Below are 113,737 nucleotides of genomic sequence, written 5' to 3' on the forward strand. Positions count from 1 at the left end.
GCGCGGCGTACCGGGTAGGCCCCAAGGTCTTTCAGGCGGCGGGAGCGGACGTGTTCGCGGTGTTCACCACCCCCGACGGACGCAACATCAACCGGGGCTGCGGCAGCACGCACCTCGAGCAGTTGCAGCGCGTGGTGCGGGGCGGCGAATATGACCTGGGGGTGGCCTTCGACGGCGACGCCGACCGGGCGCTGTTCGTCGATTCTCGCGGCAACGTGATTCACGGAGACCACATGCTGCTGCTGGGTGCGCGGGCGCGGGGCGACGCAGCGGTGGTGACGACCATCATGAGCAACATGGCGCTGGAGGTGAAGCTCACCGAGGCGGGCGTCGGCCTGGAGCGCACCGCCGTGGGAGACCGTTACGTTCATGAACGCCTCCACGCCAAGGCACTGACCCTGGGGGGCGAGCAGAGCGGCCACGTGCTGTTTCTGGACGTTTCCCCCACCGGCGACGGCGTGCTGACCGCCCTGCTGACCCTGGCCGCCATGAAAAAGCTGGGGACCACCCTGGACGAACTGCACGACGAACTGGTGATGTTTCCGCAGACGCTCGTGAACGTGCGCGTGGGCGACAAGAAAGCCATCTCACGCGACGGGCGGGTGCAGGCGGCAGTGGAGCAGGCCGAGGCCCGCCTCGCGGGACGAGGCCGCGTCAATCTACGGCCGAGCGGTACCGAGAACCTGATTCGGGTCATGGTAGAGGGCCCCGACGAGGCCGAAATCCATGAGATCGCCCGAACCATCGCCGCCGTGGTGGAGGAACAGGGAAGCGTCAGCGCCTGAGAACGTCGTCACTGAGGCAACGGCCTACAACAACGCGGCAGGCAGGAACAGAAGGGCCCGGCGAGGAGCTTCACCGGGCCCTTTCCCCGTGTCCTGACGTTTTGGACATAAGGACGCCAAACTGACGCGAAACTGTCGGACTTGTCGAAAGAGACTCATTTTTCTTAAAGAGAGGTCCTTTTTTGAGGAAAAGGTGTGTACTTTTCGACATTCCAATAGATTTAAATCCCAATTCGCTAAACAAAACCTTATAAAATAGATCAAAGTTAAGGTCGCTCTCACCCCTTTCACTTAAGCCCCCTCCTTTTGTTCTGCCTCGGAGTGCATCCTGTCTATGAAGAGTCTTCTGCGCCTGACCCTCATTCTCACGCTCGCACTCACCGCCTGCGGGAGCGGCAGCGGTCCCTCGGCCAGCACGCCAGCTCCGGCGCCCACCGATGGGGGAACCGCCAACGACGCGGGCAGCATTACGCTTTCCCAGACTTCCTCGTACCGCTATGACGGCTACAACCTCGGGCTGGCCCTGGGCGAGAGCGTCAGCGGAACGTACCTCAGCGGGGCCACCTGGACGAGCAGCAATCCGGCAGCGGTGCGGGTTACAGCAGGCACGGGCGGCAGCTTCACGGTCACGGGCTTGGCGGCGGGCACTTCCACCGTGCGCGGAACGCTGGGCACCCGAGCGGCCGAGATGAAGGTGACGGTGACAGCTCCGGCCACCACCCCGGCCCCAACGCCCGCCCCCACGGTCAGCAGCGTAAACGTCAGCACCACCACGCTGGCGCTGAACCCGGGCGCGAGCCAGACGGTCACGGCGGCGGTTCAGGGCACGGGCAGCTTCAATCCCGGCGTGACCTGGACCACCAGCAACGCGGGTGTAGCGAATGTGGACGGCGCGGGGCGCGTCACCGCCGTCGCGGTCGGCACAGCCACCGTCACCGCCACCAGCGTTCAGGACGCGAGCAAGCGGGCCAGCCTCTCCGTCACCGTCACGGCTCCCGCGCCCACCATCATGGGCGTGACGGTCAACCCCGGCAGCCTCAGCCTGACGGCGGGCGGCAGCCAGAGCGTGACCGCCAGCGTGCAGGGCACGGGCAGCTTCAACCCCGGCGTGACCTGGACCACCAGCAACGCGGGTGTAGCGAATGTGGACGGCGCGGGGCGCGTCACCGCCGTCGCGGCGGGCACAGCCACCATCACCGCCACCAGCGTTCAGGACGCGGACCAGCGGGCCAGCCTCACGGCCACCGTGACGGCCCCGGCCCCCACGCCCACCCCGGCCCCGGCCCCCTCGCAAGACGCCTTCGACATCACGGTGGTCTTCCCATCGGGGACCACCCTGACAGCTGGGCAGAAGGCGGCCTTCACGAACGCGGCCACACGCTGGTCCCAGGTGATTGCGGCAGGCCTGCCGGACGTGGCGGGGGTCACCCTTTCGACGGGCCAGAAGGTCACCGTGGACGACGTGACCATCGTGGCGAGCGGCACCCCCATCGACGGCCCCGGGCAGATTCTGGGGCAGGCCGGACCCCGGCAGGTGCGTCCCGGCACCACCCTGCCGCTGTGGGGGGAGATGGAGTTCGATTCGGCGGACCTCGACAGCATGGAGGCGAACGGCACCCTCGCGGGCGTGATCATGCACGAGATGGGACACGTGCTGGGCATTGGCACGCTGTGGGACAGATACCTCACGGTCAACGCCACCACCTGCACAAGCGCAACGAAGGTGCAGTACAGCGGCGCGAACGGCTTGGGGCAGTACAAGGCGCTGAATGGGCAGGCTGCGGGCGTCCCCGTCGAAGATCAGTACGGCGAGGGCACCAAGTGCGGGCACTGGAAGGAGTCGGTCTTCCAGAACGAACTGATGACCGGCTTCGCCAACAAAGGCTCCATGCCCCTGAGCCGCATCACGCTGGGAGCCCTGGCAGACCTGGGCTACTCGGTCAACTACGCTGCTGCCGACGCCTACACCATTCCCAGTGTGTCGGCCCAGTCGGTAGACCCAGGCACCCAGATTCATGAGCGCCTGATTACCCCAGACGGCATCGTTGATCCCGGCCACTGATCTGGCTGCGCGGCGGACGGACCTCCTTTGACGGGGAGGTCCGTTTCGCCGTCTCCAGAACCGCCCCCCACTCTTTATCTCTCCTCATGCGGCTTCCCGTAATGCCCCGCGTACAATCCTGGCTATGACCGCTCCCGCTCCCGACACACTCGTGCTGATCGACGGGCACGCGCTGGCGTTCCGCTCCTACTTCGCCATCCCGCCGCTGAACAACGCTCGGGGTGAGTCCACGCACGCCATCCTGGGCTTCTTGCGCCTTACCCTGCGCCTGATGCGCCAGGTTTCCAACCAGGTCATCGTGGTGTTCGATCCCCCTGGCGGCAGCTTCCGGCACAAGCAGTACGAGGGCTACAAGTCGGGCCGCGCCCAGACGCCCAGCGATCTGCCGGGCCAGATTAACCGCATCCGCGCGATCGTGGACGCGCTCGGCTTGCCCCGCCTGGAAGAACCCGGCTTCGAAGCCGACGACGTGATTGCCACGGTGACCAAGATGGCCGAGGGCAAGGGCTTTCAGGTCCGCATCGTGACCAGCGACCGCGACGCGTACCAGCTCCTTGACGACCACGTGCGGGTGATTGCCAATGACTTCTCGCTCATCGGTCCCGACGAGGTGCTGGCCAAGTACGGCGTTACCGTGGGGCAGTGGGTGGACTACCGCGCACTGACGGGCGATGCCAGCGACAACATCCCCGGTGCGAAAGGGATTGGGCCGAAGACGGCGGCCAAGCTGCTGCAAACCTATCGCACGCTGGACGCGGTCCTCGCCGCAGCGAAAGACGGTACCCTGGAGCCCAAGGGCACCCGCGAGAAGCTGCTCACGTCGGAAGCGGACGTGCGCTTCAGCCACGAGTTGTCGTGCATGGTGACCAACCTGCCCCTGCAGATCGAACTCGGCGTGGGGCGGAGCGAGGGAGACCCGCAACGGCTCGGAGCCCTGCTGGACGAGCTGGAGCTGACAACGCTCAAACGTGACATCTTCGCGCTGACCCAACCGGAGGCGGCAGAAGGCGCAGCGGAGGCGGAGCAGGCCCCGCCCGCGGTGGAAGCCCCGCCCGAGGCCAAGTGGCGCACCCCTGGCGAGGGCGTGACCTGGGGCTATGTCCTCTCACGTGAGGATGACCTCACGGCGGAACTGACCGCCGCCGCGACGTTCGACGGCAAGGTGATTCGCGTGGCCCCCACCGGTGACCGCCCGCGCAGGGCGGAGGAGGCGCAGGTGGTACTGGAAACGGCCTCGCCGCAGTCTTCCCTGTTCACAGGTGTGCACACCGAGGGAGAGGACCCTCCCAAGAAACAGACGAAGGCCGAGCAAAAGGCCGCTGAGAAAGTGGCGAAGGCAGCCCAGAAAGAGGCGCAGCGCCTCGCCGCCCTCTATCCCGCTACCGTGGATGAGGCCGAGTTCGTGGGCCAGCGCTTTGTCACGGCGGCGGGAGCCAAGGCCCTCGCCGCGCACCTCAGCGTGCGGGGCACCAACGTGGAGCCGGGCGACGATCCCCTCCTTGTGGCCTACCTGCTGGACCCCGCGAACACAGCCATGCCCGCCGTCACCGAGCGCTACCTGCGGGCAGGTTGGCCCGAGGACGCGGGCGGACGCGCCTTCCTGACGCGCCGACTGCTGGATGAGCTGCCCGCCCAACTTGGCGAACCCCGCCGCAAGCTGTACGAAGATGTGGAAAAGCCGCTCGCCGGCGTGCTGAAAAACATGGAGGTGCGCGGCGTACGGCTCGACAGCGACTATATTCGCGGTCTTTCGGGAGCCACCACTGCCCGCATCGCCACCCTGGAGGCTGAGATTCACCGCCACGCCGGGCGCGAGTTTCCCATCCGCAGCCGCGACCAGCTCGAAGCCGTCTTGTACGACGAACTGGGCCTCGCCAGCGGCAAGAAGACGAAGCTGACCGGCAAGCGCTCCACGGCGGTCTCGGCCCTGGAACCCCTGCGCGACGAGCATCCCATTGTTCCCGCGCTGCTGGAATACCGCGAGCTCGAAAAGCTGCGCGGCACCTACCTCGATCCGCTGCCCAGCCTGGTCAACCCGCGCACCGGGCGGCTCCACACCACCTTTGCACAGACGGCGGTGGCGACAGGGCGGCTGAGCAGCCTCAATCCCAACCTACAGAACATCCCTATCCGCTCGCAGACAGGCCGCGAGATTCGCAAAGGCTTTACCGCGGACGCCGGGTTTTGCCTGATCTCCGCCGACTACTCGCAAATTGAGTTGCGGCTGCTGGCGCACATCGCGGGCGATCCCCTGATGCAGCAGGCGTTTCAGGAAGGCGCGGACATCCACCGCCGCACCGCCGCGCAGGTGCTGGGCCTGAACGAGGGCACCATCACGCCAGACCAGCGCCGGGCAGCCAAGACCGTGAACTTCGGCGTGCTGTACGGCATGAGTGCCCACCGCCTCAGCAACGACCTGAGCATCAGCTACTCGGAAGCAGCGTCCTTTATCGACACCTACTTCAGTACCTACCCCGGTATCCGCGAGTACATCGACAAGACGCTGGAGTTCGGGCGAGAGCACGGCTACGTGGAGACGCTGTACGGCCGCCGCCGCTACGTGCCCGAGCTGAAGGCGCAAAACCGCAACGTACGCGAGGCGGGCGAGCGCCTGGCCTACAACATGCCCATCCAGGGCACCGCCGCCGACATCATCAAGGTGGCGATGGTGCACCTCGACCGTGAGCTGGAGCAGCGCGGCGCGCGGCTGCTCCTGCAGGTCCACGACGAACTGCTGATTGAGGTGCCCGAAGACCGCGCGGAGGAAATCGCCGCCTACACCCGCGAGGTGATGGAGGGGGCCGCGCACCTCAGCGTGCCGCTGGCGGTGGAAGTCGGCACCGGACCGAACTGGTATGACACCAAATGAGGGGGAGAATCCAATGACCATCCGCGCCCTCTTCTGGGATATCGGCGGTGTGCTGCTTACCAACGGCTGGGACCGCGAGCAACGGGCGGAGGTGGTGACCCGCTTCGGATTGGACGCTTCTGCGTTTGGTGAGCGCCACAAGCTGGCCGTTCCCGAGCTGGAGCGGGGCCGCATGGTTCTCGGCGAGTACATGGCCCAGACCGTCTTTTACACTCCCCGCGACTTTACCCCGGACGACTTCCGCGCGGCGATGGAAGCGGTCAGCCAGCCGCATCTGGAGACGCTGGCCCTGGCCCGCGAGCTGGGCACCCGCCACCGCATGTACGCCCTGAACAACGAGGGCCGCGATCTCAACGAATACCGCGTGCGGACCTACGGCCTGAACCAGTTCCTCCTGGGCTTTTTCACGTCCTGCTACCTGGGGGTGATGAAGCCGGGCCCCGCCATCTACCGCCTCGCCCTGGACCTCGCGCACGTTCGGCCGGGGGAAGCCGTGATGATTGACGACCGCGCCCAGAACGTGGAGGCTGCCCGCTCGGTCGGGATGCAGGGCGTGCTGTACGAGAATGCGGCGCAGTTGCGGAAAGCGCTGGCGGAGCTGGGGGCGGAGTGATTGAGGCGGGGTGGGGGCTTGTCCCTCTGGGCGCCACGTCACCCCGCCGCCCAAAACGGGGCGCCCCTCCCACTCCCCTATTCCTGTCCCTCAAACCTTCACGAACTCCTGCACCCCCATCACGAACATCACTGCGCCGCCCACCGCCACCTCCACCGGATCGGCGGCGAGGCCCTCGCCCTGCTCGCCCATGGGGACGCTGGGGGTAACCAGACGGGTGCGGGTGCGGCAGGTCTGCTGCACGTGCCGCTTGAGATCCGCCATGCGTTCGTCGGGCACGCCGATCATCAGGGTGGTGTTGCCCTCACGCAAAAAGCCGCCGGTGCTGGCGAGCTTGGTGACTTCAAAGGCGTTCTCGGACAGCACGCGCACGAGGGCAGCGGCGTCGGCGTCCTGAATCACAGCAAGAACCAGCTTCATGCGCCTTAGGATAGCAAAAGCGTGTCTGGGTGCCGTCAGCGCCAGGCCAAGGATATAAGCAGGTGAAGCGCAAAAAAAGCCTCCCGCGAGGGGAGGCCTGAGGGCACAGCCGGTTAGGCAACTTGCTTCTTCTTGCCCGCCGCAGTGACTGGGGCCTGTTCCTGGCCCAGCGCCTGCGTTTCCTTGAGCCGGAAGATCACCAAGCTGCCCACAAAGGTGCAGGTGATCATGCCGTGGGCGTTGAGCAGCGACAGCGCCTTCATGACGTCCTCGCGGGTCATGCGCAGCTGCTCGCTCATGTAGAGCGCGCTGTCCGCGCGGCCCTGCAGGTACTCGCGCACGCGCTTGGCGTCCTCAGTCAGAGGCGTGGCGGGCACATCGGCGAGGCCGGGGTCGGCGAGGCCATACACGGCGCGCGTGCCGGTACCGGGCAGACGGCGCACGCGCCCCTGGTCGAGCAGGCTGGCGAGGGCGGCGCGCAGGTGAGACAGCGCCAGGCTGGTGGTCTTGGCCAGTTCGGTCTCGACCCATTCGGGCTTGCTTTCCAGCGCCTTGAGGACGAGCTTCTCGTTGGCGCGGCGGGTTTCTTGCAGGTCTTCGAGGGTGGGGGGGTTAAACATGCGCTATCCTCCGGGAAAACCAGAATGGGACTCAGGGCGAGGTGCCCTTCAGCGAGCCACTCGGGTCAGAGCGTTGACCGTGGACCGGGTACAAGTGCGCCTGGGAGCGCAACTTTCCTATTGTGACAGGTCCTCCTGCGATTTGCATGAGGCAAGCTGACACGGCCTACATACTTTGAGAAGCGTAGACTTTCGAGAGACAGGGCGAATACAGGGCGGCCAACCAGACCGAAAAGTCCGAATATGGTAAGTGGTCCAGTGTACAGCGATGGTGAGTCAGGTTGCCTTGGACACCCAGTCAAGTCTGCTTGACGAAAAGTCAAGTCTGCTTGACGAAAAGTCAAGTCTGCTTGACGAAAGGTCAAGTCTCCCTTACACTCCACGTTGAGGAGCGTTGACATGCACCAAAGGGCAAAAAGCCGGGACGAACGTGTGGGCCGCGTCGCCCTGACGCTGGGTCTGGGGGGAGGGCTGCTGGGTCTGCTCGGGGCGCTGGCGCTGCATTACGGGCAGCAGGCGCACGTAGATTTTGTGCGTGGGTTCGGGACGGGCGTGCTGGCGGCCCTCCCCTTCTTCTTCGCGGCGATGGCCCTGAGGGCCGTCCGGACCATGGACGAGTACGGCCGGCAGCTGCACGCGCGCGCGGCCGCCCTGGCCTTCTTGCTGGTGATGGTGGTCGCCGGAACCCTCATCGCGCTGGAAGGCACCCTGGGCTTTCACACGCCCGCCTGGGTCTACTACACCGTGGGCATGACGACCTGGGGCGCAACAGCTGGGGTGCTGAGCGCACGGGACGCGAGGGGAACATGACCACGGGCCGGGACAGAAAGCTGACTCGGGCGCGCTGGGCTGAAGCGGTCTTCACGGTCATCGCTGGTCTGGGCGTGATGGGCCTGGCGCTGCGCCCCTCCCTGCTCCCCCTCTTCCTGACAACATTTACGCTGGTCACCCTGGCCCTGATGGGCTGGCAGTATCGCCTGATGGATGAGTTTCGGCGGGCGCGGTATCTCAAGGCCTGGGCCGCCACTGGCGTTACCGGGTTTCTCACCCTGACGGGGTTGATTCTCTGGACGGCCTTGGAGTGGAGGCGGGGCGCTCAAGCTACGTCTCCCAGCTTCCAGGTTGCCCCAAGCGTATGGGCCCTGTACGTCTCCTGGACCACCATGCTCGTCACGTTTTTTGGGGCGACGGCCTACCTCTATCGCCGTGACGTCACCCCGGCTGTCCGGGCAGATCAAAGAGGTTATGAATAACCGCGTCCGCGTCCTGCGTACCGAGCGGGGTTGGACGCAAGCCGAACTCGCCGAGCAGCTGGACGTGTCGCGGCAGACGGTCAATGCGCTGGAAACCGGCAAATACGATCCGAGCCTGCCCCTGGCCTTCCGCATCGCGCGGTTGTTTGGGCAGCATATCGAGGCCATCTTCGACGATGGCGAAGGGCGGTAACGGGCATGCTGGACATCGAGAACCTGGGCAAGACCTACGGCAGACACGTGGCGCTCGGGGGGGTGAGCTTGCGGGCAGAAGGCGGTGAGGTCTTCGGACTGCTGGGCCCCAACGGTGCGGGCAAGACCACCCTGCTGCGGATCATCGCCACGCTGCTGCAACCCACCTCCGGCAGCGCGAGGCTTGCCGGGCACGACGTGGTGCGGGAGAGCGAAGCGGTACGCCGGGCCGTGGGGGTGGTCAACGGTGGGATGGGCCTGCCGGCCCGCCTGACAGGCCGTGAGGTCCTGCGCTCGTTCGCCAGCCTGTATGGCCTGATGCCGGCCCAGGCCAACGCACGCATCGCTGAACTCGACGCCGCCCTGGACCTGGGCCGGACCCTGGACACCCGGGCGGGCGAGTACAGCACCGGCATGAAGCAGAAGGTGGTGATCGCGCGGGCGGTGATCCATGACCCTCAGGTGCTCATTCTGGATGAGGCGGCCAGCGGCCTGGACATCTTTGCGCGGCGTACCCTGATGGACTTTGTGGCGGCGACGCGGCGTCCCGGACGGCTCACCCTGTATTCCACCCACGTCATGAGTGAGGCTGAGGAGGTCTGCGACCGGGTGGCGATCATCCACAAAGGGGCGCTGGTGACCGTGGGACGGATTCCCGACATCCTCGCGCAGACGAACGAACGCAACCTGGAACGCGCCTTTTTCGCCCTGGTTCGCGGAGAGGAAGCTCCGCATGCGGTCTGAGGCCCGACGGCGCGAAACCCTGCGCCCGCGCTTCGTGTGGCGGGTGGCCTCGCACGATCTGCTGTCCACCCTGCGGGACCGCCGTACGCTGACGAGCACCATTCTCATTCCGCTGCTGATCATTCCGCTGCTGACGCTGGGGATGCCGCTGCTGCTGGGCAAGCTGATCGGCGGGCAGGTGCAGTCCCGGCAGAAGGTGGGCGTGGTGGGCCCACTGCCCGAGTCGCTGAAAGCGGCCCTGACGCGCGACGAGAAGGCGGGCGGAGCGGTGACCCGGGCCGGAATGGAGCTGGTGCCCGTGACCGACGCGAGGGCGGCCGTCCAGTCTGGCCAGGTGGAAGCCGCGCTGCGCGCGCCGGCTCCCCTGCCTGTCCGTGCGGGCGACGGCACCGAGCGGCTGGAGGTCTACGCCAAGTTGGGCAACCTGCGCGCGCAGACCGGGGCATATGCCAAGGTGCAGGACGTGGTGGAGGGCTACAACCGTGGGCTGGCGTTGCAGCGCCTCTCCGCGCTGGGCTTGGGGGCCCAGACCCTGACGCCCGTGATCCTTGCGCCCATCGATACCAGCGGCGAGCAGGAGCGGCGCAGCGGGCAGCTCGCCTTCGTGATTCCCATGCTGATGCTGAGCTTTATCCTGTCGGGCGCGACGGCCACCGCCCTGGACGCCACTGCCGGAGAAAAGGAGCGCGGCACCCTGGAAAGCCTGCTCGTCTCCCCGGTGCGGCGGGGCGAGGTGGTGGCCGGAAAACTGCTCGCCACCACCCTCACCGCGCTAACCACCGCCTGCTTCAGCGTGTTGGGCTTTTTGCTCAGCGGCCTCGTCGCGGCTTCACTGATGAAGGGCGGCTCCAGCAACGAGATGACGCAGGCGTTCGGCGGCCAGCTCACGCTGACTCCGGGGGGCGCCCTGGCCCTGCTCGCCACGGTGATCAGCGCGGCCTTGCTGATCAGCGGCGTGTTGATCGCGCTGGGTATCTACGCCCGCTCCTTCAAGGAAGCGCAGACGTATGCGGCCCCGCTGACCCTGCTGATCGTGCTGCCCGCCACGCTGCTGCAGTTCAGCGACTTTCTGAATCTGGGCGGGGCCATCTACGCCGTTCCACTGTTCGGCGGCATGGTCGCCATCCTTGACATCGTACGCGGCTCGCTTACCGCCGGACACGCCCTGACCGCCATCCTCGCCAACCTCGCCGGAGCGCTGGTGCTCGGGCTGCTGGCACGGCGCTCATTTGGGCGCGAAGAGGTGATCTTCAGGAATTAAGTACACCGTAGTTGATCTTTAGATCAACCGAGCGGAGTGAGAAGCGGAAAATGTGCAGCTCACCGGGAGTGGAGACTTTTCGGTGCCCTCCTGAAAAGTCGCAACGTGAGGTGCGGTGTACTTGGTTGGTGTTCAGACATCAGAAGGGCGGGCCTGCTACGCGTGGCAGGCCCGCCCTCTGTTTTCGTCTGTCCCCCACCCTCAGCGGGCCGGGTTGGTTCCGTCGGGGACAATAAGGTTCGAAGAAGGCTTGTCCTCCCGGACCTCGGCCCCTGGGCCGAGGTCCGGCTGGCCTTCGAGTGCGGCGATCCCCGTTTCGTGGGGACGGACGGCCAGGGGATCGATATCAACGGTCTCCTTGCTCACGCTGTCGAGCAGGATGTCCAGCACATCGCCCGAGCGGGCCAAGTTCACGGCCTTGTGGGTGATGATCTCGCCTACGTTCAGGATGATGGAGTCGTCGGGGGCGAGGATCACGCGGTTGACCGGGCGGCCCAGCGCGTCGCGGATGCGCTTTTCCTCCAGCTGCTCCTGGCGCTGATCGATGGCGTCGCCCGCTTCTTCACGCTTGTCGTGAAACCAGGCCTTGGCCTTGTCGAGCAGGTTGCTCGCGCCCTCGCTGACGCTGGAAACACCTCCGGCGAGTCCGGCGCCTGTGCCGGCCGCTGGGCTGCCCTGCGGGGTCCCCACCGTGGCGGCGATCAGCTGCTCCTCGGCGTGGGCCTGCCGCGCGCGCTCAACGAGGGCAGAGGTGACAATCTGGCCCTGGGCGGCGACCAGGCCTCCGGCGGGACTGCGCACGTCCGTCTTCACGCGGCGGCCCAGCGTATCCTCGATGCTGGGACCCCTGACGGCCTCTACCCGCTCGCTGACGTTCTCACGCAGGTTCTGGAGGCCCTCGCTGATGGCCCCACCACCCGCCGACGCAAGCAGTTCGCCGAGCTTACCGGTCTCCTCGGCGCGCGCGGCGTGGAACTCAGTGATGGCGTCGCCCTGGTGGACGATGACTTCCTGCACGCCGGGCGCCACCTCCGCCGTCACGTCGCGGGCGGCGGTCTTGCCGACCACGAACTCGCGCTGGCGCTCTGCGGTGGCGCCGCGCAGGTCCTCGTAGCTGCCCTGCACGCGCTCCTTCACGCTGCCGTAGGTCTCGCTCAGCACCGCGCCCGTGGCCGCCGTTGCCAGGACCGTCAGCTTGCCCGCCTCGTCGGCCTTCTGCGCGTGTTCCTCGGTGATGGTCTCGCCCTTGTGAATCAGGACCGTGCCGTCCTCGAGGGTGATGTCGCCGCCCGCCGTCTTGCCCACCACGTACTCGCGCTGGCGCTCCTTGGTGGACTCGGCGATGTTCTGGTACGCCCCACTGATGCTCTCGCCCGCCGACTGCACGGCCCCCCTGATGCCGCCAGGCTCCTGCTCCTCCATGGCCGAGGCCACCGAGATGGGCACGATGGCCGCGTCGTGGCCAATTTGCACGTGCTCGGGTGCGGGCACGAAGGTGCGTCCGCTGGACAGGTCGCTGAAGATGCCGCCCGTGGCCTCGTAGCCCTCCACCTGCCCCGAGTACTCGTCGAAAAACACGTCGGCCAGTTTGCCGAGGTTCTGCCCATCGGTGGTCAGCAGGGTCATGCCCAGCAGGCTGACCTTGGAATTGAGCAGGTCGGCCAGGCGTCCGTCGTCGCGGGTGCTCGTCACCGAGGCGGCGCTGTCCACCATGACGGCGTCCTCACCGATGGAGCGCACCGCCTCAAAGGGCAGCACCCGCGCCGAGTGAAACCAGCCGCCCTCGTCCACAAGCAGGCCCAGCACCTGGTTGGCCTGGTGGTCGAAAATCAGGTCGTGTACGGTATCGATCCGTTCGCCGTTGTCTATCGCCACGATGGGGCGGCCCAGCAGTTCCTTGCCTTTGATCATAGGAATGTCTCCGTTTCGGTGTGTTGAGGTATCGGGCGTCGGGCATTGGGGATGGGGCGTCGGTACCAGAGACGCTTTTGACGGGCTCTCCAGCCCGCTTTTCGAACTTCTCGCCGCGTCCACGTGCGTTCCGTCAGGCCCAGGACCCCAACGACTGCCCTCAGAAGCCGAGGTTCAAGATGCCCTGGGGCTTGAGGTACAGGAAGTAAGCCAGCAGGAACAGAATCAGCAGAATCACGATGACGATCAGCACCGTTCGGCCACCGCCACCGCCATTGCCTTTAAGTCGCGTCATGGGTCCACCCTCCTCCACCGAGTGTAGGAAGCCCTTCCAGGAGCTGTGAACTTTTCCCCCTCACTCCGGGTTGACTGAACCTTACGGGGGCCTTTAGGCACTGCGACCTACACTGGGAGGATGCCTTCTCCCCCGACGCCCCTTGCCGCTGCCCACCTGCACTCTGGCCCGCCACGCCGCCCGGCAGAGGTGCCCCTGGCCGAGCTGCCCCTGACCGTGCTGGTGGGCGTGACGGGCGTGGGCAAGAGCACGGCCCTGGAGGCCCTGCGCGTGTCCCAGCCGGGAGCGCGGGTATTGCCAGACCGGCGCGAGATCACAGATGAGGTCGTGATCCTGCCTCTGGCGGGACACGCCGTCACCGACCGCGAGGAGCGTTTTCGCCTCACCGCCCGTTACCGCGAGTTGCATCCGGGTGGAATGGCCCACGCCCTGGCAACACTCTGCGCCGACACCAAGCACTGGGGACGCTCTCCCCTGTTCGATGGCCTGCGGGGACTGGAGGAGGTGCGGTACGCCGCCGAAACTTTCCCCAGATGGCGCTTCGTGGCCCTGCACGCCCCCGACGCGGTGCGGGTGCGCCGACTGCTGGGCCGCGCGGACGCTTTTGACCGGGTCAAGGTGGGGCAGGTGGGCGGGAGTGTACAGGCCGATCTCTCCAGGCTGCCCGGCATTCACAACGTCTTCACCGACGCCGAACTCGGCAACCTCGCCGCACTGGAAGGCGAGGGCCACGTGCCCGCCGACATCCTTGCCAGGACGCGCATCGTGGTGTCCGAACGCCAGCATTACGATCCGGACGCCGCGTGCGCCTACCTCCAGACGCTGCCGCCCGGACGTGCCCTGGTACTGGACACGGTAGCGCTGAGCCCGCAGCAGGTGGCAGCGACGATCACCGCTTGGGCACAGGGAGAAGAAGCGTGACCAGCCCGAGGGTGATCGGGGTGGAGGCCGTTCCCTACCGCCTGCCGCTGAAAGGCAAGCTCGCCTGGGGCGCGTACAGTGCCCTGAGCGCGGCTGAACACGTCCTCGTGCAGGTCACGCTGGACGACGGCAGCGTTGGCCTGGCCGAGGCCACCCCCCGCCCCACCATCTACGGCGAGACCCAGCGGAGCGTGGTGGCGATGGTGCGCCACCTCGAACCCGCGCTCGTGGGCCTGCCCATCACCGATGAGGCGGCGCTGAACCGCGTCCGCAACAGCGTGGCGAACAACCACACCGCGCGGGGTGCACTCGATATGGCCCTGTGGGACGCCCGCGCGCAGGCCCTGGGAAAGACGCTGTGGGACACGCTGCTCGGCCCCAACCTGCGCGTCCGGGCGAGCTTCATCCTGGGAATCGATACCCCCACCAACATGCTCGCCGAGGCCGAGCGGGTGGTGGAGGCGGGCGTGCACTGCCTGAAGGTGAAGGTGGGCCGGGACCACGCCCAGGACCTGGCCGTGATTGCAGACCTGCGCCGCGCCTTTGGGGACGCCGTGCAGCTCTACGCCGACAGCAACGAAACCCTTTCGCCCGGCTCGGCCCCTGCTGCCCTGGCCGCCATGCGCGATGCGGGCCTGATGTACGTCGAAGAACCTCTGCCCGTGCGAGAGTTGCGGGCGAGGACAGCCCTCCATGCGCGGGGGGTCTTGCCCATTGTGGCCGACGACTCGTGCTTCACCCCCTCGGACCTGACGCGAGAACTGGACTTTGGCACCTTCGACGTGCTGAACGTCAAAACGGCCCGGAACGGCTTTACCGATGGCCTCGCCATGCTGCGGCAGGCCGCTGCCCACGGCAAGCGCGGTATGGTGGGTTCGCAGGCCAGCACGGGCCTGGGCACGCTCCACGCCGCCCTTTTGTCCACCCAGGCTGAAGTGACCGAACCGTGCGAACTGAGCTTCGTGCTGAAACTGGAAGACGACCTGTTGGACCGGCCCATCACCTTTCAGGGCGGTTGGCTGGATGTGGCCGGGCTGCGGGAGCACCGGCTCGACCGGGAAAAAGTTAAAGCATACCAAATGTAAGAGGCCCGTTAGAAGAAGCTGTACCTGGCCAGGGAACAGCTTGTCGTTTTCCGGGGCAGCCTGCGAAAATGAGATATGGGTCAAGAAATGCTCAATGCACTCGCTCTGCCGCTGGTGTTCAGCATGTTGGCGGGCGTCTACGCTTACCTGCGTTTTCCCGAGCGCCGCTCCAAGGTGTTGCTGGTGGTGATTTTGTTTCAACTGGTGGGTGCAGGCGGTTACGTGAGCGAGCCGGGCTACGCCCTGTTCGGCCTGCTGTCCATGCACGCCCTGGTGGTCTTTACCCTGCTGCTGCATGGACTGGGACTGCCTATCGGCCTGGCCGCCGAGCGCGTGCGCGGCAAGTAATACGGTTTCCGGACCGTCCGCTCCGGTGACTCCACGCCTCTGCGTCACCGCTTTTCCTGCCCGCTCTGCTGCGCCGCGCTGCACATCCGCTTGGGGTGGCCCTTTATTTCACCGTGGATTCACCGCAATCCTTATAAAATCCTTTTCCAACACGAGAGAGCAGTGGCTTGCGCCACTGCTTTTTTCGTTGCAACGTGGGAAATCCCCACCAGAAAGGCTGGGGATTTCCACTTGACAGGGGCTTGGGGAAGCGGACTTACGCTTGAGCGCCCGCTTCCGTCCTGCTCCGCTCCAGAATGCCACGCAGCACGGTCTGGAGGATGCCACCGTTCTTGTAGTAGTCGATCTCGACAGGGGTGTCGATGCGGCATTGCAGCGTCACTTCACGCCCCTGCCCGTCTTTGCCTATTACGCGCAGGGTTACGTCCTGGCGGGGCTTGAGGTCGTTGGGGAGGATCAGGTCAAAGGATTCGTCGCCCTGAATCCCGAGGCTGTCCGCCGTCTCGCCGTTCTTGTATTGCAGGGGCAGCACACCCATGCCCACGAGGTTGGAGCGGTGGATGCGCTCAAAACTTTCGGCAATGACGGCCTTCACGCCCAGCAGGAAGGTGCCTTTGGCAGCCCAGTCGCGGCTCGAGCCCATGCCGTAGTCTTTGCCCGCAAACACGAGGAGCGGGATATTCTGCGCCTTGTAATTCTGGGCCGCGTCAAAGATGGTGGTCACGTCGCCCGTGGTGAAGTCGGTGGTAAAGCCGCCCTCGGTGCCGGGCGCCAGTTGGTTCTTGAGGCGGATGTTGGCAAAGGTGCCGCGCGTCATGATGCGGTCGTTGCCCCGGCGCGAGCCGTAGGAGTTGAAGTCCTTCGGCGCGATACCCCGCTCCAGCAGGTACTTGCCCGCAGGGGTGTCCGACTTGAACGATCCGGCGGGGCTGATGTGGTCGGTGGTCACCGAATCGCCCACCTTCACCAGCACGCGCGCGCCCTGAATGCTCGTGATCTCGCTGGGGCCGCCTGCCAGGTTCTCGAAGAAGGGCGGGTTCTGAATGTAGGTGGACTGGTCGTTCCAGTTGTAGAGGGCACCCTCGGCGACGGGAATCGCGTTCCACTGCCCGTTGCTCTTCTCGATGCCGTCGTACACGCGCTTGAACATCTCGGCGGTGATCGCCCGGTCCATGATGTCCTGAATTTCAGCGTTGCTGGGCCACAGGTCGCGCAGGTACACAGGTTGGCCGTCCGCGCCGGTAGCAATGGGGTCGTTGACGATGTCGTTCACGACAGTGCCCGCCAGCGCGTAGGCCACCACCAGGGGCGGCGAGGCGAGGTAGTTCGCCTTGATGTGCGGGTTGACGCGGCCCTCGAAGTTGCGGTTGCCCGACAGGACGGACGCCACCACGAGGCTGCCTTCCTCGATGGCCTGCACGGTGGGCTCGGGCAGGGGACCCGAGTTGCCGATGCAGGTCATGCAGCCGTAGCCCACGGTGTTGAAGCCGACCTGATCGAGGTAGGTCTGCAGCCCAGCGTTTTCCAGGTACTCGGTTACCACGCGCGAGCCGGGCGCGAGGCTGGTCTTGACCCAGGGCTTGGGCTTCAGGCCACGCTCCACAGCCTTCTTGGCAACGAGGCCTGCCGCGATCAGCACGCTGGGGTTACTCGTGTTGGTGCAGGAGGTGATGGACGCCAGCGTCACCGCGCCGTGCCCGATTTGAATCTCGGTGCCGCCGATGGTGCCCTTGGCGTCCAGTTTTTCGGCCGGCAGCTCGAAGCCGCGCTGCTTGACGGGAGCCGTCAGGGCCTCGTTGAACACAGTGTGCATGGCGCTGAGGTCCACACGGTCCTGGGGGCGCTTGGGGCCGGCGAGGCTGGGGACGATGGTGCCGAGGTCCAGCTCGATATGGTCCGTGAAGACCGGATCGGGCGTCTCATCGGTGCGGAACATCCCCTGCGCCTTGTAGTACGAGGCCACCAGCTCGATTTCGTCTTCCAGGCGGCCCGTGCGGCGCAGATAGCGCAACGCCTCGTCGTCCACCGGGAAAAAGCCCATCGTCGCGCCGTATTCGGGAGCCATGTTGGCGATGGTGGCGCGGTCGGGCAGGGTCATGTTGGACAGACCGGCGCCGTAGAACTCCACGAACTTGCCCACCACGCCCTTCTCGCGCAGCATCTGGGTGATGCGGAGCGCGAGGTCGGTGGCCGTCGCGCCCTCGGGCATCGCGCCCGTGATCTTGAAGCCGATGACCTCGGGCATCAGCATGTAGATGGGCTGGCCGAGCATGACGGCCTCGGCCTCAATGCCGCCGACGCCCCAGCCCACGATGCCAAGTCCGTTGATCATGGTGGTGTGCGAGTCTGTGCCCACGAGCGAGTCGGGGTACACGACGACGCCATCATCTTCTGGACGGCTCTGCACCCCCTTGGCGAGGTACTCGAGGTTCACCTGGTGGATGATGCCGGAAGCGGGCGGCACCACGCCAAAATTATCGAAGGCCTGCTGGCCCCAGCGCAGGAACTCGTAACGCTCCATATTGCGCTCGAATTCCAGCTCCATGTTGTGCTGGAGGGCCAACTCAGTGCCGAACTCGTCCACCTGCACCGAGTGGTCGATCACGAGGTCCACGGGAATCAGCGGGTTGATCTTGGCGGGGTCTCCGCCGAGCGACACCATCGCCGAGCGCATGGCCGCGAGGTCCACGACGGCGGGCACACCCGTGAAGTCCTGCAAGATCACGCGGGCGGGCTTGAAGGGAATCTCGATTTCCCCGTTGACGGGTTTCCAGTTCGCCACGGCGCGCACGTCTTCCTGACGCACGTCGTAGTCGTTGGCCTCACGCAGCACGCTTTCGAGCAGCACCTTCACCGAGAAGGGCAAGCGTGCCACATCCGCGCCGTCCACCTGAAGCTTGTTCAGGTTGTAGTAGTAAAGCTTCTGGTCGCCCTGGGTGGTCAGCACGTCGCGTGCGCCGAACAGATTCATCGCCATGTTCCTTATCCTCCTGGCCTGCGGCCAAAGTTGGCGTCCGCAAGCGCAATGCCATCCATCATAGCCGCGCCGTGCTGCACGCACCCGTTCCCGCCCGAGGAACGCTGTTACAACTTTAGGGACAACACATACCTCTCTTCCTGGGCACCCGCCCAGTCCGGCGTTGAGTTGTCGAGCGGAGAGGGATAGACTGGCTTATTGAGAACCATTCCTATCAAGGGGTGGTAAAGCCTGTCCTCTTCCCCGGTCCGTTCCCCTGGAGAATTCATGACTGTTCCCCTCACCTCCCCCGGCCGCGAAGCGCCCGCGTCGCCCCGCTTTCAGGCGGACCCACAGCTGCGTCAGGCGATACTGCTGACCGCCCTCACGCTGGCCGGGCTGCTGCTGGGATTGGCGGGACAACGTCTCCTCGGCCTCCAGGCACTGGGATGGGTGGGGTACGGACTCGCGTACCTGGCGGGCGGCATCCCGGCTGCCAGAGAAGCGGTAGAGACGCTGCTGCACGAGCGCAAGCTGGATGTGGACCTGCTGATGGTCCTCGCGGCGCTGGCGGCGGCGAGCATTGGTCAGGCAGCGGACGGGGGGGCGCTGCTCTTTTTGTTCAGCCTCTCGAACACGCTGCAGGGCTGGGCGCTGGGGCGAACCAAGAGCGCGGTGCAGGCGCTGATGAACCTCAATCCCGAGGGGGTGACGGTACGCCGGGGCGGCGTGGCGCGCTGGTGCGGGCTGAACGACATTCGGATCGGCGATGTGCTGGTCTTGAAGCCCGGCGAGCGTATCCCCGCCGACGCCCGCATCGTATCCGGGCAGACGAGCGTGGACGAGTCGCCCATCACGGGCGAGAGCGTGCCGGTGGACAAGGCCCCAGGCGCGGAACTGGCGAGCGGCACGGTGAACCTCAACGGCAGCGTGGAGGCCGAGGTGTTGCGGCCCGCCGGGGAAAGTACGCTGGCGCGCCTCGTCACCCTGATGGAACAGGCCCAGACGCAGAAGAGCCGTGCAGAAGCGCTGGGGGAGCGCTGGGAAAGCCCCTACGCCACGCTGGTGCTGTTCCTGGTTCCCGCCGTCTACCTGCTGCTGCACTCGGCCTTCGGGCTGGGCGCACAAGACGCCTGGTACCGCGCCATCTCCTTTATGGTGGTGGCGAGCCCCTGCGCCGTGGTGATCTCCACCCCCGCCGTGATGCTGAGCGCGATGGCCGCCGCCGCCCGCTCGGGCGTGCTGTTCAAGAGCAGCGCGGCGCTGGACGCCCTGGCGGGGGTACGGACCGTGGCCTTCGACAAGACGGGCACGTTGACCCAGGCGAAGATGACCTTGACGGGCATCGTGGCGGCGGATGAGCGGACGGCGCTGGCCCTTGCTGCTGGGCTGGAGGCGCACAGTGAGCACCCCATCGCACGGGCGGTGGTGGCGGCGGCGCGGGAACGGGGGGTCTTTCCCCTGGCCCTGAGGGCAGCGCAGGCCCTCCCTGGACTGGGCATCACGGCGTGGACGGTGGCGGGAGAGTCCGTGTGGGCGGGCAATGAGCGGCTGGCGGAACAGCAGGGTGCGGCGCTGGGTCAGACCCAGTCCACCGCCCTTGCAGAGCTCGCCAAACGGGGCAGCAGCAGCGTGGTCGTGGGCGTGGGGCGGCGCGTCTTGGGTGTGCTTGGGGTGGCCGATGCCCTGCGTCCCGGCATCCGGGAAGCCGTGGCCGAGCTGCGGACAAGCGGTGTGGAGCACCTCGTCATGCTGACGGGAGACCGCCGGGAAGTGGCGGTGGCGGTGGCCCGCGAAGTCGGTGTGACCGAGACGCACGCCGAGTTGCTGCCGGAGGACAAACTGCGGCTGATCGGCGAACTGCCTGGACCCGTGGCGATGGTGGGCGACGGAGTAAACGACGCGCCCGCCCTCGCCCGGGCAGACCTGGGGGTGGCGGTGGCGAGTGGAACGGACGTGGCCGTCGAGAGCGCGGACGTGGTGCTGATGCAAAACGATCTGGGCAAGCTTGCGGGAGCGGTGCGGCTGGCCCGGGAAGCGCGGCGGACGGTGGCGCTCAACCTCTGCTTCGCGTTTGGGATCGTCCTGATCGTGGCGCCGCTCGCCGTGGCGGGGCGGGTGCCCTTGCCGCTGGGCGTGCTGGCGCACGAGGGGGGCACAGTGCTGGTGGTGTTTATGGGGCTGAGGCTGCTGAGGCGGCGGCTGTAGTTTGATCAAATCGCCGTTGCCAGATTTTACCGGGCCCCAACCCTTCACCGGGACGCGGCATGGTGCCGGGTCAGCGCGGCTCCAAGTGGCTGAGCGGGCACAGTGGCTGAGCTGACAAAGCCGCAAACGGAGCCGTGAGGGGTGTCCTTACCACCTACGGCGCAGCCCGAACGGGCGCTTTGGGCCTTTGGGAACCGCTCTTTTGAGATCCTTCCGCGGAACCATACGTGGGACTCCCACGAGGAACGCCAGGAGGCCGCGCGGCGCGCCTGCCGATCACCCGAACGTGCTTGGGCTTCAAGGTCCGACGCGTGCGCGTCTCCGAATTCACGGCAAATGGGGACGGGCTTGCCACTGCCGGGAGTGTCAGGCCCGCCGTGGTCTTGGACGTGTCGGCCCAGCAACCGTGCGCCACGGTAGGGGGTGTTACGCGCGGGCATTCTCATCCGGGTGGGCCCCGTACCCGCAGGCGCGGCACTTCAAGCCGTCCTGCCGGAGTCGGTTGCCCTTCTCCGTATGCCTGCACTTGCGCCACCCCTGACGCGTGTGCCGCGGGTCCACTGGTACGCCTCGCCCCGGTTGACCGTCCACAGCTTGAGTTTTAGAGCATGTGCCGACGTGCGGACTGCTTTTTGACCGAACTTGAATGCGTAGGGGGAGAATGGCACCCCTCACGGCGCCATTCTCCTCCATACGCCAAAACCCGCACGCCCAAAACTTCAGCGTGCCAGAAGGCTGGAGCGGGCGACAGGCCACCGCCGTCTGCGGCGCCGAGACTCCATTTATCCCACAGCCCAAGCAGTGGGTTTCCTCGAGGCTCCTCCATGAAGGCCACACGGTAGGCACAGATCCATCACACCTGGGTGGGTAGGTTATGCGCACGCAGCCACAGCTCTCCTCCAGATTCCGAGCTGCGCCGAGGAGTTTTGCCCGATGAGTAGATTCACCGTTCAGATGTTCGCATTGCCGATTACAGCCATCCTGATCCTCTCCGGGTGCGGCGCCACGTCGCCAGCCCCCACGTTTCAGGGGCCGCAGGGAGGGACTGTCCTCGACGCGCAGACTCCGGAAGAAGTGCCGCTCCAGGCCCTCAGTGGCGTCAAGCTCTCGGATGCGGATGCGCGGGCGCGGGTGAAGGCTGCTGGCATCACCATTTCCTCGAGTGGGAACTGCAGCGACCGGTACAACAGCAGCTGCACTTCCCTCGAACAGGTCAACTCAGGCACCACCGACGGCATTCTCACGTTGAAGCGGGCCTCGGGTTGCGCGATCAACATCACGGGCGGGACCGAAACTGGACATTCGAGCGGAACGTACAGCCACTGGAACGGCTATAAGCTGGATATCAGCAAGTACACCTGCATCGGAGACTACATTCGGAACAGCTTTACCCGGATCAGCGACCGGGGCGACGGGGCCCCGCGCTATCAGAGCGCTGCGGGCAACATTTATGCCGACGAATACTGGGCCAACCACTGGGACATCCTGTACTACTGAGCGCGCGGCGCAGCCCAGCGGAAGTCTACCGGGGGCGGGTACGCCCGCCCCCTTCGTTCGTCTTGCCGCCCCTACGCCGTACGGCGCCAGACGGCGCTATGGATATTGGATCTACAGAGCAAGGACCCCTTGAACTTCCGCTGCGCCAGGGCCAACCTCAGAATTCCAGCAGCACGTGTTCTGCGCTGAAGCCCGGACCCATCGCGCTCAGAAGACCCTTGCCCTTCGGCCCCTTCCTCAACACTTCCTCCAGCACGAACAGCACGGTCACGCTGCTCATGTTGCCGTGATTGCGCAGCACCTCACGGCTGGGATTGAGGGCACACGGGCACAGGCCCAGGGCTTCTTCGTAAGCGGTGAGGACCTTCACGCCGCCAGGATGGACCACAAACGTTCCTACGTCCTCACGCTGCCAGCCGTGGGTGCTGAAGGCTTCGGCGACGTTTTCCGCCATCATGGAGCGCACCAGCGTGGGAATGTCGCGGGAAAAGCGCACCTTAAGGCCGTCGTCCACCACGTCCCAACCCATGATGTCCCCACTGTCCTCGATGAGGGTGGAGTAGCCGCCGTGCAGGGTGAGCAGGGGTGGTGGGCCGGGTACGTCGGGGGCCGTCACGACGAGGGCCGCGCCGCCGTCGGAGAAGAGGGCGGTGCCCACAAAGTTGCTCTTGGACTCGTCGCCCTGGATCAGGGTCAGGCTACACATCTCGACGGCCACGTACAGTACCCGGCGGTGGCCTGCCCGCACGAGGTCCGCCGCCCGCGCGAGGCCGGCCGCGCCGCCCGCGCAACCCAAACCCCAGAGCGGCAGACGCAGGGCGTGGCGGTTGAGGCCAAGCTCCTCGATCAGGTAAGCGTCGAGGCTGGGGGCACTGATCCCGCTGGTGTTCACGGCGATCACGGCGTCCACGTCCCCTGGGGCGAGTTCGGCCCGCTGAAGCGCCTCACGGGCCAGGCGCAGGGTGAGGGCGCGGGCCTCCTGCACGAAGACTTCGTTTTTCTCGCCGAAGCCGTGCGGCTCGGCGTACCACTCCAGGGGGCGGGCCACCGAACGGGTCTCGATCTGGGCGTTACCGAACACGTCGAGCATGTGCGCGCGGGCAGCCATGCGGGGAAACAAGGCGCGGGCCGCCTCCCGCACCTCCGTTTGGGGAATGCGGTGGGGCGGGTTCCCCGTAACGAGGGCGCGCAGGACGGGCAGGGTCATGGAGGCATTCTGCCGTCCCTGGTCCGGCGCGCCGTGCTCCAGGGTACGGTCTGGACGGAGAGAGTCTTTATTCAGCTCCGAGGAAGAGGTCAGTCCCGCGCCGCTTGGCTCTGCCGCCACTCCTCACGGCCCACCTCGTCCAGACGGGCGAAGTCCTCATCGGTCAGCGTCAGGGCCGCTGCCGCAACGTTTTCCTCCAGGTGCTTGACCTTGCCCGTGCCCGGAATGGGCAGCATGACGGGGCTGCGCTTGAGGACCCAGGCGAGCGCCACCTGCGACGGCGTGGCCCCCAGGCGCGCGGCCACCTCGGTCAGTACGCTGCCCTCGCGCGCCAGCCGTCCCGCCGCCAGCGGATACCAGGGCAGAAAGCCGATCCCCTCGCGCCCGCAGTACTCCAGCACGTCTTCGGACTTGCGGTTCGTCAGGTTGTAGAGGTTCTGTACGGTGGCAACGGGAAAGACGCGGCGGGCGGCCTCGATCTCCTCCACACTCACCTCGCTGAGACCCGCGTGGCGGATCACGCCCTCGTCCATCAGCTCGCGGACCGCGCCAAACTGTTCGTCGCGGGGCACCTGGGGGTCAATGCGGTGCAGCTGCCACAGGTCGATTCGCTCCACACCGAGGCGGCGACGCGAGAGGTGCGCCTGCTGCTTGAGGTACTCGGGCCGTCCGCAGGGAATCCAGACGTTCGGCCCCGTGCGCGTCAGTCCTGCCTTGGTGGCGATTACCACGCTGTCAAAGGGGTGCAGGGCTTCGCGGATGAGCTCCTCGCTGACCGCGGGACCGTAGGAGTCGGCGGTGTCGATGAGCCGGACGCCGAGGTCCGGCAAACGGCGCAGGGTGGCCAGGGCCTCCTGCCGGTCGGCGGGATCGCCCCACACGCCCTCGCCCGTCACGCGCATGGCGCCGAAACCGAGGCGATTCACGGTAAGGTCCCCGCCGATGTTGAAGATGCCGCTCTGGGCCGCGTTGCCTGAGTTCTGGGTCATGAAAATCCTCCTGAACTGAGAAGACGAAAAAGCTCAGCCGACGCATGATGGCAGGCGCGGTGGGGCCGGGTGTAGGCCCAGCCTAAAGCCCGCGTTCACCACTTCAGCGGTGCCCGCCGGGACACAATGCTCCCCATGACCTCCGCGCGCCCTGGCCTTCCTCTCCCCGTGATTCTGGATGGCGACCCCGGCCTTGACGACGCCGTGGCGTGGCTGCTGGCGCTCGCCAGTCCGGAAGACCTCGCCGTGCTCGCGCTGACCACCGTTCACGGCAACGTGGGCCTGGACCTCACCACCCGCAACGCGGGCGTGGTGCTGGCGCTGGCGGGAAAGGACGTGCCCATGTACGCGGGCGCGGACCGGCCCCTGCTGACCGAGGCGATTACGGCCACGAGGGTTCACGGCGAGACCGGCTTGCCTGCCCGTGACCTCCCTGAGCCGCGCGGAACGGTGGAAGCCGAACACGCCGCCCACTTCATCGTCCGTACCCTACGTGAGCGGCCCGGCGAGGTGACGTTGGTGGCGACGGGACCCCTCACGAACGTGGCGCTGGCCTTTCGCCTCGCGCCGGAGTTGCCCGCCCTCACGCGCGAGGTGGTGTGGATGGGCGGAAGTACCGGGCAGGGCAACCGCACCCCCGCCGCCGAGTTCAACGCGCTGGCCGATCCACACGCCGCCCGGATCGTGCTGGAGTCGGGCGCGGCCGTGCGGATGTTCGGCCTGAACGTGACGATGCAGGCCCTCGCCACACCGGACCGGGTGGAGCGCCTGCACGGCCTGGGGAACCGTGTGGGCGCAGTCTGCGCCGAGCTGCTGAGCTTCTACGCTGGGATGTACCGTGAGAGATACGGCCTGACCGGCGGCGCGCTGCACGATCCCCTCGCGATGGCCGCCGTCCTGCGCCCGGAGCTGTGCGAAATGAAGCCCATGCGCGTGGCTGTCGAGACGCAAGAGGGTCTGAACTTCGGACGCACCGTGTGCGATCTGTACGGGGTGACCGGCGAGGCGGCAAACGTCTCGGTGGCCGTGGGCGTGGACGACGTGGCCTTTTTCGAGCTGCTGACGGAACGCCTGGGACGGCTGCCCTAGCGGCCGCCCTTTCATTCCTGGGCGTGGTCTACCGCGCGCAGGCGGGCGCTGGCGAGGGCCTTTTGGGGCAAAGGCCAGACGCCCAAAAGGCCAGACGCCCAGCCCTGTGGCGGCCAGGAACCCAGGTGTGGAAAATCGGGGCGCTGCCAAGCCGGAACAGCCACGCGCCGGCCAGAAGCACGCCCGAGGACACGGCGAGCCGGCCCTGCCCCGTGGTGTATCAGGGCCGCCGAAGCTGGGCCGGGGTAGCAACGCGAATGTGCGCCGCTCCGGCATTGTGCACGTGGAGCGCCGTGACCTGACCTTCGCCGGCTCCCACTCGCGGCGAGGGACCATTGCCCAGTGGCTTGGGGTTGCCCTCCAGTACCGCGCGGCGCCGCGGCCTCGTCCAGACTCAGGTCCAGGATCTGCCGAACACAGCTGGTCTGCGCCTCCATCGCCCCGGGCATCAACGCCATCATGCGCTCCACCTTCCGCCCGCAGTTTGCGCTGTCCATGCCCTCCACGAAGTAGATCAGGTGGGCCGGCGGCGCCTTGGAGGCACGGCGGGCGCACGGTGAGGTCAGTTTGGAAGCTGTTTGAATGCCCACCTAGCGCGCTTTCAGTTTGGTGGGCTTGAGCCTGAAGGGACGAACCCCAAGCCGACGGACCAGTAGGCCGACGGATCAATAGAAAAACCGCGCTTGACGCGCGGTCTTTTCTGGTGGAGGCTAAGAGATTCGAACTCTTGACCCTCCGCTTGCAAATTAAAAAGAGCGTCCCAGCGCGAAAATATTCCCCGTTCTGGATAGGATCTTTTCTCTGGCCTCAACCCTCCTCCCCCCCTTACACCTAACTTTTTGAGGGGCTTTGGTGACGGATTGGTGACGGGCTGGTGACAGGCTGCGCTCGAATAGTTCCGGTGTGGGACCGGAACTATTCGAGCGTGAGCAACAGTCTCTCAAGGACTGAAGAGCTGCGCCCCAAGCGCTGGTGACAGAGTTGGTGACGAAGACCAAATAGGCCTCCTGTACGTTGACCCAACGAGTTGCGGCAGCTCCTCACGCTGACTTGGAGTGAACCAGATGATATCGGTGGAACAGCAAAGTGAACCTACTCACATTTTGGGATCTTAGCCTTGACTTTCCCCTGTTCAGCGCGGCGGCCAAGGAGGCGGGTACATCGGCGAAAGTACTGCACTCTCTGCTGCTTGCTGAAGGCGTACTAATCAAGCTTGATGCATGAGTGCCATTTAGATGCTTCTTACTTAATCGTAACTAATTCTCAGATCTAAAAGAGTCATGTCAACACAATTTATTGTGCAGAGTTAAATCATTTTACGCCAGCTACTCGTGAGACAGTATATCTCCCGCTTCGCTCTGTATCCCTACCATCTTGAAATCATCTGCAACTGATTGACGAATCGGGATTGCTTTTCTGGCTCATTACGACTTCTATGCACAAAAGCTTCCCAAAGATTCACCAGTTGATCGCGGTACGGACGGAGCAGATCAATGAGCTCTGGATCTCGGTATTCGTGATACAACCGAATCACTAATGGAATGCAATAGCTTGCCATTTCCCTGGGAGGTTCATTGGTGCATTCAGTGAGGAGGCGCACCCACATTGACTTGGAATCCTCACTTCTCTCCTGATAGTCATAGAAATTAGCCAATGAGCTTAGGGCCTCTGGAACGCCACGATTCGCTGCGTCTAGGAGGAGTTGTTCCCCCTTTCTACGATTAGCTATGGGGCTATCCTCGTCACAGTACAGTGCTCCCAATTTGGCTGTAGCTAAAGCGCTGCCCAAGTTCATAGCTTTCTCAAAGCAGGCCGCAGCTTTATATGGGTCGGCAATTTTACCTCCCGCACCATATAGGTGGTCCTCACCTTCGTCGATTAGTAACGCCGCCATTTCACGTACGTCTGCTGACACATTGCCTGCCTGCTCTACCGATGGAGTGACATCCAGCGTCGAAATGGTGAGCAACTGATTGATAGCATCGGTGGGTGAGATCAGAAAGAACTCACGGTTTGGAGATGCTCGAACCCCCCTCGCCTGCAGTGCGGCATGAATGGCCGCCTCCGCCTGATCAACGTCATCAAAGCGTCGATGGTAGACCAAGATGAATTTTTGTGGCACCCCCGTGGCTGCCGACAGTTCCCGAACTCGGTCATTCACATTGCGTGTGGTCTTTCCAATTTTGACCATATCCGGCATGGCTGGATTGATTAAGATGTATACCTCGCCAGGATTCATTGCCTTATCGTAGCTGAAGGCACAGGCTCAAGGCCGCTATGGATAATCCCCCCTCTTCCGGCACCAAGGATATGTGCGGTGTATGGAACGGCCCGCTATAGCCCCTGCTTACGCAGGACGCACTATCTATCTCTGCGAATGACGTTGGGCCACGGCGCTTCAAGAGCTCTGGCCTAGAGTGGGTCGGCTTGCAGCCAACCTTTGCGGCACACTGAGACGGACCATGGACCGCGAAAAGTTCTACGCCACTGCCGACTACCTCAAGACGCGATTGGACGACATCCGAAAGCATGAACGTGCTTACAAGTCACGCGGCGTGCCCAAGGTGCGCACGCACCTGCAGGCTTTTCTCGACGGAACGCTTCAGGAACGTGTGGACGTGCTTGGCGGCGGTGCCCTCGATCTGCTCGGCTGGCAACTCCAGGACCCGCTCAACGAACTTGCGGCGGTCGCTCCGACGGAGTTCCGCGCGGCGCTTGAGGCGCTCTGGACATCACCGCTGCGTGCCGAGCAGGTCGACACGTTCTGGGTCATCCTCGACCCAGCGCTTGACCGCTTGAAGCCCAGGAACAGCAAGGCCTTCAACGGGCTCGGAGCGCGAACCACAGTCGCCTCCTACCTGTTGTACGTGGCTGATCCGACCCGCTTCCCTTTTTACATGCCCACCTACGGCGGGAAAGCCATCGAGCATCTGTACGGCAAGAGCAAGCGCGAGAAGCTCGACGATGGGTCGCCCGGAGTGCTGATGCGCGCCTATACGCAGCGTTGCACGTATCTCCTGAAAGAATTTCGTGACGCCGGTGTCGGGCTCGAAGACATGATGGATCTACACAGCGGCCTGCACCTTCTGGCACGAGACCTTCTGAAGGCGGGCAATGCTTGAGCACACGTAGTGATCACGCAGGAGCATCTCTTTACCTCCGGTCTCCCCAGAATGGCTGACGAGTTCCCAACGTGCCCTGCTGCGACAATCCAGACCCTCTTGGATTCTCACCTGAGTACTTTGAATCCTTGTTTTCTCCGTCTGCGACGCATTTTCACACCATTCTCATGACATGAAATGTTATGTTATACACATATCCGAGGGTAGATATTTCACTCTTTGGACGCTGAAAAGGAGATGACATGAATAAATTTATGCAAAGTTCTCATGGTGTGAGTGTGAGGGTGCTAAGTGCACAGCACGACAGGCACGAGTTCAACCCTTTCAATCGTTGGGAGGAGAAGTTACTGGACTTAGTATCGCATCCATCTAAGCGCAGTGCAGAATGGACCCTGTCTGAAGACATCACAGCAGTTAAGGAGCAGGTAAGGCGCACTGTGTCGAACATTCAGATCAAATACCCTTTCTCATCTGATGTGCTCGAGTTAGACATCCTGCTGTACCAGGTGACATCCCTGGACGACCCGACATTAGAAATACGGGGCGACTTGCGTGGCAACCGACAGTACCCAGCAATCCTAGTTGGGATTGAGACCTTCAATGCCCGCCGCCTAGAAGCGGTCTTGACGCACGAGTTGCTGCACGTTCTGTACAGCCCCCCTGCGGAGACAGCGGCGCATGACGCCTTGGACCTGTACCTATTACGCCTAGCCATTGAGGAGGGGGTAGCGGAGGCCTTCGTGCGGGAGAACATGTCGCCCGCCGACGTAAAGAGTGGTGCAAGCGACTTAGCAGTCCCGGAAGACCTCGTACAGTTGCACGACTTCAGGCACGAACGGCACGACGATCCTAAGAAGCTTAATGACCCCAAAGACGCAGCCCTAAAATCTTTCCTAGAGATGCACAAGCATTACGCTGCGGGATATCACATCGTCACATCGCTAATCGACGGTAAGGTATTTGACTTGACGACGTTGATAGATATGGATCCCGTGGAAGTGTGGAAGGCCTACCTCCCCCTGAACTCAGCCATACCGTCAACCCTCTAAGTTTAAGGGAACGCCGCCCACAATGTTGTCAAGCAGAAGGATGCCTCAATCCCGATGCGAAAAGTATTTATTAAGCCCTTCAAAATATAATTCTGGCTCCTTAACAAACATATGAGCAGAAGAGTTAGATATATGATCGAACAGGCTTTCAAAGAGAGGAGGAATAAGAGCCTTATGGTCTACGAATATGGCATGCTGAGATTGAACAAATTCAATCATTACGTATATAAATTTTTTATCATTGCCTTGATCTTTAAGTTCAGAAAATTTTCGTAGATCAAATCGGATAGTTATTTCAGCTACATGTCCCTTTTCCAAAAGGACCTCAACACGATCGCCATCATAAGAACCCCACATAATGGCATTCTCGTCCCAGTGCTTTTCCTGTGGGAGGATTCCTTCAAGAGTATTAGATAATTGCTGCAAAAATCTCTTACTATTTAGAATCTCTCTATCATTTTTATTACGGTCTTCTTTATATAGACCGCTGGTATACCTAAAAGGCTTCCGATGAAAGCCTTTATCAACATATTGATCCCATGATATTAAGCTCTCAAAGGCTTCATCAGCATCACGATAGCGAGACACACTTTCAAGAAAGCGCCCTACTTTGTGTGCGGGTGCAATCTTCAGGTCGACCTGCCAAGTTGCCATTTTACACCTCCTCTAAGCAAGGGTTATTCACCATAGTACTCAAGGTCTTTCTCATCTTTGTAACCGCCAATAGGAAGTTGGACCTCTTGCGCTGGTATCTCAGGCAGACCCAACTTCCGCGCGACTATCCACCGGTGATGTCCATCGACTATGCACTTATGCCCCTGGGAGTCAACTACGTACTTGACCGGCTCACGAACCCCATGTTGCTCAATGTCTTTAAGCAGGCGATCCAACTGCCTTTTACTCATGGTCTGGCCATGGGTAGGGCGAAGATCTCGGCAGGGAACGTTATGCGTCATGGGGTCGGTGGGCCTTTCTGAAGCGATCAGTCCCTGCCACCATATCCGATCGGCGGAAGACCTCACTACTGTTATTGATCCCGGCTGAAGTTGCGGACGTTAGAATGGGTGAATGACGGACCGTTGGCTGCCCTCGCGCCTGACGCGAGCTCAACTTGAAGAACGTCGACTGCACTTCCTCAAGCTGCTCGAAACTGGGCAATACAGCAGCAAGGAACTCGCGGAGCTTCTGGGTGTCTCCATGAGTACTCTGCGCACCTGGAGGCACCTCCTGCGGCACCAGGGTCCAGGTGCACTGCAGGCCACCATCACCACGGGGAGAGTGCCAGCACTCTCCGGAGAGCAGCGAGAGACCCTGAAGCGACTGCTCAACGAAGGCGCACAGGTGCATGGCTTCCCCGACGCGAGCTGGACGACCCCGCGCGTCCGGGAGGTCATCGGTCGTCACTTCGACATCTGGCATCATCGCGACCACGTTCGGAGAATCCTGCACCAGTTGGGCTTCTCCCGCCAGAAGCCCGATCAACGCGCGCTGGAACAGAATCCGGAAGCGGTGGCCACCTGGATTCAGACCGTCCTGCCCGAGATCAAAAAAAAGTAACGGCGGGAGCGACCCTGGTCTTCCTGGATGAGGTGGGGTTCAGCCTGAAAGGCACGGTGAAGCATACCTGGGCGCTGCGGGGCCGCACGCCCGTCGTATTCGGCAAAGCCAGCTGGGACAAGGTGTCGACTATCGGTGCACTCACCACTGCCGGCCAGTTCCTGCAACACACGCAACACGGCGCGTTCAAGAGTCCGGACGTGATTCGCTTCCTGCAGCACGTGTTGACGCATGTCCCAGGAGAGGTCGTGGTCGTCCTCGACAACGCCGGCATCCACAAATCGAAGGCCGTCACGGCCTTCGCAACAGGTGAAGCACGGCTGTCTCTGCAATATCTCCCGCCGTACGCTCCGGAACTCAATCCCATTGAACTGGTGTGGGCCTATGTCAAGCGCAACGTCCTGGGGAACTTCTGTGCACAGACACTGAAGGAATTGAAGGCGCGCCTCAAGGTCGGATGGGCGCGCGTCCGGTATGTCCGACTCCCCGCTCGCCTCCTCCACAGCTACCTTCCGTCCTAAACTTCAGCCGAGATCAATAGAGAGGCGTTCGTGAAGGGTGTAAGGCATAGGCCGAGTGCACTCCAGATAAGCCGTTCAGCTGTGGTCGTCTCCTATCGCCCCGCAGGGAAGCGACGTACCTCTTGCCGCACGGCATCCTCTGGCGGTCACCTCGCTCGTACGAGAGGTCGATGAAGCCTCTTGGCGCTGTGGATGTCGTCTGCGCTGCCTTCCCTCCGCATACCTTCCCGAGTCAAGGCGCACGGCTCGCCGGGCACTGCGATACATGATGATCTACAAGTAGCTGGAGCATTGTCGTGCTCCAGCCACTTATCCCGTAGATCCCAACTATCCAGGCTGTTGGTAGAGAACATGAGCTCGATCCAAGACCTCTCGAGCATTCTCCGTAAGGCGCTGCGCACCGAAGGTGGCTAACACGCCGCGGTAGAGTTCTTCGGGCTCTTTCTTGCCAAGTCCAGGTTCCAAGCGAACCAATTGCGCCATGAGCGCCGCAAGCTCAGACGGTGGAACGTCGCTGAGCTTGCGGGGGCCTGCTTCCCGCAACCTCACGGCGGGGCTGTCGGGGACCCGGATGACCTTGTCCAGGACACCAGGTGTCCCCCATTCGTCAGCGGCGAGCAGGTGCCCTGCCTTCAGGGCGCGGGTCGTGGCTTTATTCAGCAAGCTCTTGGTGGTCTGCCCGAAGCGCACGCCCGCAGCCTGGCAGTACAGCTGATACGCCTGCCGCGCCGTCATTGGCCCCTCGACTTCTACGATGGCCTGCAAGCCTTCGGCGACTGGATCCAAGTTGCTCAGGGTGCGCGGATCTGGGAGAGGGCGTTGTGTCCAACGCACGTACGGCTGCAGGAATACATTCGTGGCAGGCTGCGCTGACGTATCTGATACAGAAGTGGTCGACGACGATACCGGAGGAAGAACCTGAGTGGTGTCTTGCTGCCCTGCATCCTGAACCGCTGGGATGGCTGAGGAGACGCCTTGCTGAGCCGTGCTTTGGCTGTTGGATGGGGACTTCCCCGGTGGCGTTGCAGAAGCGTCTTGGCTGACCTGAAAGTTGCGTGGGTCGCCGTCGGGAAAGACGCCTCGACGCGAAAGGGTTTGCCACAGGTCCTGCAGAGCCGCTTCAGGGTCGCGCGCATACGTGCTCCCTCGAACCCGCCAGAACTCCATTCCGACTCGCTCCAGCGTCTGCTGCCGCGCCAGGTCCTTTCGGTATTGATCGGGCCCATGCCAGTAGTCGCCGTCGCACTCCACAGCCAGTCGGCCGCGCAAACCTTCCACGACCAGATCAATGCTGTATCCAGCGAGCTTGTACTGCGGCACCACACGGTAACCGCGGTTCACCAAATCCAAGTACACGTCGACCTCGAACCAGCTGTCGAATGGAGCAGGACGAGGACTGTTAGCCCTACCCGGTCGCCTGGCCAATTCACGCAGCGTGTCGACCTCAGCGTTCTTGAGAGGCTGCAGACTCGGCACTTCCGGGTTGTGCATATGCTGAATCAGCGAGGCCCGCAGGTCCTCTGGGTGCAGGCCCTTCACGTCCACGCTGTGGTAGAGCCACAGCTGATCACGGGCACGGCTGACCGCCACGTTGTACCGCGACTGAAAGGTGGGGCTGTCCCGCCCGACTTTCATCTCTCGCCCACCCTCGCTTGGACTGGCGACCATGCTCAGGAAGATGACGTCGCGCTCCGTTCCCTGAAAGGTGTAGGCGTCGCCGCAGGTCAACTTGCGGTCCACGATTTCGGCTTCGCCGATCTCAGCGCGCAGCAGGCGCGAGATCTCCACAGCCTGGGTGCTACCGAGGAGGCTGATCACCCCGAAGGACTTCCCCGCGTACTTCGGATCAGCCAGGCACTCTTTGATTTGATCAACGATGGCACGCGCCTCGACTGGATTGACTTTGTCTCCCTTGGGTAGGGTGTACCCACCCTCCACCTTGCAGGGCATCAGGGGCGGAAGGCGGTCCGAGCCAAATTGACGCAAGGCGATCAGCGGCGTGTCCGCGTAACTGAGATCGCTAGAGAACTTGATGATCTCCGGCATGCAGCGGAAGTGCTCGCGCAGGCTAAGACGCCCTGGATAAGCGTAACCCCCGAATCCGAACAGGCTTGCCTTAGGGTCCGCAATGACCGCAGCCCCTGCAACCCCCTTCAGGTACTGCTGCTCCAAGGCGTTTACCTGAGCGATGGAGATACCGACTCCGTCGGGTTCAATCTGCTTGTCGTCACCGACAATGACGATCTTCTTGGCGATGAACGTCAGGAACAGCGCCTCTGGACCCGCCTGCGACGCTTCATCTACGATCACAACGTCGAACATGCCGGGGCTGATCGCGAAATTTTCAGCGACGAGGTGAATCGGCATGATCCACGCGGGAATGGCGCTCCGGGCCTTGCTCAGCGCGTCTTGCGCCACCTGCCGCCACTTGCCAGCCTGCTTCCCGGTTCCCTTACCTATTCTGCGGACGGCCTGCTGCCACAACACCAGCGCGGCCTGCTCGTTCGCCGTCATGCGGTTCAGCGTGTTCCGCCACGCTTTGATCGCCGCGAGCTCCCCGAGCATCTGGTTCTGCTCCTGCCGAGCAGTTGCCAGCTGCTCGCGCACCTCCACTTCGGTATCCGGGTTGGCCAGCTCGGTGAGGCGAAGGTCCGCCCGGACCCAGTTCCACGCAGCTTCAAAGGACGCCAGGCGGGCATCCCAGAAAGATTCCGCGAAGGTGATCTTCAATTCATGGGCCAGGGCGGGCGCAGCCCGGTGGAGACGCGACATCAGCTCGCTTTGCAAGGATGCCAACTTCATCCGGTTCACCAAGTGCTGCACCTGCAGGTAAGCGCGCCCATATGCATCCGCGTCCCGCCCCTCAATGGCCCGGATCAACTCGACCGTCACGTCATGTGGCCGGCCTCCCGCCTTCAGCGCGTGCAAGCGGGGCAGCAGCGCGTCTAAGGCGTCACGGCTGATCCGAACGTCCTCAGCCGCTTCTGCCGCATTCGCAGCTGCGATCAGGTCTCGCAACGCCTGCGGTTCCCACCATTGCGGTTGCGGCAGGCCAGAGATTGCCCGCACAGCCCGTTGCGCCTCTTCCAGCAGGGCGCGTAGCTTCAGCACCCGGGCAAGGGTCTGGCGGTGCTCTTCGAGCTCAGTGACCTGCAGTCGCAGCGGGCCGCTGACCGTCACGCCCTGACTGGCCCAGAGCGCCCGAATCTGGTCCAGGCGCGCCGAGAGACTGAAGTGCTCCAGCAAGGCGCGCAGCGCATCGGGCGCATCCGCCGCGCGGCCGTTCACCTTCACGTCTGTGCGCAGGTACTGCCGCGTCTTCACCGCAGCCGGCTTGAACAGCAAGTTCCCCCAGTTGCCACCGCCCGTCAGGTGCTCGAGCAGCACCTTTGCGTCTCCCTCCACGGCAAGGCGGTCCCGTCCGTCCAATCCGCTTACAGGCTGCTCAAGCTGTTCAACGCGTTCCAGCAGCGTGGGCAACGCGTCCCCACTCTGCCGGGCGATTTCCTGCCAGCGTCCCCCCTGCTCCTTGAGCAGGGCTTCCACCGCCCCAGGCACCCAGGACGCAGGGCGGCCGCGTTCCGTCTCAGCGGCCGCCAACAAAGCTTCAACGCGCTGCGTTACAAGTCGGCGGGCCTCTGAGGTGGCACGTTCCAGCGCTGGATAGGCGCTGCTCGCCCGGGCCTCCCCTTGAGACGCGGCGTGTCGCGCGGCCCGTTCCTCGGCCTGCACGAAGCGCAGAAAGTCTTCCGGCCGGGCCAGGTCTTCTGGATCAGGGCGCGCGAGATTCAAAGAGAAGATTTCTTCGGGACTTACGTCACGCAGCAGGCTGAGAAGCTTTACGGCTTCCGCATTCGTGAGCGGCACGTCACGCTGCGCGTCGGTCAGGTCATTCAGCCATTCGAATTCACCCTCCTCGGCGCGCAGGCGCGCTCCAATCTGCTGGGCTGTCCCCTGGTAGCCGAAGAGGGTGAGGTGGCCGGTTTCCGCCTCACGGATCTGCTGCAGGGTGTTCAGCAGCTGGTCTTCCTGCTGGCGAGCCCGTTCGAGACGGCTGAACAGCAGCTGTTCCTGCGCATCTTCCTGCTCCGGGTGACGATTGGTGAACCGGTACAGAAGCTCGCCCACGCTGCCCTGCAGGGCGGCCTGCGCGCCTTCCTCTCCGAGCAGGTGGGTGATGCACAGCCCCTGAAGTTCGGCGGGGAACTGGTCGCGCAGCACTTTCAGCGCCCGCGCGGTATGGCTGGTCACCAACACTTTCTGATCCGTGGCGAGCAGGTGACTGACGAGATTGACGATGGTGTGCGACTTGCCGGTGCCGGGGGGACCTTGAACCAGGACACCCTGTTCACGCTGGAGCCGACGAATGATGTCCCGCTGCGCCTCGTTGGCCGCTTTGGGAAAGTAGAGGGTCTTGTCCGCACTCGGCGGTCCTGCTGGCTGGCCCTGAGGAGAACGGTCGCCCAGGAAGCGGCGCATGCTGTCTGGAAGTGCGGGGGCAGTGTCCAACTGAGTGAGGATGCTGTCGTACGCGGCGAGAAGAGACCTCTCGCCCCTTCGCCGCAGCAGCAGGGCGGGGGCCCAGTGCACCGTCGGGTGGTCCGGCGAGCCAACTACGGGCCGCAGGTCGTTCTCGTACCGGCCCCGGTCGCCCACGGCATTCACCCACGTCTCCAGCAGCGCCGGCAGGGTCTGACCGCTCCACAGGTCGTCACCGCCTTCCTTCAACGCCGCCTGGATGGCTTGCTGGACTGCAGGACCAACGCGGTCCTCAGCGTCCAGCATGTCCTGTTCAAGCGTGGTCCCTGCCCCATCCCCCGCCGCGCGGACGCTCAGCACGCCCTGGAGTGGATCGAACTCCAGCGAGGCGCGCGCCGTCAGCAGGTGACGCCTCACTTCGCCGCTTGCCGCTGCCCGCCACGTCAGATGCCCCAGCCCCAGGCGCAGCTCATACCGTTCGCTTTCGGCACTGAGCTTCTGGTGGAAGTCGAACAGCTGCGAATAGTGTCGCTGGACTTCGTGCGAGCGCCGCTCTCCCTCCGCCCAGGCCGACCATAGGCCTTCATAGGCGGCCCAAGCTCGAAGCACCTCAGGTTGCTCCCTGAGAAGCACCGTCCCCTGCACCGCTTCCTCCTCGTCGTTGTCCTCCAGATCGGGCTTTTCCATAAGCCTCTCTGAGCGAATGACGGGTGGGTGGTCAGGCTGGTCCAGCGGCCCGTCCACCCATCCCGTTAGCAGATCAGGCCGTTTCGGTGCAGGCGCAAAGCGCGGCTTGTGAATAACCAGCCAGTCTTCATCCAATTCCTCCGGCTGTTGACGGCCCGCGTTCACGATCCGCTTGTCGTCGGGCAGCGTATGCAGCCAGATCAGGGCGTCTCCACGGTCGGTGCGTTGGGGCTTGTACTTCAGACCCGTGAACTCCTTGAGGTACTGAAAGACGTTCCGGATCTGCTCGTGCTGGAGGGAGGTATGCATGACGATGCCTTTTGAATGAACGGGGAGGACTCTTCGGAGTAATCTGCCACAGCACGACTGACAGAACTCAGGCAGGTGCCGTCTTCACCGGCCTTATCACGTCGTCCACGGCTCCGTTCACGTCGATTCCTGGTAGAACGGGCGCACCAGTTCGAGAAAGTGCTCCTTCACCTCCGGGTTCCTCAGGTGGTCAAGCCCAAAGCCGAAGCGCCCTGATTCTTCGAAAAAGGCCTTGAACCAGGGCCGTCCATTCAAGACCAGGGACTCCCCCAGATCCTTGCCAGCTCCCTTGCCATCCAGGCTGTAGACGAACTTCTTTTTCGCGCCCGGCGTGTGCTCCGGCTGGGCGAGCGTGACCTCCCGGGGATGGAAGACTTCCCGAAGACGGTATACGGTAGCGTTGCCCTCCGCACGGCCTTCTATCACCCAGATGGCCGCATCACGGGCCTTGGGCTTGCCGCTTTCCTTCAGGAGCCCCTCAATTTCTCTGACTTCAGCTTCGTTGCTGGTCACCAACGTGAAGAGTCGAGCCCGGTCAAAGGTGTAGCTCATGGTGTCTGCCGTGTGATAGCCGAGGTAGTGGACGCACCGGAGCAGGTGATACCAAGCGTCGGACATACGAGGTGTCATGGTGCCAGAAGTGTAAGCGGCGTGGCCTTAGAAGCCCGGCCACTTTGCCGGGCCAGGACAGCCTGCGCCCCTCGAACCGGCGAGGAGTCCTACGCCTGCACCGAAGGTCACTGCCCTAGGCCGCCCCTTCAGGATCAGGATCTCCGCCCATCTACACCATCCAGACCGCTTTGTAAATCCCGGTGGGCAGGGAGGGAAGATTTCCGGAACGCCTGGAATCCTCTAGGGGCTCTGGGCCACTCAGGCTCGGGCCCACGGAGGCTCCCTATGCAGACCACTGTCAATTTCCTGCCGACCCCCGAATCGCCAAGCTTCCATGACATCATTGCGGACGTGCTGTTCAACCCGGACGGCACGCTGATACTGACCTTCAAGGCCATGCTGCAGGGCATGGGCTACCTCCTCGAAGAGACCGACCCGGCAGCTGCCGACTCTTCAGGCATGCTCTTGAACATCGCCCACGAGCCTGACCCTGTTGAGCGGGCCCGCCTCGAGATCGCCGCGCTGTACGCGGGTTCGGGCCAACCCCTGCAGGTGCTGCAGCTCTTCACCATGAGCCTATGGCAGCCCTGTGGTGTCCACTTTCAGCTCATACGAGACTACCTGCTCGCAGGCTGCTACGGCCGTGCCCAGGCGGCACCCGCCCGCCAGCGTCTGTACGACGGCCTGCTCGCCATCAATGTGGGGGCGCACCTGGGCCTGCTGCCTGTTGGGGACGTCTGCCCAGCCCCAGTGGAACTTGACGTCTTGCGGCGGGCCATATTGTGGGCGGCTGTTCGCAACGTGCTTGGCCCAGTACGCTCCCAGGCTGCGCCGCTCAACCCCTTGTATGACAGCCCGGCGCTTCACACCGCCATGTGGCCCTGGCTTCAGAGCTCCCGCACGCCGCATGCAGAAGCAGACTTCCTGACTGCGGCTCGCACGGTCGACCCGAACGTCCAACGTCTTGACGACGTCATCAACGCGCTTTAACGGCCTGAAGAGACCGCTTGCGCACACAGCAGCAAAAGCGAGGGGCGGCGCATGCCGCCCTTCTTGTGCAGTGGCTTAGACCTACTCTCCATCTTGCGCAAAATCGACGCCCAGCTCTCGAGCGTGCCGCTCGAGAGCTGATTTCTCCGCCGGCAATGTCGGCCAGGAGCGACATGTACTGCACGCTCAATCTGCCTATCCCTCCCATTGCAGCGCCACAAAGTTGCATCCGCTCTACGATGGGACTTGTCACAATCCGCACATCATGGTGCATCAGTGTCAGACGATCAGGCCGGCAGCACCCGAACAACTCCCCCGTCGTCATTGGCGGCTGCCGGCACAACACCAGACCCAAGTGCAGGTTTGAAAGGGAATGGAACGATATACACCCCTTAAGCAGTCCAGGCAGCTAGAGCCGTCCGGAGCAAAGCACTTTGCTCTCCTTCAGACCAGGCGGCCATCACTCCGCTGCTCCTCACAGCTGCTCCACTCACAACCGTTCTACCCGTCAGGCCGCTCGCTCAATCTCCATCGCCAGGTCGAACAACGCGTGACACTCGCCGCTCAATTCCATTGAGAGATGAACGGCCCCACAAAGGGCGAGGGTCTCCTTCAGCAAATACTTCACGCGCCAGCAGCAGGTCAGGCGGCCTTCACCCAGCGCGCGCAAGACACGCACCTGCTGCGCGGCCAACACCAACACCTCGGGCTGACGCTCGGCGACCCACTCCCACAGCTCTCCCGCCGTTATACGGTGATGTGACCCCAGCAGAACCAGACCCAGACGAAGATTGAGGCTGAGGTGATGCGCCTCCGCGAGTTCCCTGTCACGGGCGCTGACGCTGGCGTCTCGCAGAATTAAGTGATGAGGGTGACACGCCCAGGTCAAATTCCGAAAGACCTGCCCCGCCTGGTCCAGTTGGTCCCGAGTGCGTTGCGTCGCGTACTTGTACATAACGCCCGAGTCACGCAGCAGCGTTGCTCTGAACGCCTCCCGTTCCACACGCTTCACTCCAGCACCCTGGGTGATGGCCTGCAACTCGCGTGAACTCACAAGGTGTTCAGTCACACGCTCAACCGTCCAAGGAGCCGTACTGAGGGTGACACGATCCAGGACATCAGGCTCGAGGCCATAGGCGACCCCAACCACGCGCTCAACCTCCCTGGCTGCACGCTCGGAACGCGCGGCCAGCCCAAACTCGCCACCTGTGGCCCGCTCGAAGATATGCAGGATGTCGAGCACTTCCTCGGGGGAGGAAGTGTGACCGGTCTGGAGCAGCTCCCGGAGAGCTGTGGCCTTAGTGCCCCCACTGACGATGCAGCCAGCCGCTCCACCCGCAAGGCGGGCCAGAAATTGCGCTTCTTTCTCTTTACTGGTCTTCATGGCCCGACCAGTCTGATCTGCGCCCCCTCCGCGCGACCACCCTCCCAGAACGCATCGCCATTTGCCCCTGACCGCACGATTGGATAGAGAACAACGCTTGACCTCAAAAAAGGCTCCCAGACGCGGAAAGAAGATGTCCCAACTACAGAAGAGAAAGCCTCTGCTGAAAGCAGAGCGTGTACATAGGAGTCCGGACATACGTTGCCTTGCCTCTGGGCCGAGCTTGAGCCGTATTCCAAGCGTCCGAGTGACTGTTGATGAGAGACCAGCGGGCCGGAGGCGTTCCCACCAGGGTGAATGGCCAGAGCCTGACAGGGATACTCGAGCCCTGGCCCCGAGGGCTCAGGCTCCACTTCCCATTCCACCTCAGGCAGGTTGAACCATGACGTCTTCTACTCGCTCCCACCCGCCAATTCCACCCCAGTTCCTTCCCCCCGGTGCCCGCGCTGTGTCCCGCGACGCCGTCCGGCGCGGCGTTGACCGCAATCGTCCTTTCCAGACCCGCGACAAGCGGCAAATGCTGGCCGCCGCGTCCCTCCTGGCAACGCTCTCCTCCACGCAGCAAGCCGCCCACGATGCTGAACTGCGTCGCCTGGGGCACGTTGAGTTGACCTACGACGACCTGGAGGGCGAGTGGTATGAGGTTCCACCTGAACCTCGGCCGCCGCTCACGATTCAGGCGCTGGAAGACCTGGTAGAGCAGGCGCGCGCCTGGGGCGCGACGCGCGGTGAAATGCCCGCGTCCTCGCGTGCGCTCCTGGTCGGCGTGGCCCTGGTAGGCGCGCTGCTGACCGGACAGGCACCCGGCACGACGAGCTGCGCGTTCATGACCACGCGCCAGGTGCTCGCTCACCTGGCCGGGTGCTCCGAAAAGACGGTCTACCGCAGTTCGCGCGACCCCCGCCTCCAGGCCACCGGACTGCAAATCAAGGGCCACGCACAGATCACCCGTTGCGGTAGATCTGCCGGTCAAGCGCGCTTTGACGGCAGCCTCGCGCAGTTCTATGTCAGCGACCACGCACACCAGGTGAACACCGCACTCGCCTGGCAGCAGGCCGCCCGGTGGCGACTGGACTTCGGTGAGCACATCGACAGCCATCTGGGGGCGGCCGGTGCCCTCTCTGGAGCCATGGGTGCGCTGACACTCCGCGCGCTGCTCTTCGACCGCGCTCCCCTGTGGTTGGGCGTGCAGGCCGCACTGGCAGCCCTCTTCGCCCTTGACCCCGAAGCCTACTTCGACTGGACGGCCGAGCTCGAATGCCTTTTCGATCTGGCCGACTTGAAAGAGGCCGAACAGAACGAGAAGAGAGGCGTGGTGGGCACCGACGTACTGATGTTCGCTTCTTTGACAGGGCAGGTGAACGGGTCGGCATCGCCTCCGCCCTGGATCGAGCATCCAGCAAGTTGGATGGGTGCTCACGACCCTGGGGGAAGAGACCCGGTACCCGACTCGGCGCATCGGGTCACGCTCTAACGGCGCAGCACGGGGCGAGCAGCAGGAAGCACAACCCCTCAAGACCTTCAGGTCGTCGAACCGCTGGTTCTCCAAGCCACAGGGTACCGACCGCACACCACGCTATTGGGATAGCCTGACCTAGAACAGGCATGCCCAAGATCCTCGATAATATTGACCTCAAGCTGCTCGACGATCTGAGGGTCTCGATGCAGTCCGCCGTCCGCGCCGATTTCTGCGTCGGGTATTTCAACCTGCGCGGCTGGAAACTGATTGACGACCTCACCGAACTCTGGAGCGGCCAGGGCGATGCCAAGACACGCCTGCTGGTGGGCATGCAGGAAATGCCCAAAGACGAGCTGCGCGCTGCGTTGACCCTGCTCGACAAGCCCGGGGGCATGGACAACCAGGCGGCCGTGCGCTTCAAGCGCCGTGTGGCGGAAGCGTTCCGGGAGCAGCTGATGTTCGGTGCTCCATCGAACAGCGACGAGGCAGGACTGCGTCGCTTGAGCCGGCAGCTGAAGTCGGGCAAGGTCCAGGTCAAGCTGTTCCTGGGCTTCCTGCTGCACGCCAAGCTGTACCTGCTGCACCGCCAGGACCACGCTGCGCCCCGGGTCGCGTATGTGGGCAGCAGCAACCTGACCTTTGCCGGGCTGAAGCGCCAGGGCGAACTGAACGTTGACGTGCTCGACGGCGACTCGACCAAGAAGCTGGCCGAGTGGTTCGAGGACCGCTGGGACGACCGCTGGGCTCTTGACATCACCCTGGAGCTGGCCCAGATCATCGACGAGAGCTGGGCGGGCGAGCGTGGGCACACGCCCCACGAGATCTACCTGAAAATGGCCTACCACCTGTCGCGCGAAGCGCGGGCCGGCGTCGGTGGCTTCCGTATTCCCCGGGACCTGGGCCGGATTCTCTTCCCCTATCAGACCGCAGCCGTTCAGATCGCCGCGCACCACCTGAACAAGCGCGGCGGCGTGATGCTGGGCGACGTCGTTGGCCTTGGAAAGACCCTGATGGCCACTGCCCTGGTGCGGGTGATGCAAGAAGCCCAGGATGTGCGCACCCTGATCATCTGCCCGGTGAACCTGGTCCGCATGTGGGAGGACTACGTTCACCGCTACGGCCTGCTCGCCAAGGTGCTGCCCATCAGCCGCGTCACCTCGGTCCTCCCCGACGAGAAGCGGTACCAGCTGGTGCTGATCGACGAGAGCCATAACCTGCGCAACCGGGAGGGCCGGCGCTACCGTGCCATTCAGGAATACGTCGCCTTCAACGAGAGCAAGGTCATCCTGCTCTCGGCCACGCCCTACAACAAAAGCTACGCCGACCTCGGCGCGCAGCTGCGCCTGTTCGTGCCCGAAGACGCCGACCTGGGCATCCGCCCCGAGATGCTGATGCGCGAGGTGGGCGAAGCGGACTTCCGGGCGAAGCACCAGGCTCCGGTGCGCAGCATCGCCGCCTTCGAGAAGAGCGTCTATCCGGACGACTGGCGCGACCTCATGCGGCTGTACCTGGTGCGCCGCACCCGTTCCTTCGTTCAGGCGAATTACGCGGAGGTTGACGATGCGGACGGCCGCCGCTACCTGACCTTCGGCGACGGGCGACGGGCCTACTTTCCGGCACGGCGGCCCCGCACAGTCACCTTCACCGTCGACGAGAGCAACCCCGAAGACGCCTACGCCCGCCTGTATGCGCCGAACGTGGTCGAGACCATCGGGCAGCTGGCCCTCCCCCGATATGGCCTGGGCAACTACATCAACGACAAGACGCGAGGCAGTGCCACGCCCAGCGAAAAGGAACTGCTTCAGAACCTCGGCCGCGCGGGAAAGCGCCTGATCGGCTTCTCCCGTACCGGCCTCTTCAAGCGCCTGGAAAGCGGCGGCTTCACCTTCGTCCAGTCCCTCGAGCGCCATGTGCTGCGCAACTACATTTTCCTGCACGCCCTGGAGGCCGGGAAGCCCCTGCCGATTGGGCCCCAGAACGCCGAGCTGCTTGATGAGCGCGACGACGACGAGGAGACGTTGTTCACCGCCGAGGGCAACGAGACTACACCTGCCGAGACGGCCGACGAAGTGGTCGGCGAGGAAGAGATGGACGCCTTGGCGCCCACCGAGGCCGCTTACCGCGCGCGCGCCGCGCAGGTCTACGCGCAGTACGAGACGAAGTACAAGCGACGCTTCCGCTGGGCGCGGGCGGACCTCTTCACCAAGAAGCTCGCCACCACCCTGCACAAGGACGCCCGTGCCCTGATGGGCGTGCTGGCGGCCGCTGGCGAATGGCGCACCGACAGCGACCCCAAGTTGGGCGCGCTGTTCGACCTCCTGGCCCACCGCCATCCCGACGAAAAAGTCCTGGTGTTCACCCAGTTCGCCGACACTGTGCAGTACCTCGTGGGAGAGCTGCGTGCCCGCGGCCTGACCTATGTCGAGGGTGCCGTCGGTGCCAGCGAGGACCCCACCGCCCTCGCTTGGCGCTTCTCGCCCCGCAGCAACGGTAAGACCTACGCCCCTGAGGACGAGATCCGCGTCCTGATCGCCACCGACGTTCTCTCCGAAGGGCAGAACCTCCAGGACGCGCACATCATCGTGAACTTCGACCTGCCCTGGGCGATCATCCGGCTGATCCAGCGCGCTGGGCGCGTCGACCGCATCGGCCAGGAGGCCCGGGAGATCGAGGTCTATTCGTTCCTGCCAGCGGACGGCGTGGAGCGTTTGATCCAGCTGCGCTCCCGGGTCCGTAAGCGCCTGCAGGAGAACGCCGAGGTGGTGGGCACGGACGAACGCTTCTTCGAGGACGACGAAGCGGAGAAGCTGGTGGACCTGTACAACGAAAAATCCGGCCTGCTCGACGGAGAGACTGACAACGAGGTCGACCTCGCCAGCTACGCCTATCAAATCTGGCAGAACGCCCTGAAGGCCGACCCCACACTGAACGCACGCATTCCAGCGCTGCCTGACGTGGTCTACAGCACCAAAGCTCTTGCTCCTGCTGAGGAAGGTCCGCCTGGCGTGCTCGTCTACACCCGCACCGCCAGCGGCTACGACGCGCTGTCGTGGATGAACGAAGTCGGCGAGAGCGTGACCCAGAGCCAGCTGAAGGTGCTGCAAGCCGCTGAGTGCGTGGCAGCTACGCCCATGGTCTCCCGGCTCCCCACCCATCACGACCTGGTCAAAGCGGGTGTTGAGCACATCACCGCACAGGAGGCGGGACTGGCCGGCGGCGAACTGGGCCGGCCCAACGGGCCGCGGGCCCGGACCTACGAGCGCCTCAAGCGTTACTGGGGCAGCCTTGAAGGGTCGTTGTTCGCGTCGCCGGAACTACAGCGTGCCATTGACGACATCTACCGTTACCCCCTGCGAGCGGCGGCCGCCGACACCCTCGCCCGGCAGCTGCGCACGGGGATCGACGACGCAACTTTGGCAGCGCTGGTGCTGAGCCTGCGAGATGATGACCGCCTGAGCCTGAAGAACGAGGACGAGGAAGGGCCACGGGAACCGCAAATCATTTGCTCGCTGGGCCTACGCCTGGCCTGACGACCCCATTCACACCAAAGGACCTGCCATGAGCAAAGCGACCCTGAGCAACACCGAACTCAAGACCCTGCGTCAACACCTGCGCGACTTCGAGTTCATTGAAGTCATGAATATCCTTGGCTGGAACCGCGCCAGCGGCACCCGTTCTCTGAATGTCGAAGGTCAGGCTTTCCGGCTCACGCCCATCGCACAGCTGGGTGGCGTGCAGGTCATTGAAGTGACGGGCGGTGAGGACCCGAGCACCCTGCCGCTGGAGCAGCTGCGGCGCAAGGTCAGCGACGAGGTGGTCAAGACCACCCGGGAGCACGTCCTGATCTTCGTGAACGCGGCACGTAGCCATAGCCACTGGTACTGGGTGAAGCGCGGCCTGGAAGGTGAAAAGCGTAGGATTCAGCCCCGCACGCACAGCTACATCAAGGGCCAGCCCGACGACCTGTTCGTGCAAAAGCTCTCCGGTCTGTTCGTGGACCTAGGTGAGCTGAACGAGGATGGCGACCTCAGCGTCACCGAGGCGGCGCGGCGGCTAAGCAGCGCCCTGGACACTGAGGGCGTGGTCAAGCGCTTCTACGGCGAGTTCAGGAGCATCCGCGAGGACTTTGCCAGCCAGATCGGCGGCATCACGGACAACCGAGACCGAGCCTGGTACGCGAGCGTCATTCTGAATCGTCTGATGTTCGTGTATTTCCTGCAGGGCAAGGGCTTTCTGGGGCGTCCCACCCCTCGAATGGACGGGGACCGACACTACCTGCAGAACCACCTGACCGCCAGTCGCAAGCGAGGGACAGACCGGTACTACAGCGAATTCCTGAGCAGTCTGTTCTTCGACGCCTTCGCGGCTCCGGAAGACCAGCGTAATGCCCAGACCGAAGCCCTGGTCGGTCAGATTCCCTACCTTAACGGTGGGCTGTTCTTGCGGCACGGCATTGAGCTGAAGTACCCAGCCATCACCATCCCTGATAAGGCCTTCGAGCAGGTGCTGGGTCTCTTCGGACGGTACACCTGGAACCTCAGCGAGCAAGACAAGCATGCGGGCGGCCTGGACCCCGACGTGCTGGGACACATCTTCGAGAAATACATCAACCAGAAGGGCTTCGGAGCCTATTACACCCGCCCGGAGATCACGGAGTACCTCTGCGAACAGACCGTACGACGTCTGGTGCTGGATCGGATCAAGGCGCTACGGCCAGGGGAAAAGCACCTGCACCAGAACCTGGCCGATGCGATCACGCGCGCAGACGCGGCGCTGGTGCGCGAGCTGCTGACCGGTGAGCAGGGCCTGAAGACCATCAGCCTGCTGGATCCGGCCTGCGGGTCCGGCGCGTTCCTGGTCGCGGCGCTGAAGACCATGCTGGACATCTACAGCGCCCTGATGGGCCACATTCACGCCCTGAACGACTCGGACCTCGTAGCCTGGGAGGCTACGCTGCGTGCCGGGCACGCCAGCTACCACTACAACCTCAAGAAAAAGATCATCACTGAGAACATCTACGGCGTTGACCTGATGGAGGAAGCCGCCGAGATTGCTAAGCTGCGGCTGTTCCTCTCGCTGGTCAGCAGCGCTCACATCCTCGAAGACTTGGAACCATTGCCCAACATTGACTTCAACATCCTGGCAGGCAACAGCCTGGTAGGCCTGCTGGAGGTCGACGAGAAGGCCTACAACACGCAGCGCAGCGGCGGGAAGGCAGCTATCACCCCTTTGCTGGGCGTGGGCTCAGTGACCTACAGCGAGATCGTGGGGAAGCGCCGGGCGCTGCTGAAGCGGTACCGAGAGGCCACACAGCTCAATCGCGAAGACCTCACTGCCCTTCGCGAGGAAATCGAGCGGCAGCGGGAGAGTGCTTACCAGACTCTGGATGCCCTGCTACACAAGCAGTTCCATGACATGGGCATTAAGTTTGAGCAGGCTACCTGGGACACCGCGAAAGGCAAGGAAGGCAAGCCCACCAAGCGCGTACTGACCCTTGCCGACATCACTGCCCTGAAGCCCTTCCACTGGGCCTTTGAGTTCGCCGAGGTGATGGGCCGGGGTGGCTTCGACGCGGTGATCGCCAACCCGCCATGGGACATCGTGAAGCCCAACGGCAAGGAGTTCCTGGAGTCCTTCTCGCCCACGGTCAGCAAGAACAAGATGACCATCAAGGACTTTGAGAAGGAGAAGGGCAAGCTGCTGGTGGATCCCGCCATTCGCACCGAGTGGCTGGCTTACCAGTCCTCCTTCCCGCACGTCAGCGGGTTCTACCGCGCCGCGCCACAGTTCGCCCACCAGAGCAGCATGGTCAACGGCCGCAAGACCGGCAGCGACCTGAACCTGTACAAGCTCTTCCTGGAGCAGGGCTTCAACCTGCTGCGCGTGGACGGCGAGTGTGGCATCGTCATTCCCAGCGGCGTCTACACCGACCTAGGCGCCAAAGGCCTGCGCGAGCTGTTGTTCGACGCGACCGAGATGACGGGACTGTTCTGCTTCGAGAACCGCAAGACCATCTTCGAGAACGTCCACCGCTCCTTCAAGTTCGTGGTGCTCAGCTTCCGCAAGGGCGGTGCGACCATCGAGTTCCCCGCCGCCTTCATGCGGCACGACGTGGCCGAGCTGCAGGACTTCCCTGGCGGCGTCGGCATGACGCTGAGCGTGGACACTGTGCGCCGCCTCTCGCCCGACAGTCTGAGCGTGATGGAGTTCAAGTCAGAATTGGACGCCGAGATCGCCGAGAAGATGCTGAAGTTCCCCCTACTGGGTGAAGAGCTAGGAAGCGTATGGAACGTTAAGTTCACGCGAGAGTTCGACATGACGAATGATGCTCATCTCTTCCAGACCTCGTCCGGTCCTGGTCGCCTGCCCCTTTATGAAGGCAAGATGATTCATCAGTTCCGAAGTGATTGGAGCACTCCACAATTCTGGCTTGAAGAGAACAATGCCCGCCAAGAACTCAAGCCATCAAGAGATGGCTACGACTATGAGACCTATCGACTTGGCTATAGGGCTGTTGCAAGCAGCACCAACGAGTACTCGTTGATTTCGACCGTTCTGCCATCCAGAGTCCTTTGCGGCAACTCCCTCATTACCACAAGACGCGAAGGAATAAGCAGCGAGATCCTTCTTGTTGTAGCCACCTTCTTCAATTCTTTTGCGGGTAATTGGATGATTCGCCAGAAGGTCACAACGAACATCAACATGTTCTACGTTTACCAGCTGCCCGTGCCCCGCCTTACCGCCGTCGACCCGGAATGCCAGCCCATCATGAAGGCGGCAGCGCGGCTGATCTGCACCACGCCGGAATTCGATGACCTCGCCCGCGCTGCAGACCTCCGAGGCCACCAAGACGGCGTCACCGATGAGTCCGGTCGCGCCGCGCTTCGCGCCGAGCTCGACGCTCGGGTGGCGCACCTCTACGGCCTGACCGAAGCCGAATTCATACATATCCTGGGCACCTTTCCACTGGTGCCACAGGCGGTCAAGGACGCAGCCCTTGCCGAGTTCAAGCGGCTTGCCCCACCTAAGGGCGACCCAGAGCTTGTACGTCTCGTTCAGGACGGCGAATCAGATCAACTGGAGTTCAAGTTGTCGATGCGCGTACCGGTGAACGGTGACCCTGCCACCAAAGACTGACAGCAGCGCTTGAGGCCGTCATCGTGAAAGAGGTGGCGGCGTTCCTGAACAGCCAGGGTGGAACGCTGCTTATCGGTGTGGACGACGACGGCAAGGCACTGGGTCTGGCGGCGGACTACGTCTCTTCAGATAAGATCAAAGACAAAGACGGCTTTGAGCGTCACTTACGCACGGTGGTGGGGCGGGAACTGGGGCAAGCCGTAGCGGCGTCCCTGAAGGTGAGCTTCGTAGGCCTGGGGGGCGAAGAGATTTGCTAGGTGGATATCCCCGCCGGAACGCAGGAAGCTTTCCTGCAGATCGCTGACAAAGGAGGGCAGAAGCCCCACGCGTTCTACCTCCGTATCGGCAATAAGGCCGAGGAGTTGCACAGCGGCCCAGAGCTGAGCAAGTACCAGCATTCACGGTGGCCCTGAACGCAGAGCGGGTCAACCTGTAGAACGCCGAGTGCCCCAACAAGGAGGACGTCTTGTCATTCTTCAAAAGGCTTTTTGGTCCTCGCCCTGACGCCACGCCAGCTGGTCAGGCTGGTCCTGCCCCAGCAACCCCGGCCACGGCCATGCCCGAGGGCGTCAAGCAACTCCTGTTCAACATGTTCGGCAGCCAGGTCTACGACGACATGGTCTGGCTCGGTCAGCACCTCCCGGAACAGGCCAGGCCGGTCTTCCGTGGCCTGGAGTACATCGAGCAGGCCGTCCAGCAGCTGGTGCCACTCGTGCCCGAGGCTCCAGCGCTGGTGGCCCGGTATGTCGGCCCGAGCGTCACCGGTCTGCGCCAAGCCCTCGTGTCCCATCCGGAGATTGCCTCGCGCTTCTTCCTCAACAGCGTGGAGTTCCAGGCCCGGGTCGAACACGCCGTGGGCACCCTGCAGGGCGGCGGCGTGAAAGATGGGGGCGGCCTGATGGAATGGCTCGTTCAGGAACAGGCCAGCCAGGCAGCATCGTCAGCGCAGGCCACCTTCTTCAACGCCCCTATGTCCCTCTTTCTCGCTCATGACAGCGAATGGATGAGTACCGACAACTCTCCCCGCACACGGATAGTGCTGTGGGGAACGCTCAGTACGGCGAGCGTCTTTGCCGCACACCTGCTGCACCACCTCAAACGGAAATTCGACCTTCCCAGTGCCGAGACCCAGGGATCGGTGTACGCGCATTTGCGGGTGGCCTGGCTCGCCTACATCGCCCAGATTCTCGACGAGGACCGCTCCCCCAGCGAGCGGGCAGTCAGGCACTACTTTGGCCTCTTGACCGGTGATCCGCAGGTGCTGGACATCTACGGTCTACACATGATGGAAGTATTCCGAAGGCTGCTGTACCGACAGGGTACGAACGCTGATATCTACGAACACTTCGCCTCTCTGTTGCTGCCCTACGCCCCGCAGGTTCGCAGCCTCGACGAGATCAATGCCCAGGCCTTCTTCGAGGATTCTCACCTGTTGCCACTGATTGCCGCTGAGACGCAGTGGCTGAAAAAAGCCTTGCAAGCCGACCTCACTGAAGGCCATGCAGCCGGTCTGTGCCAGAACCTGGAGGGCCGGGTGTTCACGATGATGCGGCAGGGCGTTCGACCGGAGTTCAGCGGCTTCAAAGGCTGACCTTTGCCAGGTGTCGAAGACCAGCGGCTCACCCAATCTCCTTGGTCAGCTGCTGGTCTGTCCAATTCCTCACCTTTGTCAGAGTGCCGCCCCACGAGGCAGCGCTCTTTCTGGTGACACCTGACGTCCACCCTTCCATACCCCCAGAAGTTTCAATGGGCCTCCCCCCTCTCCGTGTCTAAAGGCCAGTAGGAAGCACCGTGGTGCGCCGCCTTATCCCATCAACAGCTGCCAGGTCTCGTCAGCCAGATCGTCGTGGAACGCGTACCACGTCAACTGATGGGATCCGTAAGCAGGCCAGAGGAATTCCAGCTCGACCACCCAGGTGTCAAGTTCCTCCCGAATCTCTGCCCGGTTCACCCAGGCCGCGGACCGCAGCTCGGGAATCTGCTGCGCCAAGGTACCCACTGGCTGAAGCCAAGCGGCTCCCAGCACTTCACGTGCCCAGCGCGGGAGACAGGTCGGATCATCCGTCCCTGCCCGCACCGATCCACCGACGCCTGCAATCCTCAGGAATCCCGGGGCCACAGGCTGGATCAGATCCGGGCCACCCAGCACAGGCACGCCGATCGGTAACTCCGGATAGGACCTGGTTGTCACACGCACAGCACACGACCTGGCTTGCGCCAGCACATCGTCGACCAGACTTCTGGGAAAGCCCGCCTCCACCACCCAGGCGAACGGCTGAGCCGTCAGCCCGAGCTTCTGCGAACTGACAAAGCCGGAGTTCTCTGCGGAAATCGTACACATTCTGCTGTAGACCTCGGCAAGGTATCGAAGGTGAGCGGCCTGCACATCGGTCGGAGATAGCGGGACGGTGTAAAAATGCCTCAACGGACCCTACTCCCGGCCCACGTGGGCCCCCCCATCTCCAGGGCCCGCTCAATGGTTCGCGCGAGGTAGCCGCCCTGGGTCCATTTCGGGCGCCACAGCGCCGTACCTTCCATCAACCGGCCCAGTTGCTCCGGGTCGGTGGTCCAGAACCGTAGCAGTCTTACTGCCGCCAGGTCTCCCTCGCTGGCAGAGTGATATCCAGCGCTGACCCAGTCGCCTATGGTCAGCAGGTGCCGTGCACGAGCACCGTTCTTCGCCGCGTACAGTTGCCCAAGCACCGCCTCATCGCTCAGCGTCAGGGGAGCGGATTGGACCAGGCGTGATGGCGACCCGTCACCCAGCCGCTGCAGGACGTCGTCCAGTTTCCCCAGGGCCTGGCCCCGTTCACCCAGCGCGTCGCCCGTCACAGTTACGAACCCCCGGCCGATCACCTCTATGCCTGCCTGACGCCGGTTCCGGGGCAGGTTGCCAGCCAGCCAGACGTGTGTTCCACCGCCAGGCGAGCGCCCTGTGTAACCCAAGACCTCTCCGAGCAGGGTCTGGGTACAAGCTGTGATGGGGACGTCGAGGTCAAGCACAGCCAGGCCATGACCAGTCGCCAGGACGATCCCCAACCCACCTGCCCGGTGCCGGTGCATCAGTGCATGGGCTTCGGGCAGAGAGAGCCCCGCCCCCCGGCAGTCGATGGGGCGCAACACCCCGTCCCTGGGCAGACTGGGAACTTTCCCCAGGCGGCCATTGGCTCGGGGCAGGGCCAGCCAGGGCAGCCAGGAGTCGAGCGCCAGAACCTCTACGGGCACCGTTGCCTGCATATGCTCGAGCCGACGCGGAGGGCAAAGCGCTTTGCCCTCTGTACTCCAGGTGCCCTTCACACCTCTCTCGGGGCCGATGCACGGATGCGTTGACCCCAGTAGCGACGCACCAGATTGCGGGCAGCATTCAGATGGGCGTCCGAGGAATGCCCATGCGGACAGCTGAACATACGACCCTGTCGGGTCCCCCTGACGTACCCCCGGCACTGACTGCAGGTGACGCTGGTGTTGAACGCAGGCACCTCCTCTATGCGAATTCTGCGAGCATACGCCCGTTGCCGCACCCACGACTGGTGCCAGTCCGACACCGCCCGTCGCCGGGCAACGTCCGGAAAATTACTCTGGAACTGCGCGTAATTCAGGTCCTCGAGCACCAGCACGCTTGCAGAGGCCAGGAGGGGCACGGTGAACATCTCCAGCGCCGCCCGTGCGGCGGCGTAGTCCAGGATCTGGGCGAACGTCTGCACCTCGGCCGGCGCATCATCGGCCACTGTCGGCCAGTGCACTTCGAAGGTCCAGGCATGGGCCTGGCCCACCGCCGCTGAGGCCAAGGGACGAAGACCAACGTCGATCCCAACCACACCGCGGCCCTCAGGCCGTCGCCAGCGCGGCGGCTGGGCAAAATACAGGATTAGGAACCACTCCTGTCCCTGCTGGATCAGCCGGGTGCGGTCACGCAACCACGCGGTTGGTGTCCACGCGTCGTCCACCAGGTCCACCGCTGTGGTGGGCTGGCGCCCCTGTGCCACAGCCATGTGGACCCGTTCCCACCAGGCCGCCTCTGCGTCTGGCGTCATGGGTGCCAGAAGGGCGGTCAGCAACTGATGTGCGCCTGGGTATTGACGGTAGTTGCCCCGCGAGTCGGTCAGCAGCGTCACGTACTCCTGTTCAGGCAGGCGATAACACTCGGCCTCCAGTTGGAGGTCACCGAGCTGGAGCAGTCGGTCGTGGAGCAGCACCTGGCGGCTGAGCAGGTGGTCCGCGGGACGGTAGACCTGCCCCTGGAGCATGACTTTGAGGTTCTCATCGCTGGGCTGCAGCTGGTGGTCTTTGACCGCGGCGCGCAGCTGCGGGTAGGTTCTTCTGTCCACCCGAATGACGTGGTGGGTCGTGTATTCGCGCATGTCGTCTCCTGCCTGCCGGGATTGAATTTGTCTTTTTCCCGTTCAGCACAGGTTCCTTCTCCCTTGCCTGGGTGACCCTCCTCCCCCTGGGTACGGTGATTCCATGACATTCCCCCTTCCCAAAGGTGTGGCCCTTGCAGTGTTGCGCGACGTCGCGTGCGCCGGGGCGCTGACTTCGGCTGCCGTCACCCGGCAGCACGGTCCCCGACCGGCCTGGAAAGACCTGGTTCCGCAGGGTCTGCTCAAGTCGCTGCTTACGGCGCGCGGCGAGGTACTGGTTCTGAGCGCCCAAGGCCATGCTGTGTTGCAGGATCTCGGCGAGACCCATGACAGGATCACCGGCGTCGAGCGCGCCGTTGACCGGAGCTTCCAGAACGACGCGCTGACCCTATTGCAAGGTCTGGGTTACCGGGTCATCCACGCCCACCGGCAAAGCGGCCCCCTCGGCCACGGGCGCATTGTGCGCTACACCATCGAGGTGCCGCCCCAGCAGTTGGCGCAGCTGGAGAACGACTGGCCACGAAGCTCTCCCCCACCCCTACCGGGTCAGCCCTTTCGCGAGTCCCTGGGCCGCCCCTCGGTCTACGCGACCTGCAGCCGTGGTGGACGTGGGCGAAAGGCGGTGCAGGACCTGGTTGAACGCGTTCACTCCTATGACATCGACACCTGGCGGGCCCCACTGCTCGTGTTCGTTCCTGAACTGGCACCCGACCTGCGGGCCTACCTTCGACGGCACGAAGCCCAGCGCTCGAAGGCGCTCGACGGGCATTTCGGGCCAGGCTTAATCCATGGCCGGCCCCGCTACGAAGCGCTTGAAGTGCACGTGCTGTAGATCAGAAGACCCTGTGCACGAACAGGCGCTTGTCATGGCAGCGGCGGTCGGAACGGAACGGATCTCGTTCCGACCAGTAGTCCGTGAACAGGGCAGCTCCCGAGACCACACCCGGCAGCTGCCCCTCGTCATGCAGGCACTGCATCATGCTGGAGATGGGACGCACCAGGCCATGTACGCTGGTGACCCAGAGAATGTGACGGTAGCCCTGCTGGGCAAAGCCACGCAGTTTCTCGAGCTTCCGGTCACGTGGGTAGCCCGCGTCCATCTCTACAGCCCAGTCCTTGGTGCGGATGCCAGTACCGAGGATTTCCGCATCTGGGAGGTGCCCGGAGCGGCCTTCCCGGCGGCTGCCCTGCTGCCGTTCTGCAGGTTGCACCAGGCGCCATTCCCCCTGGCTGAGGGCAGGGACGTGCAGGATGTCCGCATCTCCTACCCTGAGCCAGGCTTCCGCCAGGCCCGCCAAGTGCCCGAGTTCAGGAGGTGTATGCCGCTGGAGGATTGCCTCTTCGAGAGCGACGAACGTCAGGGTGCACTGACTGGTCTGCTGGGTAGTGCGCGTGGCAATGGTGTAGGTGCGTTGAGGGAGACGAAGGGGAGTACGCAGGGGCAGCAGGTCATGGCGCTGCAACTGGACTGTGGTCATGACTTGGGTCTGGCCGAGCACTTCGCGGAGCAGGTGCTTTCGGGTTGCACCATGGGAAAGGATCATGATCCTAGGGTCCCTCCCAGGGTCGTGGCCACCCCGGCGAAGGCGCTCGCACTTCGTCTCAGCCTGACGAAGCCCTTCTGCACCGTGTAGGGGGAGAGTTCTCGTTCAGCGGGAGTCCTCCCCCCTTGGGTGTGATTATGGTTTTGCGCCGCAAATCCCTCATGTATGCCGGACCAGGCCACTGGCCGGGACCTGGGAATGTCCAGCGCTCTGGGATGGACACCGCACCAACCCGAGAATGCTGACCACCCGGTGGACCGCAGACCCTCCAGATACGGTCAGACCATGCTCCAATCAGAACTCGCTGAAGAAATGAATTCGACCCCCTCTGTGGTCCGCAAGTGGCTCACCATCTACAGCCAACTCACGGAGCGGCCTGTCGGGAGACGGCTCGATGCGCAGACCATCAGCGATATGCTGCGCGCCCGGGCGTTGACCCAGGAGCGGCCGAGCATGGCCTTCCGAGAAGCTCTTGAGCGGACGCTTGGCCAGTACACCGAGGCCATTCCACCTGCCAGCGTGACGCAGCTGATGGGTCAACTCGACCGCTTGGAGGCACACCAGCGTGAACTGCAGACCAACCAGGAGGCCATGGCCAGCAAGCTCGAAGCTATCGCCGATTACCTGCGGAAAATGCTGTCACGGCGCTCAGGAACGGGTGACCCGAACGCTTTGACCTCCTTCACAGACGAGAACAACAGCGGGCGCTGAGCTCTTCACCCCTCTCAGCTGAACACACCCTCGGCGCTCAGGCGCACAAGTGGCTCCAAGTCTTTAGCGTGACCCTCCAGCACGAACGTGATGGGCAAGAGGCCGTCGAGTTCCGCGTTGGGAAGCCGCAGCCACAAGCGCACGGACTCTGGACTCCCCAACTGTTGCGTGAGCGTGTGCGCCAGCATGGCGACGGGATGAAGCTTTGACTGCAAGTCTGAAATGGTTGCTGACTCCCTCTGCAGCACGGCAGCATCGCTCCCGACCGCCTGAGCCAGCTCAGCGACACTCATGCCCAGGAGGGCAGCCAGCTTGACTGGATTGAGGTCCTTGTTCTCCCGCATGGGTTCATCGCCTTCAACACTCATATCCCCATCTTTTTCTACAAATCGCTTCCTGCTGGTGAATAGCGCCGATTTCTCTAATGTCTTGACCACCAGACAAGTCCACTTCTGGAACGAGTCTCGCGGCTGCTTCACTGGAGGTCCGAAAACCACACTTGAGCAGCCACCTTAATGTATGAACAAATGGTGTCCTAGTCGATAAAGATCCTCTGTCAGTGTCGAAAGTAGAATTCTGGTGAGACCAGAACGAGGAGGTGATAGTTATGACAAGAGGAGGAAGAGGCAGAAGTGGAGGAGGCAGAGCGCAACGGTCAGCGCGTACGGGACGCTACATCTCCAAGCGAACTGCGAAGCGCAGCCCTCGCACCACCCTGAGCGAGAGCCGCACGGCCAGCAGAAGCTCCGGTACACGCTACCGTTCAGCCATCACGGGACGTTATGTCAGCCGCGCAACGGCTGAACGGCATCCCGATACCACCGTCGCCGAACGGTAGAGAAGAGAATTCCATGAAGACCCAGGAGAGCCGCGTCGGGTGCGCGGCTCGCTTCGTCGTAGGTCTTCGGCTAGGTGCGGGCGAAGGCAGCCTGCTTCATGGCCAGCAGCTGTTCACACGTTCGGGTTGCGATGTCAACAACGCGTTATGCGGGAGATTGTTCAGGCACCGGACAGGACTGAATTCTGGACACTCTACGGAAGGCACTGGCACGTTAAGCACGTCCGCAGGCTGAACCTCATGAAGCGTGGAGAGCGTCACACGCCGGCGACGGTGGATCAGAAGTGGTGTGACACTTCTCGAACGCCCCGGTGTACCCCGTTACACTCTCCCTGTGTCCATTTCCGCGGTGGCGTACTACCGGGTTTCCACCCAGAAGCAGGGCCAGAGCGGCTTGGGCCTAGAGGCCCAGCAGGCGGCCGTACTCGCACATGCCCGCGCTCAAGGGCTAACGCTGGTGGCTGAATTCACGGAGGTCGAGACGGGCACCCGCAAGCGCCGCCGCCCCCAGCTCGAATCGGCGCTGGCTCAGACCCGGCGTGTAGGTGGTGTCCTGCTGATTGCCAAGCTCGACCGACTGGCGCGTAACGTCGCGTTCGTGGCGAGCCTGATGGAGTCCGGTGTGCGCTTTACCGCCGTGGACATGCCCGAGGCAGACAACCTCACGATTCACGTTATGGCCGCTGTCGCCGAGCGGGAAGCTGCGTTGATCTCGCAGCGCACCCGCGCCGCGCTTGCGGCTCGCAAAGCCCGTGGTCTTTCGCTGGGTAAGCCGGAGAACCTCACGGCCGCTGCGCGCGCCGCAGGCGCAGCAGCGACGCGCGCAGCGGCCGTGCAGGCCATGAGGCCGGCGGCCGCGTACGCCGGCTCTCTCCGGAAGCACGGGCATAGCCTGCGCCGGATTGCTCAGGCCCTTGAACAGGGTGGGTTCTCAACACGCGTTGGTGGTCCCTGGTCCGCCCAGCAGGTCAAGCGCCTGCTGGACCGCACCGCGGCCCTTGAAGGGTCGAACACGAACCTCTGACGACGAGACCTGTCTCCTGCAGCTGAGGGCCCTCAAGGCTCCAGGGCGTAGGCGTAGCTCGCCGGCACCACGGCACCGCCGCACTCCTCGCATTCCAGCTCAGGCATCCACTGCAGCAGGAGATTCCCCAGCGGTGCCTGCCCCTTCGCCACCGCGACAGCACCCAGGAGCACGCTCAACTCTTCCTCGCTGGCAATGGGGAGAGTGACCAGCGCTTCTATGGCCAGCTCGCCCAAGAGATGGACTGCGTCCTTGAATGCGGCGGTGAGATCTTCCGGAACCGCCGGGGAGCGCTCTGCCCGGCTGAGGGCCGCGATGGTCCCTGCAAGGTGCAGGTGGCCGAGACGCTCCGCTGGCGGAACGCGCGCTGCGTCTGCCATCAGGTAAGGCAGCGCTGCGTACGAGGCGGTGTACACGTCGCCTTGATGGCACAGGGCGCTCCAGAGCGAGAACCAGGGCTCCTCGCTCCCCTGCGGCGCGGGCTTGCCATCAAGTTGGCGGAGGAGGTCCGGCACATCGGCGGCAGAACCGTAGGCGTGGCGGAGAGAGGCCCAGCGCGAGTCGTCCGGGGCAAGGACGGTCATGCCAGGACCAGCTCGCCTGGCTCAAGTCGGTCACCCCAAAAGAGCCGGGCGAGGCCGCTGCGCAGAACCGCACGCTCCTCCTCAGCTAGGTCAAGTTCAATTTCGAAGCTGTCGATTCCCAGGGCACCCGCGGCTTCATCGTCAAGCCGCAGAACCAGGGAGTGACCGCTCAACAGGCATGTCCTGACACCACCGTAGTGCGTAGCGGCACCGTCCAGCACGAGGCAATAGGTGTCGGAATCCGGATCGTCCTCGTCGACCTCGAGTGCCTTCTGCAACTCCAGCACATGCGTGGGCTCCTCAGCGTTGTCGGCCAGGGCGATAAGGAAGGTGTTCACGTCGGGGAGGTCCTCGACCGCAAGGGCGTTAGCGACAAAGCGGACAGACATGGAGGCAGGATCTCACGCCTTAGAGAAAAAGCGGTGTTGCTCTGAAGTCCCTCAGCTTCCTCCCCCAGAACGATTACACGCACGCCGGTACCCCCTGTGCCACTCAGCCACAACAGGTCGTCAAGGCATAGGCCAAAGCGCTCTGCGTTCGCTAGCACAAAGGAAAATTTTCGTCTACCCCGTGCCGTCGGAAATGGCGTTCTGAACGCGTTCTACGGGGGAGTACAGCTTCGAGAAAGTGGGGTATCGTCTTAGTCGGAGGTGACATAGAAGATATGTCGCAAGCGGATAAAGGAAAGGCAGACAAAGGGTCGACACCCTGGAGCGGGCAAGATTCAGGAAAGTTCCTGAAGCAGCGCCGCCTGGAGCTTGGCCTCACGATGGCGCAGGTCAAAGAGCGCTCGACAGTACCGAACGTTGCCTACCTGGGAAGCCTTGAGGCGGGGCGCAACAACGTGGCGCGGAGCAAGCACTTACCGAGCTTGGCGCGCGCCTTGGAACTGAGCGAGGGAGATCTTGCGCGGATCACTGGCCGCCCGATGTTTTCGGCCAGTGTTGACGTCCGCCATTCCAGTCGACTGAACCGACCAACGGTACTGGCGGGCAAATGGAACGGTGCTCAGGCAGGTGCCTACACGCTGGACGAAGCCCCTGAGACAATCCTGGTGGTCGACCCGGCACAGAAGGCACTGGTCGTGGGACAGCACTACGTCATCCTCGTCTCAGCATCCGGCGAGGTGGTTCGCAGCGTCAGCGTCGAAGCTGAAGGCAAGGTGCAGGTTCTTCAGGGCTCGCGGGTGCTGGCCTCCGATGAGGTCATCGTGGTGGGCCGGATCGTCCACGAGGGACGCGCCCTATGACTGCGCCGAACACGAAGGTCAAGAAGACGGGCAGCAAGACCAAGAAGGGCATGCCCCCGAAACGCGAGAAGCGCAAAAAGGGCCAACCCTACCTCACCCATCGCCCGAGCGATGGACGTTGGGTGGTGAGCGTCGAGCTGGAACCGCATCCGGATGGCAGACGGCACCGTCCGCAGTGGACCTTTTCTACAGAAGAAGCGGCCAACGAACACTTGAGTACGTTGGACGTGAAGCGCTTGCAGAACATCCCGCGAGATGTCCGAGAGATGACGGTCGCGCAGTTGCTGGACCGCCACATTGCTGGACTCCAGGGAGCCGAATACAGCACACACCTCTACCGTGAGTGGATTAAGACGGTAATTACGCGAAAAATGGGATCTCTCAAGGTCGCGGAGCTTAAGCAATACCAAATCCGCTCATTTCTGAACGAAATTAGTCCAGAGCTGGAAGCAGGTGAGGAACAGACTCCGCCACCCAAGCCCAGAAGGGGCAAGAAGCCCAGAGCGCAGCAGACTTCCAAGCGCTACGCCAAGACGACGTGCGATAAAGCTCTGCTGATGCTGCGCGCAGCTCTGCGGGAGGCCGTTGACGATGGACTACTCGACAAGAATCCGGCGGAAAGGGTCAAGCCGGTGCAAGCTCAGGCAAAGCCTCGTCCAGAAGCGTTGACAGAGGAAGAGATACAGAAGCTGGTCAGCGCCAGCCGCGACTCTCCTATTTTCATGATTGTGCTGATCGGCCTGGCGACAGGGGCGCGCATCAGCGAAATCGTGGGTCTTCAGCTGACGGATTATGACCCAGCGACAGGCCGATTGCGGCTCAACGGCACCGCCAAGCGTCAGGGTGGCCGGGGCAAAGCGAAGACGGCACCATCACATAGGGTGGTTCATTTGCCAGAGTCCATTAAATGCGAGGTAGATAACCATCTAACCAAAATTGCCACTCTCAAGGAGCGTGCGGGACCGAAATGGGGGATTCCCAAAAAAGTCACCGAGAAGACGAGGCAATTGCAGCGTGCAGCGACCCGACGACGCTGGAACAGTGGCCTGCCAGACGATTGGATACCGCCTGCTCCCACAGCGAAGAGATACATTCCTCTCTTCCCAACCTCCCGCGGAACTCCAATGTGCCCAAATAACGTGCGGCGGGAGTGGGAGAAGATCCTGAAAGCCTGCGGGCTAGAACACCGAAATTTCCATCAGACGCGCGCGACGTTCATCACGAATGCGCTATGCACACCGAACGTCACAATCAAAGACGTTCAGGACGTGGTGGGCCATGCGTCCCCAGCAACGACGCTTGGCTACCTGCAGTCCAGTACAGAGCGTCAGAAGAAGGTGGTAGGGAGCATGACCCCAGTGCTGGGTCTAGATAAGAAGGAGCGCGCGTCTTCCTTCACCAACTCTTAATTTTCCTTGAGTGCAACCCCTGGCTGGTGACGAATTTGGTGACGGACAGTGGCTCTTTGACTGAGTCAAAAAAGAAGAACGCCGTCATAGACGGCGTTCTGTTGGTGGAGGCTAAGAGATTCGAACTCTTGACCCTCCGCTTGCAAAGCGGATGCTCTCCCGCTGAGCTAAGCCCCCTCAGCGCCGCTCAAGGTAGCAGAGTGGGCGGCCTTCCTGCAAGGGCCGCTACCATACCCCCATGTTTCGCCGCCGCCCTGCCCTGCCCCCCTTTCCACCCGGAGCCCTCCTCGTGGGCGGCGCGGCCCGCGACTGGCTGAGGGGCGCGGCCCCGAAGGATTTCGACTGGGCGGCGGTGGACCCCAAGGGTGCGGCGCGGGCGACGGCGCTCCAGACGGGGGGGACAGCCTTTCCCCTGGACGAGGAACGGGGGTACTGGAGGGTGCATGCGGGTGCAGACGTTCAGCACGACTTCGTGCCGCTGCCGAAAGACGTTACCGAGGATCTGCTGCGGCGCGACTTCACCGTCAACGCCCTGGCCCTCACGGAAACAGGGCAGGTTCTCGATCCGGCGGGTGGGCAGGCGGACCTGCGCGCCCGGCGGCTACGGATGGTATCGGAGGCGAATCTGCAGGCCGATCCTCTGCGCGCCTGGCGGGCCGCACGCTTGGAGGTGACGCTGGGCTTTCGGCAGGAGGCGGCCACGGAAGCGGCGGTGCGGCGGGTGGCGGCGGGTCTGGCGGCGGGCCTTCTTTCCCGACCTGCCCCGGAGCGGGTACGGGAGGAAGTCCACGCCCTGCTGAGGTGTCCGGAAGCGGCGCGCGGGGTGCAGCGGTTGGAGAACCTGGGCCTGCTGAACCTGACCGTGCCGGAGCTGCGTGAGGGCATCGGGCTGACGCAGGGAGGCTTTCATCACCTGGATGTGTTCGGGCATGGGGTGGAAGCGCTGCACCAGCTGCTGTCGCGCTTTCCTGAAGCGGAGCTCTCCCTGCGCTGGGCCACCCTCCTGCACGACGTGGGCAAGCCGCGCACGCACACCGTCAACCCGGAGACGGGCCGCGCCGCCTTTCACAGCCATGACCGGGTGGGCGCAGAGCTCACCCGCGAGATTCTGACCCGCCTGACCCTCCCGGCCGCAGAGGTGGAGCGGGCCGCCGCCCTGGTCAAGGCCCACATGGTGCCTCTCCCCAGCGGTGAGCGGGAGGCGCGGCGCTTCGTTCATCGCCGCCGGGCCCTGCTGCCAGACCTGCTGAGCCTGATGCTGGCCGACCGGGAAGCGGCCCGGGGTCCCGAAAGCAGCCCGGCCACCCGTCACGCCTATGCCCTGGGAATCGAACGGGTGCTGGAGGCCCTGGAGGAGCAGCCCACCGCGCCGCCCCCCCTGCTGACGGGAGGAGACGTGATGGCGCTCCTGAAGATTGCCCCAGGGCCCGCTGTGGGCGAGGCGCTGCGAGCCTTGGCAGAGGCGCAGTCGCTCGGCGAGGTCCGAACGTTGGAGGAGGCGCGGGCCCTGGTTCTGGCGCAGAACGCCCGCCTCCTCTAGATGCGGAGCGTCTTGTGAATTTCTTGAGCTTTCCTGGAGGAAGCGCTTCCGCTATCTTGCGCGCACATGTCACCTTCACAACACACGCCGCTCACTCCTGAGTGGGTGAAAGACGCCGTTTTCTACCAGATCTTTCCCGACCGCTTCGCGCGCAGCGGCCGGGAAAGTGGCTTGCGGCTGCAACCCTGGGGGAGTGCCCCCACCACCGACGGCTATATGGGTGGGGACCTGTGGGGCGTGATGGAGCGGCTGGACCACATCCAGGCGCTTGGCGTCAACGCGATCTACTTCTGCCCCGTGTTTCAGTCGGCTTCCAACCACCGCTACCACACCCACGACTACTTTCGGGTGGACCCCATGCTGGGTGGCAACGAGGCCCTGCGCGCACTGATTGATGCGGCGCACGCACGGGGCATCCGCATCGTCCTCGACGGAGTGTTCAACCATGCCAGCCGGGGGTTTTTTCAGTTCAACGACATTCTCGAGCAGGGCCGGGGCAGCGCCTATCTGGACTGGTTCCACATCCAGGGCTGGCCGCTGCACCCCTACGACGACGCCCAGCCTGCGAACTACTTCGCGTGGTGGGGCATCCGGGCGCTGCCCAAGTTCAACACGAACCACCCGGCTGTGCGCGAGTTTCTGTGGGAGGTGGGCGAGTACTGGATGCGCTTCGGGATCGACGGCTGGCGGCTCGACGTGCCCAACGAGATCGATGATGACGACTTCTGGCGCGAATTTCGCCGCCGGGTCAAGGCCGTGAACCCCGACGCATACATCGTGGGCGAGATCTGGGGCGACGCCCACCGCTGGCTGGCGGGCGACCAGTTCGACGCGGTGATGAACTACCACTTCACGCGGCCATGCCTGGCCTTTTTCGGAGCGCGGACGCTGGACCATCCCATGAACGAGCGCAGCGGCACGGGCCGGGTAGACCCCATGGACGCCCCTGCCTTTGCGCGCCGGGTGGAAGAAGTAACGCGCATGTACCACCCCGAGATCGTGCGGGCCCAGCTCAACCTGCTCGATTCGCACGACACGGCCCGCTTTCTGACGGCGGTGGGCGGCGATCCGACGGCCTTTCGCCTCGCCAGCGTCTTTCAGCTGACCTATGTGGGCGCGCCCTGCATCTATTACGGTGACGAGGTGGGCCTCCCGGGCGGCCCGGATCCCGACTGCCGCCGCGCCTTTCCCTGGGAGGACGGGGCGAACTGGGACCGACAGACCTGGGAACTGCTGCAAAAGCTCGCGGCAGCCCGACACGCCGCGCCCGCGCTGCGCCGGGGCGAATTCCGGGTTACCTATGCCGAGGGCGAGGCGCTGGCGTATGTGCGTGAACACGCCGCTGGGAACGCCCACGTGGCCATCAACGCGGCACTCTCCCCTGCCCGGTTGCCTCTGTCGGCGGTGCATCCGGGCACGTACCGCGACGTGCTGACCGGGCAGGCCCACACCCTGGCCGAGGGGGCCGGGGTGGACGTGCCCGCACGCGGCGCCGTGGTGCTCGTGCAGGAATAGGAAACCGGGCAGCAATAAGCAGAACAGGCGTGGCCGGAGAGGGCTCACCTCCGGCCACGCCGCTTGCCTTGTTCGGGCCCCGGGGATGTTCCGGTGCCTGCCGCGCCGCGTTGACTGTGCCGCCCTGCCTGGGAGGCGCGGCCTCCCTCAGTGCAGCGGCACGTGCCCGGGAAAGCCGATCAGCCAGTCGAGCAGGTCGCCCACCATCGCCGAGGCCGTGACCATGCCGCCCGCGCCGCCCCCAGCGAAAATCAGGGTGCCGCATTCCTCGCCCTCGTAGACCAGGGCGTTGCGGCTTGCTCCCTCGCTGCACAGCGGGTGGGTGGTGGGCAGGCGCTGGGGTGAGACGGTGGCGCGCCACCCCTCACCCCCACAGCACAGTTCGGCCACGAGTTTAATTCGTTCGCCCGCTGCCCTCGCTTGCGCCACGTCCTCCAACGTCACGCCCTCGATGCCTGAAACCTGCACGTCCCCATAGGGGAAGTTGCCGTCGGCGCAGAATCGGGCCAGCACTGTCAGCTTGTGCGCGGTGTCGAAGCCGCCCACGTCCAGGGTGGGGGGGTCTTCCGCATAGCCCAGCGCCTGCGCCTCGGCGAGGGCCTGGGCGTAACTCTGGCCGCCCTCCATCTGGGTAAGGATGTGGTTGCAGGTGCCGTTCAGCACCGCTTGCAACCGGGTAAACGTGCTGGCCCGCAGCACAGTGCTCATGGGACCGATCACCGGCGTGCCCGCCATCACCGACGCCTCGTAGTACAGCCGCCCGGCGAGGGCGTGTTCGCGCAGGTCGTCCCAGCGCTCGGCGAGCAGGGCCTTGTTGGCGGTGATGACGGGCCGCCCACTTCTCAAGTAGGGCAGCAGCAGCGCGAGCGGCTGCTCGACGCCGCCCAACGCCTCGATCACCACGCTGCTTTCCTGCAAAAAGGCGGGATCTGCGGTGAGGGGCGTTCCCTCAGGCACATTGCGCTCACGGCCGGCGTCGCGTACGAGCACGCCCGTCACCTCGATCCGCACGCCGAGGTCATCAAAGATATTCTGCCGCCGTTTCAGCAGTTGCAGGACATTCTGCCCCACCGTGCCGCAGCCCAGTAAACCCACCGTCACCGTTCTCATGGAGGTGACTGTAGCGCTCATGCCGGCGTTTTCTCCCCCTATACCCTGTCGCCTGCCTTCCGGTCATCTAGGGAGGGCGGCGGTAGACTGCTTCCATGATGCCTGTGTCAAGTGTGCCCGTCCTCGCCGGGTGGAGTCCGCCCTGGCCCGCCGTCCTCCTCCAACCCTCACCACGCAGAAAGAACGTGCGCCCTTGAGTGGGACGGGTTTACGCATCGGGCGGCTGGAGGAACTCGCGTCCGAATTCGGCCTCGTGGAGCGCGCGCTGGGCGATCCTGCGATGCTGGCCGACGCCCGCGAGTACGCGCGGCTGACCCGCCGGCACCGTGAACTGACCCCGGTGGTCACGCTATACCGCGAGTACCAGGCGGCCCAGCGGGATCTGGCCGGAGCGCGCGAATTGCTGCAGGACCCCGACATGCGCGAACTGGCCGCAGGTGAGGTGGACAGCCTCGTGGCCCGGCTGGGTGAGCTGGAAGCCGAGCTGGAGGTGCTGCTCCTCCCCACCGACCCCGACGACGCGAAGGACGTGATTCTCGAAATTCGCGCCGGAGCAGGCGGAGCCGAGGCGGCCCTCTTCGCGGTGGACCTGCTGCGCATGTACACGCGCTATGCCGAGGGCACAGGCCTGAAGGTGAACGTGCTCGACGCCTCGGAAAGTGACCTGGGCGGCGCGAGCAAGGTGGTGGCGGAGGTGACGGGCGACATGGCCTTCCGCGCCTTCAAGTGGGAACGCGGCGTTCACCGGGTGCAGCGGGTGCCCGCCACCGAATCCCAGGGCCGCATCCACACGAGTACGGTGACGGTCGCCGTGCTGCCCGAAGCTGAGCAGGGCGAGGTGCAGCTGGACCTGTCGGAGGTCCGCATCGACGTGTTCCGCTCCCAGGGCGCGGGCGGGCAGGGCGTGAACACCACCGACTCGGCGGTACGGGCAGTGTACCGCGCGGGCACGCCCGACGAGATCACGGTGGTGTGCCAGGACGGGCGCTCACAGATCAAGAACCGCGAAAAGGCGCTGGTGGTGCTCGCTTCACGCCTCGCCGAGCGGGAACGGGCCGCTCGGGAAGCGCGTGAACGGAGCGAGCGCGCCTCGCAGGTGGGTACGGGCGAGCGCAGCGAGAAGATCCGCACCTACAACTATCCGCAAAACCGCGTGACCGATCACCGGCTCGAGGGCGAGCACAAGAATTTCGCCCTGGATACGGTGATGGAGGGCGGCCTCGTTCCCGTCGTCGCCCATCTGGCGCGTGACGAGCGCGAGCGGCAGCTTATGGCGCTGGGAACGGGCGATGAGGCCGCCTCCGGAGAGCGGGGCGTGTATGGGACGGCGTGACCTGCTGGTGGCTGCCGGGGTGCTGCGGGACCGTTTCGGGCGGGTGCTGCTCGTTGGCAACGACTGGCAGGGCCTTGGACGGGTGCGCCACACGCTGCCGGGCGGCGTCGTCGAGCCGGGCGAGACGCTGCTCGAAGCCCTCTACCGCGAGATCGCAGAAGAAACCGGCCTCAAGCTGACCGGCATCAAGCATATGGCCTACACGGTGCACATCGAGGACGAGCGCCGGGGCGAGCGCGCCATCGCCGTGGCCTTTGAGGCCACCTGGGACGGCCTCCTCAACCCCGCCGATCCCGACGGCTTCATCGTGGAGGCCCGCTTCTGTACCCCCGACGAGGCCATTGACCTGCTGGAGTCCCCGCCCATGCGCGAGCCGCTCAGCGATTACCTCCGCACCGGGGAACCGGGCCGCTTCTACGCCTTCAAGGGCTGGGATGGGCGCGGGGGTCTACGGGTGCCGCCGCTGAAGCCCGAATCATCGGTCCGGTAGTTCAGCAAGACGCAGACTTCACGCCGCCCTTGCCGCTTGGCCAGGCGGCGTGAAGTCCGTCTCAAGTTGTGCCTCACGGGACAAGGTAGGCATGTGCCATTCGGAGAAACCCGAAAGCATTTCTCCGAATGGCGCCGTGCGTGGAAGGGCACCCCTCACGGCACCATTCTCCTCCACGCGCATTCAAACTCGCTCGCTGGGCTCGGTCAAAAAGAAGTCCTCCTTTTGACCCATGCTCTAAAGTTGCTGCACGAGGATGGGCTTGGTGGTGGGCTGTGGGCTGCCTCCGGGCGGCTCCACGCTCACGGCCACGGTGGCTCCAGGAGACAGGCCCGTGAGCAAAAAGCCCTGACCCTCGAACACCCCCAGCGGCACGGGCGTCTTGCCCTGAATCTGCCACATCTGGTACACACGGCCCGCCTCTGGTGGCGCGCTGAGGTGAAGGTAGGCGCGCCCACCTCCCATGCGCACCAGGTCCCCGATTCTCGCGCCATTTACCGCCAGGGGCTGGGTGACCGCACCGGGTGTTTCCGCGTACTGCCGCAGCGGATCGGCCGACGGGCGCAACGCGAACGCCAGGGCCAGCGCCGCCGCTATGCCCGCAGCACTGAGGGGCAACCAGGGTACGCGGCGCGGTGTGGACGTCTGCACCGGGGGCGAAAGGTGCAGGTTCGTTGGTGAGGCCTGCCCGCGTTCGGTGCTCAGGCGGACCATTAACCGCTCCTCCGCTCCGGCGGGCAGTTCCACCTCAGGCAGGGATTCGACCAGGGTCAGCAGGGATTCGCGCTCGGCCTGAACCCGGGCCCGCAGGGCCGGATCACGGTCCAGGGCGGCCTCCACGCGGGCCTCTTCCTCGGGGGAGAGGATGCCCAGAGCATAGGCGGTCAGGGTATCCAGATCGGCACTCACGCGTGTTCACCTCCTTCCAGACCTTCGAGCAGGCCGCTGCGCCTCGCTCCACCCGCAGAGCGACTCAGGTGTCCGCGCATCTGCTCCAGCGCCGCCCGGAGGCGGGATTTGACGGTGCCCACCGGCAGGCCGGTCAGTGTTGCCAGCTCCGAATGAGAGTAGCCGCGGTAGTACGCGAGTTCAACCAGCTTACGCTGTGAGGCGTTCAGGCCTTCCACCGCCCGCTCGGCCAGGGCGCGGTCTGTGGGATCGGCCGACTCGGTGGGCGCGTCCCACTCCTCGATTTCCAGCGCTGGGTCCGGGCGGTCACGCAGTTCTTGCAAGAAGCGGTGGTGCGCGATGCTCACCAGCCAGGTCTTGACGCTCGCCCGGGAAGGGTCGAAGCGGGCCGCGTGACGCCAGGCGTTCATAAAAGCGTCTTGCACGCAGCTCTCCACGTCGTCGCGCTGCCGAAGCATTCGGTGACCCAGCGAGTACAGCAGCCGCGCGTGGCGGCGGTGAAGCTCGCGCAGGGCCTCCTCCTGGCCTGCCGCCATCGCCCTGATCAGCGCTTCGTCGGTGGGCTCGTGTGGGAGGTCGGCAGTCATGGCTGAGGTGCAGCCTACCAGCCCGCCGCGCACCGCCGCATGTGCCGTGGACTGGGCTGCCCTTAACGGCGCAAGCACTCAGGCCCGGGGTGTGGTTTCAGGTACAGACACCGCCGGGACGGTCGGCGTAGGGGGAGCTTGCGTATCCAGTTCGCGGCGCAGTTCGTCCGACACAGCGCTGGTGCTGCGCCGGAATTCACGCAGGCCCTGCCCGATGCTCTTGCCCAACTCGGGCAGCTTGCGGGGACCGAACACGATCAGAGCGACGACGAGAATGAGCAGCAGTTCTGGGGCTCCGAGGTTGGGCATGGGGGTCCTCCTGGGGGACGGGGGCGGCGGGCAGAAGCCGCAGGCGAGGGCGAAAAACAGGGGCGGGTGGGGGCGTTCACCAGCGGAGGCTCGCCCTGCACTCACCCTGTTGTATGCGGGCGGCGGCGAGATTGGATCACTCTCCGGATGTGGGAAACAGCGAGGGTAAAGGCTTGCTCAACCCCGGCACAGGGGAAATGGGGACGTTACACTGCCCGCCGTGCCCCCAGACGCTTCCCTTCGCCTCATCGCCACGCCAGGCCGCCTTGACGCTGTGCTGGCCGAACTCGCGCGCGTGAGCCGCTCGCAGGTGGCCGGGTGGATCGCGGGCGGGCACGTGCAGGTGGGCGGCGTGGTGGTGCACAAAGCCGGCCTGAAGTTAAGGGGCGGCGAGGCGATGACGGTGCAGGTCCCCCCACCCCCCGACGCCACCGTCGCCCCAGAAGATGTGCCGCTGGACGTGCTGTATGAGGACGAGCACCTGATTGCTGTGAACAAGCCGCCGGGCATGGTCACCCACCCGGCGCCCGGCGTCACCTCCGGCACGCTCGTGAACGCCCTGCTGGGCCGCATGACCCTTCCCGAACAGCCGGGAGCGGAAGGTCCCGAGGGCTACCGCCCCGGCATCGTCCACCGGCTGGACAAGGACACCAGCGGCGTGATCGTCGTCGCCAAGAGCGTGGAGGCCCATGCCCGACTGGCGGCGGCTTTCAAAGACCGCGAGACGCGCAAAGCGTATCTGGCGATAGCGGCGGGCATGTGGCGGGCGGAAGGCCCTGTCAATGTGGACGCCCCCATCGGCCGCCACCCCACGGCCCGGCAACGGATGACGGTGGGGGGGGCCAATCCGCGTGAAGCCCAGACCCGTTTTACCCCTCTTGACGTGCACGGCGACGGACACGGCCGCACGCTGGCCCTCGTCCGCGCCCAGCCCCGTACCGGCCGCACCCACCAGATTCGGGTCCACCTCGCGCACCTCGGCAGCCCAATTCTGGGCGATCCGGTGTATGGGCGGGAGAGTGCGGCGATGCCCCGCCACGCCCTGCACGCCCACTTCCTGGCCCTCCCCCATCCCGCGACGGGCGAGCGGCTGCACCTGCACGCGCCCACGCCGGACGATATGTTCAGCGCTTGGGTGGCGCTGGGGGGCCGTGTGCCGGGGGAGCTGGAGAGGGAACCGGGCCAGGCGCCAGTTCCTCCCCACCCAGAGCAGCGGTTATAGGAAAGGCGAGAGCACGCCCGTCTCATTCGGACGAATCAAGCCCGGTTCAGTCATTCAGCAGGGACCAGGTTGGGGTGTTTCGGTCTCCTGACAACCGGCACCACTTCCTTTCTGAACCGGCGAAATCGGCAGCACTCCCTCCCGCGCACCCCCATTGGCCGCGTCCAACAGCAGTCCGCCCAGGTGATCTTCCTGCGCCCACCTGTGGGCGCCGTCTTGGTGTATCCGGGAAGTACGCAGTGAACTCAGGAAGGCGTGACGCGTCCGCAAACGCCGTGTCCCGGTCCTGCCGGTCGTCAGGACTGGCCCCTCCAAGACCCGCCGGAGTCTGACGCATTCCGACACCCATGGAGCGGCGATACACCCCACCACATCTCTTGCAATTTCTCCTCTGTAGGTGTACACTTTGTATTCGTGCGCCGCTCAGGAAGTGCCTGGCGGCTGGAAGGTGCCCCCACTTTCAGGACATGCTGGATGCCGTTTCAAGGGCGTTTGCTGGTCACTGGGGCTGTGCTTTCCCGAAAGGACCACAAATGAACTTTGATCAACTGATCGCGCCCGAACTCGCGGCGCGTCTCGCTGAGCGCGGCATCACGGAAGCCACCCCCATTCAGGTCGAGAGTCTGCCCCACACCCTGACCGGGAAGGACCTGATCGGCCGTGCCCGTACCGGCACCGGCAAAACGCTGGCCTACGCGCTGCCCATCATCCAGACCCTCGAACCCAGCCGTGAACGGGGCCGCCTTCCGCGCGCCATCGTCGTGGCTCCCACCCGCGAACTTGCCAAGCAGGTGGCAGACGAGTTTTCCAAGAGCGGCCTGAACCTCGTGACCGTCACTGTATACGGTGGCGCGTCGTACAGCCCCCAGGAAAACGCTCTGCGCCGCGGCGTGGACGTGGTGGTGGGCACCCCCGGCCGCTTGATCGACCACCTGGAGCGCGGCAACCTCGACCTCAGCGAAGTGAAGTACGCTGTGCTGGACGAGGCCGACGAGATGCTCAGCGTGGGCTTTGCCGACGCCATCGAGACCATCTTGCAAAAAACGCCGGAAGCCCGGCAGACCCTGCTGTTCAGCGCCACGCTGAACGACGACATCCGCCGACTCTCGCGCAAGTACCTGCGTGAGCCCGTCGTGGTGGACATGGTGGGCGAGGGCAAGAGCCAGGCTGCGCAGACCGTCGAGCACCTCAAGGTCAAGGTGGGCCGCACCCGAACCCGCGTGCTGGCGGACCTGCTGACCGTCTACAACCCCGAGAAGGCCATCGTGTTCACGCGCACCAAGCGCGAGGCCGACGAGCTGGCCATGGAACTGATCCACCGCGGCATCGAGTCCGAGGCGCTGCACGGCGACTTGGCCCAGAGCCAGCGTGAGCGTGCGCTGGGAGCGTTCCGCGCCGGGCGTGTGGGTGTGCTCGTCGCCACCGATGTGGCCGCGCGCGGCCTGGACATCCCGGAAGTGGACCTCGTGGTGCAGTACCACCTGCCCCAGGACCACGAGAGCTACGTGCACCGCTCTGGGCGCACGGGCCGCGCGGGACGCACCGGCACCGCCATCGTGATGTACGGCGACCGCGAGAACCGCGAGCTGCGCAACCTGGAGTACCGCACGGGCGTGCAGTTCAGGGAACGCGCCCTGCCCACGCCCAAGGAAGTGGCGGCGGCGAGCGCCAAGGCGAGCGCGGACCTCGTCCGCAAGGTGGACAGCGGCGTCGCCTCCACCTTTCAGGCCGAAGCCGAGCGGCTGTTCAGCGAACTCGGTCTCGAGGCCCTCGCCCGCGCCCTCGCCAAGATCAGCGGCGTAACCGAGCCTGTCAAGGCTGCCAGCCTGCTGAGCGGTGAGGAAGGCCTGACCACCATCGTCCTGCACGCCGAGCGCATGAGCGTCGCCCGCGCAGTGGCGCTGCTCGCCCGCACCACGGACCTCGACACCCGCCGTCTGGGCAAGGTGCGCCAGTGGCAGGGCGGCGCGGTGGCCGACGTGCCCAGCGAATTCGTTGAGAAGCTGCTCGCCGCGTCGCCCATCGAAGGCGAAGTGGGCGTGGAAGTGGCCCAGGAGTTGCCCGAACTGTACGAAGCCCCCACCCGCGAAGGCCGTCAGGGCGGCGGCTACGGCAACCGCAACGCGAGCTACCGTGATGAGGGCGGCTACCGCGGCGGCAACCGTGGCGGTGGCTACCAGGGCGGTGGACGCAGCGGCTACGGCAACCGTGACGCCGGGAGCCAGGGTGGCAACCGTGGCGGCCAGGGCCGCTGGAGCCGTGACCGCGATGGCGGCAACCAGGGCGGCGAGCGTCGCCGCGAGGACTTCGCGGACCGCGAGTTCGTGCCTGCCGGGCGCTAAACCCTCCTTCTCAAGATGCCCCTGCCGTGAGGTGGGGGCGTTTTGCCGCCTCCAAACACCCGCTTGTTTTCCTGCCCTGAGGCGTGGGCGTCTAGACGCCTCTCCCCCACCGCCGGCGCCCACCTCTTAAGGTAAGGGCATGGCGGCACGTTCCATTCTCGTGGTGGTACTTATTGGCTCTGGGGATTCCGGCAGCTAGGTGCCCACGCACGTACCGCACCGAAGTCCCCCGCCCGAAGCAGAGGCGGGGGTTTTTCATACGAAGGAGTCGTGAGGGATGACGGGAAGTCGGGAACAACAATGTCAGGAGACGGTCTACGGAAAGCCGGTTCTCCGCGCCGCTTCGCCTATGGGTGAATTTGGCGCGCAGCTTTTGAGCAGGGCGGGGAGGAAGGGCGCATGACGCAAACCGACATGAACGGGGCAAAGTCCCTTTGGGCCACCCTCGCCGCGCACGGAATCCACACCGTGTTTGGCTATCCGGGCGGAGCGATCATGCCCGTGTACGACGCGTTGACCTTTTACCCCGAGGTGCGGCACATCCTCGCCCGGCACGAGCAGGGCGCGATTCATGCGGCGGAAGGCTGGGCCAAGGCCACCGGCGAGATCGGCGTGTGCCTCGCCACCTCCGGCCCCGGCGCAACCAACCTGGTGACCGGCCTCGCCGACGCCATGCTCGACTCGGTGCCCCTGCTGGCGATCACCGGGAACGTCGCGCGGCACCTGATGGGCACAGACGCCTTTCAAGAGGCGGACATCACCGGCATTACCCTGCCCGTGACCAAGCACAACTACGTGGTGCGCGACGTGGAGGAACTGCCGCGCGTGATCGCCGAAGCCATCCGTATCGCCCGCAGTGGGCGCCCCGGGCCCGTTCTCGTGGACATTCCCAAGGACGTGCAGCTGGCCCCCTACCACGGCGAGGTCGCCACGCCGCACGCCCGGCCCGAAGCCCCGGAACCTTCGGCACAGGCCGTCGAACGCGCTCGGGAACTGCTCATGGGCGCGAAAAAGCCCGTCATTATGGTGGGCGGCGGCTCGGTAGACGCGGCAAGGGAAATCACGGCGCTGGCCCGCGCGTGGGACATTCCCGTCATCACCACGCTGATGGGCCTGGGCACCTTTCCCTCTAGCGATCCCCTGTGGCTGGGGATGCCGGGAATGCACGGTTCCGTCGCCGCCAACCGCGCGATCAGTGAGGCGGACGTGCTGCTGGGTCTGGGTCTGCGCTTCGATGACCGGGTGACGGGCCGGGTAAACGGTTTCGCGCCGAACGCTTCGATCATTCATGTGGACCTCGACGCCGCCGAAATCGGCAAGATCGTGCGGACGCACCTGCCCGTGCGCGGCGACGCGGGGGTGGTTGCGGCGCTGCTGACGGGGGGGGCCGAGAAACTGGAGCGGCCCGAGTGGCGCGCGCAGATCGGGGAGTGGAAGTCACGCACCCAGACCCCGGAGCACTGGGGCGCGGGCTACGCCGTCAAGGCTGTGGTGGACCGGCTGCGGCCCGACGACATCCTCTCCTCCGACGTGGGGCAGCACCAGATGCTCGCCGCGCAGCTCGCCCGCTTTGAGCGGCCCCGGCGTTGGATCAACTCAGGTGGGCTGGGCACGATGGGCTTCGGCTTTCCGGCGGCGCTGGGCGCAGGTCTGGCCGAACCGGGCGTGCGGAGCGTCGTGATCGCGGGCGACGGCGGCTTTCAGATGACGTCCCAGGAACTCGCCACGTTGAAGAAGTACGACGTCCGCAACGTCAAGATCTGCATCATCAACAACTCGTTCCTGGGCATGGTCCGGCAGTGGCAGGAGCTGTTCCACGAGCGCCGCTACTCCGAGGTCTATCTGGGCGACTCCAACCCCGATTTCCTCAAGCTGGCTGACGCATACGACGTGCCCGGCTACCGCGCCCGCACGGCCGAAGAACTGCCCGGCGCCATCGACGCCTGGCTGAACGATCCAAAAAGCGCCCTGCTGGAAGTCGTGGTGCCCAACGAGCACGGCGTCTTTCCGATGGTTCCCACGGGCGCGGCCCTGAGCGAGATGATCGAGATCGAGCCGCCCCGCACCCCCGAGGACCTGACGGAGTCTCAACGAACAGCGCAGCAGCAGGCCGAACAGAAGGAGGCGACGGACGCATGACTGCCCCCACCCAGCAAGACCATCTGGTGTCCGCCCTCGTGCGCGATGAACCGCGCGTACTCACGCGTATCACCGCCCTCTTCGGACGGCGCGGTTACAACATCAAGAGCCTCTCGGTGGGCTCCACCGAACACCCCGGCATGAGCCGCATGACCTTCGTGGTCACCGGGGACCGGGGCGTGGTGGAACAGGCGATGCGGCAACTGGAAAAGCTGCACGACGTGGTGAAGATCATCGACCACAGCCTTGAAAAGTATGTGGACCGCGAGCTGGTGCTTGTCAAAGTTGCCATCACCGCCGAGAACCGCGTGGAGGTGCGGCACATTGCCGAGGACTTCCGCGCCCGTATCGTGGATGTGGGCCGCCACGCCCTGACCTTCGAGGTGACGGGCGACGAGGGCAAAATTACCGCCTTTATCGAGCAGATGCGCCCCTTTGGCATCATCGAGACGATGCGGACCGGCCGTGTGGCCCTGACGCGGGGTTCCAATGCTGATATCCCCAGCCACGTCTACCACGAGGGCCAGACCGAGGCCCTGCGCCCCACCGCCCAGGGCCTGGAGCCGAGGGAAGTGAAGGCGGGGAGCGTGCCGAACCTCTTTTAGCAGAGGGACGAGAGCAGAGGGCGCGGGTTTGTTCCCGCTCTTCCCAGGCTCCCCTGGGGCTGGCGAAACGACGAATCAGCGTTTGCTGTCTTTTCGGCCCTCTGTCCCGCCTAGCCCACATTCCCACTTCACCCGCCCTTTATAGGAGAATCCCCCAATGGCTGCAAAAATGTATTACGACCGCGACATCGCCCTCGACCCCATCGAGAACAAGCTGATCGCCATCATCGGCTACGGCTCTCAGGCGCACGCCCACGCGCAAAACCTGCGCGACAGCGGCCTGAACGTGGTGGTGGGCCTGCGCGAGGGGTCCAGCAGCCGCCAGAAGGCCGAGCAGGCGGGTCTGCGCGTCACCTCCATCGAGGACGCGACGAAGGAAGCCGATGTGGTGATGCTCCTGATCCCCGACGAGACGCAGCCGAAGGTGTACGCGCAGAGCATTGAGCCGTACCTCACCCAAGGCAAGGCGCTCGCGTTCGGGCACGGCTTCAACGTCCACTTCGGACGCATCAGGCCCCCGGCGAACGTCGACGTGTTCCTCGTCGCGCCCAAGGGTCCCGGGCACATGCTGCGCCGCGTCTATACGGACGGAGCGGGGATGCCCGGCATCTTCGCCGTGCAGCAAGACGCCAGCGGACAGGCGCGTGACGTCGCCCTGGCCTACGCGCGGGGCATCGGCTGTGCGCGGGCGGGCGTGCTGGAAACGACCTTTAAGGAAGAGACGGAAACGGACCTCTTCGGAGAGCAGTCCGTCCTTTGCGGCGGCGTGACGCACCTGATCCAGGCGGGCTTCGAGACGCTGGTGGAGGCAGGCTATCAACCCGAGATCGCCTACTTCGAGACGCTGCACGAGGTCAAGCTGATCGTGGACCTGATCTACGAGAAGGGCTTTGAGGGTATGCGCCACTCCATTTCCAACACCGCCGAGTTCGGCGACTACGTGACCGGGCCGCGCGTGATCACAGGCGAGACGAAGGCCACCATGAAGGACGTGCTGACCGACATTCAGGAGGGCCGCTTCGCCCAGCGCTTCATTGAGGACGCGGAGAGCGGCTTCCCCTACATGAACGAGCAGCGCGGCAAGATGCGCGGGCACCAGCTCGAAACCGTAGGCAAGGAACTGCGCGACATGATGCCGTTTATCAGCAAGAAGGCGCTCGAGGTTTAAGGCGCAGCCAGCTTTCAGCGGTCAGCTTCTCTGAGGAGCTGGCCGCTTTACCATCCCCCACGTCGGAACCGTTTCTGGGCCAGCGCGCCGCCCCCGCCTGGGTGGGGGGCGCAAGCGTGGAAGAAGGGCCAGCCCTGCGTGCCGGACCTGACGGGCATGGGCGCGCGCAGGGTGGAGGAACCGCGCGGCGCGGCGAATGAAAACGCACGGGGCTGCTGCAGAAGTCCGGCGTTACCCGCATAAGGATTCGGGTTCATCCGTGATGAGATCACGGATGAACCCGGGCGGACGCGCAACGCTGCGCCGCAGAGGGGCAGGAAAAACGGTGACGCACAGGCGTGGAATCACCGGAACGGAGCCGGGGGACAGAACGGATGATAAACCGTATCAGAACGTCTTGATCCACACGTGCTTGCCGGGATAGGGCCGGACCTTGAGCAGCGACAGGGCCGTCATCTCCATGCGGCCCAGGCTCTGGAGCAGCGTTTCGCGGCCCATGAACTGAAGCGTGTCGTCGAGGTGAAACCCCTCACGCAGGAGGTCCAGCACCTGCAGCCCCACGCCCTCGGCGCGCAGGCGGGCGTGGATGTCAGGCTTGAACAGGATGGCTTCAGCCTCATCGGGAATGATAAATCCCTCACGCATGGCCCGGACGAGGCTGACAATCTGCACGAGGACGTAGCGCTCCAGCGTCGTCGGGCCGTCGTGGTGCAGTTCAAAGACGAATTCCTGGTGCATCTCCTCCACTATTGCAAATGGCGGGAGGATTCTCTCGGCATTTGCTCTCCCTTTTCAGGTGTGTAGACGACTGCCCTCCCCTGGCCCTGCCTGCCCCTTACCATGCCCACATGACCGCATTCGGCCTGCTTCTTCTTCTCGTTCCTCCGGTGGAGTGAGCGGCCAGGAAGCAGCGCCCAGCCCCCCGGAGGAACACCCTCCGGGGCTTTTTCTTTCCCTTTCCCCTCAGGAGACGATCATGACCCAGCCCACCAGCACTGACCCGCGCCGCATCCACATTTTCGATACCACCCTGCGCGACGGCGAGCAATCGCCCGGTGTGGCCCTGAACCACGCGCAGAAGCTGGAAATCGCGCACCAGCTGGCCCGACTGGGTGTGGACGTCATTGAGGCGGGGTTTCCGATCACTTCTGACGGCGACTTCGAGTGCGTCTCGCGCATCTCCCGTGAAGTCCGTGGCCCTGTGATCTGCGGGCTTGCCCGCACGGCGCGGGCGGACATCGAGCGGGCGGCGAAGGCGCTGGAGGCCGCCGCCCGCTCGCGCATCCACGTCTTCACGTCCGCGAGCAAGGTGCAGATCGAGCACATGCTGCGCAAGACGCCCGAGCAGGTCATTGAATCCAGCGTGCAGGCGGTGCGGCTGGCCCGCCAGTACACCGATGACGTGGAATTCAGCGGGCAGGACGTGATGCGCGCCGACTTCGACTTTGTGATCCGGCTGTACCGGGAGGCCATTGAGGCGGGCGCGACGGTCATCAACATTCCCGACACGGTGGGCTACGGTACGCCGCAGGAGTACGGGGCGCTGATCGCCCGGGTGCGGGACGAGATTGTGCAGGGCCGCAACGTCGCCATCTCCACCCACTGCCACGACGACTTGGGCATGGCAACGGCAAACTCGCTCGCGGCCGTGGAAAACGGAGCCACCCAGATCGAATGTACGGTCAACGGGATCGGTGAGCGGGCGGGCAACACCTCGCTGGAAGAGGTGGTCATGGCGATCCACACCCGCCGCGACCACTACCAGGCCCAGACGGGGATCAACACCCGCGAGATCAACCGCGTTTCCAGGATGGTTTCGCGCCTGACGGGCATGCCGGTGCAGCCCAACAAGGCCATCGTGGGCGAGAACGCCTTCGCGCACGAGAGCGGGATTCACCAAGACGGCGTGCTGAAGCACAAGGAAACCTACGAGATCATGAATGCCGAGCTGGTGGGCCGCGAGGCCGCCGTGATGGTGATGGGCAAGCACAGCGGACGGGCGGCCTTCCGCAAGGCGCTCTCCGACCTGGGCTACGTGACCGACGGGCAGAACGACTTTGGCCTGAACGACGAGGCCATCAACGTGCTGTTTACCCGCTTCAAGGAACTGGCCGACCGCAAGGGCCAGATTTACGCCGACGACCTGCGCGCGCTCGTGGAGGCCGGGGCCGAGATCGCCCAGACCTTCCACCTGGGCAGCCTGCAGGTGCTGAGCGGCACCCACGTCACCCCCACGGCGACCGTGCGCCTGGAAACGCCGGACGGCCTGCGCGAAGCCGCCTCGACGGGAGACGGCCCGGTGGCCGCCGCCATGAACGCCATCTCGCAAGCCACCGGCATCACGCCCGAGCTGGAGACCTACCGCCTTCAGAGCGTGACGCGCGGCAACGAGGCGTTGGGCGAGGTCAGCGCGGGTGTGCGCTACGGCGGCATGACAATCATGGGCATCGGCCTAGCGACCGACGTGGTGGAGGCCAGCGCGCGCGCCTGGCTGCACGCAATCAACCAGATCGTGGCGGGGGCGGGCAAGAGCCGTATCGAGACGGAAACGACGGTGTAGGGCAGAGGGCGAAAGGCCGAAGCGCAGGGGGGCGGAAAGCCGGGCTATGCATGGCCCGGCTTCTTTTTGCGAGGTGGGCGAGGCTGAGCGCATGATTCTGGAAATTGCCATGCTCAACGTCCGTTCCGGGCAGACCACCGACTTCGAGGCGGCCTTCGCGCAGGCGCAGCGCATCATCTCGTCGATGCCGGGGTACGTGCGGCACGAGTTGCAAAAGTGTCTGGAAGACAGCCACAAGTACGCGCTGCTGGTGTGGTGGGAGACGCTGGAGGCGCACACCATGGGCTTTCGGCGGAGTGCCCAGTACGGGGAGTGGCGCTCACTGCTGCACCACTTCTACGATCCCTTTCCGACGGTGGAACATTTCGTGCCGGTGCTGGCGTAGGCACGTTGCAGGCAGGTGGGCGCACATCCATGTGAAGGAGTGGTTAACATGGCCCTGTGTCGTCGCCTGGCCTGCCGCCCTTCCAGGAGCGCCTCTGGCGTTCCCTGCTGGACGCACTGCCGCATCCTGCCTGGGTGGCGGAACCGGGGCGGGGCATCACGCTGGTCAATGCACGGCTGGAGGCGCTGACCGGACGCAGCGGCAAAGCGTTGCTGGGCAACGGGCTGACCGCGGCGGTCCATAAGCAGGACCGCGAATGGCTTGCCGCGCCACCCGCAGGGTCACCCGGAACCGTCACAGTGCGCCTGACCGACGGCGAGGGCACCTGGCACACGCTTGGCGTCAACCTTCAGCCGCTGTCGGTGGAGGCCGGAGGGCAGGCGTGGTTGGGACAGGCCCTCCCCCTGCCAGCCGTGCCCAACCTCGCGCAGGCGGAGGCCGCCCTCTTCCGGCAACTGGCGGAGGCCAATCCCATCGGCGTGGTGGTGGGGCGGCCCGACGGCTCCCTGCCCTACGCGAACGACGCCTACCTGCGGCTGATCGGGGCGAGCCGCGCCGACTTCGGGGCCGGGCGGGTGAACTGGCAGGCCCTGACGCCGCCTGAGTGGCGCAGCGCCGACGAGCGGGCGGTGGCACAGGCGCTGGAGCGGGGGCACAGCGGGCCCTACGAGAAGGAGTACCTCCTGGCCGGAGGCGTACGCAGGCCCGTCTTAATCGGCCTGGCGCGCCTACAACCGGGGAGCGACGAGGTGGTGGCCTACGTGCTGGACATGACGGGTCGCCGGGCCACCGAGAGCCACTGGCGCGACCTGCACACCGATCTGGAAGCGCGGGTGGCCGAACGAACGGCCCAGCTGACGGCCGAGCGCGAACGGGCCGAGGTGCTGGCGGGTCTGGGCGACGCGCTGCAACGCGCGGCTTCGCCCGAAGACGTGGCGGCGCTGGCGCTGGACCGCCTGGGGCCGGCCTTACGCGCCAGCAGCATGCTGATCGTGCGGCTGCGCGGCGACGCCGTGGAGGTGCTCACCTTCTGGGGCGACCTGCCCGAGGTGATCTTGAACTTCATGACCCGTCCGGGCCTGACCCTGGCCGAGACCCCCGTCCTGCAGCATGTCGCCCGGACACGCTCGGCCCTGTACCTCGGCGATTACCACGGGGTGCCGACGGCCGTGGCGACCTTTCCGCACCTGGCCTGCGCCGCCGAGCCGATCCTGACGCCAAGCCGCACGTTGCTGGGCTTCGCGGTGGCGTGGCGGCCGCCGGGAGCCCCCTGGAACGGCGGGCAGCGCGACCTGATGCGCCGCGCAGCCTCAACCCTGAGCCTCGCGTTGGAGCGCGCCCAGGCCGCGGAGGAACTGCAGGCACAGACGCTGGCGCTCGACGCCTTTGCCGCCTACACCGAGCTCGTCGGCAGCGAGACGGACGTGCCCACACTGGCTGGCAAAGCGCTGGAACTGCTGTGCTTGCGTTTTCCCGGCAGCAGCGGCGCGTATCACGAACCCGCCGCCGCGCTGTGGAGGGCGCGTGCCTGGACCCCGAACCTCTCGCCCGAGGAGGTGGCGCAGCTGCGGTTGGGCCTGCCGGAGGGGCATCCCCTCATCGCGGCGGCGCTGGGCAACGGCGAAACCACCTTCCTGAAGCACGGGTCGGAAGGGAGCCGGGAGGAGGCGGGTGTTCTCGGGAACCACCGAACGACGGCCCCAAACGGCGGGCCGGTCAGCGTGTCGGGCAGCGCGCCCCTCCTGCTGGGCGGCGGGCCCGTCGGCATCCTGACGCTGCAGCGGCACGACACCGCGGAATGGAGCGTGCGCGACCGGGCGCTGTTCCGGGCGGTGGGCCGCGGCCTGAACCTCGCGCTGGAACGGGCCCAGGTGGCGCGGCAGCTCGCGGCACAGAACGCGGAACTCGCCGCCCGGACGCGGGCTCTGGAAGGCTTTGCCGAACTCTCACGTGACCTGACGCTGGAACGGGATCCGCTGCGGCTGATCGAGCGGGCGCAGGACATTATCCTGTCGCTGCTGCCGGACGGCGTGAGCACCTATTTCGAGCCGGGAGACGCGCTGTGGCAGCTGCGGGCCTGGCGGGGCGACTTCGGCTCCCCGGACCTGCTGGACGCGCTGAGGTCCGGGCAACCGCGCGACCGCAGCGAGACGCTCGACTGGCCTTACGCCGCCCGCACGCCCCTGTACCGGAACCGCCACGCACCAGGCTTCGGTGAAAAAACAGGGGACCCGCTGGACGAGATCGGGGCCATGGCGGCGCTGCCCGTGGTGGTGGAGGGCGAGGTGCGGGGCGTGCTGACGGTGGGGCTGCACCGCGCCCGAGTGTGGACGATGGCGGACCGCGAACTGCTGGAAACGGCGGTGCGCGCCCTGAGCATGGCCCTGGAACGTGCGGGCGCGGTGCAGGCGCTGGAGGCCGAACGCGCGGCGCTGGCCCGGCGCACCGAGGCCCTGCTGCGCTCGAACCGCGACCTGGAGCAGTTTGCCTACGTCGCTTCCCACGACCTGCAAGAGCCGCTGCGGACCATCGCCTCGTACACCGAGCTGCTCGAAAAGCGCTACCGGGGTCAGCTTGATGCGCGGGCCGAGACGTACATCACCACCATCGTGGACGGGGCCAAACGCATGAAGGATCTGGTGCAGGACCTGCTCAGCTTCTCGCGGGTGCGTTCGGGCGAGCAGCGGCTCTCACGGGTGGATCTGCAGGACCTGACAGGCGATGTGGTGCAGACCCTGGAAGCCTCCCTGACGGCGCTGGAGGGCACGGTAACGTTCCAGAATCTGCCCACGGTGCGCGGGGACCGCAACCAGCTCGCGCAACTGCTGCAAAACCTCCTGGGCAACGCGCTGAAATTCTGCCGTTCCGGCGTACCCCCGCGCGTGGCGGTGATGGCCCGGCGAGACAACGGGGGCTGGCACCTCTCGGTCCGCGACAACGGCATCGGCATCGAGGAACGTTACTTCGAGCGCATCTTCCGCGTCTTTCACCGCCTGCACGGACAGGACGAGTACGGCGGCACGGGCATGGGCCTGTCCATCTGCCAGCAGGTGGTGGAGCGCCATGGCGGGCACATCTGGGTGGAGTCGGTCCCGGGTGAGGGCAGCACCTTTCACTTCACCCTGCCCCTTCAGGAGGGACCCGGGCCGGGCCCCCAAGAGCAGGGACCCGGCTGACGCCGGAGGAGCCGGCTCAGTTCGCCGGCTCGCCCTCCGTTACCGGGCGCTGACCGCCCAGGCTGATGCCCGCACTCGCCGCGATCACGCATCCCATCGCCACGACCTGCAGGGGGGTGAGGCGCTCGCGCAGGAACAGCAGGCCGCTCAGGGCCGCGAGGGCCGGTTCCAGGCTCATCAGCACGCCGAAGACGCGGGCGGGGAGCGCACGCAGGGCCGCCATTTCCAGGCTGTAGGGCAGGGCGCTGGAAAAGACCGCCACCAGCAGGCCTGCCAGCAGTGAGGAGGGCGCGAGCATCTTCTCCCCCGCCTGCACGAGGCCGAAGGGCAGGGTCACGGCGGCGGCGACGGTCACGCCCGCCACCACGCCCGTTACGCCCGGCACCCGCCTCGCCACCGCTCCGCCCGCCAGGATGTACAGCGCCCACAGCGCTCCGGCTGTCAGCGCCAGCACCGCGCCGAGCGGGTCGAGGTGCGTGCCCCCCTGGTGCGGCGTGATGAGCACGATGCCCAGCGCCGCGAGTCCCACCCACAGCAGGTCCTGCACGCGGCGAGAAAGGACCAGCGACAGCACCAGCGGCCCCACGAATTCCAGCGTGACGGCCAGCCCCAGCGGCAGCCGCGTCAACGACAGGTAGAAGGTCAGGTTCATGATGCCCAGCGCCGCACCATAGGGGAGCACCGCGCGCCAGGCTTCGCGGCTCAGCGACTGCAGAGACGGACGGAAAATCAGGTGCAGCAGTGCGGCAGCCAGCGTGACGCGCACGGCTGTGGTCCCCGCTGCCCCCAGGGTGGGAAACAGCGTCTTGGCAAAGGCCGCACCGCCCTGAATGCTGAGCATCGACAGCAGCAGGCCCGGAATGGGCGGCAGGGATGGAAGGCGGCGCACGGGGGGCATTATGCCGCCCAGCCTTCAAGACAGGCGGGCGGCAGGTCAGCCCCCAGGGCAGGCGAAAGGTTTCGTGCGCCCTGGGCACGACACCGAGAACCTCCATCGCCGCATCCAGATTTACCGGGCCGTAGACATGGGGAAAGTAGACGTGGGGAAAGCGGGCGCTGCCCTCCCCGCTTTCCCCATACCGCACCTCCGCCTGGAGCGCGCCAGGATCAATGACGGGCATCGCCAGGCCCAGCTCTCCGACAAAGTGGGCGACGGCGAGCGGCCCTGGTCTACGCTGGGCCGGGAGCAGTGGATATGGCCGTCCCGCTCCAAGCTGGCATGCACGTATTGCCCCCTGCGCCTGGCACGGTCCCGGGCTCCGCGGGAAGTGAACGATCATGGCCCCCGGGTACGGGCGGCGCTGCGAAACCGGGGGAAAAAGACATGCCGCCGTCCTCTTCGGGCATTCCATCACCAAAACGAGGCTGCTACGGTGCGGGCAGGACGTTTTCGGCTACACAACCCGGGTGGCCTTTCCCCAATTCGCTTCGTGGCGCGCAAGACGTGCCATGCCCTTTGCCAGGAGAACTCCATGAAACGATTCATGCTCGCCGCTGTCCTGATCACCTCCGCCACCCCCGCCCTGGCCCAGGGGTCCTCGACAGAGCAAATGTCGCAGGCCCCCACCATCACGGCGAACGCCGCTTCCAAGACCGTGAAGGTGGGTTTCGTGGCGGGGCACGGGACGCACAACAACGGCCTGAACTACAACGGTGACGCCAAGGGCGAGAAAACCCTCACCGTGCCCTTGGGCTGGACCGTGGAGGTCAGCCTGAGCAACGCGGGCAAGATGCCCCACGACTTCGCGGTGGTGGCCGGAACTGCCCTCCCCGCCAATCCCTTCACGGCGCGGCTGGCCTTTCCAAATGCGGCGACGACGGTGACGGCCCCGGGCACCTCGGCGGCCGCCCCCGCCACCTTTGTCGCCAACCGACCTGGCACGTACTTCATCCTGTGCCGGGTCGGCAAGCACGCGCAAAACGGCATGTACCTCAAGTTGAACGTGGTCAACGGGGTGAAGACGGCCACCTACCAGTAAGCCGCCACCAGGAGAGGACCGCCCGGTACCGGGCGGTCCTCTCCTGTTCTCCCGCCTGCTTACGCCCAGCGAATCAAGCCCGCCTCCAGGTCATTGCTCAGCCCCTCAATCACCGGCAGCATCCGCACGCCCACGGAGTACAGGCCGCTGCCGTCCAGGGGCACCTGGGCGCTGTACTGGCCCTCGCCCTGGGCGGTGAGGGGCACCCGGGTGATGTCGTCGCCGCGCTTGAGGACCGCCTCCACGCGCAACTCCTCCGGCTTGATGCCCGCGGGGTTCACGGTGGCGCGCACCTCCACCTTCTGCCCCGGCCTGGCGGTGGAGGGCAGGTTGGCAGACGCCGTGAGGGTGGTGTGCGGCCACTGCTGGCGCACCCAGGATTTCCACCCGGCAATCTCGCGCGCCCGCTGGGCCCCATTGGCGCTGATCGCCGCGCCGCGCCTGGTCAGGGGCAGGTAGTACCCACGCACATAGTCGATGACCTGGCGCTGCATGGAAAAGCGCGGGCTCACCGTCTCGATGGTGAGGCGCACGGTCTGCCGCCAGCCGCCCCGGCCCTCGGCGTCAGGCTGCGGGGGCGCGTAGTACAGGGGCACGATCTGGGTTTCGAGCGTCTGGTACAGGCTGTAGGCGTCGGCGTCGTCCTGCACGTTCAGATCGGCGTACTCGCGCTCCTCGCCAATGGGCCAGCCGTTGGTACCGTCATACCCCTCGCGCCACCAGCCGTCGAGCACCGAGAAGTTGGGTGAGCCGTTGAAGCTGGCCTTCATGCCGCTGGTGCCCGACGCTTCCAATGGACGGCGCGGGTTGTTCAGCCAGATGTCCACGCCCTGCACGAGGTGGCGGGCCACGTTCATGTCGTAGTTTTCGAGGATGACGATCTTGCCCCGGAACTCGGGTTCCTGGGAGACGCGGTAGATTTCCTGGATAAACGACTTACCGGGGTTGTCGGCAGGGTGCGCCTTGCCCGCAAACACGAACTGCACCGGCCGCTGCGGATCGTTGACAATGCGGCTGAGGCGGGCCTTGTCGCGGAAGAGCAGCGTCGCACGCTTGTAGGTGGCGAAGCGCCGGGCAAAGCCGATGGTCAGCGCGTTCTCGGACAGCACCTCGCCCAGGGCAGCGAGTTCCGCGGCGGTGGCCCCGTTGCGGGTGAGCTGCTCGCGCAGGCGGCCCCGCACAAACGAGATCATCTCGCGCTTCATGTTGAGCTGTACGTCGGCAAGTTGGGCGTCGCTGAGTTCCTCCACGCCCTTCCACATTTCCCCGTCTTCCAGCCGCTCGGTCCAGTCGGTGGGCAGGACGGTGGACAGCAGATCCCGCATCGCCTGCGAGGTGAAGGTGAGGTTGTGCGCTCCGTTCGTCACGTGGCCGATGGGCACCTCGCGCGCCTCGGCGCCCTCGTACAGGAACTTCCACATGTCGCGCGACACCTCGCCGTGCAGTTCGGACACGCCGTTCGCCATGCGGCTCATGCGCAGCGCGAACACCGTCATGGAAAAGGTGGGCACCCAGTGGCCGTCCCAGAGCTGGTCATGGCGGGCCAGCCCATACAGTTCCTCGCGGGAGGCGTTGAGCAGCCCCGGCCACTTGCCCAGGTAGCGGTCCATCAGCTCGTAGGAAAAGGCGTCGTTGCCCGCCGGAACGGGCGTATGGGTGGTAAAGAGGCTGCTGCTCGCCACGGCCTCGGACGCGGTGCGGAAGTCCAGGCCCGTCTCTACCGCCTCGCGTACCCGCTCCAGCCCCAGGAACGCGGCGTGGCCCTCGTTCATGTGGTAGACCTGCGCGGGCACGTCGAGCGCCCGCAGCGCGCGGACGCCGCCCACGCCCAGCAGCACGTACTGCTGAATGCGCAGTTCCTGGTTGCCGCCGTACAGCCGCGCGGTGAGTCTGCGGTCCTCCTCGCTGTTCTCGGGCACGTTGGCGTCGAGCAGCAACACGCGGATACGGCCCACCGTGAGACTCCAAACGCGCAGGTGAACGTCGCGCTCCCCGATCCGCACCTTTACGCGCGCCTCCTCGCCTGCCGGAGTCAGCGCGGGCTTGATGGGCAGGGTGGTCAGGTCCAGCTCGTCGTAGGCTTCCTCCTGCCAGCCTTCCTTGTTGAACAGCTGCCGGAAGTAGCCCTGGTGAAACAGCATTCCGACGGCGGTGAAGGGCAGCCCAAGGTCCGAGGCGCTCTTGCAGTGGTCGCCCGCCAGGACGCCCAGGCCGCCACTGTAGATGGGCAGCGATTCGTGGAAGGCGTACTCCATCGAGAAGTAGGCGACGGGAGCCAGCTCAGCGGCGTTCTTGCTGATCCAGGTGTCCTTCTTGCCCATGTAGGCGTCGAAGTCGGCCATGACGCCGCGGTAGCGGTCCAGGTAATCGGCGTCCGCAGCTGCTGCCTCCAGCCTCTGTTGCGGCACTTCCAGCAGCAGGCGCACGGGGTTGTGCTGGAAGCGCTCCCAATTTGACGGGTCCAGCTCCTGGTACAGGGCCTGTGCGCGCGGGGTCCAGGACCAGTAGAGGTTGTAGGCGAGTTCCGACAGCCGAGCGATGGCGTCCGGCAGTTGGGGCAGGACGGTGACTTGACCGATGATGTTCATACCCGATGAGATTAACCGAATTCACGTTGAAAGGTCTTTTAAGGCTAGAAGGGGGCTGGGGTGGGCGGAGACTGCGGGGAGGTCTCCTCGGCCTTCCCTTCGGGATGTACCCGTCGCTCCGCGGGGCCCTCTTCCCTGCAGCGCGCTACACGTCTGCTGCGCCGCCGTGCCGGCCCACGGGGAAGAGGGGCAAAAGACCCGAAACGCCCTTTCGTACCGTTTCCGGACCATCCGTTCCTTCCGCTCCGCTTTGGGGATTGCATGCCTCTGCGTCACCGTTTTTCCTGCCCGCTCCGCTCGGCTTCATCAGTGATTTCATCACTGATGAGGCCGAATCCTTGTCACTCTGACCGGTCCAGATGGGCCGTAATTTTCGCATCGGCCCGCTGCCCCTCGGCTTCCCGGACTTCGCGCTGGAGGAAGAAGTTCAGCGCCGTGCGGATGCCCGCGATGGCGAACAGCTTGAGGATGTCGTCCCAGTTGGGCGCGACGGCGGTACGGAGGATGTCGGCCGCGAGCAGGAATTCCAACACCACCGACAGCCAGCGGCCCAGGCGCAGGCGAATGGCTTCCTTAAGCGTCTCCGGCGTGCCGCGCTGCCCGAAAAAGAGGGCCAGGGACCGCCACAGCGCTTCCACCACGGCGACGCCCACAATAATTCCGGCAGCCGCCTCCACACCCGTGGCGAGGTACCGGGTGAGCTCACCCACCAGCACCTCGAATTCACCGAACAGTCCCGCTGCCTGGCCTTCCATCCCTCTACCGTAGGCGACGGGCGCGGCCTGGGAAAGGGAGAGGGCGTTGAGCCTTTCTGCTTGGAGCGCCAGCTATCATCCGCTTCATGACCCCCTTCACCGGCCTTCCCGACGACGCCGACGCCCTGCTGCGCGCGGAAGGCGAGCGGCTGGCCCGGCGACTGGCGCAACTGCTGGGCGAGGGCGAGGCGGACGTGGCCCGCGCGCACCTGCTGGGGCTGAGCCTGGTCCACAACCTCGTTCACGCGCTGCTGCCCACTGTCGAGCAGGTCTCGCGCCACGCGGGGCAACCCCTGCGCGCGCAGCTTGTGGCAGACGAACGGGGCCGCGCGGTGGTCGAGACGGTCACGGCGGACGGAGAGCTCCACCGCCGCCTGCCCGTGGATGACCTGATGACGGAGGCGCTGTACGGGGGCGGAAGGCTGCACCCCACGGTGCTGGCCCACCTCGCGGCAGGGATGCAGGGCAGTGAACACGCGGCGACGCGGGCGCTGGCGGCGTGCCTGAAGAGTGCGCCGGTGCTCAATGCCCTGCGGCGGAATTTGACGGGGCTGCTGAAGAGGTGATGCGGTTTTCAAATTCTCCGTTACGTCCCCTGCGCTCTGGTCATTCCCCACCTTTCCATCACCGTTTTTCCTGCTCGCTCCGCCTGGGTCGACCCGTAAGTTCACCACAGAGGAACCGGAATTCTTATGCGGGGGAGTGGCCAGCGGTCAACCGCCAGTCGACGTCGCCGTCAGGGTGCGATGCCGAAGGGTTCTTGCAGACCAGCCTCGGCAGTCTCGCGGGTCACGGCCGGAGCGTAACTCAGCGCCAGCACGGCGCGGTAGGTTCTCAGCGCCAGTTCGCGTTCGCCCAATGCGTCGCGCACCTGCCCCAGCCGGGCGAGGACGAGGCCGGGCAGGCTGCGGGGCATGTCGTCCGTGAGCGCGTGCGCTGCCCGTTCCAGCAGCGCACGCGCGCCTTCCAGATTCCCGACGGCGAGGTAGACCCCCGCTTCCGCTGCGTCCAGTTCGGCCTTCGGCGTTACGCGGTCCCCCGCTTCGCGGTCCAGCGCATCCACGAGTGCGCCGGGGTCGTCTTCCTCGCGCAGTTGCCACGCGCGGTCTGCCAGGGCACGCAGGCGGGAAGTTTCGCCGGGCTGAAAGCCGGAGAGATCGGGGAGGCGAGCTGCGGGCAAGTGGATCAGCAGGTCCGGTAGGTCGTCGAGGGGGACGAGGACCACGCCTTCCGTTTGCTTCAGGACCGAGGCGAGGGCGCCGAGTCGCCGTTCCCGCCACCGGGTGCCTGGTCCCTCGTCCAAAGCGGTGCGGACGGCCTCGTGGTAGGTGCGCGCGGCTTCGAGCACCTCCGCCGACAGGGCGCGGGGCAGGGTGAGGGGGGCTGTCAACACCTGCGTGAATGTCCGCTCGGCCCCCGCCGCCGCCCGCAAGCGCTCGCGGCCCTGGGGGTACTGCCCCAGGAAAGAGACGAACTGCTCGTGATCCGCGTCGGCGTTCAGGTCCGGCAGGTTGAGCTCGCGCACGGTGATTCTGGCGGCGGGTAGGGCGTCGCGCAGCGGATGATCGGCGTCCGGACTGCTCGCCCACGTCACCTCCGAAGTCCCCAAAAAGCGCAGCGCCTCCACCACTGTTCCCGCGTTGAACTGGGGTTGAAGCCGCAGCAGATCGCCGAGATCAGGCATCAGGGTCATGCGCTCACCTCCGCGCTCCGTTCGCGCAGGATCTGTAAAAAAGTGGCGGGATCAGCGGGCGTCAGGAAATACGCGGCGCCGCCCGACTCCACCAGCACACCGCCTCTTGTCCGGCTGGCAGCGGCCCGCACGCGGCGCCTGTGGCCCGGGCCACAGGCGCGGTGCCCACCAGTGAACTGCCCAGCGCAAGCAGGGGGCAGTTGCGTTCCGAATGTCCGCACGCCCAGTCCCCCTTCTGTTTGCCCTGCCGGCGTCAGGGCGTCAGCCAGGCGGCGCGGAGCCACCACGAACACGGCCAGGAGCACCAGGGCGAGGGGCAACGTCGCCCACCCGCCTGGCCCCCCTTCCAGCAGCGCCGTACCCAGCAGCAACAGGGGCACAGCGAGCACCAAAAGGTGCAGGGCGAGCGGTGACTGGGCCGCCACCGGCACGGTCTGGGTCATGGGGGGAGTTTAGAGCATCCCCGCCGCCACTCAGTCCCCGTAGCGGGTCAGCACCTGCTCGGTACGGGCGTTGCGGACGCGGTTGATCATCCGCTCGTGTTCGTGGCGGTCGCGCAGCGTCTTGGAGAGGGTCAGCGTGCTGGCGGTCAGGAACACGGTACCCATACACAGGTAGCCCTTGATCCAGGCGTCCACCGGCAGGCAGTACACGCCCAGCAGCATCAGCGACAGGCTGAGGACAAAGGCGAGCCAGATGAAGCTGAGCCAGGCGGGCGAATCCGCGTGCAGATCGGGAGCAGCGTAGGACGGCGCGGTCATGGCAAACCTCCAGAAGCAGCGGGACTGGGCCAATGGCCCTGTGCAGATGGAACGGGGTGAGAAGAGCGTGTCGGAAGTGTACGCGGCGTCTCCCTGGTCTCCGTTCAACTTTGAACAGCGTTCAAAACCGTCCAGCAAGACCGACTGAATCAGCCAGACCGCAGGGCCGCCAGGTCACGGCCTCGGCCGGATGTGCTTCCCGGATGTCCGGGCAGCCTGCCAGATCGGCCCTGTTCCGGACCACGCGGAAGATGCGGTCAAGGCCCCACCCGGTCAGCCGAAGCTGCCGGGCAGCGGCGCGCAGAAACGCGTCGGGACCAGCGGCGAGGGGCGCATGCTTGCGCAGGGACCGGCCCGGTAGACCGATGTCGCGTGCGGCCTGTCAGGCGAGCATGGGTCACTCCCCTCGGTTGCGGGGCGCGGGAAAGTCCGCCTACCGTCAATCTGGGCGCGCGAACAATGAGGTCCAGACGGTTGAGCAGCGGGCCACGGAGCCTCGCCGCGCAGCGGGTGCGTTCGGCGTACGCGCAGATGCAGGGCTTTTCGGGGTCTTCGCGGTAGGCGCAGGGGCATTCGCGCGAGTCTTGACCGGCTCGGCCGATTTTGTCCACACCCTCTTCCCGCCCGTGTGGACAACTACTTCGCCAACTGGGCCCGCACTTCAGCACGTCGTTGCCGCCCTTTCTCGGTGATGACGTACATCCTCGGTACGCCCCACTGGTAGGTCGCAAAGCGTCCACTGACGAGGTAGCGGGCTTCACCGGAGGCGGTCTTGGGCTTAATGCCCTCGGGGAGAAGCGCCAGCCAGTCTTTGAGACGAATGGGGTCGTCTGGCATGACGGCGATCATTTGGTCGATGATCCTGATGTCGCCCTCCCGTTTCGATGCCATTACCGAAAGGTAAGCCTCCCCGAATGACAAGTGTGTCACTCACCTATTTCCGCTTGACCGCTCCGCTGTCCACAGCCTCTCTCCCTCCCGGTGGACAAGAAAGGCCCCACCTCCGTTTGCGTTTGCGCCGAGGGGTGGGCTTCTTTGCCTCTCCTGCCCCTGGGCGGCAGCGTGATCTCCTTTCCGAGGGCATGGCCCGGATCATGCGGAGTACGAGGAAGGCTGCCGGGACACCGAACCCTTGGGCAGCTTCCTTGCTGGGCCAGACCAGCCGGTAGATTCCCCCGCGCGTACACCCGGGTGCCGGAGGGAAGTCCGCCCCAGTCTTCCCTCAACATGTTGTCCACCACACCGAGGGATACGGCCGTTTGAACACGAAGCGGACGCGCAACAGGGCCGGCAGCAGGGCGTCCGTCCGCTTCGGATGCTTGCACCGCTTCTGACCGCTGAAGTGCCGCTTTGCCCAGGGTGGAGCCGACGAATGAGCGCACGGCGACCTGACCTGCGGTGGAGGCGGTATCTGCAGATACCGCCTCCATTTTTTCTCGTCTACGCGCTACTCGAATACCACAGGCGCAAGCCCTGGAGCATTTGTCAACGTGCGGACTTCTTTTTGACCGAGCCCGGCGAGCGAACTTGAATGACCGTTGGGGAGAATGGCGAGCCGTGAGGGGGGCCCTTCCACGCGCGGCGCCATTTGGACAAATGCGCCAAGGTGAGTCAAAGACGCGCCCGAAGGAAGCGGGAATAAGAAAACACGGGATGGCGACGGTGGACGTCTGAGCCGGCGCTTTTCCAACATAGGCCGGCAGCAGAGCAGCCCCGTGTCATTCCGCGCTGGGCGGAGAGACGAGGGCCGCCCCCGCACGTGGCAGGAGCGGCCCGGGAAGGTGGCTCAGCTCTGGAAAGAATCGCTGGACGGCGCCGTGGCCTGCGGCGTGACAGCGCGCGCGGGTACCGGCTGGGACGGGGTGTCCACGCCTTCCAAGACGGTCACGGGCGGCACCACGGCCTGGGCGAGGATGGTCTGCGGCGGCGTGTGCTGGGTGGATGTGGGCTCGCGCAGACCGATTTCCAGCTCCTCCTTGAGGCCCTGCGTGCTGCGGCGGAACTCGCGAATCCCGGCGCCGAGGCTCTTGCCGAGTTCGGGCAGTTTGCGTGGGCCGAACACCACGAGGGCGATGATGAGGATCACGATAATTTCTGGCGCACCGAGACTGGGCATGGGCGGACCTCCGTGGAGCGCGTGGTGGATGGGGTCAAGGCCCCGCTGGGATGGGCAGTGTGGCGGGGGAAGCGTGGGCCTCTTCCCTCCCCTCCAGTTTACGCCCGCCTCTCCAGGGCAAACGTCAGGGCGAGGTGAGAATCCCCGGCCTCAGCCAGATGCCGAGCGGTAGGCCCGCAGCGTGCCGTTCATAAAGGCGACGTACAGCGCTCCACCGGCGGCCAGGGGCGTCGCCTGCACGCCCTCGCGCTCCTGCCGCTGCCAGCGCACTGCGCCAGTTCCCACGTCCAGCAGCGCCAGTTCGCCCGTCTCCGAGGCGAGGAAGACCAGCCCCGCGCTCACCACCGGGCTGGCGGTTACGCGGCCCGAGAGGGTGTGCGTCCACAGGTCCTCGCCGTCACTGACCCGCAGGGCGCGGACCGTGCCGCCCCAGCCCGCGACAATCACGGCCTGACGCGTGATGGTAGGGGCGGCCCAGATCTCGTCCTCGATGTCGTAGGTCCACAGGGCGGGATCCGGGGTGACAAGTTGCGCCCGGCCTGAGGCAGCGGTGAGGCCCAGCGCGTGAACTTCGCCCGGCCAGGTGGGAATGATCAGGGTGGCCTCTCCAGGCGCGGTGGGCAGCAGCGCGGGCGTGGCGTGGACTGTACCCACCTCCACCTTCCACAGCGGCGCGCCGGTCCGGGCATCCAGCGCGTGCAGCCAGCCGTTCTCGTCGCACAGCAGTGCGGCCCCCGCCCACACGAGGGGCGAGGCGGCGAGCGGCCCGTGGGCGCGGTAGGCCCAGGCGAGGTCTCCGGTACTCAGCCGCAGCGCGTGCAGATGCCCGTCGCGGCTGGCCGCGAGGACGTGCTTGCCCCATACGGTGGGCGCACCCGTGAACTCGGCGCGGGCACGGTGCTGCCACAACTCCTGCCCATCCAAGCGGGTGTGGCGCAGGGTGCCGTCCCACGCGCCGTACAGAACATGCCCGCCCGTGAAGGTGGCGGGCGCCGTCACCTCGTCGCGGGCCGCGTACGTGGCGTAGGGCCGCCCGGAGGCGTGGGTCAGCACCAGCTGCCCGCCCCGGGTGCCCACCGCGATCAGGTCCCCCTCGCCCACCACGGCGGCGGGCCAGGTGACTTCGCCGGGCAGGGACACACTCCAGACTTCCTGAAGCCCCTCCGCGCGGGCGGGGCCGTCGGGGTGCTCGCCGGTGCGGGCACGGCCTCCCCGGTACTGCCCACGGGCGTGCTCGGCCCACACGCTGCGCCGCGCCAGGGCCCACAGGTGCGCCGCCGCCCCGCCGCTCTCCGGGCGGTCCTCAGGATTTTTCGCCAGCAGCGCGAGCAGCACCCGGGCCACAGCGTCGGGGACGGCGGGATTGCGGTCCCGTGGATCGGGCAGCGTCTCGTAGACGTGCTGAAAGAGCACGCTCTGATCGCTGTCGCCCACGAAGGGGGCCGAGCCGCACGCCACCCGGTACAGCACCGCGCCCAGCGCGTAGAGGTCGCTGCGCGGCCCCACGCCCACTCCGCGCGCCTGCTCTGGGGCCATGTAGGCGGGCGTGCCCAGCGTGACGCCGCTGCGGGTGAGATGGCGCGAATACTCGCTGAGGGCCACCAACCCGAAATCCATGATGCGCGGCAGGCCCGCATCGTCCAGGAGGATGTTCCCGGGCGTCAGGTCCCGGTGGATGATGCCCTGCGCGTGAACGAAGCCCAGCGCCCGGGACGCAAAGGCCGCCGCCGTCAGGAACTGCGCGAGCGGCCCCGGCGCGTCTTCCAGCGGCCCCAGGCCCGTGATCGGCCCACCCGTCAGCAGCGGCATGGTGAAAAAGGACCGCGCAAGGCCGCCCACCTCCACCTCACCCAGGTCCAGCACAGGCACCACGCCGGGGTGGGTCAGCCGGGCGAGGGTGCGCACCTCGCGCAGAAAGCGGGCGCGGTCCCCGTCCATCAGGTGCGCGTGCAGCACTTTGACGGCCACCTCGCGGTCCAGCAGCGTGTCGAGCGCGCGGTAGACCTTCGCGCTGCCGCCCTCACCGAGGAGGGCCTGCAGCACGTAACGGTCTTGAAGGGTGGAGCCGACCTCCATTAAGCAGGAGTGTAACGCGCGGGGGAGGCGGCTTTGCTCCAAGCCCGGAAACTCTCCGTGCGGCCCGGACAAGTGGGCCCGACGTAACCGGCCTCCTGCCGGGAGTCGGCCGAGGCGTCCATCGCGCGGTACCCTGCCCCCATGACTGCTCCCCGTCCGCTCGACGCCGTGATCGTGGGAGGAGGACCCAACGGCCTGGCCGCCGCCGTGACGCTGGCACGGGCCGGCCTGAAGGTGCGGGTGCTGGAGCGGCACGAACGGGTGGGCGGCGGCCTGAGCAGTGCCGAACTGACACGGCCCGGCTTCGTCCACGACTTCGGCAGCGCCATTCATCCCCTCGGCCTCGCGTCGCCCGCCTTTCGCGGGTGGCCGCTGCACGCCTTCGGGCTGCGGTGGGTCCAGCCCGCCGCGCCGTTCGGGCACGTGCTCGAAGACGGTATGGGCGTGGTGATCGGGCGTGATCTGGACGCGGCGGTGCAGGCCCTCGGGGCAGACGGGGAGCGGTGGCGGGCCCTGTTCGCTCCCCTCGTGGCGCAGTGGCGCGAACTGCTGGACGACGTGCTGCGGCCCATTCCCCGACTGCCCCGGCATCCTTTCACGCTGGCACGGTTCGGGCTGCGGGCACTGCCCCCAGCGGCCCTGACGGCGCACCTCTTCCGCACCCGGGAGGCGCGGGCGGCGTGGGCCGGACTGGCCGCCCACAGCAATCTGCCCCTGTCCACCCCGGGCACGGGCGCGGCTCCGCTGATTCTGGGCACGCTCGCGCATGCGGTGGGCTGGCCCTTTCCGGCGGGGGGCGCCCAGGCACTCGCGGACGCCCTGGCCGCCTACCTGCGCTTCCTGGGAGGCGAGATCGAGACGGGGGTGGCGGTGCGGACCCAGCACGATCTGCCCCCGGCGCGGGCAGTGCTGGTGGATTCCAGCCCGGAGGTGCTGCTGGAAGTGCTGGGAAAGCGCACCACCCCGGGTTACGCCGCCTGGCTGCGCCGCTACCGGTACGGTCCGGGCCTGCTGAAGCTCGACTACGCGCTGTCGGGACCGGTGCCCTGGCGTGACCCGGCACTTGGGCAGGCGGGAACCCTTCATCTGGGTGGCGCGGCGGAAGCCATCACCCAGGCCGAGGCCGAGGTGGCGCGGGGCGCCCTGCCTGAACGTCCCTATGTGCTCGCCGCCCAGCACACCCCTTTCGATCCCTCGCGGGCGCCGGTGGGGGGGCATACCTTCTGGGCCTACGCGCACGTTCCGCCCGGGACGCCGGACACCTACGCCGCCCGAATCGAGGCGCAGATCGAGCGGGCCGCTCCCGGGTTCCGAGACCTCGTGCTGGGCCGCCGGGTCACGAACGCGCGGCAACTTCAGGCCTTCAGCCCCGTATTTCAGGGCGGTGACGTGAACGGAGGGCGCGGAGACCTGTGGGGCCTGCTCGCCCGTCCCGTGCCCTCCCCCACCCCGTACCGAACGCCCGTCCCCGGCATCTACCTGTGCGGCAGCGCCACGCCCCCCGGCGGCGGCATCCACGGCATGAGCGGGTACTGGGCAGCACAGGCGGCGTTGGCGGACGTATTCGGACGGCGGTAAACGTCGAATCCGTCCTTCAGTCGCCCACGAACACCTGCCGCTCGTACATGCCGGGAGCCTCGGCGGCGCGCAACGCCCGCCCCGCCTGCTCGCGCAGCCGCCCCAGCACGAGGGCGGTGACGGGGCCCTCGCCATACATCGCCAGGGCGTCGCGCGTGACGAAAATTTCCAGCCCACGCTCCCCCGATGCGTCCGTCACCCGGAAGACGCGGCCCTCCAGCGTGTCCGACTGGTCCACCTGCATGTTGTCGGGAAAGCCCATCTGCCGCACCTGTGCCTGAAACTCCATGGGCCTATTGTGCCTGCCCCAGCACCTCCCGCATCTGCCCCGGGGTCAGCGGCTCTTGCAGCAGGCGGCGAAAACCTTCCGGGCCGAGGCGCTCCATCCAGCCTTCCACCAGATCGTCGCCCACGGTGTAGGTGAAGATGTAGGCGCGGAAGTTGGGCTGCGAGATAAAGCGCAGGGTCTGGCGGGCGCGGGCCTCCGTCGCCACGTTGTAACGCTGAACGAAGTCCAGCACCTCAGCCTCGGGAGCACCGTCGGCGTGGAGCATCAGGGCCGCCGCGCCGCTCACGCCCTTCAGACCCTGGGTGGCGCGGCTGGCGGCGAGGTAGGCGCGTACGTCTCCAGGGTCCAGCCCGGCCAGGGCTGCGAGCTCGCCCGTCAGCCAGCTGTCCAGTTCTCCGCGCTCCATAACGGCCGCTCGGGCGTTCATGGCGATGCCCTCGCTGACCACACACTCGGGCGCGTTGATGAGCTGGATGCCGTGTTCGCGCCAGCCGCGCTCGCGCGCCAGGCGGGCCTCTTTGGTGGCGTGCTCGGTGTGGTGGCCAGGGTAGCCCTCGTGGGCGAGCAGATCGGGCAGGCGGGGCAGCAGTACAGGCAGGTCCGTGTTGACGTCGATTCGGCTCTGCAAGTTGCCCAGCGGCCAGTTGTATCCACCCCAGGGCTTGTCGCTCACCAGACCGATGGTGAAGTTCTCTCCGTCCGGCAGCCCGAAGCGCTTACGGGTGCGCGCCCGCAACTCGGCCAGGATGGGTTCGGCCACCCGCAGAATGTCCTCCCGGCGCAGGGCCACCCGCACGTTCAGCGCCTCCTGGCGCGCATTCAGGGAGCCGGAACCGGGCAGCACGTCTTCCAGTTCGCGTAGCGCCGCCTCCAATTCGTCCTCCTTCGCCCGTACGGGCCCGATATCGAACAGGCCGCGCACCTCGTCCTCGTAGGGCAACGCCTCTCCCGACAGCATGCGTGTCAACGTGTGCATCGCCCGCACCTGGGCGAGCAGGAAGGGGCGGCGCTCGGCGTCCTCCACCTCAGCGACGTCGGCGAGCAGGCGCTCGGCCTCGGCGCGCAGCTCGGCGGGGTCCCGTTTCGTGCGGTCTGCCCACTCCGGCGGCCCCCCGTATCCGTCCACGAAGCCCTCTGAATGGGCATCAATGGCGTGCGCGAGGCGGATATAACGCTCGGCGGGGTCCGGCTGCGTTGGGGTCATGGGCGCAGGATAACGGGGACGGGGAAACAGGCCGCCTGAAGAGAATTCGCACCCACCGGAGGACCGCGCAGGCTACACCGGAAGCCCCGGAGCTCTGCCCGGGACCTGCTGACCGCCAGTACCACCCCACTGGAAGGCGGACATGACCTCGACGTCCCCAGCCCCTGGGCCTACTCGCGTGCGCCTGCGCAAGCTGCTGTGGGCCTACGCCGTACGCGGCCCACAGCCTGCCGCGGGTGGAAGCTGGGCAAATCCTGGTGCCGCTGGGGGAGGCGTGCGGTCTCTTCTCGCCCATTGCCTTGCCCGGCGGGGAGAGGCAGCGGGCAGCGTAAAACGGCAGGGGACCGTCACCAAAGTGCCCGTGCTGTGGCAAAACGGGGACAGGACGCCTCCGCACCGCGGGAAGCGTCCCCGGGACCCGCGCCCGCAGATGGTGGACCGGACGCCGCACGTCCACCCGCCGCGGGTTCCGCTCCCGGTGCAGCGCGTGCGGCGTCGGGAGGGGGACGCACACCTCTATCTCTCCGGGGCCCCGCCACAGACCGAAGTCCATCTGTTTTTCAAGGAGAGCGGCCGCGGTGGTGGGCGCCGTGAGGGGGCACAAAATTCGCACACCGGGTGTGCGCCGCAGCCCCTTTCGCTGCTCGCTTACCCACGGGAAATGCCCACCTGATTTCAGTTCGTCTCTACCCCCGCGGTGCCGCAACCCCACGGAGGCCCGCCCTTCCCTCACCCTTCCTGAACCCGGCCGGGCCGCGGGCGTGCGTACAATTAACTGCGTGACTGTGCCCGCCCACCTCGCGCTCGCCCTCCCGGCCCTGGTGGCCTCGTACCTGATCGGCTCGGTGCCCGCCGCCGCCTGGGTGGCCCGCGCCCGGGGAGTGGACATCCGCAAGGTGGGCAGCGGCAACAGCGGAGCCACCAACGTGCTGCGCTCGCTGGGCAAGGGCCCGGCGCTGGGCGTGGCCCTCTTCGACATCCTCAAGGGAGCGCTGGCCGTGGGTCTGGCGCACCTGCTGGGGCTGGGGCCGGTGTGGGCCGCGGTGTGCGGTGTGGCGGCCGTGCTCGGCCACAACTTCAGCCCCTTCCTGAACTGGCGGGGCGGTAAGGGCGTGGCGACGAGCTTCGGAACCATTGCGGCGCTAGACCCGGTGGTGGGCGCGGTGGTCTTTGCGGTGGGGGCGAGTTGCATGTGGCTCACGCGCTACGTCAGCGCGGGCAGCATTCTGGGAGCGCTGACGGGAGCCGCCGTGTCGGTGGCGCTGGGCCGCCCGTGGTGGTTGGTCGTGGTGGTGGCTGGCCTCTCCACGCTGCTGACTTGGCAGCATCGGGACAACATCACGCGGCTGCACGCCGGAACCGAGCGGCGGCTGGGCGAGCCCAAGTCGAGCAAGCCCAAAGTGTAGGCATTCGTCCCACGCCCCGGTCCCCTGCGCTATTCTGGAGGAGTCATTCCATCAGGAGAGAAGCCGGACGGGGTTCAGCCCGCCCCGGCGCGGGGAGCGTTCATGCCGGTCAGGATTCGGATTTACGGTCACGAGGCCACTTTTGCCGGGGGGCAGTGGACCTGCGCGGACGACAGCCTTCAGGCCATGCTGCAGGCCCTCGCCGATCCGCGCGCCACCACGCCCGAACAGGAACACGTCCACGCCCTGTATGCGGCCGGGCGCTTTGGTGGCCTGATCGCCACTCCCCAGGGCTGGGAAGCCGCTCCCCACCCCGAGGCCGAGATCCGTATGGAGGACATCGCCCCGACGCGGCGGCCCGAGCAGAGTGGATGGCTGTCGTTTCTGAAACGGAAGCGGTAGGGGCGGGGTCTGGAGCGTGGTCCTCTGCCGTCTCGGTGGCCCCCTCTCCCCTCGGAGGAGAGGGGGGCGGCGCAGCAGCAGGGTGACCGGTACAGCCCGCAGAGCGGGGGCCAGCAGCCGGCGAAACCGGCCCACAAAACCAACACCCTGGACTCCCCCTCCACACCCCCCGTGCCTAGCCCTGCCCCCTTGACCCCCGGCCTCCGGGCCGTTACCTTGCCCCTATGTGCCGCCCCACCACCATCACTTGACCCGGGCGGCCTGCGTTGTTTACAGCCGCCCGCAAGATGCGTGGCGGATTTTTTCTTTTGGGAAGGGGTTTGAAGATGCGCGTAGCGATTGTGGGAGCCACGGGGGCCGTCGGACACGAACTCTTGAAGGTGCTGGAGGCCAGCACGCTGCAGATGGACGAGCTGCAGCTGTACGCCAGCCCGCGCTCGGCGGGGCTCAAGCTGCCCTTTGCAGGCCGGGAACTGACGGTGCGCGCCACGCCCGAAGGCGCCATTGACGCCGACGTGATCCTGGCCTCGGCGGGCGGTTCCATCAGCAAGGAGAAGGCCCCAGCGTGGGTGGCGGGCGGCGCGGTGGTCATCGACAACTCCAGCGCCTTCCGCTACGACCCGGAAGTGCCGCTGGTGGTGCCCGAGGTCAACGGCGAGGCGGCGCTGCACCACAAAGGCATTATCGCCAATCCCAACTGCACCACGGCCATCGCGGTGGTGGCCGTCGCACCCCTGCACCGGGCCTACGGGGTCAAGCGCATGATCGTCTCCACGTACCAGGCCACGAGCGGCGCGGGTCAGAAGGGCATGGAGGAACTGCTGGACCAGACCCGCGTGGCTCTGGGCGGCGGCGACGCCGGCGCGTCGGTGTTTGCGCACCCCATCCCCTTCAACGTCATTCCGCACATTGACGCCTTTCAGGACAACGGGTACACCAAGGAAGAGATGAAGGTGGTCTGGGAGACGCGCAAGATCATCGGGGACGAGTCCCTCCAGATCAGCTGCACCGCCGTGCGCATCCCCACCCTGCGCACCCACTCCGAAGCGATCACGCTGGAACTGGAACGCCCCGCCACCCCCGAGCAGGCCCGCGAACTGCTGCGGCAGGCGGCGGGCGTGGAGGTGCGCGACGAGCCCGGGGCCAAGCTCTACCCCATGCCCCTTACCGCCAGCGGCAAGTACGACGTGGAGGTGGGCCGCATCCGGTCCTCGCTGGTCTTCGGGGGCGGCCTGGACCTGTTTGTCGCGGGCGATCAGCTGCTCAAGGGCGCGGCGCTGAACGCAGTGCAGATCGCGGAATACCTGCAGGAGAATGGGGCGCTGAAGGCGCGGCAGAAAGCAGAAGGCTAAAGGCCCAAAGCGCGCCTTCACAAGCGCCCATCTGCCCAGTGGCACACTGGAAGCGTGGCCCGTCTCCCCTCCACCGCCCCGCGTCCCCCTTCCCCTTCGCCCGTCCGGTCCGCCGCCCTGCTTACGGCGCTGCTGGTCGGCGGCTTATGGGGGCAGGAGACGGTGGACCAGTTCGCGCTGGGCGGCTCGCTGGACCGCTACGGCATCCTGCCGCGTGACCCGGCCAGCGTGTGGCACGTGCTGACCGCGCCCTTCTTGCATTACGGCTTCGCGCATCTCATCGCCAACACCGGCCCCCTGACCGTGCTCACCTTTATGGGAGCACTGCGGGGCGTGGAGCGATTTCTGGCGGCCACCCTGGTCATTGTGGTGGTGGGCGGGCTGCTGGTGTGGCTGCTGGGCCGGGGCGGCAGCGTTCACCTGGGGGCCAGCGAGCTGGTGTTCGGCTTTCTCGCCTACCTGCTGGGTGTGGGCTGGTGGGAGCGTACGGCCCCCGCCATCGGGGCTGCCGCCTTCGCCCTCTTCCTGTACGGCGGCGTGCTGTGGGGGGTGCTGCCCACCAATCCCGTGATCTCCTGGGAAGCGCACCTGTTCGGCTTCGTGGCAGGCCTGATCGCGGCGGCGCTGCTGCACCGGCGGGGTGTACCGCGCGGGCGCGGAGCCGTTGACCCTTAGCCTTTGGCCTTTCAGGGCCAAAGGCCCTCCACTCCCCGGACCTCGTGATGCACCCGGCAACGGGCCTCGTAGGCTTCCTCCGCGCCCACGAGCACCACCGGATCGTCGAAGCGGGCGGGCATGCCGCCAATCAAGCGTTGCGAGCGGGTGGCGGGCGCGCCGCAAACCGTGCAGATGGCGGTCAGTTTCTCCACGCTCTCGGCGCGGGCCAGCAGTTCGGGGATGCAGCCGAAGGGCTCGGCGCGAAAATCAAGGTCCAGCCCAGCCAGAATGACGCGCACGCCCGCCTCCGCCAGGTCCAGCACCAGCGGAGCGAGGTCCGGTCCGAAGAACTGCGCCTCATCGATCCCCACCACCTCGGGCAGACGCTCGCCCGGGGCGGAGAGCAGCGGTCCCTCGCCCGCCAGGTGATCCCGAATGGCAGACACACCGGGCACCGCCACGGCCCCGATCTGCCGCCCCGCGTGGCTGGCAACGTGGGTGGCGTGGTAGCGGCTGTCCAGCGCGGGCTTGAACACGGCCACCCGCTGCCGGGCGATCACGGCGCGGGTGAGGCGGCGGATGAGTTCCTCGCTCTTGCCGCTGAACATGGGCCCGACGATCACTTCGAGGTGGCCGCCGTGGTAGGGGGACTTGAGCACGGGAGGGATTATGGCAGAGGGACCGGGGACCGCAGAGCAGAGGGGGCAGGCTGCTGAAGGCGGAGGGCCGAGGACCCCGTTCGGACGTCTGCCGCGGCCGGGGCAAAAGCCCCGCCTTCAGCCCTCACGCCAGAGGTGGACCAGGCGGCGAAGGCGGGCGTGATCGGGAAGGGGCAGCCCAGGAGAAGCGCCGCTGCCGGCAGACAGCCGCGGACCGCTCCACTCCGGCAAGATCACCCCCAGCCGCTCACCCGCGCCCTGTTCCCGTACTCCCCGCCTCTGCCACCCGAGAGTTCCAACGGTACCGCTGGGCCCCAACGCTGATGGAACGCCCACCCTTTTTCCCCGGCAAGGCCACAGCGTCCTCTCTGGATTTCTGACGTTCGCCATCCGCCTTCGGCAACACAAAACCCCTGGAGCAGCCCAGGGGTCCGTGTTCGCTTCGCGCGGCTTACTTCTTCTTCGTGCGGTAGCTGTCGCCGAAGCGCTTGTTGAACTTGTCGACGCGGCCCTCGGTATCGACGAAGCGCTCTTCGCCGGTCCAGAAGGGGTGCACGCCGCTCCACACGTCCACGTGAATTTCGGGACGGGTGCTCAGGGTTTCCATCACGACCTTGCCCTGGTAGATAATCTTGCAAGGAACGGCTTTGGGGTGGATGTCAGTCTTCATGTGTTCGCCTCCTCCGTCACGTCTGTTGTGCGTGACGGGCAACCCTGACAGTCTAGCAGATCTCCCCCACCTCCGTCACCAGACCAGGCGCTCGTCCCAGATGTCTCCTCGGCGCAGCAGCGGCGTCCTGGTCCCCACCACCCGGTGGCCGCCCTTCACGGCAGCCCGCACAATCAGGCGCGGGTCCAGTTCAGGATGTTGCCCCCGGGCAAAGGCCACGTCCTCCCGCACATCCAGGCTCTCGCCGCTGGCGACGGAATCGGTGCCCACCGCCACTTCCACTCCCGCGGCCGCAAAAGCCGCCCAGGGAAAGACGCCGCACTCGAGATGGGCGTTCGAGCGTGGGCAGGTGACGACGGCGCAGCCAGCACGGGCCGTCTGGGCGATGTCGTCCGGCGTGACGTTCACCATATGCACCAGCGTGGGCCGCCCCGCCAGGACCCCAAGTTCGGCCAGGTAACGCACGGGGGTCAGCTCCGGTTCGGGCTCACGCCCGATCACGCCTGCGAAGGTGGCCGGGTACAGGGGTGGCGGGCGGTTGTCCCAGATCGGGCCGCCCCCGGTGCGGAACAGTTCGGCCTCAGCGGGGTGTTCAGCCACATGGATTTGCAGGGGCAACCCCTCACCCACCGCGTACTCGGTCAGCAGGCGCATCAGGCGGTGGCTGACGGTGTAGGGCGTATGCGGCGACAGGCCCACGCGTGGGCCGCCGGGACGCTCCCGCTTTCGCCACGCCTCGATTCGCGTGCGGGCCGCCCCAAAAATCTCGTCGGCGCGTTCGGGAAAGGGGCCAAGCACCTCAAAATAGAAGGTGCCGCGCAGGTCTTCGCGGCCGAGCAGGGTGTCCATCCCCTCGGAAGACCAGACGATATCGCCCACCGCCGCCGTGCGCAGGCGGACCAGCGTGTTGGCCCCCGCCGCCGCCGCCGCCGCGCCCCGCCGCCCACGCTGGGCAATCACCACCTCGGGAATCCAGCGGAAATAGGGCAGGGCCTGAAACGTGTAGGCGCTCATGTCCAGGTGCGTGTGTGCGTTGACGGGTGGCGGGGCAATTACGGGTCCTACGTACCGCTCGCGCGCGTGCGGGTGGCTCACGCGCAGAATGGCCGGGTCCCCGGTGGCCGCCACGGTGCCGCCGGACACCACCACGCCACCCGGCGCGAAGCCCCCACCGACGCCGGTGTATAGCACGTCGCAGGTCAGGAGTTCGGGAGCATGAGGGTCAGCGGGGGCGGAGGAACCGGAAGTCATGGAGCGCATTGTGCCGCGCGTGGGCCGCAGGTGGAGGGTGTCCGCGCGCCCGCCTCCCCTTTAGGACAGTTGCCCGATCCGCGCCCGCAGCTCGTGCGCCACAGCGTCCGGTCCGCGCAGCAACGTCTCGTTCGGCACGTGCCAGCGGCCCTTTTGCTCGAACTCCGCGGTAAAGAAACTCGCCATACCTGTCGCCCGGCGGTCCACTTCCAGCAGCACGTCCAGACCACCGGGCGTTTGGAACATCATCACTTCCAGTTCATTGATGCGGAACTGGCCGTGGGGCGGCGCGAAGCTCAATTCCTGCACGACGCGCCCGTGGTGGTACTCCACCTCGCTGGCCTTCAGGTGGAAGCCCAGGCGCTGTGCGGCCCCGATGACCACCTCCATCTCGCGGCTGGGCAGAATCTGGAGGTGATCGGTGTCGCCTGGGTCCACCGCGGCGGCGATGTCGGCGTCAGTGACGAGCCACACGGCCGTTCCGGGCAAGGTCAGGGGCGTGCCGTGGGGAATGGGCAGTCGAAAGGGAAATTCCAGCTTCTCGCCGGGGCGCAGGTCAAAGCCGCCGATCACCGGCTCGGTGAAAAGGGTGTGGACGAGGTAGGCGTCGTCGGCCTTGTAGCGGGTGGTCAGGCCGAGGTTGATGCGCTCGACGCGGTGCTCCAGCGCTCCCCCCGTCACCTGCACCACGCCGGTGAGGTCCTCGCCCACCCGGACCGCCGGATTCTGCACGAGGGCGTCCACACGCGCTCCACCGATGCCGACGGCCGCCATCATCTTTTTCAAGAATCCCATACAGATCACAGTACGTGACCGGGTCGGGAGAAGTTCCTCCGCCCGAATTGACTGGCGGTTGCAGTGCCCTAACGCCCCTGCAACCGCCGGGCTGCCACCAACGCCGCTCCCACGATCCCCGCCTCGTTGCGAAGCTGCGCGGGGACGACGCGGGTGCGCTCGGCGACAAGGGACTCGCTCCACTTGTCGGCCTTCTTGCTCACCCCGCCGCCGATCACGAACAGATCCGGCGAGAACAGCAGCTCCAGGTGCGCGAGGTACTTGCCGGCGCGGCCCGCCCACTCCTTCCAGCTGAGGTCGCCCTGCTCACGCGCGCGGTCCGAAGTCCAGGTCTCGGCGTGTCTGTCACCCTTCAGGTACAGGTGCCCGAGTTCGGTGTTGGGTACCAGCACGCCGTCGTGGATCAGGGCGCTGCCGATACCGGTGCCGAAGGTCAAGACGAGCACCACGCCCCGCACGCCCGCTCCGGCGCCGAACTGCGCTTCCGCCAGGCCCGCCGCGTCGGCGTCGTTGATCAGGAAGACCTCGCGTCCCGTCGCCTGCGAGAACAGCGCTGCCGCGTCCAGTCCAATCCAGCCCTTGTCGACGTTTGCGGCGCTCAGGGTCTTGCCGCCCTGCACGATGCCGGGAAAGGTGACGCCCACCGCGCCCGTGTGCCCGAAATGCCGGACCAGTTCGTTCACCACGTTCTGCACAGCGTCGGGGGCCGCCCCCGGAGGCGTGGGAATGCGGTGCCGTTCGGCCACGAGTTGCCCGGTGACGGTGTCTACGGGCGCCCCCTTGATGCCACTGCCGCCGATATCGATGCCGAGAATGACGCTCATGAAGGACAGGGTACGGGACGGAGGCACCGCTTGTGGTGGGTTAAGCGTTTATTCGACTGTTCTGTTCTGGCCGCGCGTCATTTGCCGCCGCGCTTTCTCCCGGTACATCCGTTCGTCTGCCCTCTCGATGAGGCTCCGGGCGTCGCTGCCCGCCTTGCTGTCGATCAGCCCGACACTGGCGCCCACCGGCTGGACCGTTACCTGACGCGCCGCCAGAACGGCGACGTCCACGCATTCCAGGACGTCGTCCTCACCCAGAGGGTCGAGCAGCAACGTGAATTCGTCTCCCCCATACCGGTACACCTCACCTGAGCGGCGCAACTCGCCGCGTAAGGCCGTGGCAAAGACGCGCAACAGGTGGTCGCCGGTGGCGTGGCCCTCATTGTCATTGACCCCTTTGAAGCCGTCCAGATCGATCAACCCCAGGGTAAAAGGCCCACCAGAGGCCAACCGGGCCGTCAGGGCTTCCTCGAAGGCTCGCCGGTTTCCTACCCCCGTCAGGGCATCTTGGCGGGCCATCTGGTCCCGCAGGGCCAGGGCAGTTCGGTGCTCCAACGCGGCGCGCACGCTGCGGCCAGCGGCGTCCAGCAACGCGCGGTCACTCTGGCGCCATGCCGCCCGGGGACCACGTTCTGCCCGTACGACCACCAGCAAAAAGGTGGTTTCTCCGAAGTGTCCCAGGGGCAACCAGGCCGCTGCCCGAATTCCAGCCTCCACCGCTTCGGGCAGGGCGAGCGGATGCGTGGCGTAATCTTGAAGGTAGACGGTGGAGGCGGCGCCGTGCAAGGAACGGGTCACGCCTCCAACCAGACGGGGCAGGCGCAGGGCAAACTCCAGGAGGGCGGGGCTCAGGTCGGGCTGGTGGTGGGCCACCTGAATGGAAAGGTCCTCCCCCTCCACGGTGATCAGGCCTGTCCAGTCCGCGTAGACCGTTGCGCCGATCATCTGGGCAGCAGCGAGGGTGGCTTCTTCGGGGGTCAGCGCCGAGTCGAGGAGGCTGTTGACCTCTTCGAGCACCTGGGCGTGCGACACGAACCGCTGCAAATCGCGCAACTGCTGTCCCTGCTGCTCCACCTGCCGTTCCAGCTCCTGCTGGCGCAGCCGCAGTTCCAATTCGTCCATCACCAGTGCGGCCAGGTCCTGCAAGGTCGCCCGGTCTTCGGCACTGAGCGTCCGGGGTCGGCTGTCGATAATGCAAATGGACCCCAGGCGGTGTCCGAGCGGCGTCACCAGTGGAGCGCCGGCATACATGCGGATGAAGGGCGCCTCCGTGACCTGGGCGTTGTCCTGAAAGCGGGGGTCAAGCGCCGCGTCCGGCACCTCCAGCACTTCCCCGCCCAGGATGGTCCAGGCGCAAAATGAACGCTCGCGCGGCGCCGTGCTGTCGCCAGTGCCGAAGCAGGACTTGCCCCATTGCCGGTGTTGATCCACAAAATTGATAATGGCGGCAGGAGCCTGAAGCGCACGGGCCGCCAGCCGGGTGAGGCGGTCAAACGTTTCTTCAGGAGCTGTATCGAGGATGTCATAACGGGCGAGATCGAGAAGCCGTCCATATTCATCTTCGGGAAGTGGAGCGGCGGGCATGCCCTTACCTTACGCCGCCTTCCCTTTCTGTACTCTTGCCGCCGCCCCCGCACGTTTCCCTGTGAACGCAGTGCAAAAAACCGCCTCCGTGTGGGAGGCGGCCTTTTCAACAGGTGGCGCTTATTTGTTGCGGGCACCCTTGGCCGCGTCCACGAGGGCGCGGAACGCTTCGGGCTCGCGGGCGGCGATGTCGGCCAGCACCTTGCGGTTCAGGTCCACCCCGGCGAGCTTGAGGCCCCCGATGAAGGTGGAGTAGTTCATGCCGTGCAGGCGGGCACCGGCGTTGATGCGCTGAATCCACAGGCGGCGGAAGTCACGCTTCTTGTTGCGGCGGTCGCGGTACTCGTAGGTCGCGGCGTTGAGCAGCGTCTGGAAGGCGTTGCGGTACTGCTTGGAGCGGCTGCCCCAGAAGCCCTTGGCGCGCTTGAGCACCTTCTTGTGGCGGCGGCGGCGGATCGTTCCAGTCTTGGCGCGTGGCATCTAGTTCACTTCCCCTTCGGCAGGGCGAGCTTCATGCGCGCCCACTCGCTCTTGGCGAGGACGAAACCCTTGCCCTTGCTGCTGATTTCCGCACCGCTCTTGCCGGTGTTCTGGTGGCGCTTGCCACTCTTGAACGCCATGACCTTGCCGGTCGCCGTGATCTTCACGCGGCGCGTCACGCTTTTTTTCGTCTTCATCTTAGGCATCTGGCGTGCCCTCCTTCGTGGCCCAGTCGCGCCCACCTTGAGGTGGGGCTCGTGTCCGGGGTTCGGGCCGTCCACGCGGGACTGTTGGTCGCCCTGCCCCACTTGACCAAGAGAAGACTATACGCGACGGGGGCGGGAGGGAGCAAGGGGTCAGGCCTGCCGGAAGTAGCGCTGGGCTGCCCGAAGCTGATCGGCATGCGGCCCGAAGACGCGGCGCACAGGCGCGTTGCCCGCGTCCGCTCCGCCCTGATCCGGCCCGAACTGCTGCGCGGCGAGGGGGCCAGCAGGTGAGCGTGGAGCCGTGTGCCGAGGTGACCGCCCCGCGCTCCGGGCCGCACGCCGATCCGGTTCCCGCGCTCCCGGGACGCTGCGCAGCCCCCACGGCTCCGGCGGCCACCACGCCCTCCTCTTTCCTGCAACAGCGCCAGCCCTGGGACAGCCCAAAGTCCTCCCGCCCCAGGTGGGCGAGCAACGGCCAAACCTCGGGCCGGGCCAGCTCGGTTTCACCGCCCTCCACCACCGCGGGGTCTTCTGGGTAAGGCTGGGCACGCCGGGTTGTCTCGCACGGCACGTGCTCGGAGTCCAGCGTCCAGCCCGCCGCCCCAGGGCGCCTGGGTCATTGTGAGGGCGTCCATGTCCTGCACCCGCAGGAGGCGTTCCGGAACGGCCCGTTTACGCAGGGCGTGGGCGAGAGGAGGGTGATGGCCTCCCCCGGTGTGTCCGCACGGAACGTAGAAATGAGCGGCACCTGCGGGGAGCCAGACAGCAGGGCCGTACCCTCTACCCCCCGCGCCAAGCGCAGAATCGGGCCCTGACCGAGACGAAATGTCGCTGCTTCCAACCGTTCCCGCAGGAAAGCGAGTCGGCGCTCGGCCCCAGCAACATCCCTGCGCAGGGCGAAGAGACCGGCCAGGGAGCCGTGGGTGGGGCAACCAATGGTGAAGGTGGACAAGGCAAGTTCAGGGAAATCAGGCCGCCGGGAACGCGATCAGGAGGGCAAAAGGGCCGGTTTCCGGAGCGGCGGGGCGCGGTGGGACTTGACCGGTACAGCCATGGGCACCCCAGGGACCAAAGAAGATGCAGGCCGCTTCCGCGCCCGCATGGGGGAATGGGGGACCGAGGTTGTGGCGTAGGCCACGCGCCTACTCCGCCCCCACCAGCCACAGCGCCCGGTACGGTTCCAGATGCAGGGTGCCGCCATTGAGGTTAAACGCGCTCCCGCTCAGGAGGTCTTGGCTCCGCTCACCCAGGGCGTTCCTCAGGGAACAGGCGGGCAACGTCACGCTGTCCTCGCTGAAGTTGTACACCTGCACCATCTCGCCCAGGGGATGTTCGCGGCGCAGCAGCAGCACCCGCCCATCGGGACTGGGCATCACCCGGCTCTCGATGCTGGCGTGCAGGTGGGGCGCCTCGCGCCGGACGCGCAGCAGGTGGCGCAACCCGGCATTGACGCGGGCAGCGGGCAATTGAGGCTCGTCTTCTATGCGCCCAGCCAACGCCCAGTCCATGCAGGGCCGGTGAACCCAGCGGTTGTCGGGGGCATGTTCGGGCACGTCCGCGAAGCCGTAGTCATTCAGCAGCGCCAACTCGTCGCCCATATACAGCAGGGGCACACCGCCAAAGCCCAGGATGACGGCGTGCAGCAGCAGCAGGCGGTCGATGGCGTCGTTCACACGTCCCTCGTCTCCGCCCTCAAGCGCCGCCTCCAGCCCGGCGAGGCTCGCGCCCATGCCGCTGATGCGGCGGTCCCCCGTGGCGGGGTTGTACTGAAAGACGAGCCCGCGCGCGAACGAACCGGGAAACCCGCCGCTGTAGAAGTCGCTGAGGAAGCGCCGATGCGCCTCGCCGCTTAGGCCTGCGCGGGCAGCGTCCTCGTCGCTGATGGCCCAGCCGATGTCGTCGTGGCAGCGCACGTAGACGCCCCAGGTGGTGGTGGTGGGCTTGGGGGGAAAGGCACGCAGGGCTTCCTCGAACAGGCGGGTGTTGCGGCTGGCAAGGCTGCTCCACAGCTGCACCATCACGCTGTTGTGGTACGCCATGTCGGACACGCGCCCATGGTGAGCGCCCCGGCCCAGGTAGTGAATCAGCTGCGCCGGCGCGACGATGGCCTCCGCCTTGAAGGCCACCGCAGGCGCGACGATGCGCGCGGCGGTCCGCAGGGCGCGGGTGAGCAGGTGAACCTCGGGCTGGTTTTGGCTGTCGGTGCCCAGCCGCTTCCACAAAAAGGCGATGGCGTCCAGCCGGAACACCTCCACGCCCCTGTTGGCGAGGTACAGGATCAGGTCCACAAACTCCAAAAACACGCCGGGGTTGGCCCAGTTCAGGTCCCACTGGTAGGCGTTGAAGGTGGTCCAGACCCAACCCTGGGCCTCCTCATCCCAGGTGAAATTGCCCGGCGCGAAGTCGGGGAAGATTTCGGGCAGCGTGCGCTCGTAGGCATCCGGCCCGGTCCGGTCCGGGTAGATGTGAAAGTAGGCACGGTATTTGGGATCGCCCGCTCGCGCCCGTTCGGCCCACTCGTGCTCACGGGCGACGTGGTTGAGCACCAGGTCCAGCTCCAGGCTGATGCCCCGGCCCCGCAACGCACGGGCCAGGTCACTCAAATCGTCCATGTTGCCCAGGTCTTCGCGCACCGCACGGTAGTCGGCCACCGCGTAGCCGCCGTCGTTCTCGCCGGGACGCGGCTTGAGCAGCGGCATCAGGTGCAGGTGCGTGACGCCCAGACCTTCCAGATACTCCAGATGTTCGCCCACGCCCCTCAAGGTCCCGGCAAAGCGGTCCGCATAGGCCACGTAGCCCACCATCCCGGGCTGCTGCAACCAGTCGGGTTGCAACAGCCGGGCCTCATCGAGTCGCCGCAGATCGGTGGGACGGGCATGGAAGGCGCGCAGCATGACTTCCAGCAACTGACCCAGCAGTGTCCCCGTTTCTTCCCCATACAGCGGACGCAGGCTGTCTTGCAGGTCCGCGCCGTAGCGCTTCAGGCGCAGCAGGAAAGTCTCTGCGTCCCGGTCATCGTCGAAGGCCATCCGCAACCGTGCGGCGAGCTCTGAATTCAGCACCCGGACAGCATAAGGCGTTCGGGAAGAGGTGGGACCGGTTCCAGAGAATGAAAGCTACCCTTCGCCCACCGCCCGCAACTCCGTCCGCACGTCCATCAGCGCCTTACCCAGCAGGTTCTCGCCCCAGGCGTGGCGATTCGCCTCCGCACCGGATTCGCTGAAGCCGATTCCCCAAATACGGTCGGTGGGCGCCGCCTCCACGAGTTCGGCGTCGCCCGTCTCCAGCAGGAAGGCGCGCAGTCCAGGGTTCTGACCGAACTTCAGCCGCAGCATGTCCAGAGCCACGCCGTGGCGCTCACGGGTCCATACGGCATCGTCGTAGGGCGTGACGCGGCGGCCCAGCGCCTTGCACTCGGCGGGGGTGCAGGCGGCGAGGATGGCCGAACGCCGTTCCCCGTCTCCGAACAACTGCGCCTTGCGGGCCATCAGGTACTGCTCGGCCCAACGGTAGGTGACGCCCGCTTCGGTGAAGACGCTGGGGTGGAAATTGGAGAACGGGTGGGCCGTTCGGTAGAAGTAGAGGGTCTGGGACACGCGCCCAGTGTTTCAGGCCGCGTCCGAGGGGAAATCTGCCAGGGCGCGTAGGTCAACTGACCGGGCGCGGGCGCGCCCCGGCGCCCGACCAGCTCAAGGCCTCGCCGCCAGTTGGATGGCCAGACCCTACTGAATCTCGTTGTGCGAGACGTTCAGGTACACGGCCACCTCATCCAGGCTTTCCACCTGAACCAGAGGGATGTAGTGGTGCTGGCCATCGTGGCTGCCGCTGCGCGTGAGCTTCACGCGGTCGCCCTCCAGGCCGTCTACCGTGCCGACGTATTCGCCGTTCACGTCCTTGACCTGCAGGTGGTCGCCCTCGCGCGTCAGGCGCTCGCGCAGGTCCTGGGCAATGCGGTCGGTGATCTGTCCGGTCTGGTCGCTCTGCGTCATGAACGCAGCGTAGGCCGCGCTGTCCTCGCGGAAATGACAATTCCCTTGACTGGACCATCACCGCCCCTTGGGTGAGGGGTAAGTTTGTACGCTTTACGACACCGGGGGAAGGGCCGTGGGGGTAGAGAAAGGGGCTCAACCCGCACGCCCAGTCGCCTCCGCTCAGCCCCCAGCCCAGCGTGTTCAAATTGAGGGCCACCAACGCGCCGTTCACCCGCTCCCCAAACCCGGTCGGGGCCAAAGGCAGCGCCGGTGCGGGCGCCAGAATGCCCTTCTCGTTGAGAAGACAGCAACACCACCTGCACGCGGGCCATCACCGCCTGATCAGCGCAGCCTTGGGCGTCATGAACGTCGCCCCGGCGCAGACCCTTTTCCGCCGCGTTCAGCCAGAAGCCGGTCTGCCACCCGTAGCGCGCTTCCAGAGCGTGCGCGAGGGCGTCCGGATAGCCTCACGCAACTCCGCCAGCCGCCCGCGCGTCCTCCACGCTCTGGGCCACCCGTCCCAGCCCCTCGGCAGATGAAGTCCACCCGCTGACCGTTCACGGTCAGCCGAGCGCCGCCGTCCACCCAGGTTCCCCAGCCACCGGGCCGTGTGGCCTGGGCCGTACCCCGTCATCCAACGCGCGGTACAGGGGGTTCAGGGCCGCCAGATCGAATCCATTTTCAGCGTCGTAGGCCAACGACAGGTCTATGTCCGGGTCCCAGCGGGCCTTTCCGCGCGTGCGAGCCGCCCAGGGCCAACGCCTGCGCTCCGGGAACCCCGATCAGGCGAGCGGCGATGCGCGAAGCGGGCGGGGAAACGGCCACCATGCCCCGACTGGAACTGCCCCGCTATCATGCCCTCCATGACGAAGGACGGCGGCAACAACGGCAAGGCAGACAAGAAGGCCCAGCAATACGGAGTGACGCCCCAGAGCGTGGATTTCAACGACTGGTACAACGAGGTGGTCAAGAAGGCCGACCTCGCCGACAACAGCCCCGTGGCGGGCGCGATGGTGGTGCGGCCCTACGGCGCGGCCCTGTGGGAGAACGTCCAGCGCTGGCTCGATGACCGCTTCAAGGCCACCGGACACGAGTCGCTGATCTTCCCCACCCTGATCCCGATGGGCTTCATCACGAAAGAAGCCGACCACGTGGAGGGCTTTGCGCCCGAACTGTTCACGGTCAGCAAAATCGGCACCGAGGAGCTGGCCGAGCCCTACGTGATGCGCCCTACCAGCGAGACGATCATCGGGCACATGTGGAGCGGGTGGCTCAACAGTTACCGGGACCTCCCCTTCCTGCATTACCAGTGGGGCAGCGTGTTCCGGGCCGAGCTGCGGACCAAGGCGTTTTTGCGGACCTCCGAGTTCTTCTGGCACGAGGGCCACACCGCCCATGCGGACGAGGGCGAGGCGCGCGGCGAGGTCCGGCAGCAACTGGACGTGTACCACGAGTTCTGCCGCGATATGCTCGCGCTGCCCGTGGTGCGCGGCGAGAAAACGGCCAGCGAGAGATTCGCCGGGGCCGTGGCGACGTACTCCATTGAGGGCATGATGCGCGACGGCAAGGCGCTGCAATCGGGCACATCGCACTACCTGGGCCAGAACTTTTCCAAAGCCTTCGACGTGAAGTTCCAGACCCGCGAGCAGAAGGAGGCGTACGCCCACACCACGAGCTGGGCCATTTCCAGCCGCATCATCGGCGCGATCATCATGACGCACGGGGACGACTTCGGCCTGATCATGCCCCCCCGCATCGCGCCCATTCAGGTGGTGGTGATCCCCGTAGGCCGCAAGGACAACTTCGACGCAATGGTGGAAGAAGGCGAGAAGTTGGCCGCCGAACTCCGTGCCCAGGGCATCCGCGTGAAGGTGGACAAACGCGACGGCGTGACCAACGGCTTCAAGTACAACGACTGGGAACTCAAGGGCGTGCCCGTCCGGATCGAACTCGGTCCCCGCGACCTGGAGCAGGGCGTGGTGGTGGTGAAAAACCGCAACGGCAAGGACAAGGAGACGCTCGGCCGCAACGAAGCCGTGAGTGGTATGACCGCTCGCCTGGACGCCATTCACACTTGGCTGCTCGACCGCGCGACGGACTACATGATGGAGCACACCGTGAAGGCCGACAGCTACGAGGACCTGCAGGCCGCCATCGAGGGCGGGAACTGGGTGCGCGCCTTTCACTGCGGGGACGCGGCGTGCGAGAAGAGCATCAAGGACGACACAAAGGCCACCACCCGTAATATTCCGCTGGATGACGCGGAATTCTTCAATGAACGCGAGGAGGGCCGTTGCGTGAAGTGCGACCAGCCCAGCCCCTACGGCAAGCGGGTGATTTTCGGCCGGCAGTACTGAGGGGTGAGGCGTTATACGGGTTGCGTCCGTTTCGTGAACACACCGGAAGGCCGCCGGGTTGCTTCCCTCCACGCCCGGAACCCGTTTCTCTCCTTCTCGCTTTGCTCGGGCTGAATCGCTTTGCAAACGGTGCAACCGGAGTGGGGATTCGGGATCAGGGGTGAGGAAAGTCGGGCCATTGCGCTCCATCTCGGCGTGAGGTGGGGCGCTCGACCGTGTGGGGAGACGGCCCGTCCCCTTGCGCGCCCGTTCGGCTGTTGCTCGGTCGGGCGCCAGGCGTGCGGCGTTGCCGGCACCGCACGCCTGCTCGGGAGTCATGCGGGTGTATACCGGCTGGAACGTG

100 protein-coding genes and 1 tRNA gene (1 of these 101 only partly in view) are annotated in these 113,737 nt (G+C 65.6%); 50 read left to right on the top strand and 51 right to left on the bottom strand.

The window, feature by feature from the left end; genetic code table 11:
- From glmM to B9A95_RS23880, 4 genes are all read left to right on the top strand, one after another.
- Positions 1-785: the 3' portion of a phosphoglucosamine mutase gene (gene glmM / locus B9A95_RS23865; RefSeq protein WP_084049545.1), read on the top strand. 550 nt of this gene lie to the left of the window's left edge; 785 of the gene's 1,335 nt are visible here — the last part of the coding sequence; its start codon lies beyond the left edge, outside the window; it ends in the stop codon at positions 783-785.
- A 334-nt stretch (positions 786-1,119) separates the two neighbouring features.
- Positions 1,120-2,847, top strand: coding sequence for an Ig-like domain-containing protein (locus B9A95_RS23870; protein WP_084049546.1), 1,728 nt, complete (start codon positions 1,120-1,122; stop codon positions 2,845-2,847).
- 124 nt (positions 2,848-2,971) lie between these two features.
- A complete protein-coding gene (polA, locus tag B9A95_RS23875) occupies positions 2,972-5,716 on the top strand; it encodes a DNA polymerase I (RefSeq protein WP_084049547.1) in 2,745 nt (914 codons plus the stop codon).
- 13 nt (positions 5,717-5,729) lie between these two features.
- The gene (locus B9A95_RS23880; protein WP_084049548.1) at positions 5,730-6,329 is read left to right on the top strand and encodes an HAD family hydrolase; all 600 of its coding nucleotides are present in this window, start codon (positions 5,730-5,732) and stop codon (positions 6,327-6,329) included.
- A 90-nt stretch (positions 6,330-6,419) separates the two neighbouring features.
- Here the strand turns inward: B9A95_RS23880 and B9A95_RS23885 are convergent, their stop codons facing one another.
- Positions 6,420-6,749 carry a cyclic-di-AMP receptor gene (locus tag B9A95_RS23885; RefSeq protein ID WP_084049549.1) on the bottom strand — a complete coding sequence of 110 codons (330 nt, stop codon included), beginning with the start codon at positions 6,747-6,749 and terminating at the stop codon, positions 6,420-6,422.
- Between the two features lie 113 nt (positions 6,750-6,862).
- Complete coding sequence (locus B9A95_RS23890; RefSeq protein ID WP_084049550.1) at positions 6,863-7,369, bottom strand: transcription initiation factor IIE subunit alpha family protein; 507 nt, start codon at positions 7,367-7,369, stop codon at positions 6,863-6,865.
- 399 nt (positions 7,370-7,768) lie between these two features.
- On the opposite strand from B9A95_RS23890, the gene B9A95_RS23895 reads away from it, so the two are divergent.
- From B9A95_RS23895 to B9A95_RS23915, 5 genes are read left to right on the top strand one after another with little or no spacing between them, the layout of a single operon-like run.
- Positions 7,769-8,179, top strand: a complete 411-nt coding sequence (locus B9A95_RS23895; RefSeq protein WP_084049551.1) for a hypothetical protein — start codon at positions 7,769-7,771, stop codon at positions 8,177-8,179.
- Positions 8,176-8,622, top strand: coding sequence for a hypothetical protein (locus B9A95_RS23900; RefSeq protein ID WP_084049552.1), 447 nt, complete (start codon positions 8,176-8,178; stop codon positions 8,620-8,622). The genes B9A95_RS23895 and B9A95_RS23900 overlap by 4 nt, the downstream gene beginning before the upstream one ends.
- Positions 8,615-8,815: a helix-turn-helix transcriptional regulator gene (locus tag B9A95_RS23905; RefSeq protein WP_084049553.1), complete on the top strand. Its 201-nt coding sequence runs from the start codon at positions 8,615-8,617 to the stop codon at positions 8,813-8,815. Before B9A95_RS23900 ends, B9A95_RS23905 begins: the two co-directional genes overlap by 8 nt.
- Before the next feature lie 5 nt (positions 8,816-8,820).
- On the top strand, positions 8,821-9,558 hold the full coding sequence (locus tag B9A95_RS23910) for an ABC transporter ATP-binding protein (protein ID WP_084049554.1): 738 nt from the start codon (positions 8,821-8,823) through the stop codon (positions 9,556-9,558).
- Positions 9,548-10,819 (top strand): ABC transporter permease, encoded by a 1,272-nt coding sequence (locus tag B9A95_RS23915; protein ID WP_084049555.1) that lies wholly within the window; start codon positions 9,548-9,550, stop codon positions 10,817-10,819. The genes B9A95_RS23910 and B9A95_RS23915 overlap by 11 nt, the downstream gene beginning before the upstream one ends.
- A 201-nt stretch (positions 10,820-11,020) precedes the next feature.
- Here B9A95_RS23915 and B9A95_RS23920 read toward each other — a convergent pair whose 3' ends face one another.
- Both B9A95_RS23920 and B9A95_RS36410 read right to left on the bottom strand, forming a co-directional pair.
- On the bottom strand, positions 11,021-12,730 hold the full coding sequence (locus B9A95_RS23920) for a PRC-barrel domain-containing protein (protein ID WP_084049556.1): 1,710 nt from the start codon (positions 12,728-12,730) through the stop codon (positions 11,021-11,023).
- 160 nt (positions 12,731-12,890) lie between these two features.
- Positions 12,891-13,025: a hypothetical protein gene (locus tag B9A95_RS36410; protein ID WP_281255891.1), complete on the bottom strand. Its 135-nt coding sequence runs from the start codon at positions 13,023-13,025 to the stop codon at positions 12,891-12,893.
- A gap of 120 nt (positions 13,026-13,145) precedes the next feature.
- Here B9A95_RS36410 and B9A95_RS23925 point away from each other — a divergent pair, with 120 nt between their 5' ends.
- From B9A95_RS23925 to B9A95_RS23935, 3 genes are all read left to right on the top strand, one after another.
- Positions 13,146-13,946: a nucleoside/nucleotide kinase family protein gene (locus B9A95_RS23925; RefSeq protein WP_084049557.1), complete on the top strand. Its 801-nt coding sequence runs from the start codon at positions 13,146-13,148 to the stop codon at positions 13,944-13,946.
- On the top strand, positions 13,943-15,031 hold the full coding sequence (locus tag B9A95_RS23930; protein WP_084049558.1) for an enolase C-terminal domain-like protein: 1,089 nt from the start codon (positions 13,943-13,945) through the stop codon (positions 15,029-15,031). Before B9A95_RS23925 ends, B9A95_RS23930 begins: the two co-directional genes overlap by 4 nt.
- Positions 15,032-15,106: 75 nt before the next feature.
- On the top strand, positions 15,107-15,379 hold the full coding sequence (locus B9A95_RS23935) for a hypothetical protein (protein WP_084049559.1): 273 nt from the start codon (positions 15,107-15,109) through the stop codon (positions 15,377-15,379).
- 256 nt (positions 15,380-15,635) lie between these two features.
- Here B9A95_RS23935 and acnA read toward each other — a convergent pair whose 3' ends face one another.
- Entirely contained in the window at positions 15,636-18,356 is a 2,721-nt protein-coding gene (gene acnA, locus B9A95_RS23940; RefSeq protein ID WP_281255892.1) for an aconitate hydratase AcnA, read from the bottom strand.
- Between the two features lie 267 nt (positions 18,357-18,623).
- Here acnA and B9A95_RS23945 point away from each other — a divergent pair, with 267 nt between their 5' ends.
- Together B9A95_RS23945 and B9A95_RS34760 are read left to right on the top strand one after the other, a co-directional pair.
- Positions 18,624-20,543, top strand: coding sequence for a heavy metal translocating P-type ATPase (locus B9A95_RS23945; protein WP_084049560.1), 1,920 nt, complete (start codon positions 18,624-18,626; stop codon positions 20,541-20,543).
- A gap of 933 nt (positions 20,544-21,476) precedes the next feature.
- Positions 21,477-22,040, top strand: a complete 564-nt coding sequence (locus B9A95_RS34760; RefSeq protein WP_084049561.1) for a hypothetical protein — start codon at positions 21,477-21,479, stop codon at positions 22,038-22,040.
- Positions 22,041-22,197: 157 nt separating this feature from the next.
- On the opposite strand, the gene B9A95_RS23955 is transcribed toward B9A95_RS34760, so the two are convergent.
- Both B9A95_RS23955 and B9A95_RS23960 read right to left on the bottom strand, forming a co-directional pair.
- Positions 22,198-23,247 (bottom strand): type III polyketide synthase, encoded by a 1,050-nt coding sequence (locus B9A95_RS23955; protein WP_084050944.1) that lies wholly within the window; start codon positions 23,245-23,247, stop codon positions 22,198-22,200.
- A gap of 89 nt (positions 23,248-23,336) precedes the next feature.
- On the bottom strand, positions 23,337-24,236 hold the full coding sequence (locus tag B9A95_RS23960; protein WP_084049562.1) for an aldo/keto reductase: 900 nt from the start codon (positions 24,234-24,236) through the stop codon (positions 23,337-23,339).
- 126 nt (positions 24,237-24,362) lie between these two features.
- Between B9A95_RS23960 and B9A95_RS23965 the strand changes: the two genes are divergently transcribed.
- A complete protein-coding gene (locus tag B9A95_RS23965; RefSeq protein WP_084049563.1) occupies positions 24,363-25,325 on the top strand; it encodes a nucleoside hydrolase in 963 nt (320 codons plus the stop codon).
- 1,366 nt (positions 25,326-26,691) lie between these two features.
- Here the strand turns inward: B9A95_RS23965 and B9A95_RS23970 are convergent.
- Complete coding sequence (locus B9A95_RS23970; protein WP_084049564.1) at positions 26,692-27,564, bottom strand: GIY-YIG nuclease family protein; 873 nt, start codon at positions 27,562-27,564, stop codon at positions 26,692-26,694.
- A gap of 223 nt (positions 27,565-27,787) precedes the next feature.
- Here B9A95_RS23970 and B9A95_RS23975 point away from each other — a divergent pair, with 223 nt between their 5' ends.
- Together B9A95_RS23975 and B9A95_RS23980 are read left to right on the top strand one after the other, a co-directional pair.
- Positions 27,788-28,447 carry a hypothetical protein gene (locus B9A95_RS23975; protein WP_084049565.1) on the top strand — a complete coding sequence of 220 codons (660 nt, stop codon included), beginning with the start codon at positions 27,788-27,790 and terminating at the stop codon, positions 28,445-28,447.
- A 242-nt stretch (positions 28,448-28,689) separates the two neighbouring features.
- On the top strand, positions 28,690-29,496 hold the full coding sequence (locus tag B9A95_RS23980; protein ID WP_084049566.1) for a DUF2268 domain-containing putative Zn-dependent protease: 807 nt from the start codon (positions 28,690-28,692) through the stop codon (positions 29,494-29,496).
- A 45-nt stretch (positions 29,497-29,541) separates the two neighbouring features.
- Here the strand turns inward: B9A95_RS23980 and B9A95_RS32670 are convergent, their stop codons facing one another.
- Positions 29,542-30,150, bottom strand: a complete 609-nt coding sequence (locus B9A95_RS32670) for a hypothetical protein (protein ID WP_139806961.1) — start codon at positions 30,148-30,150, stop codon at positions 29,542-29,544.
- A gap of 23 nt (positions 30,151-30,173) precedes the next feature.
- On the bottom strand, positions 30,174-30,452 hold the full coding sequence (locus B9A95_RS37280; RefSeq protein ID WP_084049567.1) for a ParB N-terminal domain-containing protein: 279 nt from the start codon (positions 30,450-30,452) through the stop codon (positions 30,174-30,176).
- Between the two features lie 112 nt (positions 30,453-30,564).
- Here B9A95_RS37280 and B9A95_RS34765 point away from each other — a divergent pair.
- Positions 30,565-31,574 (top strand): IS630 family transposase gene (locus B9A95_RS34765; RefSeq protein WP_425429966.1). Its coding sequence is split into 2 segments (ribosomal slippage): positions 30,565-31,039 and positions 31,039-31,574, totalling 1,011 coding nucleotides; the frame shifts between segments, so codons are not numbered across the junction.
- A gap of 327 nt (positions 31,575-31,901) precedes the next feature.
- Here B9A95_RS34765 and B9A95_RS23995 read toward each other — a convergent pair.
- Entirely contained in the window at positions 31,902-37,049 is a 5,148-nt protein-coding gene (locus B9A95_RS23995) for an AAA domain-containing protein (protein WP_084049568.1), read from the bottom strand.
- Between the two features lie 117 nt (positions 37,050-37,166).
- Positions 37,167-37,679: a hypothetical protein gene (locus B9A95_RS24000; RefSeq protein ID WP_139806962.1), complete on the bottom strand. Its 513-nt coding sequence runs from the start codon at positions 37,677-37,679 to the stop codon at positions 37,167-37,169.
- A 267-nt stretch (positions 37,680-37,946) separates the two neighbouring features.
- Here B9A95_RS24000 and B9A95_RS24005 point away from each other — a divergent pair, with 267 nt between their 5' ends.
- On the top strand, positions 37,947-38,651 hold the full coding sequence (locus B9A95_RS24005) for a hypothetical protein (RefSeq protein WP_084049570.1): 705 nt from the start codon (positions 37,947-37,949) through the stop codon (positions 38,649-38,651).
- 508 nt (positions 38,652-39,159) lie between these two features.
- On the opposite strand, the gene B9A95_RS24010 is transcribed toward B9A95_RS24005, so the two are convergent.
- Positions 39,160-40,035: a hypothetical protein gene (locus B9A95_RS24010; RefSeq protein WP_084049571.1), complete on the bottom strand. Its 876-nt coding sequence runs from the start codon at positions 40,033-40,035 to the stop codon at positions 39,160-39,162.
- Positions 40,036-40,483: 448 nt separating this feature from the next.
- On the opposite strand from B9A95_RS24010, the gene B9A95_RS24015 reads away from it, so the two are divergent.
- From B9A95_RS24015 to B9A95_RS24035, 5 genes are all read left to right on the top strand, one after another.
- Entirely contained in the window at positions 40,484-41,509 is a 1,026-nt protein-coding gene (locus B9A95_RS24015; protein WP_084049572.1) for a hypothetical protein, read from the top strand.
- 131 nt (positions 41,510-41,640) lie between these two features.
- Positions 41,641-45,024 (top strand): SNF2-related protein, encoded by a 3,384-nt coding sequence (locus tag B9A95_RS24020; RefSeq protein ID WP_084049573.1) that lies wholly within the window; start codon positions 41,641-41,643, stop codon positions 45,022-45,024.
- 28 nt (positions 45,025-45,052) lie between these two features.
- Positions 45,053-48,631 (top strand): Eco57I restriction-modification methylase domain-containing protein, encoded by a 3,579-nt coding sequence (locus B9A95_RS24025; protein ID WP_212648375.1) that lies wholly within the window; start codon positions 45,053-45,055, stop codon positions 48,629-48,631.
- Between the two features lie 23 nt (positions 48,632-48,654).
- A complete protein-coding gene (locus B9A95_RS32675) occupies positions 48,655-48,888 on the top strand; it encodes an AlbA family DNA-binding domain-containing protein (protein WP_170928762.1) in 234 nt (77 codons plus the stop codon).
- 209 nt (positions 48,889-49,097) lie between these two features.
- Positions 49,098-50,222 carry a hypothetical protein gene (locus B9A95_RS24035; RefSeq protein ID WP_139806964.1) on the top strand — a complete coding sequence of 375 codons (1,125 nt, stop codon included), beginning with the start codon at positions 49,098-49,100 and terminating at the stop codon, positions 50,220-50,222.
- A gap of 213 nt (positions 50,223-50,435) precedes the next feature.
- Here the strand turns inward: B9A95_RS24035 and B9A95_RS24040 are convergent, their stop codons facing one another.
- The 3 genes from B9A95_RS24040 to B9A95_RS24050 form a co-directional block, all read right to left on the bottom strand.
- The gene (locus B9A95_RS24040) at positions 50,436-51,056 is read right to left on the bottom strand and encodes a hypothetical protein (RefSeq protein ID WP_139806965.1); all 621 of its coding nucleotides are present in this window, start codon (positions 51,054-51,056) and stop codon (positions 50,436-50,438) included.
- A complete protein-coding gene (locus B9A95_RS24045; RefSeq protein WP_084049577.1) occupies positions 51,053-51,856 on the bottom strand; it encodes a phage NrS-1 polymerase family protein in 804 nt (267 codons plus the stop codon). Before B9A95_RS24045 ends, B9A95_RS24040 begins: the two co-directional genes overlap by 4 nt.
- Before the next feature lie 68 nt (positions 51,857-51,924).
- A complete protein-coding gene (locus tag B9A95_RS24050; RefSeq protein WP_084049578.1) occupies positions 51,925-52,992 on the bottom strand; it encodes a zinc ribbon domain-containing protein in 1,068 nt (355 codons plus the stop codon).
- A 103-nt stretch (positions 52,993-53,095) separates the two neighbouring features.
- Here B9A95_RS24050 and B9A95_RS24055 point away from each other — a divergent pair, with 103 nt between their 5' ends.
- Positions 53,096-53,824: a hypothetical protein gene (locus tag B9A95_RS24055; protein WP_139806966.1), complete on the top strand. Its 729-nt coding sequence runs from the start codon at positions 53,096-53,098 to the stop codon at positions 53,822-53,824.
- A gap of 1 nt (position 53,825) precedes the next feature.
- Here the strand turns inward: B9A95_RS24055 and B9A95_RS24060 are convergent, their stop codons facing one another.
- Positions 53,826-54,536: a hypothetical protein gene (locus B9A95_RS24060; protein WP_139806967.1), complete on the bottom strand. Its 711-nt coding sequence runs from the start codon at positions 54,534-54,536 to the stop codon at positions 53,826-53,828.
- Between the two features lie 285 nt (positions 54,537-54,821).
- Here B9A95_RS24060 and B9A95_RS24070 point away from each other — a divergent pair, with 285 nt between their 5' ends.
- Complete coding sequence (locus B9A95_RS24070; RefSeq protein ID WP_139806968.1) at positions 54,822-55,247, top strand: hypothetical protein; 426 nt, start codon at positions 54,822-54,824, stop codon at positions 55,245-55,247.
- A gap of 14 nt (positions 55,248-55,261) precedes the next feature.
- On the opposite strand, the gene B9A95_RS24075 is transcribed toward B9A95_RS24070, so the two are convergent.
- On the bottom strand, positions 55,262-55,684 hold the full coding sequence (locus tag B9A95_RS24075; RefSeq protein WP_139806969.1) for a hypothetical protein: 423 nt from the start codon (positions 55,682-55,684) through the stop codon (positions 55,262-55,264).
- Between the two features lie 735 nt (positions 55,685-56,419).
- Between B9A95_RS24075 and B9A95_RS24085 the strand changes: the two genes are divergently transcribed.
- Positions 56,420-57,109 (top strand): recombinase family protein, encoded by a 690-nt coding sequence (locus B9A95_RS24085; protein WP_084049585.1) that lies wholly within the window; start codon positions 56,420-56,422, stop codon positions 57,107-57,109.
- Between the two features lie 32 nt (positions 57,110-57,141).
- Here B9A95_RS24085 and B9A95_RS24090 read toward each other — a convergent pair whose 3' ends face one another.
- Together B9A95_RS24090 and B9A95_RS24095 are read right to left on the bottom strand one after the other, a co-directional pair.
- Positions 57,142-57,693 carry a hypothetical protein gene (locus tag B9A95_RS24090; RefSeq protein ID WP_084049586.1) on the bottom strand — a complete coding sequence of 184 codons (552 nt, stop codon included), beginning with the start codon at positions 57,691-57,693 and terminating at the stop codon, positions 57,142-57,144.
- Positions 57,690-58,082, bottom strand: a complete 393-nt coding sequence (locus tag B9A95_RS24095; RefSeq protein ID WP_084049587.1) for an Imm10 family immunity protein — start codon at positions 58,080-58,082, stop codon at positions 57,690-57,692. The genes B9A95_RS24090 and B9A95_RS24095 overlap by 4 nt, the downstream gene beginning before the upstream one ends.
- Before the next feature lie 275 nt (positions 58,083-58,357).
- Here B9A95_RS24095 and B9A95_RS24100 point away from each other — a divergent pair, with 275 nt between their 5' ends.
- The gene (locus B9A95_RS24100; protein ID WP_084049588.1) at positions 58,358-58,942 is read left to right on the top strand and encodes a helix-turn-helix domain-containing protein; all 585 of its coding nucleotides are present in this window, start codon (positions 58,358-58,360) and stop codon (positions 58,940-58,942) included.
- Positions 58,939-60,351, top strand: a complete 1,413-nt coding sequence (locus B9A95_RS24105) for a tyrosine-type recombinase/integrase (RefSeq protein WP_084049589.1) — start codon at positions 58,939-58,941, stop codon at positions 60,349-60,351. Before B9A95_RS24100 ends, B9A95_RS24105 begins: the two co-directional genes overlap by 4 nt.
- A 102-nt stretch (positions 60,352-60,453) precedes the next feature.
- Here B9A95_RS24105 and B9A95_RS24110 read toward each other — a convergent pair.
- Positions 60,454-60,528 (bottom strand) — tRNA-Ala (locus B9A95_RS24110).
- Between the two features lie 61 nt (positions 60,529-60,589).
- Between B9A95_RS24110 and B9A95_RS24115 the strand changes: the two genes are divergently transcribed.
- Positions 60,590-61,891, top strand: coding sequence for a CCA tRNA nucleotidyltransferase (locus tag B9A95_RS24115; RefSeq protein WP_084049590.1), 1,302 nt, complete (start codon positions 60,590-60,592; stop codon positions 61,889-61,891).
- Positions 61,892-61,957: 66 nt separating this feature from the next.
- On the top strand, positions 61,958-63,406 hold the full coding sequence (locus B9A95_RS24120; protein WP_084049591.1) for a glycoside hydrolase family 13 protein: 1,449 nt from the start codon (positions 61,958-61,960) through the stop codon (positions 63,404-63,406).
- A gap of 147 nt (positions 63,407-63,553) precedes the next feature.
- Here the strand turns inward: B9A95_RS24120 and B9A95_RS24125 are convergent, their stop codons facing one another.
- Positions 63,554-64,516: a homoserine dehydrogenase gene (locus B9A95_RS24125; RefSeq protein WP_084049592.1), complete on the bottom strand. Its 963-nt coding sequence runs from the start codon at positions 64,514-64,516 to the stop codon at positions 63,554-63,556.
- Positions 64,517-64,730: 214 nt separating this feature from the next.
- Between B9A95_RS24125 and prfA the strand changes: the two genes are divergently transcribed.
- Complete coding sequence (gene prfA, locus B9A95_RS24130; RefSeq protein ID WP_084050945.1) at positions 64,731-65,849, top strand: peptide chain release factor 1; 1,119 nt, start codon at positions 64,731-64,733, stop codon at positions 65,847-65,849.
- On the top strand, positions 65,836-66,339 hold the full coding sequence (locus tag B9A95_RS24135; protein WP_084049593.1) for an NUDIX hydrolase: 504 nt from the start codon (positions 65,836-65,838) through the stop codon (positions 66,337-66,339). Before prfA ends, B9A95_RS24135 begins: the two co-directional genes overlap by 14 nt.
- A 237-nt stretch (positions 66,340-66,576) precedes the next feature.
- Here the strand turns inward: B9A95_RS24135 and B9A95_RS24140 are convergent, their stop codons facing one another.
- From B9A95_RS24140 to tatA (B9A95_RS24150), 3 genes are all read right to left on the bottom strand, one after another.
- Positions 66,577-67,248: an anti-sigma factor gene (locus tag B9A95_RS24140; RefSeq protein ID WP_084049594.1), complete on the bottom strand. Its 672-nt coding sequence runs from the start codon at positions 67,246-67,248 to the stop codon at positions 66,577-66,579.
- The gene (locus B9A95_RS24145; RefSeq protein ID WP_084049595.1) at positions 67,245-67,835 is read right to left on the bottom strand and encodes an RNA polymerase sigma factor; all 591 of its coding nucleotides are present in this window, start codon (positions 67,833-67,835) and stop codon (positions 67,245-67,247) included. The genes B9A95_RS24140 and B9A95_RS24145 overlap by 4 nt, the downstream gene beginning before the upstream one ends.
- A 78-nt stretch (positions 67,836-67,913) precedes the next feature.
- Complete coding sequence (gene tatA / locus B9A95_RS24150) at positions 67,914-68,144, bottom strand: twin-arginine translocase TatA/TatE family subunit (protein ID WP_084049596.1); 231 nt, start codon at positions 68,142-68,144, stop codon at positions 67,914-67,916.
- 211 nt (positions 68,145-68,355) lie between these two features.
- On the opposite strand from tatA (B9A95_RS24150), the gene B9A95_RS24155 reads away from it, so the two are divergent.
- The 5 genes from B9A95_RS24155 (at position 68,356) to ilvC (ending at position 75,620) form a co-directional block, all read left to right on the top strand.
- On the top strand, positions 68,356-69,366 hold the full coding sequence (locus B9A95_RS24155) for an RluA family pseudouridine synthase (RefSeq protein ID WP_084049597.1): 1,011 nt from the start codon (positions 68,356-68,358) through the stop codon (positions 69,364-69,366).
- Positions 69,367-69,899: 533 nt separating this feature from the next.
- Positions 69,900-71,708 (top strand): DEAD/DEAH box helicase, encoded by a 1,809-nt coding sequence (locus B9A95_RS24160; protein ID WP_084049598.1) that lies wholly within the window; start codon positions 69,900-69,902, stop codon positions 71,706-71,708.
- Positions 71,709-72,107: 399 nt separating this feature from the next.
- Positions 72,108-73,847, top strand: coding sequence for a biosynthetic-type acetolactate synthase large subunit (gene ilvB, locus B9A95_RS24165; protein WP_084049599.1), 1,740 nt, complete (start codon positions 72,108-72,110; stop codon positions 73,845-73,847).
- Complete coding sequence (gene ilvN / locus B9A95_RS24170; protein ID WP_084049600.1) at positions 73,844-74,452, top strand: acetolactate synthase small subunit; 609 nt, start codon at positions 73,844-73,846, stop codon at positions 74,450-74,452. The genes ilvB and ilvN overlap by 4 nt, the downstream gene beginning before the upstream one ends.
- Positions 74,453-74,609: 157 nt before the next feature.
- On the top strand, positions 74,610-75,620 hold the full coding sequence (ilvC, locus tag B9A95_RS24175; protein ID WP_084049601.1) for a ketol-acid reductoisomerase: 1,011 nt from the start codon (positions 74,610-74,612) through the stop codon (positions 75,618-75,620).
- Between the two features lie 387 nt (positions 75,621-76,007).
- Here ilvC and B9A95_RS24180 read toward each other — a convergent pair whose 3' ends face one another.
- On the bottom strand, positions 76,008-76,358 hold the full coding sequence (locus B9A95_RS24180) for a DUF3969 family protein (RefSeq protein WP_084049602.1): 351 nt from the start codon (positions 76,356-76,358) through the stop codon (positions 76,008-76,010).
- Between the two features lie 238 nt (positions 76,359-76,596).
- Between B9A95_RS24180 and B9A95_RS24185 the strand changes: the two genes are divergently transcribed.
- From B9A95_RS24185 to B9A95_RS24195, 3 genes are all read left to right on the top strand, one after another.
- The gene (locus B9A95_RS24185) at positions 76,597-78,180 is read left to right on the top strand and encodes a 2-isopropylmalate synthase (protein ID WP_084049603.1); all 1,584 of its coding nucleotides are present in this window, start codon (positions 76,597-76,599) and stop codon (positions 78,178-78,180) included.
- A gap of 91 nt (positions 78,181-78,271) precedes the next feature.
- Positions 78,272-78,565: an antibiotic biosynthesis monooxygenase family protein gene (locus B9A95_RS24190; protein WP_084050946.1), complete on the top strand. Its 294-nt coding sequence runs from the start codon at positions 78,272-78,274 to the stop codon at positions 78,563-78,565.
- 56 nt (positions 78,566-78,621) lie between these two features.
- Complete coding sequence (locus tag B9A95_RS24195) at positions 78,622-81,741, top strand: PAS domain-containing sensor histidine kinase (RefSeq protein WP_084049604.1); 3,120 nt, start codon at positions 78,622-78,624, stop codon at positions 81,739-81,741.
- 16 nt (positions 81,742-81,757) lie between these two features.
- On the opposite strand, the gene B9A95_RS24200 is transcribed toward B9A95_RS24195, so the two are convergent.
- Positions 81,758-82,639, bottom strand: coding sequence for an EamA family transporter (locus B9A95_RS24200; protein WP_084049605.1), 882 nt, complete (start codon positions 82,637-82,639; stop codon positions 81,758-81,760).
- A 574-nt stretch (positions 82,640-83,213) separates the two neighbouring features.
- Here B9A95_RS24200 and B9A95_RS34120 point away from each other — a divergent pair.
- Positions 83,214-83,720 (top strand): sulfocyanin-like copper-binding protein, encoded by a 507-nt coding sequence (locus tag B9A95_RS34120; RefSeq protein ID WP_170928764.1) that lies wholly within the window; start codon positions 83,214-83,216, stop codon positions 83,718-83,720.
- Positions 83,721-83,779: 59 nt separating this feature from the next.
- Here the strand turns inward: B9A95_RS34120 and glgP are convergent, their stop codons facing one another.
- Both glgP and B9A95_RS24215 read right to left on the bottom strand, forming a co-directional pair.
- Positions 83,780-86,308, bottom strand: coding sequence for an alpha-glucan family phosphorylase (gene glgP / locus B9A95_RS24210; protein WP_084049606.1), 2,529 nt, complete (start codon positions 86,306-86,308; stop codon positions 83,780-83,782).
- A gap of 341 nt (positions 86,309-86,649) precedes the next feature.
- Positions 86,650-87,063 (bottom strand): DUF1622 domain-containing protein, encoded by a 414-nt coding sequence (locus B9A95_RS24215; protein WP_084049607.1) that lies wholly within the window; start codon positions 87,061-87,063, stop codon positions 86,650-86,652.
- Positions 87,064-87,149: 86 nt separating this feature from the next.
- On the opposite strand from B9A95_RS24215, the gene B9A95_RS24220 reads away from it, so the two are divergent.
- A complete protein-coding gene (locus tag B9A95_RS24220) occupies positions 87,150-87,629 on the top strand; it encodes a hypothetical protein (protein ID WP_084049608.1) in 480 nt (159 codons plus the stop codon).
- A 170-nt stretch (positions 87,630-87,799) separates the two neighbouring features.
- Here the strand turns inward: B9A95_RS24220 and B9A95_RS24225 are convergent, their stop codons facing one another.
- The 8 genes from B9A95_RS24225 to B9A95_RS24250 all read right to left on the bottom strand — a co-directional run bounded on the left by B9A95_RS24225 (position 87,800) and on the right by B9A95_RS24250 (position 93,709).
- The gene (locus B9A95_RS24225; RefSeq protein WP_084049609.1) at positions 87,800-88,756 is read right to left on the bottom strand and encodes a hypothetical protein; all 957 of its coding nucleotides are present in this window, start codon (positions 88,754-88,756) and stop codon (positions 87,800-87,802) included.
- Positions 88,753-89,199: a hypothetical protein gene (locus B9A95_RS24230; protein ID WP_084049610.1), complete on the bottom strand. Its 447-nt coding sequence runs from the start codon at positions 89,197-89,199 to the stop codon at positions 88,753-88,755. The genes B9A95_RS24225 and B9A95_RS24230 overlap by 4 nt, the downstream gene beginning before the upstream one ends.
- A gap of 30 nt (positions 89,200-89,229) precedes the next feature.
- Positions 89,230-89,517 carry a YiaA/YiaB family inner membrane protein gene (locus tag B9A95_RS24235; protein WP_084049611.1) on the bottom strand — a complete coding sequence of 96 codons (288 nt, stop codon included), beginning with the start codon at positions 89,515-89,517 and terminating at the stop codon, positions 89,230-89,232.
- A 121-nt stretch (positions 89,518-89,638) separates the two neighbouring features.
- A complete protein-coding gene (locus tag B9A95_RS35690; protein ID WP_342744625.1) occupies positions 89,639-89,884 on the bottom strand; it encodes a magnesium chelatase subunit ChlI family protein in 246 nt (81 codons plus the stop codon).
- Positions 89,775-90,257, bottom strand: a complete 483-nt coding sequence (locus tag B9A95_RS35695) for an ATP-binding protein (protein WP_342744609.1) — start codon at positions 90,255-90,257, stop codon at positions 89,775-89,777. Before B9A95_RS35695 ends, B9A95_RS35690 begins: the two co-directional genes overlap by 110 nt.
- On the bottom strand, positions 90,154-90,408 hold the full coding sequence (locus tag B9A95_RS35700; protein WP_245808466.1) for a hypothetical protein: 255 nt from the start codon (positions 90,406-90,408) through the stop codon (positions 90,154-90,156). Before B9A95_RS35700 ends, B9A95_RS35695 begins: the two co-directional genes overlap by 104 nt.
- 895 nt (positions 90,409-91,303) lie before the next feature.
- Positions 91,304-91,633, bottom strand: coding sequence for a twin-arginine translocase TatA/TatE family subunit (tatA, locus tag B9A95_RS24245; protein WP_084049612.1), 330 nt, complete (start codon positions 91,631-91,633; stop codon positions 91,304-91,306).
- 150 nt (positions 91,634-91,783) lie between these two features.
- Positions 91,784-93,709, bottom strand: a complete 1,926-nt coding sequence (locus tag B9A95_RS24250; RefSeq protein WP_084049613.1) for a protein kinase domain-containing protein — start codon at positions 93,707-93,709, stop codon at positions 91,784-91,786.
- Positions 93,710-93,850: 141 nt separating this feature from the next.
- On the opposite strand from B9A95_RS24250, the gene B9A95_RS24255 reads away from it, so the two are divergent.
- The gene (locus tag B9A95_RS24255) at positions 93,851-95,287 is read left to right on the top strand and encodes a phytoene desaturase family protein (RefSeq protein WP_084049614.1); all 1,437 of its coding nucleotides are present in this window, start codon (positions 93,851-93,853) and stop codon (positions 95,285-95,287) included.
- 16 nt (positions 95,288-95,303) lie between these two features.
- Here B9A95_RS24255 and B9A95_RS24260 read toward each other — a convergent pair whose 3' ends face one another.
- A complete protein-coding gene (locus B9A95_RS24260; protein WP_084049615.1) occupies positions 95,304-95,576 on the bottom strand; it encodes a hypothetical protein in 273 nt (90 codons plus the stop codon).
- A gap of 4 nt (positions 95,577-95,580) precedes the next feature.
- Positions 95,581-96,780, bottom strand: coding sequence for a DUF885 domain-containing protein (locus tag B9A95_RS24265; RefSeq protein ID WP_084049616.1), 1,200 nt, complete (start codon positions 96,778-96,780; stop codon positions 95,581-95,583).
- 779 nt (positions 96,781-97,559) lie between these two features.
- Here B9A95_RS24265 and plsY point away from each other — a divergent pair.
- The 4 genes from plsY to B9A95_RS24285 all read left to right on the top strand — a co-directional run bounded on the left by plsY (position 97,560) and on the right by B9A95_RS24285 (position 100,615).
- Positions 97,560-98,186 carry a glycerol-3-phosphate 1-O-acyltransferase PlsY gene (gene plsY / locus B9A95_RS24270; RefSeq protein ID WP_245808467.1) on the top strand — a complete coding sequence of 209 codons (627 nt, stop codon included), beginning with the start codon at positions 97,560-97,562 and terminating at the stop codon, positions 98,184-98,186.
- A gap of 102 nt (positions 98,187-98,288) precedes the next feature.
- Positions 98,289-98,588 carry a hypothetical protein gene (locus B9A95_RS24275; protein ID WP_084049618.1) on the top strand — a complete coding sequence of 100 codons (300 nt, stop codon included), beginning with the start codon at positions 98,289-98,291 and terminating at the stop codon, positions 98,586-98,588.
- 326 nt (positions 98,589-98,914) lie between these two features.
- Positions 98,915-99,940, top strand: coding sequence for an aspartate-semialdehyde dehydrogenase (locus B9A95_RS24280; RefSeq protein ID WP_084049619.1), 1,026 nt, complete (start codon positions 98,915-98,917; stop codon positions 99,938-99,940).
- Between the two features lie 54 nt (positions 99,941-99,994).
- Positions 99,995-100,615 (top strand): rhomboid family intramembrane serine protease, encoded by a 621-nt coding sequence (locus tag B9A95_RS24285; protein WP_084049620.1) that lies wholly within the window; start codon positions 99,995-99,997, stop codon positions 100,613-100,615.
- Between the two features lie 11 nt (positions 100,616-100,626).
- Here the strand turns inward: B9A95_RS24285 and B9A95_RS24290 are convergent, their stop codons facing one another.
- The 8 genes from B9A95_RS24290 to rpmI all read right to left on the bottom strand — a co-directional run bounded on the left by B9A95_RS24290 (position 100,627) and on the right by rpmI (position 107,066).
- Positions 100,627-101,256, bottom strand: coding sequence for a thymidine kinase (locus B9A95_RS24290; protein ID WP_084049621.1), 630 nt, complete (start codon positions 101,254-101,256; stop codon positions 100,627-100,629).
- A gap of 451 nt (positions 101,257-101,707) precedes the next feature.
- Positions 101,708-101,926 carry a 50S ribosomal protein L31 gene (gene rpmE, locus B9A95_RS24295; RefSeq protein ID WP_084049622.1) on the bottom strand — a complete coding sequence of 73 codons (219 nt, stop codon included), beginning with the start codon at positions 101,924-101,926 and terminating at the stop codon, positions 101,708-101,710.
- A gap of 75 nt (positions 101,927-102,001) precedes the next feature.
- Positions 102,002-103,177 carry an amidohydrolase family protein gene (locus tag B9A95_RS24300; protein WP_425429967.1) on the bottom strand — a complete coding sequence of 392 codons (1,176 nt, stop codon included), beginning with the start codon at positions 103,175-103,177 and terminating at the stop codon, positions 102,002-102,004.
- Between the two features lie 60 nt (positions 103,178-103,237).
- The gene (locus tag B9A95_RS24305; protein ID WP_084049624.1) at positions 103,238-103,972 is read right to left on the bottom strand and encodes a sporulation protein; all 735 of its coding nucleotides are present in this window, start codon (positions 103,970-103,972) and stop codon (positions 103,238-103,240) included.
- 68 nt (positions 103,973-104,040) lie between these two features.
- Positions 104,041-104,796 carry a polyphosphate--glucose phosphotransferase gene (gene ppgK / locus B9A95_RS24310; protein ID WP_084049625.1) on the bottom strand — a complete coding sequence of 252 codons (756 nt, stop codon included), beginning with the start codon at positions 104,794-104,796 and terminating at the stop codon, positions 104,041-104,043.
- A 48-nt stretch (positions 104,797-104,844) separates the two neighbouring features.
- A complete protein-coding gene (locus B9A95_RS24315) occupies positions 104,845-106,380 on the bottom strand; it encodes a sensor domain-containing diguanylate cyclase (protein ID WP_084049626.1) in 1,536 nt (511 codons plus the stop codon).
- 120 nt (positions 106,381-106,500) lie between these two features.
- Positions 106,501-106,860, bottom strand: a complete 360-nt coding sequence (rplT, locus tag B9A95_RS24320; protein ID WP_084049627.1) for a 50S ribosomal protein L20 — start codon at positions 106,858-106,860, stop codon at positions 106,501-106,503.
- Between the two features lie 5 nt (positions 106,861-106,865).
- Positions 106,866-107,066, bottom strand: a complete 201-nt coding sequence (rpmI, locus tag B9A95_RS24325) for a 50S ribosomal protein L35 (protein ID WP_084049628.1) — start codon at positions 107,064-107,066, stop codon at positions 106,866-106,868.
- A 51-nt stretch (positions 107,067-107,117) separates the two neighbouring features.
- Here rpmI and B9A95_RS24330 point away from each other — a divergent pair, with 51 nt between their 5' ends.
- Positions 107,118-107,357, top strand: a complete 240-nt coding sequence (locus tag B9A95_RS24330) for a hypothetical protein (RefSeq protein ID WP_084049629.1) — start codon at positions 107,118-107,120, stop codon at positions 107,355-107,357.
- 851 nt (positions 107,358-108,208) lie between these two features.
- Here the strand turns inward: B9A95_RS24330 and B9A95_RS24335 are convergent.
- The 4 genes from B9A95_RS24335 to B9A95_RS34770 all read right to left on the bottom strand — a co-directional run bounded on the left by B9A95_RS24335 (position 108,209) and on the right by B9A95_RS34770 (position 111,865).
- Positions 108,209-110,128: an alpha-amylase family protein gene (locus tag B9A95_RS24335; protein ID WP_084049630.1), complete on the bottom strand. Its 1,920-nt coding sequence runs from the start codon at positions 110,126-110,128 to the stop codon at positions 108,209-108,211.
- 54 nt (positions 110,129-110,182) lie between these two features.
- Entirely contained in the window at positions 110,183-110,662 is a 480-nt protein-coding gene (locus tag B9A95_RS24340) for a riboflavin biosynthesis intermediates N-glycosidase (protein ID WP_084049631.1), read from the bottom strand.
- Between the two features lie 126 nt (positions 110,663-110,788).
- The gene (locus tag B9A95_RS24345; RefSeq protein ID WP_084049632.1) at positions 110,789-111,055 is read right to left on the bottom strand and encodes a DUF2171 domain-containing protein; all 267 of its coding nucleotides are present in this window, start codon (positions 111,053-111,055) and stop codon (positions 110,789-110,791) included.
- 663 nt (positions 111,056-111,718) lie between these two features.
- Positions 111,719-111,865 carry a hypothetical protein gene (locus B9A95_RS34770; RefSeq protein ID WP_212648376.1) on the bottom strand — a complete coding sequence of 49 codons (147 nt, stop codon included), beginning with the start codon at positions 111,863-111,865 and terminating at the stop codon, positions 111,719-111,721.
- A 35-nt stretch (positions 111,866-111,900) separates the two neighbouring features.
- Between B9A95_RS34770 and proS the strand changes: the two genes are divergently transcribed.
- On the top strand, positions 111,901-113,394 hold the full coding sequence (gene proS, locus B9A95_RS24355; protein WP_084050948.1) for a proline--tRNA ligase: 1,494 nt from the start codon (positions 111,901-111,903) through the stop codon (positions 113,392-113,394).
- Positions 113,395-113,737: the final 343 nt, after the last annotated feature.

Source organism: Deinococcus hopiensis KR-140, assembly GCF_900176165.1.
Taxonomy (GTDB): Bacteria; Deinococcota; Deinococci; order Deinococcales; family Deinococcaceae; genus Deinococcus; species Deinococcus hopiensis.

Excerpts from the sequence above, each read along its gene's own strand:
- B9A95_RS23890 (WP_084049550.1), bottom strand. The coding sequence starts at position 7,369 with ATGTTTAACCCCCCCACCCTCGAAGACCTGCAAGAAACCCGCCGCGCC.
- B9A95_RS23960 (WP_084049562.1), bottom strand. The coding sequence starts at position 24,236 with ATGACCCAGAACTCAGGCAACGCGGCCCAGAGCGGCATCTTCAACATC.
- B9A95_RS24115 (WP_084049590.1), top strand. The coding sequence starts at position 60,590 with ATGTTTCGCCGCCGCCCTGCCCTGCCCCCCTTTCCACCCGGAGCCCTC.
- B9A95_RS24125 (WP_084049592.1), bottom strand. The coding sequence starts at position 64,516 with ATGAGAACGGTGACGGTGGGTTTACTGGGCTGCGGCACGGTGGGGCAG.
- B9A95_RS24230 (WP_084049610.1), bottom strand. The coding sequence starts at position 89,199 with ATGACCCAGACCGTGCCGGTGGCGGCCCAGTCACCGCTCGCCCTGCAC.
- B9A95_RS24255 (WP_084049614.1), top strand. The coding sequence starts at position 93,851 with ATGACTGCTCCCCGTCCGCTCGACGCCGTGATCGTGGGAGGAGGACCC.
- B9A95_RS24185 (WP_084049603.1), top strand. The coding sequence starts at position 76,597 with ATGACCCAGCCCACCAGCACTGACCCGCGCCGCATCCACATTTTCGAT.
- B9A95_RS23965 (WP_084049563.1), top strand. The coding sequence starts at position 24,363 with ATGCTCCCCATGACCTCCGCGCGCCCTGGCCTTCCTCTCCCCGTGATT.
- B9A95_RS24215 (WP_084049607.1), bottom strand. The coding sequence starts at position 87,063 with ATGGAAGGCCAGGCAGCGGGACTGTTCGGTGAATTCGAGGTGCTGGTG.
- tatA (WP_084049596.1), bottom strand. The coding sequence starts at position 68,144 with ATGCCCAACCTCGGAGCCCCAGAACTGCTGCTCATTCTCGTCGTCGCT.
- B9A95_RS24160 (WP_084049598.1), top strand. The coding sequence starts at position 69,900 with ATGAACTTTGATCAACTGATCGCGCCCGAACTCGCGGCGCGTCTCGCT.
- B9A95_RS24180 (WP_084049602.1), bottom strand. The coding sequence starts at position 76,358 with ATGCACCAGGAATTCGTCTTTGAACTGCACCACGACGGCCCGACGACG.
- B9A95_RS37280 (WP_084049567.1), bottom strand. The coding sequence starts at position 30,452 with ATGACGCATAACGTTCCCTGCCGAGATCTTCGCCCTACCCATGGCCAG.
- B9A95_RS24090 (WP_084049586.1), bottom strand. The coding sequence starts at position 57,693 with ATGACCGTCCTTGCCCCGGACGACTCGCGCTGGGCCTCTCTCCGCCAC.
- B9A95_RS35700 (WP_245808466.1), bottom strand. The coding sequence starts at position 90,408 with ATGGCATCGAAACGGGAGGGCGACATCAGGATCATCGACCAAATGATC.
- B9A95_RS23895 (WP_084049551.1), top strand. The coding sequence starts at position 7,769 with ATGCACCAAAGGGCAAAAAGCCGGGACGAACGTGTGGGCCGCGTCGCC.
- B9A95_RS24100 (WP_084049588.1), top strand. The coding sequence starts at position 58,358 with ATGTCGCAAGCGGATAAAGGAAAGGCAGACAAAGGGTCGACACCCTGG.
- B9A95_RS23885 (WP_084049549.1), bottom strand. The coding sequence starts at position 6,749 with ATGAAGCTGGTTCTTGCTGTGATTCAGGACGCCGACGCCGCTGCCCTC.
- ppgK (WP_084049625.1), bottom strand. The coding sequence starts at position 104,796 with ATGAGCGTCATTCTCGGCATCGATATCGGCGGCAGTGGCATCAAGGGG.
- B9A95_RS24005 (WP_084049570.1), top strand. The coding sequence starts at position 37,947 with ATGCAGACCACTGTCAATTTCCTGCCGACCCCCGAATCGCCAAGCTTC.
- B9A95_RS23955 (WP_084050944.1), bottom strand. The coding sequence starts at position 23,247 with ATGACCCTGCCCGTCCTGCGCGCCCTCGTTACGGGGAACCCGCCCCAC.
- B9A95_RS24135 (WP_084049593.1), top strand. The coding sequence starts at position 65,836 with ATGGGACGGCGTGACCTGCTGGTGGCTGCCGGGGTGCTGCGGGACCGT.
- B9A95_RS24275 (WP_084049618.1), top strand. The coding sequence starts at position 98,289 with ATGCCGGTCAGGATTCGGATTTACGGTCACGAGGCCACTTTTGCCGGG.
- B9A95_RS24220 (WP_084049608.1), top strand. The coding sequence starts at position 87,150 with ATGACCCCCTTCACCGGCCTTCCCGACGACGCCGACGCCCTGCTGCGC.
- tatA (WP_084049612.1), bottom strand. The coding sequence starts at position 91,633 with ATGCCCAGTCTCGGTGCGCCAGAAATTATCGTGATCCTCATCATCGCC.
- B9A95_RS24315 (WP_084049626.1), bottom strand. The coding sequence starts at position 106,380 with ATGCCCGCCGCTCCACTTCCCGAAGATGAATATGGACGGCTTCTCGAT.
- B9A95_RS23880 (WP_084049548.1), top strand. The coding sequence starts at position 5,730 with ATGACCATCCGCGCCCTCTTCTGGGATATCGGCGGTGTGCTGCTTACC.
- B9A95_RS24280 (WP_084049619.1), top strand. The coding sequence starts at position 98,915 with ATGCGCGTAGCGATTGTGGGAGCCACGGGGGCCGTCGGACACGAACTC.
- B9A95_RS24020 (WP_084049573.1), top strand. The coding sequence starts at position 41,641 with ATGCCCAAGATCCTCGATAATATTGACCTCAAGCTGCTCGACGATCTG.
- B9A95_RS23935 (WP_084049559.1), top strand. The coding sequence starts at position 15,107 with ATGGGTCAAGAAATGCTCAATGCACTCGCTCTGCCGCTGGTGTTCAGC.
- B9A95_RS23980 (WP_084049566.1), top strand. The coding sequence starts at position 28,690 with ATGAATAAATTTATGCAAAGTTCTCATGGTGTGAGTGTGAGGGTGCTA.
- B9A95_RS24060 (WP_139806967.1), bottom strand. The coding sequence starts at position 54,536 with ATGATCCTTTCCCATGGTGCAACCCGAAAGCACCTGCTCCGCGAAGTG.
- polA (WP_084049547.1), top strand. The coding sequence starts at position 2,972 with ATGACCGCTCCCGCTCCCGACACACTCGTGCTGATCGACGGGCACGCG.
- B9A95_RS23915 (WP_084049555.1), top strand. The coding sequence starts at position 9,548 with ATGCGGTCTGAGGCCCGACGGCGCGAAACCCTGCGCCCGCGCTTCGTG.
- ilvN (WP_084049600.1), top strand. The coding sequence starts at position 73,844 with ATGACTGCCCCCACCCAGCAAGACCATCTGGTGTCCGCCCTCGTGCGC.
- ilvC (WP_084049601.1), top strand. The coding sequence starts at position 74,610 with ATGGCTGCAAAAATGTATTACGACCGCGACATCGCCCTCGACCCCATC.
- B9A95_RS24010 (WP_084049571.1), bottom strand. The coding sequence starts at position 40,035 with ATGAAGACCAGTAAAGAGAAAGAAGCGCAATTTCTGGCCCGCCTTGCG.
- B9A95_RS24235 (WP_084049611.1), bottom strand. The coding sequence starts at position 89,517 with ATGACCGCGCCGTCCTACGCTGCTCCCGATCTGCACGCGGATTCGCCC.
- B9A95_RS24025 (WP_212648375.1), top strand. The coding sequence starts at position 45,053 with ATGAGCAAAGCGACCCTGAGCAACACCGAACTCAAGACCCTGCGTCAA.
- B9A95_RS23905 (WP_084049553.1), top strand. The coding sequence starts at position 8,615 with ATGAATAACCGCGTCCGCGTCCTGCGTACCGAGCGGGGTTGGACGCAA.
- B9A95_RS23920 (WP_084049556.1), bottom strand. The coding sequence starts at position 12,730 with ATGATCAAAGGCAAGGAACTGCTGGGCCGCCCCATCGTGGCGATAGAC.
- B9A95_RS24105 (WP_084049589.1), top strand. The coding sequence starts at position 58,939 with ATGACTGCGCCGAACACGAAGGTCAAGAAGACGGGCAGCAAGACCAAG.
- rpmI (WP_084049628.1), bottom strand. The coding sequence starts at position 107,066 with ATGCCTAAGATGAAGACGAAAAAAAGCGTGACGCGCCGCGTGAAGATC.
- B9A95_RS24070 (WP_139806968.1), top strand. The coding sequence starts at position 54,822 with ATGCTCCAATCAGAACTCGCTGAAGAAATGAATTCGACCCCCTCTGTG.
- ilvB (WP_084049599.1), top strand. The coding sequence starts at position 72,108 with ATGACGCAAACCGACATGAACGGGGCAAAGTCCCTTTGGGCCACCCTC.
- B9A95_RS23910 (WP_084049554.1), top strand. The coding sequence starts at position 8,821 with ATGCTGGACATCGAGAACCTGGGCAAGACCTACGGCAGACACGTGGCG.
- B9A95_RS23970 (WP_084049564.1), bottom strand. The coding sequence starts at position 27,564 with ATGAATCCTGGCGAGGTATACATCTTAATCAATCCAGCCATGCCGGAT.
- B9A95_RS24265 (WP_084049616.1), bottom strand. The coding sequence starts at position 96,780 with ATGACCCCAACGCAGCCGGACCCCGCCGAGCGTTATATCCGCCTCGCG.
- B9A95_RS24190 (WP_084050946.1), top strand. The coding sequence starts at position 78,272 with ATGATTCTGGAAATTGCCATGCTCAACGTCCGTTCCGGGCAGACCACC.
- B9A95_RS34120 (WP_170928764.1), top strand. The coding sequence starts at position 83,214 with ATGAAACGATTCATGCTCGCCGCTGTCCTGATCACCTCCGCCACCCCC.
- B9A95_RS23945 (WP_084049560.1), top strand. The coding sequence starts at position 18,624 with ATGACTGTTCCCCTCACCTCCCCCGGCCGCGAAGCGCCCGCGTCGCCC.
- rplT (WP_084049627.1), bottom strand. The coding sequence starts at position 106,860 with ATGCCACGCGCCAAGACTGGAACGATCCGCCGCCGCCGCCACAAGAAG.
- proS (WP_084050948.1), top strand. The coding sequence starts at position 111,901 with ATGACGAAGGACGGCGGCAACAACGGCAAGGCAGACAAGAAGGCCCAG.
- B9A95_RS24305 (WP_084049624.1), bottom strand. The coding sequence starts at position 103,972 with ATGGGATTCTTGAAAAAGATGATGGCGGCCGTCGGCATCGGTGGAGCG.
- B9A95_RS36410 (WP_281255891.1), bottom strand. The coding sequence starts at position 13,025 with ATGACGCGACTTAAAGGCAATGGCGGTGGCGGTGGCCGAACGGTGCTG.
- B9A95_RS24145 (WP_084049595.1), bottom strand. The coding sequence starts at position 67,835 with ATGACTGCCGACCTCCCACACGAGCCCACCGACGAAGCGCTGATCAGG.
- B9A95_RS24000 (WP_139806962.1), bottom strand. The coding sequence starts at position 37,679 with ATGACACCTCGTATGTCCGACGCTTGGTATCACCTGCTCCGGTGCGTC.
- B9A95_RS34770 (WP_212648376.1), bottom strand. The coding sequence starts at position 111,865 with ATGGTGGCCGTTTCCCCGCCCGCTTCGCGCATCGCCGCTCGCCTGATC.
- B9A95_RS23870 (WP_084049546.1), top strand. The coding sequence starts at position 1,120 with ATGAAGAGTCTTCTGCGCCTGACCCTCATTCTCACGCTCGCACTCACC.
- B9A95_RS24260 (WP_084049615.1), bottom strand. The coding sequence starts at position 95,576 with ATGGAGTTTCAGGCACAGGTGCGGCAGATGGGCTTTCCCGACAACATG.
- B9A95_RS24055 (WP_139806966.1), top strand. The coding sequence starts at position 53,096 with ATGACATTCCCCCTTCCCAAAGGTGTGGCCCTTGCAGTGTTGCGCGAC.
- B9A95_RS24300 (WP_425429967.1), bottom strand. The coding sequence starts at position 103,177 with ATGACTTCCGGTTCCTCCGCCCCCGCTGACCCTCATGCTCCCGAACTC.
- B9A95_RS23975 (WP_084049565.1), top strand. The coding sequence starts at position 27,788 with ATGGACCGCGAAAAGTTCTACGCCACTGCCGACTACCTCAAGACGCGA.
- glgP (WP_084049606.1), bottom strand. The coding sequence starts at position 86,308 with ATGAACATCATCGGTCAAGTCACCGTCCTGCCCCAACTGCCGGACGCC.
- B9A95_RS24050 (WP_084049578.1), bottom strand. The coding sequence starts at position 52,992 with ATGCGCGAATACACGACCCACCACGTCATTCGGGTGGACAGAAGAACC.
- B9A95_RS23900 (WP_084049552.1), top strand. The coding sequence starts at position 8,176 with ATGACCACGGGCCGGGACAGAAAGCTGACTCGGGCGCGCTGGGCTGAA.
- B9A95_RS24225 (WP_084049609.1), bottom strand. The coding sequence starts at position 88,756 with ATGACCCTGATGCCTGATCTCGGCGATCTGCTGCGGCTTCAACCCCAG.
- B9A95_RS23925 (WP_084049557.1), top strand. The coding sequence starts at position 13,146 with ATGCCTTCTCCCCCGACGCCCCTTGCCGCTGCCCACCTGCACTCTGGC.
- B9A95_RS24250 (WP_084049613.1), bottom strand. The coding sequence starts at position 93,709 with ATGGAGGTCGGCTCCACCCTTCAAGACCGTTACGTGCTGCAGGCCCTC.
- B9A95_RS32670 (WP_139806961.1), bottom strand. The coding sequence starts at position 30,150 with ATGGCAACTTGGCAGGTCGACCTGAAGATTGCACCCGCACACAAAGTA.
- rpmE (WP_084049622.1), bottom strand. The coding sequence starts at position 101,926 with ATGAAGACTGACATCCACCCCAAAGCCGTTCCTTGCAAGATTATCTAC.
- B9A95_RS24345 (WP_084049632.1), bottom strand. The coding sequence starts at position 111,055 with ATGACGCAGAGCGACCAGACCGGACAGATCACCGACCGCATTGCCCAG.
- B9A95_RS24120 (WP_084049591.1), top strand. The coding sequence starts at position 61,958 with ATGTCACCTTCACAACACACGCCGCTCACTCCTGAGTGGGTGAAAGAC.
- B9A95_RS23995 (WP_084049568.1), bottom strand. The coding sequence starts at position 37,049 with ATGCATACCTCCCTCCAGCACGAGCAGATCCGGAACGTCTTTCAGTAC.
- acnA (WP_281255892.1), bottom strand. The coding sequence starts at position 18,356 with ATGGCGATGAATCTGTTCGGCGCACGCGACGTGCTGACCACCCAGGGC.
- B9A95_RS34760 (WP_084049561.1), top strand. The coding sequence starts at position 21,477 with ATGAGTAGATTCACCGTTCAGATGTTCGCATTGCCGATTACAGCCATC.
- B9A95_RS24200 (WP_084049605.1), bottom strand. The coding sequence starts at position 82,639 with ATGCCCCCCGTGCGCCGCCTTCCATCCCTGCCGCCCATTCCGGGCCTG.
- B9A95_RS24095 (WP_084049587.1), bottom strand. The coding sequence starts at position 58,082 with ATGTCTGTCCGCTTTGTCGCTAACGCCCTTGCGGTCGAGGACCTCCCC.